The sequence below is a fragment of the Sulfurimonas sp. genome (genome assembly GCF_028714975.1).
GTDB lineage: Bacteria > Campylobacterota > Campylobacteria > Campylobacterales > Sulfurimonadaceae > Sulfurimonas.
Map to the genome: position 1 here is coordinate 1 of NZ_JAQTLH010000006.1, position 115,343 is coordinate 115,343.

The window sequence follows — 115,343 nt, forward strand, 5'->3', positions numbered from 1 at the left end:
GATGTGGCTTGCGGAACGGGTAGAAATACGCACTTTTTGGCTGATTTGGGATTTTTGTAGATGCCGTCGATATATCCGACTATGCTCTTGGTAAAGTAAAAAAAGGCTCAACGATTACCAAAATAGATGCAGATTTGGATAAGTACAATCTGGCTCCAAATAAGTATGATTTGATAGTAAATGTCAACTACCTAAACCGTCGTTTGGTTTCGCAGATGAAAGACGCACTTCGTAGCGGTGGAGTTTTGATGTTTGAAACATTTATAGTGGCACACGGGGATTTCAATCTTCCGACTACAAACTTAGATTATCTTCTGCGTAAAAATGAACTTCTTCACTCTTTTATCGGACTTGATGTAATCTACTATGAAGAGAGAATCGATATAAATCTAAGAGGTGAGAAGATAAAAGTGGCATCTCTAGTAGCTAAAAAAGGATAATACCTTTTTAGCTTCTAAACTCGTTAATGCGAGAGTCAAGCAGATGAGCTACTTCAAGTAGGCGTTTTGAGTCGTTTTCAATGCTGATTACTCTCTCTTTATTTGAGGTTGAGTGGTGATTGATTTCGTTGATTTTATTGATAATTTCGTCAGTGTGTTTTACGATAGTCTCCGAATCTTGAACTGATTTAATTGCCACTTCAATTGAGTGTCTCATCTGTGATGATGTGTCGTTGATTTTTTCTTCAACATCTTTTGAGATGGTTGTTAATTTCTCCATACCTCTTGCGTTATCATTCATCTTATCGCTTACATCGTTAATAGATTGAACAATTGTGCTGACGCTGATCTCAATCTCCGTAAGAGATTTTTGTGTGCGTTCTGCTAGTTTTCTCACTTCGTCGGCAACAACGGCAAAACCGCGTCCGTGTTCACCTGCTCTTGCAGCCTCAATCGCTGCATTAAGCGCTAAAAGGTTTGTCTGCTCGGCTATGTCTTTTATAACAAGCAGAACGCTTTTAACTTGATCGGCATCTTGTTTTAAGTTTGACAACTGACCGGAGAGCTCATTTTCCACTTCTATAAATACGGCAACTTCATCAACTAACTGATCCAGTGCTTCTCTTGATGATTCAAGGTTAAAATTTGCTTGTGAAACTTTTTCTTGCGTCTCTCTTGCCATTGCTATTGATTTATCAAGAATCTCTTTTATGGATTTACTTTTATATGTAGTGTCTAAAACGATAGCACTCTCTTCTTCGATACTGTTGTGAATTGAGTAAGAAGACTCCGTTATCATGTTAGCGATAGAGACATTTTGGCTTCCTAGTGATTTGACATCATTGATTGTGTTTTGTATGGAACTTACAAAATCATTTACCGCATAAGCAGATTTTGCAAACTCATTTTCTCGTAAAACTTCAATTCTTTTGGTTAAATCTTTATCTCCGTCAACTAGAGCGCGAATACGAGAGCGAAGTTCATCTAGCGGAGCGATAACTTCTTTGCCGAAGAAGAGACTGATTATAATCGCAAATGCAACAAATACTATAATAAGCGTGATTAGTAAAATCATTTTTGTATTATTGATTTCTCCGTCGTTTGCATCAAGAGAGATTACAAGATTCATAACTCCAAGTATATCTCCATCTTTTGCGTTGGAGTGACATGAGATACAACTAGCATCTGCTATCATCGGATTTAGTAGTTGAATGGAGTGGTGATTGTTCCCTGTTTTTTCAATCGTTTTAGGCTTTTTGCTAGCAAATACCTCTTTAATCATCGCATCATTTGTAAATGTTTCACCGTCTTTTTTGTAAATTTCAAGCACTAGTTCAGATTTTGAAACATCAAGAGACTCAATCCCTTTAATGTCTTTGGATTTATTTAATGTTTTTGCAACGACTTCAGGATCTCCCGTTAGCATGCTCTGAGTAACTGTTTGAAATATAGATTGACTTAACATCTCAAGGGAGTGTTTCGCCGTTTTGTTTGAAAAGTCATTGAATGTATAAGAGATGTAACTATACATCGAACCGACTGCAAGAGCGCCGAAAAATAAAATTGTAACAACGATACGAGATTTGACTGAAACTAACATTGTGCCATCCATGAAAAATTATTTTCAATTCTATCATAAGAATGTTTCAATATGTATATTTTTTTACAATCCTTCAAGTAAAATATACCAAAGCCTGTCTATCTCGTCATCGTTTAAAAATAGGGTAGATTTGTTTTTGAAAAGTTCGATTAAAGCGCTTTTTTTAATGCTAAATGTATGTGAGCAGCTCTTGTGTGTCGGTAGAAATGCACGAAGCAAAGAGATATCCTCATCATGTATTGGAGTAGAACATAAAAAACATTCAAACTCTTTATGTAATCTCCCCTCATGTTCTAGTATCTTTATATATGATTCTATCGCTACTCTTTTTGGATTTTGTTTGTTCCAGTTTTGCGAAGCACTATCTAAGAGTTCAAAGTAGAACTCATCAATTTCATCGGCATCTTTTAGGTGTTTGTAAAAAAGTGCGCTAAAGTCTTGCCAGAGTTTTAGAAGTTTGTAATCGTTTATCCATTTAAATCCTATATGAATCACATCTTTTAGTCTATGTACTGTGGATTTAAAAGAACTTTCTTTCTCATAATCTATTTTAAAGCCGAGATTTATAACTCCGTGTCTTGCACCGTAAAATCTATAAAGAGTATCTAAGTTATCTCTTGATAAAATTGTCACTATTAAATCTTCATCTTTAACTCTGTTGAGATTTAAAATAAAACCCTGCATTATTCGCTTCTTTTGTACACATATTTTGTTTTTTATTTAAAAATTATCCTGATATTATATTTTTTTAAACCTTTAACCAGTATAATGCAACTCTTGTCTCTAAATAGACTAAGTTTCTTTAAAAAGAGATTAAATTTGTAATAATATTACAAAAAATTGTAAAATTTAGGAGTTAATATGGTTGAGCATCATGATTTATTAAGATCATTCAAAGATAATTGCGGTTTTGGTCTTGTAGCAAATATTAAAAACAGAGCATCACATAAAGTTTTAAATGATGCGGTGACTGCATTAGAAAGAATGATGCATCGCGGTGCGGTGGCAGCTGACGGTAAAACCGGAGACGGAAGCGGTCTGCTTTTATCTCTGCCTGAAGAGTTCCTTCGTATGGAGGCGACTAATAGAGGTATCGAGTTACCAAAACAGTTTGCAATAGCTTCAGTTTTTACAAAAGATTTGAAAAATTTAGATGTAGTAGAAGAAATTTGTGAAGCCAATGACCTTAAAATTGTTCTTCGCAGAGTCGTTCCGGTTGACACAAACGCACTTGGAGAACAAGCTTTAGCATCTCTGCCGAATATTATTCAACTTTTTATTACTCCAAACTCTATTATGGCTACAAATAGATTTGATGCGCTTTTATATCTTTCAAGAAAAGAGAGTGAGCACAAACTTATAGATGATAGAGATTTTTATATAGCATCGATGAGCTCAAAAGTTCTTTCATATAAAGGTCTTGTTATGCCTACGCATATTAAAGAGTTTTATAAAGACCTGCAAGATGAAAACTTTAAAATCTCTTTTTCACTATTTCATCAAAGATTTTCAACAAATACTCTGCCTGAGTGGAAACTTGCACAACCGTTTCGCGCTGTAGCACATAACGGCGAAATCAACTCTGTTGAGGGGAATCGTTTTAATGTAGAGATAAAATCCGAATCAATTAAGAGTGAAGTTTTTACAGACGAAGAGATACAAAGAATATTACCGATTTTACAGCCTAGACTATCCGACAGCGGCTCTGCAGATAACTTTTTTGAGTTTCTTTTAGTCAATGGAATGGATTTTTTCAAAGCCGTTCGTGCAGTTATTCCTGCAGCTTGGCAAAACGCTCCGCATATGGATCCTGAACTCCGTGCATTTTATGAGTTTCACTCTACTGTTTTTGAAGCATGGGACGGTCCTGCGGCGTTTTCCGTAACGGACGGAAGATATGTCGGTTGTGTGTTAGATAGAAACGGTCTTCGTCCATCAAAATATATAATAACAAAAGATGATACTCTACTGATTGCCAGCGAGTACGGTGTTGTCGATATTGCTGAAGAGGATATCAAAGAGAGAGGTCGTCTGCAGTCAGGTGAGATGCTGGGACTGGACCTTAAATTTGGTAAAATATTAAAAAATAGTGAAATTAACGACTATTTAAAAAGTTCAAATCCATATATGAAGTGGCTTAATGAACATATGATTTATCTGCAAGAGCATGTAGTGGATCAATACATGTCGACCTCCGAGTATGACAAAGAGGAGCTAATCGCAAGACAGAGATATTTTAACATTACGCATGAAGTCATAGAACAGGTAATCGAACCTATGATTTTAGAGGGTAAAGAGGCTGTAGGCTCTATGGGTGATGACACTCCGCTTGCCGCATTTTCAAATAAACAAAGAGCATTTACAGACTTCTTTAAGCAAAAATTTGCTCAAGTAACAAATCCTCCGATTGACCCGATTAGAGAAAAAGTGGTAATGAGCTTAAATACAGGCTTTGGAGAAGTTCATAATATTTTAGATGAAGTTCCTTTCCATGCACACCGTTTAAAGTCTATCTCACCGATTATTACAAGTGAAAAATTACATATTTTAAAATCGTTTGGAGATAAAAAAACACCGAGTTATCAAGCTTTTTATCAAAGTAAAACATTCTCTACCGCTTATGAAAAAGATTTGAAAAAAGCTTTGGACTCTTTGGTTGAATGTGTTGTTGATTCTGTAAAAAATGAGGGAACCAGAATTGTAATTTTAGATGATTACGAATTTAGTAAAAGTAATAAAATTATTCCTATGGCAATGGCAATCGGTCGTTTAAATATTGCACTTTTAAAGGCAAAAGTTCGTCATCTTGTTTCTATGATTGCAGTGAGCGGTGAAGTGTATGATCCACATTGTGCAGCGGTGCTTATAGGGTACGGTGCAAATGCAATACATCCTAAACTTTTAGCAGAGACGGTTATTGAACATACAAAGCGTTCTAATGCAATTACGCTGGATTGCCATACTGCTTTAAAGGCGGTTCACAGTGCCTTAAATGCGGGAATTTTAAAAATAATGTCTAAAATGGGAATTTCAACTATCGCCTCTTATAGAAATGCAGGCTTATTTGATGTTATGGGGCTTAGCCGTGAAATAGTAGAAGAGTGTTTTGAGATGTCAAACTCTGCACTGGGCGGACTTACTTATAGCGATATCGACGATAGACTTACAAAGTATCATGCAGAGGCGTTTAACAGCGACGGATTTAATAAGATTTTTCCGCTTAACATAGGCGGATACTATAAGTTCTATACAAATCAAGAACATCATGATTTCGGTCCTGCCGTTATTCAAGCTATCCATGCAATGGCCCAGAGCGGATCTAAGAAAGATTATGATAAATTAAGAGACCTTGTAAACAAAAGAGGATTGAAATTTATTCGTGACTTCTTTGATATAGAATCTGATAGAAAGCCGATAGATATCTCAGAAGTTGAGCCTAAAGAAACAATATTTAAGAGATTTGCATCAGCTGCTATGAGTCTTGGTTCTATCTCTCCTGAAGCGCATGAGACTATAGCAATTGCCATGAATCAGATAGGTGCTCAGTCAAACTCCGGAGAAGGCGGAGAGGACAGCGATAGATTTGGAACAAATAGAAATTCAAAAATCAAGCAAGTTGCAAGCGGAAGATTCGGAGTTACTCCGGCTTATCTAAGAAGTGCCGAAGAGATTCAGATAAAAGTTGCTCAAGGAGCAAAACCGGGTGAAGGCGGACAGCTTCCGGGTCATAAAGTATCTCCGCTTATCGGAAAGCTTCGCTATACGGTTCCGGGTGTTACGCTTATTTCGCCTCCTCCTCATCACGATATCTACTCGATTGAAGATTTGGCACAGTTGATTTTTGATGTAAAACAGGTAAATCCAAAAGCAAGAGTTGCGGTTAAACTGGTTTCTACAATCGGTGTAGGAACAATTGCAGCCGGTGTCGCAAAAGCGTATGCCGACAAGATTATCATCTCAGGCGGTGACGGCGGAACTGGTGCTGCGCCGCTAACTTCTATCAAGTTTGCAGGAAATCCTTGGGAATTAGGGCTCAGCGAAGCGCATAATGCATTAAAAGCAAATAACCTTAGAAGTTTAGTAGAAGTTCAAGCAGACGGCGGATTAAAAACAGGTCTTGATGTTGTAAAAGCGGCACTTTTGGGGGCTGAGAGCTACGCGTTTGGTACGGGAGTTTTAACTATCGTCGGTTGTAAAATGCTCAGAATTTGTCATGTAAATAAATGTAGTGTGGGAATTGCTACGCAAAACGAGAAGCTTCGACAAGAGTTTTTCAAAGGGCATGTTCATCAGCTTGTAAATTACTTTACGCTTTTAGCAGAAGATGTTCGCTCTATCATGGCACAGCTTGGTTTTAAGACAATGGAAGAGATGATAGGAAGAAGCGATCTTCTAAAAGTTGTGGATGACGAGTTTGCTCAGAAGTTTGACTTTAGTGCTGTTTTACATCAAGAAGATGGTGTAAACAGTTGTCAGCAAAAATTCAATCATCCGTTTGATGATAATGCTTTTGAAAAAGATGTTTTAAAAGAGGCTATGGGAACGATTAAAAATCCTGAACATCCGGTAAGAATCAGCAGAGAAATTACAAATGTAAATAGAAGTTTCGGAGCACTCATTAGCGGTGAAATCGCTGAATATTACGGCAATAAAGGTTTAAATCCGGATACTATCAGAATTAATTTAACAGGTATTTCGGGACAAGCACTGGGTGCATTTTTGATACCGGGTGTTTCAATTTACTTAGACGGTGTTGCAAACGACTATATCGGTAAAGGTATGCACGGCGGTAAAATAATTGTTACTTCTAAAAATGAGGGTCAAGAGTTTGCTGCGGGCGGAAATACATGTCTTTACGGTGCGACGGGCGGAAAACTCTATATCTCAGGAAGCGTGGGCGAGAGATTTGCCGTTCGTAACTCGGGAGCGCTTGCTATCGTTGAAGGAACAGGCGATAATGCTTGTGAATATATGACAGGCGGAGTAGTCGTGATTTTAGGCAAGACAGGAATCAACTTCGGAGCGGGTATGACGGGCGGAATCAGCTTTGTGTATGATGAAGAGCATAAATTTATGGAAAATGCTAATCGTGAATTGGTGGAACTTGTCAGAATCGATACGGACGAAGCAGATGAAGCAAGACATTATCTTAAAAAACTTCTAAAAAGTTATGTCGTTGAGACACAGAGCAAAAAAGCAAAGGCTCTTTTAGAAAACTTCAGGGTAGAAGTGAGAAATTTTTGGCTTGTAAAACCTAAAAATTTAACAAAACTTCCTATTAATTTAGAGATCGGAGATTAATCATGAGAGAATATTTAACAATCGATAGAGTAGAAGCTAGAAAAAGATTAGTCGTTGAGAGAACAAAAGATTTTGGCGAGATTTATGAAGTTTTTGACAAGAGTGAAGCGGCAACTCAAAGTGAGAGATGTATCCAGTGCGGAGACCCGTTTTGTCTAAACAAATGTCCGCTGCATAACTATGTTCCGCAATGGCTAAAAGCCGTAAGTGAAAAAGATTTGGAGTTTGCGTTTAAACTCTCAAATGAGCCGTCACCGTTTCCCGAAGTTATGGGGAGAGTTTGTCCGCATGACAGACTTTGCGAGGGTGATTGTACGCTAAATGACGGTCACGGCGCTATAACAATCGGCTCTGTTGAGACATACATTACGGAAGAGGGATTTAAAGCGGGATATAAACCTGATTTTCCCGGGATTACAACGGATAAAAGAGTGGCAATTATAGGAAGCGGTCCGGCGGGACTCTCTGCTGCGACATATCTTTTACGCTCGGGAATCGCCGTTACTATGTATGAGAGAAGTGACAGAGCAGGTGGACTTCTGACTTATGGAATCCCAAACTTTAAACTTGACAAAAAGATTATAGAGCGTCGTATAAAGTTTCTTATCGAAGCAGGAATGGAACTTGTGCTTAACTGTGAAGTAGGTCGCGATATCTCGTTTGAAGAGATAGCTTCTAAGCATGATGCAATGTTTATCGGTGTCGGTGCAACAAAAGCTAAAATCGCTTCTATAAACGGTGAAAAAGCAAGCAATGTTTATAAAGCGATGGATTACTTAACTGCAATACAAAGAAAAAATTTCAAACTCTCTTATGATAAAAAGTTTGATTTTAAAGATAAAGATGTAGTTGTAATCGGCGGCGGCGATACTGCTATGGATTGTCTTAGAACTGCAAAAAGAGATGGCGCAAAGAGTGTAATGTGTCTATACCGCCGTGATGCGCATAATATGCCCGGAAGCCAAAAAGAGTATAAAAATGCTATGGAAGAGGGCGTGGATTTTACATTTTTTGTCTCTCCAAAAGAGATTATTTTAAACGAAAACGGAGTGGCTATTGCCGTTGAAGTTATAAAAACAACTCTTGGCGCAAAAGATGAGAGCGGTCGTCAAAAAATGGAAGAGATAAAAGGAAGTGAATTTAGAGTCAGCGCAGATGTAGTTATTATGTCGTTAGGCTTTGACCCTGAAGTTCCGTCGTTCTTGGCAGAAAACGGGATTGAAACAAATAAGTGGGGCGGGATTATCATTAATGAAGATACGCATGAAACAACGACTGCGGGAGTTTATGCAGGCGGTGACTGTTACAGAGGAGCCGACTTGGTTGTAAGTGCCGCATATGACGGTCGTGAAGCAGCAAGAAGCATCGTTAAATCTTTACTTAAGTAGTCTTTATGACACTTTTTTATATTTACTTGCAGTTATTTATAAATATGATATAATTCTGCTAGTTGGGACAAATAGAGAGCGGGGGCTCTCTATAAGCTTTTAATACAATCTTTCTGCTAAAAGCATCAAGATTATAACAATTACAAGGGCTAATTGCATTGTTACATCCTTTTGTTAAAGGCTGACCCTGTCCCACCTTCCACCTCACAATACAATCAAACCAATTATAACCGCCAACTAGAACTGAAATAATAGCCATAATAAATTATGATTTTTATGAGAATTTTTCAATTGAAGTATAAATTTGATATAATTGTGCCATTATATAAAAAAGGATACTTTTTGAACCTGCTTAGCATTTTTTCTAGAAATACAGATACGAAACAACCGGTTAAAAGTGAAGCTCCGTCTCATTGGGTGAAGTGTAAATCTTGCCAATCTTTGATGTACTATAAAGAGGTTGAAAATCAAAAACATGTCTGCCCTAAGTGCGGTTATCATATCAGAATAGGCGTAAAAGAGAGAATCGAACTCTTAGCAGATGAGGGTACTTTTGTAGAATATGACGATAATTTAAAGCCTATAGATCCACTTAAGTTTGTAGATAAAATATCATATAAACAGAGACTTGAAGAGGCAAAAGTAAAAACAGGCAAGAGCTCATCCGTTGTGAGCGGTGAGTGCAAAATGAACGGCGTTGATGCTCAATTGGTTATATTTGATTTTGCTTTTATGGGCGGCTCTCTTGGCTCCGTTGAGGGTGAAAAAATTGTCCGTGCCGTAAATCGTGCGATAGAGAAAAAACAGGGTCTGATAATTCTTAGTGCAAGCGGCGGGGCTAGAATGCAGGAGAGCACTTTTTCACTGCTTCAAATGAGCAAAACTTCTGCAGCTTTGGCAAAACTCTCTAGCCACAATCTTCCGTATATTTCAGTTTTAACGGATCCGACAATGGGCGGAGTAAGTGCTTCGTTTGCAACGCTTGGAGATATTATTATAGCCGAGCCGGGTGCGTTAGTCGGTTTTGCAGGGCAGAGGGTAATCGAGCAAACGATAGGTTCGGCTCTTCCTGATGGATTTCAAAGAGCAGAATTTTTACTTGAAAAAGGCTCTATCGATATGGTCGTAAATAGAAACAACCTTAAAAAGACACTCTCAGATCTATTAACACTTCTTAAAGTTGCATAATGCGGCTTTATGCGCTTTGTGATCAAGACCTTTTAGACAAAAAAGGTCTCTCGTTAGAAGATTTTATCGGTATTGCAAAAGAAAAAAATGCCGAGATAATTCAGTACCGCAATAAAAACTCGGATGTGGCGTTTATAAAACAGCAGCTTATAAAAATCAGAAAAATGTATGACGGTTTTTTAATAGTTAACGATGCATATGAACTTATAGAGTTTTGTGACGGCGTTCATGTCGGGCAAGAAGACCTCAGAGCAATTGATAAAGATATATTTACAGCCGTAAAAATCCTTAGAAGCGTTATAAAAAAAGATAAGATTTTAGGCATATCCACGCACAATAAAGAAGAAGTATTGCAGGCTAACGAAATGGATTTAAACTACATTGGCTTAGGTGCATACAGAAATACAGACACAAAGAGCGATGTGTCAACCGTTCTTGGAGAAAAACTTGATGAAATTGCTTCTCTCTCCAAACACTTAGTTGCTGCAATAGGCGGCGTACAAGAGAGCGACAAGTTTGCTTATGTAACTTATCATGTTATGGGAAGCGGACTGATTCGGTGAATATAGATATAATTTCAATAGCAAAAAAAGAGCGCTCAACTTATGACCCTCTTTATAAAGAGCTGCAAAAGATGATTTCGCGCTTTGCAAAAGTGCAAGATATTGAACTTTTTAACAAAGATGTAACAAAAGCACACACTATCTCGCCTGAAGCCTCAAAGGCGGCATATACAAAAATCTTAGAACCCTACATATCAAACGGTTTTAGCGTAATACTGCACCCTGATGGAAAAATAATTGATAGTTATGAATTTAGTAAGCTATTAGATGGTAAGATTGCGATTAAATTTTTCATAGGCGGGGCTTACGGCTTTGAAGATGATTTTTTAAAAAAAAGTAGTGCAGTCATAAGTTTAGGAAATATTACAATGAGTCATAAAATTGCAAAAGCCGTTTTGCTTGAGCAAATTTATAGAGGTTTTTCTATTTTAAGTAACCATCCATATCACAAATAAGGAATATAAGTGCAAGACAGCGAGTTAAAATATTTTAAAGAGATTCTTGAGGGTAGAAAAGAGCAAATTATTAAAAATATTAAGGGTGTTAATGCCGAGTTGGATCAGTTAAGTTCGCTAGAACTAAACGATGAAGGTGATTATGCGTCTGTAGATAATAGCTCAATGGTAGAGAGTGCGATAGTTCAACAGCAAGAAAAAGAGTTAAGAGAAATTAATGTAACACTTGGAAAGATTGTAACAGGAGATTATGGAATTTGTGAAATGTGTGAAGACCCTATAGGTTTTCAAAGACTAAAAGTTAAACCTCATGCGATATATTGTATTGATTGTAGAGAGATTGTAGAAAAAAATAGATAAGGAGTATGTGATGCATATAAAAAAATACACGATAGCGGCATTTATATTAATCGTTTTAGTCGGATGGTATGTTTTTGCTTTTATAACACAAGAAAGTATGAGTATCAATTTTTTCGGAATGACACTGCCCTCACTGTCGATAGCTATGTGGGTCATCGTGCCTCTTGTGATTTTATATATAGCAAGTGTCGGACATATGTCGTTTTACTCACTTCTAGGCAGCTTAAAACGTCGCAAATATGAAAAAGATCATGAAAAAATAATCGATGCAATTATAGACGCTTTTCTTGGAAAAGAGAATCGTTCTACTACTTTTAAAACGGATAAGTATAAACTTATAGGTACATTGGTAAACAATGCGACGATTTTTCCGGTTGAAGAGTTTGACGTAAACAGCGATAACAAAAAATTGAATGAAGTTCTAAATAGTATTAACAATATTAGAAACGGCGGTGTTGCCGATTTAAGAAAATACTCATTGTCATCGTCAAATGCATTTGTTATACAAAATGAGAGAAATAGATATAAAAAAGGCGATATTAGTGCCGAAGATATATTAAACGCTAAAGATAGATACGATATTAGCTTACGCAAGGAAGTTTATGTCGATTTTGTTAAAAATGCGCAGCTCCAAGCTATTGAAAAGTATAAGAGCAATATGACTAAAGAGTCACTTTTTGAAATTTTATCAAGAATCAATGCCGATACCGATACTTTGGTTATACCTAATGATTCGCTTATGCCGTTTTTCAAAGATTTAAATTTAAGTTCGGAGGATTATATGCAAGCATCTAAACGATTGTCTTACGCGATGCTTCCTGAACAGAGAATGAAGCTATTTGAGATGTTAAGCAACGATAGCGATGTTGCAATGGAAGCTTACCTATTTACTCTTTTTGATTTGGAGATGATAGCACCTGCAAAAGAGATATTAGATATTTCGCAACCCAATGAGTATATGCGTTTTAAAGCATATGTTTCATTAAAAGAGTGTGGAAAACACTTTAATATCAATCTTTTTATATAGTTTGTATATAAATGATTAAAAATCTATCTTTTGATAAACCCGTATATGTTTTAGCTCCTCTTGCCGGATATACGGATTTACCTTTTAGAAGTGTCGTTAAAAAATTTGGAGCAGATTTGACGGTGAGCGAAATGCTTAGTTCAAATGCTCTGGCTTACGGTTCGGCAAAAACACTTCATATGATAGAAAAAAGTCCTAACGAAGACCCATACTCCGTTCAAATTGCAGGAGCGGATGTAGATGTAGTAAAACGAGCGGTTGAGATTTTAAATGAACAAGACGGCATAGATATAATTGATCTAAATTGCGGCTGTCCGGTACCTAAAATAGTAGGTCACGGAAGCGGAAGTTCACTGCTTTTAAATCTGCCTTTAATGGGTGATATTATAAAAACCATTAAAAAAACTTCCAATAAAAGTCTTACAAGCGTAAAAATAAGACTCGGTTTTGAGAAAAAAAATCACATAGAAATAGCAAAAATGGTTGAAGACAGCGGAGCTGATTTTTTAGCCGTTCATGGCAGAACTCGCGCAGGAAAGTTTAAATCAGCCGTCGATTATGATGCAATCAAAGAGATAAAAGAGGCTGTTAAAATTCCCGTAATTGCAAACGGTGACATAGACTCTTATGAAAAAGCAAAGTGGGTATTAGAACATACGGGTGCCGACGGCGTTATGATAGGAAGAGGTGCAATAGGCGCTCCTTGGATATTTCATCAGCTCAAAACCGGAACCAAAGATATTGACAAAAACATTAAGCATGCTATAATCATGGAGCATTTTGATAAGATGATCGAGTTTCACGGCTCGCATGGGGTGGCTATGTTTAGAAAACATACGCACACATACTCTAAAGGTTATAGAGGTGCTTCGTCTCTTAGAGACGGTGTAAACCGTATAGTGGATGTACAAGAGTATCGCGCCCTGATAGATGATTTTTTTAGTAATAGTGAGATAATTTGTTAAAAATCAGCAAATCGATAAAAACATTAGACGAGAGTGATATAGGAGATAATCTACTACATTACGACTATAATGTTAAACACCTTTTAAATTTAATTAGAAAAGGTATCAGTGAGGATGACCCGCACTACTTAAGCTCTTACCGTTCTTTTGAAGGAGAGGTGTTTGAGAATTTTGTTTATGAGAAACTTTTAATATATGCGGCTCAAAATGAAGATATAGAAAAATTTGTGCTAAAGGGTTTTCATCAAGACAGGATTAAGGCTCACGCAAACACTCTCTCTATAAGTGAAAAACAGCAGATAGTTTATAGAACTAAAAATAGAGAAATTAGTGAATTTGACGCTATGTTTATCACAAAAGATAAAGAGCTGTATTTTGTAGAGATGACTTTAGTAAAATCAGTTTTAAAACTTAGAAAAAGACTTAGAAAGAAAAAAGCCCTTTTAGAGATTATATTTCCAAATTATGAGATAAAATCTTTAATCATTTTAAACGAGGGTGCTACGGGGGCTAGACAGTTTCCGCCTTATTGCAGTGTTTGGTATACGGAAGAGTTTTCGGCTAAAGGTGTGCTTGATTATATCGTCGATACCGATTCTAAGAAACTATTGCCGAAAAAGAGACCAAAATCTCCAAAAATGATAGAGGCGCACTCTTTAAAACTTTTTCCTTTTAGATACTACAATACAATTTCATGGATAACAAAAACTATAAGAAGTCATAAAAAATATATTTTAGATATGAATTTTTTAATGAGTGAGAAAGTTCAAAGATATCATGATCTTTATAATAAATTTTATATCGGTTATATAGATGCGGTTGAACTAAGAGACGAATTGGGTCTTGATAGCAATTATAGAGATGATCATAGGGTTATAGTGGCAATCGAGAAGAAACATTCGGGGGAGATAGTAGTAACTTACTATATTCAACAGGCGCGTAAAAATCTTTATCTATACTCTTATGACGATAACGGAAAAATCGTTAAAGAGAAGAAAGATCCGTACGGTATTACAATAACTGAAGTTTATCATATAAGTAAAATGATGGATGAAGGGTATAAACTGAGTACATCAAACTTAAATACAATCAAAAAACTTTTAGAAGATAGAACCTTACAAGAGAATTAAACTTCATATAGTATAGAGGCTGCTTTTTCTTTGTATGTCTGCAGCGGCTCTTTAGGAGTACTGTCGTTATTTAAAAATTTTTCAAGCTCTTTATGTCTACTTTGTAAGATGGAGTTAAAATCATCTTCCGTAACAGGTTTATTTCCGGTAAATTTATCAAGCATTATGTTGCTTTTCCCCATCAGAACAAGATAGCTTTGATTTGCAAAATCAAGCATAACAACACTGTTTTCATTGTTGAGTGTTTTTTGAAATCTTATACTTACACCGTTTGAATCATTAGCTGATTCTATGACATCTTTTAGAGGCTCTTTGTTCTCTTTAAACAGCCAAGACGGCATCTCTTGCTTGCTGTTTTGTGTCGTTGAGACTCTCTTTTTTACGTAGAAGAGGACTATTATCCCCAAGATAAGTATAGTTACGACAATGTAATAACTTGTGGACATCTCATCATCTTTTTTTGTAGGAAGAGAGCTTAAAAACTGGGCTTGCGCTTCTTTTGACTCCTGAATATTTGTGCTTGCCGGTGCTGGCGCTGCCACCGCCGTTGAAAATCTGAGTCTTAATCCGTAAGCATCAGATGTTTTTGAAGCTTGCAGGGTAACGGACGGAGGTACCTCTGCAACTATTTCAGTATAACCCTGCATCGGTGAAATTGTTATAGATTTTATATATTTAGATGAGAGCTGCTTGATTTTTGAGGATTCTATTGAAGTATCTTGAAGTTTGATGGAGATAGCAGAATCATTTGTTTTTTGTTTTATGACTCCGTCATATGGAGTATCAAATGTAATCATAACATCAACTCTGTCGGTTCTGTCGTAAATATTATAACTAAGTATTTTTGAAGCGTAGAGAGAAAACGGGATTATAAAAATAAGCAGTAATTTAATCATAGTCTCTCTTTTGCGAGATGGTATAAAACCGCACTTGAATCCAAAATTTCATTAATACGAATTGCTAGATTTTTTTCATATACCATAACTTCACCTTTGCCAAGGATACGACCGTTCACATAAGATTCGACACTCTCTCCCGCCGGTTTTTTAAGATCTATGATGGAACCTTTTGTGAGTTTTAAAATATCTCCGATAGAGAGTTCGGTTTCACCCAGATCAGATACGAATTCAACTTCCATATCCAATAATCCGGAATAATCCATCCATGAAAGTTCTTCTTGGGGATTAAATATGAATTCTTTGGCTCCGTAATTGTACTTTTTGTTTCTCAACTATAGTTCCTTGATAGCAATAATCATCTCATCATCTTCAACTTTTAAAACTTTTGCCGTGTCGTAATCAAGATCAAAACTATCTATCTTCTCAAAATGAGGAGTTGACATAGTATAACTATGTTCGCCCGTCTCAAGTGCTAAAACTTTAGCGCTTCCGACTATTAGATTTGTGGTTTCAAGTATCATATCAATCAAAGTCTCTTCATCACTTTCATCTTCTTCTAGAAGAAGCGTAGAGATTCTTTGTGCAAAACCTAAAGATGCTCCGATATAAACCCTGTATTTTTTAAAGCTTATAGTTTCTATATCTATATAAGCAATAACTGTTCTCATTTGAGTCACATCATCATGTATTTCATGTGGCGCTCTGATTTGGTGAATACAAAAATTTTGTGAAGCTTCTACAATTGTGTTTAACATTCTTTATAACCCCTAGTGTAAGCGATTATACTTCAATGAATCTCAAAGTAAAATTAAACCCTAGAAAGAATGATATAATTCGAAAAAAAAGTTTTAATAGATGATTGAATTAGTGTTTTTAGGTATGGGTATCGGTCTTTTATCAGGATTTTTCGGTATCGGAGGCGGGACAATACTTGTTCCTTCTCTTCTATTCCTTGGTTATCAGATTAAAGATGCTATCGGTGTTTCGGTAGTGCAGATGGTTTTTAGTTCCGTGTACGGCAGTTATTTAAATAGAAAAAATAAAACATTAGATGTTCCGATGGGTTTAGTTATTGGCTCAGGCGGTTTTATCGGTGCGCTATCTAGCGGGTTTATCGTATCAAACATTGATGATAAAATGCTAGAGGTTATATTTTTATCTTTTGCAATGTTTGCACTTATAAGGCTTTTTTTTAAAACAAAGCAGGGTGTTGCACAAAAAAAAGTAAATAGAGCCATTCTATTTTTTATAGGTCTTATATTGGGTGTCTTGGGTATGATAATCGGTGTCGGGGGAAGCATACTTTTAGTTCCGATACTTGTCGGATTTTTACATGTAGATCTTAAAAAAGCCATCTCTGCCGGTCTATTTTTTGTAGTTTTTTCATCTATTTCAGGACTTATTTCTCACTATCTAAGCAGAGAGATAGATTTTTACAGCGGAGCGGTTATAGGTTTGGCTTCGCTTATCGGTGTTTATGTCGGAATACATCTTAAAGATAGAGTCGATACGGCACTGCAAAAAAAATTATTAGTAGGTTTTTACCTTTTAATAGTAATATATTTAACAAAAAGAATATTTTTTTAGAGGGAATTATTTATAAATGAAAAATAGAGATGTCATCAAAATAACGGGTGCGAGAGAGAATAATTTAAAAAATATATCGCTTGAGATTCCAAAAAATCAGCTAGTTGTTTTTACGGGTCTTAGCGGAAGCGGGAAATCGACTTTGGCATTTGACACGCTTTATGCGGAGGGGCAGAGACGATATATGGAGTCATTGTCTTCTTATGCAAGACAGTTTCTTGACCGTGTAGGCAAGCCTGATGTAGATAAGATAGAAGGACTTACTCCAGCTATTGCTATTGACCAAAAAACAACCTCTAAAAATCCTCGCTCAACCGTCGGAACAATCACGGAGATATATGACTACCTAAGACTTCTTTACGCCCGCGTAGGAGTTCAGCATTGTCATAACTGCAACAAAGTGATATCGCAAATGAGTGCGTCGGATATTATCGCTCAAGTTGCAAAACTCCCAGAAGATGCGAAGCTTGTTATTTTGGCACCGCTTGTAAGAGAGAAGAAGGGTAGTTTTAACGATGTGCTTGAATCATTGGTTCATAAAGGTTATGTAAGGGCTATGATAGACGGCGTAATGGTGCGGCTTGACGAAGAGGTAGAACTCTCTAAAACTAAGAAACACACTATAAAAGTAGTAATTGACAGAGTTGCTCTTAAGCAGGAGAATAAAGAGCGGATAGCTGCGGATGTTGAAAAAGCTCTTAAAGAGAGCTACGGCGAGCTTGAAGTGGAGATATTAAACCATGAAGAGCTGGGTTTAAAAGAGTCAAGTTTTTATTATAGCGAGCACAATGCCTGTTTTGACTGCAAGATAAGTTTTGACCCGCTTGAGCCTCTCTCTTTTTCATTTAACTCGCCAAAAGGCGCATGTAAGGAGTGTGACGGTCTTGGGATTCGCTATGCACTTGACCATGACAAGATAATAGATAGGGACTTAAGCATAGAAAGCGGTGCCGTAAAGATAATTTACGGTTTTAACAAAGGGTACTATTTTACATTTTTAAAAGGGTTTTGTACTGCAAACGGTATCGATATGAAAATCCCGTATGCCGAACTTAAGGAGTACCAAAAAAAGGCTATTTTACACGGCGGAATTGATGAGGTGAGCTTTTTATGGAAAAGCCATGAAGTAAAAAGAGTGTGGCCGGGAATCATAAAAATAGCATACGATATGTTCAAAGATGAGAAAGAACTAGCTGATTATATGAGTGAAAAGGTTTGCAATGTTTGTACGGGGCATAGACTAAAAAGAGAATCGCTTGCGGTAAGAGTTGCAGGCAATGGGATAGCAGATATTTTGGATATGCCGATTTCTAAAAGCTATGAGTGGTTCAAAAAAACAGAACATTTTTCTCATTTAAGCGATCAAAGTACTCAGATATCAGCGCCTATTTTAAATGAAATCAGAGAAAGACTCTACTTCTTGTTTGATGTAGGACTCGGCTATATTACACTCGGTCGCGATGCAAGGACTATCAGCGGTGGAGAAGCACAGAGAATCCGCATTGCTTCGCAAATAGGAAGCGGTTTGACGGGTGTTTTATATGTGCTGGATGAGCCGAGTATCGGACTTCACGAGAGAGACACTCTTAAACTTATCCGTACGCTTAGAAGTTTGCAGGAGAAGGGAAACAGCGTTATAGTTGTCGAACATGACAAAGAGACTATTGAGAATGCTGATTTTATAGTAGATATAGGAAGCGGGGCAGGGAAGTTTGGCGGAGAGGTTGTTTTTGCAGGAACGCTGGATAAGCTAAAAAAAGCCAAAACACTCACTGCCGACTATCTCTACGGCAGAAAAAAGATAGAGTACTTTTATAGAAGAGCGCAAGATAAATATATAGAGATAAAAAATGTTACATTAAATAATATCAATAATTTAAGCGCAAAAATTCCGTTAAATAACTTTGTCTGTATTACAGGTGTGAGCGGAAGCGGAAAGAGTTCGTTAATGCTTCAAACACTTCTTCCGACTGCTAGAGAGTTGTTAAACCACGCTAGAAAAGTAAATAAAGTTGCAGGTGTAGAGATAACGGGTCTTGAACATGTCGATAAAGTTATCTATCTTGACCAAAGTCCTATCGGACGAACTCCAAGGTCAAATCCCGCAACTTATACGGGCGTGATGGATGAGATAAGAAACCTTTTTGCACAAACAAAAGAGGCTCAAATAAGAGGCTATACAAGCTCAAGATTTAGTTTTAATGTCAAAGGCGGAAGATGCGAGAAGTGTCAAGGCGAGGGCGAAAACAAGATAGAGATGCACTTTTTGCCCGACATTATGGTTAAATGCGATACCTGTCACGGCACGAGGTACAATCAGCAGACATTAGAAGTTTTGTATAAGGGCAAAACTATTTCCGATGTGCTTAATATGAGCGTAGAAGAGGCTTTTGAATTTTTTAAGGCGATTCCAAAAATATATCAAATATTATCTACGCTAGTCGATGTCGGTCTGGGTTACATTACGCTTGGTCAAAATGCGGTGACGCTCTCAGGCGGTGAAGCTCAAAGAATAAAACTAAGCAAGGAGCTTAGCCGCAAAGATACGGGTAAAACGCTTTATGTCTTGGATGAACCGACGACGGGACTTCATTTTGCCGATGTTGATAGACTAACAGGCGTGCTTCATAAGTTTGTAGAACTTGGAAACTCAGTACTGATAATCGAACACAATTTGGATATGATAAAAAATGCAGATTATATTATCGACATGGGACCAGAGGGCGGAAGCGGCGGCGGCCTGATTATCGCCGAGGGAACTCCCGAAGAGGTGGCAGAAGGCTATAAAAAAACAGGCTCTTACACCGGTGAGTATCTTGCTAAAGAGCTTGCTCTTCATAAGTGATGTTACGCACTAGAACAAGCATACCCAAAAGCTAGGGCTATATATATTGACAAAGTATAATTATATTTTAGTTATAATTTTCAATTAAAATATGAAGGATTTTAATGCCGACTATAAGTATGTTTTATGGAATTGTAGTTATGCTTTTTTATTATGATAATAAGCAGCATAATTTACCTCATATTCATGTAAGATATCAAGATTCAAAAGCAATTTTTGATATAGAAAATGCAGAAATGATTGAAGGTAATTTGCCAAATAAACAAAAAAGGTTGGTTCAGGCTTGGATGGAAATACACAAAGATGAATTGATAGCAGATTGGGAATTGGCTATTTCTGGCGAACAACCTTATAAAATTGATCCTTTAAAATAGGAGTTAGACAATGCTTATTGATGTAGTAAATGTAAAGCCAAAAGATGATTTTATATTATTATTAAAATTTGAGAACGGTGAACAAAAAGAATTTGATTGCAAACCGCTTTTTGATAAAAAACCTTTTCAAAAACTAAAAGATAAATATTTTTTTGATAAAGCAAGAGTGGAATTTGGCACGGTTGTTTGGTCAGATGAAATTGATGTAGCACCTGAAACACTTTATTTAGAAAGTAAACTTCTCGCATAATCTAAAATTTAGATTCTAAACTCAATTTGGAATCTCATTACCCAAATTGCCGCGCTTGCAATGACGAGGAGTGGACTAACTATCAAGGAAAAGAATGGAACAGATAAAACTTACAGAGTATAGTCACGGTGCGGGGTGCGGATGTAAAATCTCTCCTATGTTGCTTGACGAGATTTTAAAAAGTAACAGTGAGCAGCCTCTCTACCCACAGCTTCTTGTAGGAAATGAGTTTAAAGACGATGCGGCGGCGTATGATTTGGGAGACGGCTCGTCCGTTCTTTCGACTACGGACTTTTTTATGCCTATCGTGGATGACCCTTTTACTTTTGGACGAATTGCCGCGACAAATGCACTTAGCGATATTTATGCGATGGGCGGGCGACCTCTTATGGCTATTGCAATTTTCGGATGGCCGATTGATAAACTCTCTGCAGATGTTGCAAGAGAGGTTATTGAGGGTGGGCGTGCCGTTTGCAAAGAGAGCGGTATTCCGCTTGCAGGCGGACACTCCATAGACTCGCCTGAGCCGATTTTCGGACTTGCAGTGACGGGAGTGGTAAAGAATGAAAACCTTATGAAAAACAGTGGAGCGGTTGAGGATTGTTATATATTTTTAACAAAACCTATCGGCATAGGCATACTTACCACTGCACAAAAGCAAAAAAAGATAGAAGAGGGCGATATAGATGCGGCGATAGAAGCGATGACGACGCTCAATAAAATAGGCGCTTCTCTCTCAACGCTTGAGAGTGTAGTTACAATGACCGATGTAACGGGATTTGGTCTTTTGGGACATTTAAGCGAAGTGTGTGAAGCAAGCAATATAAGTGCGAATGTGTGGTTTGATAGAGTGCCGCTTCTGCCGAATGTAGAAAAATATAGAACTCTTGGATGTATTGCAGGAGGGACACGAAAAAATTTTATGAGCTATGGGCATAAAATCTCCGAAATGTCGCAACAGCAGCGAGAGATATTGTGCGATGCCCAAACATCGGGCGGTCTGCTTGTTTTTGTTAAAAAAGACGAAGTGGAAGAGTTTTATAAAGCGATTCGCCAAGCAGGTTTAAATCTTGAACCGATAGGTGAGACGGTTGCAAAAAGCGAACGATTGGTAAAGGTTTTATAGGTGTCTGAACTTTATGATGATTTTAAATCCATCGTCTTAAATAACACTCCGCTTATAGATGTGCGCGCACCCGTAGAGTTTGAAAAGGGAGCGTTTTTAAACTCATGCAATCTTCCTATTATGAATGATGAGGAGAGACATATTGTCGGGATATGCTACAAAAACGAGGGTAACGCAAAGGCGATAGAACTCGGGCATAAGTTAGTTAGCGGAGATGTAAAAGAAGAGCGAGTCGTGGCATGGATGGATTTTATGGATGCAAATCCTGATGCACTGCTTTACTGTTTTAGAGGAGGGCAGCGCTCTAAAATATCGCAAGGGTGGCTGCGTGAAAGCGGCAGAGAGATTAAACGCTTAAAAGGCGGATATAAAGCTTTTAGAAACTACTTATTGCGTGAGCTTGAAGAGTCTCATAACCGGTTTAAGCCGATTATTTTAGGCGGGCGTACAGGCTCGGGGAAAACTCTGCAACTTAAAAAGATGCCAAACGCAATCGATCTTGAAGCTCTTGCAAATCATAGAGGCTCATCTTTTGGGCAAAAAATTACACCGCAAACCTCGCCTATTAATTTTGAAAATAATCTCTCTTATGAGTTGATTCAAAAGATAGAAGAGGGTTTTAAACATATTATATTTGAGGATGAGGGAAAACATATCGGCAATGTTTTTATGCCCCAGAGCTTTATTTCGGCTATGGCAGAAGCTCCTCTTATTATCCTTGAGTCTACTATGGAGAAGCGAATAAATATCACGCTTGCCGAATATGTTATAGAAGCACAAAAAATGTATATTATGGCAGGTTTTGAGGACGCTTTTAGAGCGTGGCAGCAGAGTATAGAGAGTGCTATGAAACGCATAGAAAAACGGCTTGGATATGAGAAGTATGCTATTGTATGCGCTCTTTTTAAAAGCGGAGTTAATGAGCAGATAAAAAACGGCTCCTATGAGAAGTACAAAGAGTGGATAGAGTATCTTTTGCGAGAGTATTACGACCCTATGTATGATTATCAGATACAAAAACGCTCAAAACAGGTAGTGTTTCGAGGCGGCGAGAAAGAGGTTTACGAGTATATTTTATCTTCTTTTAACAATGCGATAAAATCATCTTCACACATCGGTTTTGCGAAATAGTATCCTTGTATAGTGTCGCATCCGTTGTCTCTTAAAAATTCGTACTGCTCTTTAGTCTCAACGCCTTCGGCAACGGTTTTTAGATTTAAACTTTTGCCCATAGACAAAATTGTATTTACCAACAACCTGCCGCTTTCGTCTGCATCGATAATATCATCGACAAAGCTTTTGTCTATTTTTAATGTATCTATAGGAAATTTTTTCAGGTAAGACAAGGATGAATATCCGGTGCCGAAATCATCTATATGTATGGAGACGCCGAGTTTTTTTATCTCATTTAAAGCCATCAAGGCATTGTCTACATATTTTAGCATTACGCTCTCCGTTATTTCGATTCCAAGCTGAGCAGGGTCTATATGATTGTCGTCTATGCTCTCTTTTAAATCCTGATATAAATTCGTATTTTGAAACTGTCTTGTAGATACATTTATGGATATACTCAGGTTTTTATAACCCAAAGAGTTGAACCTTTTTATGGCTTGCGTACTGTTTTGGATTACAAATTTGCCGAGATTGAGTATAAAACCCGTATTTTCGGCAAGCGGAATAAACAGATTGGGTCCGATTAAGCCCTTTTGCTTATGTTGCCATCTAAGAAGCGCCTCGGCACCGATAATCTTTTTACTTTTTACATCTATTTTAGGTTGATAGTAGAGTTTAAATTCGTTATCGTAAAATGCTCTTTGCATATCATTTACGATATCTACTTCGTTATGTATCTTTTTATTTAGCTCTTGCGTAAAAAAGCTGAAGTTGTCTCTCCCGTCCCCTTTAGCTTTGTACATCGCTATATCCGCATATTTCATAAGATCTTTTATGCTTTGCGAGTCATCTGGATATATTGAGACTCCTATGCTTGCTGAGAGCCTTAGCGAGTACCCCTTTATAAGCAAATCTTTTCTAAAGCTATTTAGCAGGTTATTGATGGTAGGTATCAGTTCGTTTTGATTATTAAAGTCGGATACTACCATTATAAACTCATCACCGCCGATTCTTGAAATAAGAGTATCCTGCGAGACGCTGTTTTTCAATATATTTGCTACCGTTTGCAAAAGCGCGTCTCCGATATCGTGCCCCAGCGTATCGTTTACATTTTTGAAATGGTCTAAATCCAAAAATATAATCGCAAATTTTTTAGACTCTTTTTCTGCGTTTAACATCACGGTTTTTATCTTTTGATTTAGATTTAACCTATTTGGCAAATCTGTAAGCGTATCATGTAAAGAGATATACTCTAACTCTTTATTTAACTCATTTACCTGATTTTGGGAGCTGTTTATATTGATTGTATGTTCTATCTGCAGTCTAACCATATAACCCAAAACAAATAGCTCGATTATTACAAAAACCGCATGCAGTATTACAATGTCAAATCCGCAGCCGTAGTTAAAAACCATCACAGGCATATCAAAAAGCGAAACTTCGTATAGCTGCAGGTAGTTAAAGAGTAGATGGTGTGTTATGGTTGTGGCTGCCGCGATTACAAGTGGCACCACATCTTTATAAAGCGTTAAGATAGCCATCCCGATAAACACATGAAAGTGCATCTCGATTCTGCCAAGATATTGTTGGATAAATATAACGGAAAATAGCATCATGGCTACTGCTATAAAGTATCTATAATATCTTTCACCCTTTAGGTATTTATATAAATAGAGCAGGGGTAAAACGATAAGAGCGCCGCTAAAAAACCCGTAATAGTATGTATCGTATTTTATAGATGTGATAAATGTTGCAACAGCCCATTGCAGAGTAAGCAAGAGTAACATTACTCTATCGGACTCTATATGAAAAAGCTTAAAGCTGATTTCTGCATAACTTGGGATTTTCGGATACGCAAAAATATAATTAACTATTTTCATCACTTATATTTCCAAATTCTTTTTTATTTGTATGATATCATCAATTAGCTTTTTTATCTTTAACGGATGTGTAGAATAGATAGATTTTAGCACTTTAGTCTTTACGCCGTTTTGAATCAAGTATATATTATCCGTATGATTCAACTCCGTATCGTCACTTAAGCTTCTTGCAAAATAGAGCTCAAAATTTCTATCTATCGCAAACAGCTCACTTTTTGATAAATATACGCCATTGAAATTTTTGTTAAAATACTTTGCAAATAAATCCGGCTGAGATTTTTCAACTTCCGGCGTGAGATTTACAAACAAAAAATCCACGCTATCTTTTACTTCTTCAAACTCTTTTGATTCATACAGCCTAGCCATCTCTTCCATAATAGGAGTGCAGACATCCCTGCATCCGAAGTATCCGAAAAAAAGCAGTATAAATTTTTTATCGCTTTTTATAAAATCGGCTTTTATTTCTCTTTCGACTTTTATGGCGCCTTTAGAGTTGCCGCTAAAAAATAGCGACTGAACAAAAGGAACTGCGCTAAAAAACAGAATTAAAATAAAAATAGTATACGCCTTATATCGCTTTGTCAATTTTCATAATTCCTGCAATGGGAAGTCTCTCTTTTTTGCCATGACATATAAAGTAACGGTTGTGAAAAAGAGAATAGCCGTAATTACAGCAAATATATTTAGAAGAATAGATTGATTTTTTTCGATAAAATCTTTGTCTTTACCTATAATAGTAGAGTTTCTTGCAATGTACTCTGAGAGTATTACTCTTGCGTCTATCAGCTCTTTTGAGTCAAAAATATATAAATTCGGACTCTTTAGCAAAGAAGTTATATTTTTTAGAGTTTTCTCATCTAAATATTTTAATACTAAATTTGCCGCCTCTTCGCCTTGTTTTATTCCGCTTGTTACATATCCGCCGACGACGCCTTTGCACATGTAGGCATCCTCCATACTCAATATGATAAGGTTTTTATTTTGTTTCATTCTCTGTATGGATTCTTCCGGCAGCAGCATATTGTTTTTTTCATCTTTTATATTGCCGATGGTTGTTAAAATAACAAAAGTTTTCGGTTTATTTGGCAGTTGGCTTTGAATCTTGACAATTTCGCCCTCACCGATATAGTGAAATTTAAAATTTGCAAAAACAGTTTCTTGGGTTTGAATCTCTTTTTTTATAAATTCATAGGTGTTTGAGTTGTCACCGACAATATATACATCCCTTGTTTGCGGAGAAAATTGCTTTATCAATTCTATATTGGGTTTTATCTCTTTTAGCTCGTATACCCCCGCATAAATATCACTGGGAAGTTTTTCGTGCATATCAAAATCATTTATTCCCGAGAAGAAGACGGGTATCTTGTTTTTATCGTTTTTAAATAGTTTGTCATAATGTTCATATACAAAATTCAACGCGTTGTCGTCTGATACATATATTAGGTCTGGGTTTGCATCGGCGTATTTTATTTTTAGATATTCGATAAATTTATTTTGATAATCAAGAGTAAAATCTACTCTTTTTGTATCCAAATACTCGCTATAAATTTCAAACTCTTTGTCGCTTTTCTTTAGTGTCGATACAAATGAGGAGTGCTGATTTTTTGTCCATTCGTACTCCTGTGAATACGAATGCAGTGCAAATACTTTTGCTTTTTGCGAAGCGTATAAAGAGTAAGTAAAACAAACGACTAAAAAAAATATTTTTAATAAATTCAATTTCATCACTTTCTTTGTTAGATATTAAATTATACATATAATATCTAAATATAATTTTAAAAAAAGTTATGTTTTAAAGTAAATTTGTAAATTAATTTGTTTTAATCTTTATTGCCATACAATAATGCATAGGAGTGTATCATGAAAGTTTTATTAACGGGTGCAAACGGATATATCGGAAGAAGACTAAAAAATATACTTAAAAATCAAAATGGTGTAGAGCTGAGGATTTTTGTACGCAACAAAAAGAGCCTTTCAAAAGATACGGTTGAAAATTTTGAAGTGATTGAGGGCGATACTTTTGACAAAGATGCTCTAAAAAAAGCGCTTGAGGGAGTCGATACGGCTTATTATTTAATCCATTCGTTAAACAAAGAAAACTATAAAGAGCTTGATAAACTCTCAGCTCAAAATTTTATAGATACGGCAAGTGAATGTGGAGTAAAAAGAGTTGTCTATCTTGGCGGATTAGGCGTAAAAAACAGCGATACGAGCAAACATCTGCTAAGCAGAATCGAGACCGGCGAGATACTTAGCTCCTCAAACAATGTACAGACGGTATGGGTGCGAGCAGGAGTCATTATAGGTTCGGGGAGTGCTAGTTTTGAAATTATTAGAAATCTTGTAGAGAAATTGCCCGTTATGATTACGCCAAAATGGGTAAATACTTATGCCCAACCAATAGCCGTAGATGATGTAATAAATTATCTTGTCTCATCTTTATATCTTGAGTATGATAAAAATTTAGTAGTTGATATAGGTTCGCAAAAGATGATGTATAGGGATATGATGCTTCAAACAGCAGAAGCGCTTGAGCTTAAAAGATATATTTTTAGCGTTCCTTTTATGAGCATAAATCTCTCATCTTACTGGCTCAACCTTTTTACTCCGGTGCCTTTTAGCGTTGCAAAAGCACTTATAGAGGGATTAAAATCTGAAGTGACTATTCAAAATGAGAATGCAAAAATATATTTTTCATCTATTGTGCCTATGAGTTATAAAGATGCCGTTAAAAAGGCTGTACAAGAGATAGAGCAAAATCAGGTTATAAGCAGATGGAGCGATGCCGACGATGCATGCTGGGATAAAATACACTCAAAAGAGATAAATGATGCTATTTTTGTAGATAGAAAAGAGGCGGATATAAGCTCTTATGATAAAGATAAAGTTTTTCTTGCTATAAAGTCAATCGGCGGTAAAAACGGTTGGTTTGATTATGATTTTTTATGGGAACTTCGAGGAATTATAGATAAAGCTTTAGGCGGTGTTGGACTCAATCGCGGAAGAAGAGACGGCTGTGACTTAAGACTCGGTGAATGTCTTGATTTTTGGAGAGTTGAAGATATAAAAGAGGGTGAGAGGCTTCTTCTATTTGCTCAAATGAAACTACCCGGACATGCATGGCTGGAGTTTAAGATAGACGGAGATAAACTTATCCAGTCTGCATATTTTTATCCGAAAGGGATATCTGGCAGGGTGTATTGGTATTTTTTTATACCTATGCACTATTTTATTTTTAATAACATGATAAAGAGTATTTTAAAAAACAGTTTAAAAATTTAACGCTTTGCTCATTTTGCGTAATTATTGAAGATTGCTAGAAGCTATAAAAGAGGCAAGCCTAACTATGTAGTCGTTCTCATTTGTCTCTGCAATCTCTTGTGCTAAGATTTTATCAGTGCCGTCACCTAAAACTTTTTTATAGATGGCTTTTATCTCTTCTATATCCTCTTTGTTTTCAAGTCTTCTTCTTAGACCTATGACATTGAGTCCTTTTATGGTTGCCTTGTTGCCCTCGACAAGCATAAATGGAGGTATGTCCGTTGTTACGACCGATGCTCCGCCTATCATAACTCCCGTACCGATTTTATTGTTTGCTTCGATTGTGCTAAATCCGCCGACTATGACTCTCTCTTCGCATTTTACATTTTCATAAAGTCTGACGGCATTTGTAACTATACAAAACTCGCCTAGATTAACACCTGAGAGTATCTGTACATAGCCCATAATAAAGTTGTTTGCGCCGATAGTGATTTTTTTGTTTTTCTCATCTTCGCTATCTTGAGTGCCGATTTGCGTAAACTCTCTTATATGTGTTTTTGTTCCTACCGTTATCTCAGAATCATCGCATCCGATTGTAGCAAAACTAAAGATTTTTACACCTTCGTCTACCGTTAATTTGCCTCTAAGGATAATGTTTGACTCCAAGACGGAGCCTGATTTTATCTCTACGCCTTTGCCGATGTGGCAAAATGGACCGATGATAACATCCGGAGCAATTATAGCACCCTCTTCGATAATGGTTGTTTTGTGTATATTTGACATTATTTACTCGCGATTTCTAGTGTTACGATGCTGTCTTCTACTGAAGCTAAAGAGCCTCTCTCACCGCTTTTTAGGTAGTGTATAAAGGCTTTTAGTTCTGATTCGAGAGCATTATTTCTTTGAACAAAACAGTTTTTTGTTATGTATGAGCTTGGGTTTATGTTTACTCTTTCATCAAGAGTTTGCGAGATGAGATCCGCTTCAAAATATTTAATTTTGCTATGCTCATCAACTCTGCAAGCTACGGCAATGCTTCTTTTTCTGTAAGGAGTAAGCCAGTTTGTAGTTATATCGCCTATGATTTTTCCCTCAAGCTCAAATGCCAATATCGCATTGTCTTCATGGGTTTTGTGAATCTTTTGGGACTTAAATACCGCACTCTTAATGATATCTTTTTTTGTTATAAACCTTATCAAGTCGCTGTCATGAACCGAAAGGTCAGTTAGTATGCCCACATCTGCTATTCGTTCAGGAAATGAACCGCTGCGGGTGATTGAGATGGAGAGTACCTCATGGTGTTGAATCTCTTTTATGAGTGAAACTACAACAGGGTTAAATCTCTCGATATGCCCTACACAGCTTTTGATGCCGTTTTCTTTGACGGCTTCTAGTATCTCTTTTGCCTCTTCTACGCTTGAAGCTGCAGGTTTTTCTATAAAGATATCTATTTTACGCTCTGCACATTTTAGTGCGACGGCTTTATGTAAAAAAGTAGGCGTTACTATAATGACGGCATCAGGATTTGTTGTATCTAGCATAGTTTCTAGGTCGGTAAAAAAAGGCTCTTCAAACTCTCCGTTTTTTACAACATCGCAAAGTCCGACTATCTTGACTCCGCTAATATTTTTTAGAGTGTTATAGTGGTTTTTACCCATCAGTCCAAGCCCGATGATAGCAATTTTCTTCAAGATTAACCTTTTATAGCATGAACTACGAAGTCTTGCTCAGCTTCACTTAAGTATGCGCTCATAGGCAGTGACATAATCTCTTTTGAGACAAGCTCGCTTATCGGAAAATCGCCCTCTTTATAGCCTAAGTATGCAAATGCTTCTTGCAGGTGAAGAGGAAGCGGATAGTGAACTGCGGTGGGAACTCCAAGAGCGGAGAGTTTTGCAACCATCGCTTCTCTATCTTTTACTCTTATGGAGTATTGAGCATAAACGCTTTTGTTTGCCTCTTTTATCTTTGGAGTGGTAACGGCGGCATCTTCTAGCAAATCGCTATATCTTGAGCCTATCTCTTCTCTAAGTTTTACCTCATTTTCAAAATGTTTTAGTTTTACACCTAAAATTGCGGCTTGAACAGCGTCAAGACGACCGTTTATACCGATGTATTTGTGTTTATATCTCTCATTTTGACCATGATTTAAAAGCATACGCATTTTTGCCGCAAGTTCATCGTCGCTAGTAAAGATTGCTCCGCCGTCGCCGTAAGCTCCAAGAGGTTTTGACGGGAAAAAGCTGGTACACGCAATAGTCGAGAGGTTACATGACTTTTTGCCGTTGTAAGTTGCACCGAAACTCTGACATGCATCTTCTATAACCGTAATGTTATGTTTTTTGGCAATCGCATTTATCTCATCCATGTCGGCGCATTGACCGTAGAGTGAAACTGGGATAATTGCTTTTGTTTTAGCGGTGATAGCCGCTTGGATTTTAGAGGCATCTATGTTGTAGTTATCTTCGTTTATATCGACAAAGACACTCTTTGCGCCAAGTAGAGCAATAACTTCGGCAGTTGCTATAAATGTAAAAGGGGTAGTAATTACCTCATCGCCCGCACCGATATCTAACGCCATAAGAGCCAGTAGAAGTGCATCGGTTCCGCTACTGCAGCCTATTGCATGTTTAGCACCGGTATAAGCTGCAAGATTTTTCTCAAGTGAGTTTAGTTTCTCTCCGCCGATAAACTGAGCTGAAGCAAAAACCTCTAAAACTTCACTATCTATTTCGCTTTTGTACTCTTTGTATTGTGCTTGTAAATCTATAAAATTAATCTTCATCTCTACCCTCTATTATTTTTGCTACTTTTTTTGAACTGCCGTGTTCCAAATAAGCTCTTAATGCTTTTGAATCACTTAAAAACAGATCTCTGTCATACTCTTTGTAAGCATTTATGAGATTTTGTGCAGTTACATCTTTTTGTATAAACTCCGGATGCAGTGCTTTGTTTTTAAATTTAGAAAACATTATATTGCCAAGTCCTATATAATCAAGCTTTACAAGTCTGCTTGCAATAAAGTAATCTAGCGGTTTGGCAATATAGCATAGCACAAAAGGTATCCCGATGAGCGATGCCTCCAGCGTAGCGGTTCCGCTACATATAAATGCAAAGTCTGCTTCAAGAAGTGTTTTGTGTGCATCATGAGCTATTTTAAAACCCAAAAGGTTACCATAAAGTTCTTTTATATCTTCTTTAGAGAAGTGCTTAGGTATGATAATCGTGGAGTTGATTCCTAACTTTTTTTGAACCTCTTTAAAGATAGGCATGAGTTTTTTTATCTCACCCTTTCTGCTTCCGGGCATAAAAGCGATATGCTTTACCTCTTTTGATGTCTCTTGCTTAAACTCTTTTATCTGATCAAGCAGAGGATGTCCGACATACTCGATGGGAGCGTTTTTTGAATAGTAATCTTTTTCAAACGGCAGTATTGAAGCAAGGTGATCAACGGTTTTTTCCAAAACGGGAATTCGTTTTTTCTTCCATGCCCAAGCCTGAGGTAAAATGTAGTAGATTATCTCTTTATTCGGGTACTTTTTTTTGATTTTTTTGGCAAGCGGAAGATTAAAGCCTGACGAGTCGATAAGTAGAATTTTGTCGGCATCGTTTGCTAGTTCAACCATCTGTGAATTTAGTTTAAAAAAGAAGCTTATTTTTTTCAGTACATCAACAAAACCCATTATTGCCAAAGATTGCAAATCAACTATCGGAGTTCCGAGTTCGCTGTCAAATATACCGATAAATTCCACATCATCGCTTAACTCTTTTTTAAGAGATTTTAGGTGAATATTTGCCGAATGTTCAAGCGCGCTAACCAATATTTTCATGAACCGCCGTCTCCTTGTGTTTTGTATTTATCGTCATATTTTTTAGAGTTTTTCTCCTCAACATACTCATACATATAGGTAGTCAAATCTTCTATCTCTTTATCGCTTAAATCGAGTGCAAAAGCAATCATCATCTCTTGTTGCTGATTGTCGGAAAGCTTTGAGCGAAATCGTTTTAGTTTGTATGACATATACCCTTTTGCTCTGTTTGCAAGATATGGATATTTGTGTAAACCTTCTAGTTTTGTTCCGTGGCAGCTGTAACACCCTTTTTGCATATAGAGGCGTTTACCTGATTCATATGCCGCAGAAGCATCCAAAAAAGAGTGTAATAGTAAAAATAAAAAAATGTATCGCAATATCAAACCTTAAATAAAATGAAATTATTTCTAATTTGTGTTAAGGGTACCCTTAACATATCTGCTTAAAGTAGTAAAAAATTTTTCTACATCAATGGGTTTTGCAAGATGTTCATTCATTCCGGCAGTTTTTGTCTTTTGTATCTCATCTTTCATCACATTTGCACTCAAAGCGATAATAGGGATATCTTTATCAATACTTCTAATGATTTTAGTTGCTTCATAACCGTCCATGACAGGCATCTGCAAATCCATAAGAATAAGTTCATATTTGCCGCGCTCAAACATATCGACCGCTTCTTTGCCGTTTTTTGCAACATCTATCTCTTTAACATGATCTTCTAATAGCCCTAAAAGTATGAGTTGATTTGTTAGATTATCCTCTACTATGAGTATTTTGTTTAAATTTAATGTCTTTTTATCAAACTTGGTTTTTTTCTCATCAGTATTTATAAAATCCGGTTTTATCTCTTGAAGTTCAAGTTCAAAGATGAATCTGCTGCCGACACCCTCTTTGCTTTTAACCCAAATTTTACCGCCCATCAGCTCCGCAAGCTCTTTGCAGATAGCAAGCCCTAAGCCGGTTCCGCCGTATTTTCTTGTAGTAGAGTTATCGGCCTGCGAGAAGGACTTAAAGAGTTTTTTCTGTTGTTCGTCACTTAAACCGATACCGCTGTCTTTAATTTGAAATCTCAGTTTGTCGGCATCAACCTTTATGATAGTTATATAGATATCCCCGTTGTTAGGAGTAAATTTAACGGCATTGCTTAATAAATTTGTCAATATTTGGGAAATTCTTAAACTGTCTCCGTAAAAATAATCTTTTAAATTACGCCCATACTTAAGATGAATTCTTATATTTTTTTCTTGAACTATAAATTTTACAGATTCTATGATATTGCTAACGTTTTTTTTAAGATTAAAAGTAGTTTTCTCAATTGTTAATTTTCCGGCTTCAATCTTTGAAAAATCTAAAATATCATTTATGATTCTAAGCAGTGATTTGGCTGAATTGTCAATATTTTTAAGAAAATTCATCTGTTCTTTAGTTAATTTTGTTTCCAATAACAGATGGCTCATGCCGATAACACCGTTGATAGGCGTTCTAATCTCATGCGACATATTTGCCAAAAATTGCGATTTTGCCTTTGTCGCCTTTAGAGCTTTTGTTTTCTCTTTTTCTAACTCTTTTGTTCTCTCTTTTACTATTTTTTCTAGGTTTATACGCCGTTTTATATCAAAATAGATGACGGTAGATAGTAGTAAAAATCCCAAAAAAGACAAAGCATTGATCCAAATATACTCATGCATCATATCTTTAAGATATTGATTTTTTTCGTATGAAACCAGATATGCTACGGTAGAGTTTTTCTCTATATCTTTTATAGGTAAAAAAGAGACGATGGTAGATAAGTTTTCATTATGATAGTAGAGCGCAAACGAGTTGTTATGTTCTATGTTTTTTGCAATCTCTTTTTTTAATTTTTTGGTTATCTCTATCTTTTGGGAAATAATATTTTTGGCATCATCGGCAGTATTTATGGAAAAAAGAAAATCATCATGTTCAATACTTTTTGTATATTTTACGCCTGAATTATTTTTATATACATTAGAATCAAAAACATTTTTTTTGATTATAAAGCTGGTATCCGTATCATGTAGCTTCGTCATGTTCTCTTGTATGCTTTGAGATGAGAAAGAGATATCTACGCTTCCCAAATATTCATCCTTGTAAAAGAGCGGAAAGAGGTTGCGAAAACCGTGATCTACTTTACCTTGTTCAAATCCGCTTATGGGTTTGCGGTTTGCATTGATATATGCAAATGAGTGGCGAACCGTCGATAAATCGTCACCGAATGCATCAGGACTATGCATTCTTAAAAATGATTTGTTGTCTTCAAAAACAAACTGAATGATGTTAACACCGCTCTCTTTTAGGTGCTCAAAAATCGGTTTAACCTCAAAATAGAGCATTGCACGAAACATATTGCGTTCTTCTTCGTCTTTTGCGTATTTTGCTTTATGTAAGAGTTTTAAAACCGTAGTGCTGTGAAAAACTTCATAATTGATAATATCGGAAATTATGCGGTATCTCTCCGTAATACCTTTATAGTTGTGTTGTAAATCAATGATTTGTTGATTTAACAACAGTTCCATGCGAGTATTTTTATCATTGGTCGTAACAAGATAGACCGTTAGATAAATAAAGAAAAAAAGTAAAATGATAAAAGCTCTAACCCTACTTAATGAATATCTCAAGCCATTACCCTTTTTTTTAAAAAGTATAACCTAACTTAACTAAAAGCTCATGAAATTAATATATAAGGCATAATTAATTACAATTCCATCAACATGTCAAAGGTTGAAGAGATGGTAATAAAAAATGCAATAGTTTGTGATGTGGACGGTGAGAGAGAAGTTGATGTCCGTATTGAGGGCGGTATAATAACCGAGATCGGTTCAAGTCTAGCCGATAGTGAAGTTATTGACGCAGAGGGTTTATACTTTATGCCGCTTTTGGTTGATACTAATATAAGAGTTCAAGACTCTGCACTAAACGCTAAAAATATAAAAGCCGTTTGTGATGAAGCGCTTAGAGGCGGAATAGGGCATATCGTTTTAAACCCAAACGGCACGCCTGCAATAGATAATGAGATAGTTTTGGAGTTTGCTCAAAACGGATTGCATGATTTAAGAGGTGCAAAAGTTGATTTGATGTTAAATACTCTAAAAGAGGATGCAACGCTTAGTAATATTGCGATTTTATTAAAACGCGGTGCAATTGCGCCGTATATGAGTACGATTGCAAAAAATGACGTAGCTATTAAGATTGCGCAGTATTGTCAAATGTACGGAGTTACTCTTTTTTGTAAAGCAGAGGACAATTCATTGATAAGCAGCGGCGTAATGCTAGAGGGTGATATCAGTTCAAAACTGGGACTTGCTGGCATACCGGATCTTAGCGAAGTTTTACATGTATCCCGTATGATAGAAATTGCCAGACACTTTAAGATAAAAATCCTTTTCAAATCAATCGCTTCTCCTCGTTCAATTTATCTAATAGACAAAGCAAAAAAAGAGGGAGTGGATGTTAGATGCGAGGTGTCTATCCACCATCTTATAAATTCCGACGAGGCTTGTAAAAATTTTAACACTACCGCAAAGCTAAATCCGCCTTTGGCTTGTAATGATGATATGAAACTTCTTCAAGATGCGCTAACAAATAACCAAATCGATATTTTAACGACTCTTCACCAGCCAAGCTCTCCGGTAAATAAAGAGGTGGCGTTTTATGATGCGGCTTACGGATGTGAAGGGCTTAAAAATGCAATGAGCCTTTATTATACAAAACTCGTAAAGAGCAATATTATTTCAATGAGTCATCTTGTAAGAGTTTGCGTGAAAAATCCATCGGATGCTATAGGTGAAAATTGCGGAGTTATAGCGGTCGGCAAGAGAGCAAATGCCATGCTTTTTGATCCAAACAAAGCCGTAACGATGGATGAAAAATTTTCACTCTATGACGGTGAAAAATTATACGGTGAAATTAAAAAGACTTTTTATTAAGAATATGATAATATTCCAAAAAAAACTAAGGATTGCAAAATGTTACATGAATACCGCGATATTATTACTCATATGAAAGAAACCGGAAGTGAAAACGCTCATTTTTTAAGAATCTTCAACAAACACAACGAGCTTGACGACAAGATAACAAAAGCTGAAAACGGTGATATAGTATTAACGGATATGGAGATAGAGACTCTTAAAAAAGAGAAGTTACTACTAAAAGATGAAGCTTACGGACTTATCCTAAAGTATAAAAAAGAGCATAATCTATAAGACTGCCACGGCTTTTTCAAAGCCTCGCAGTGACGGTCACTGAGATTGCTGTGCCTGTCATTGAAATTGCCGCGCTTGTCATTGCGAGCGAAGCGCGGCAATCTTAAAACATAATTATTCAGAGAGTTCAAACTCTTTTTGCATAAAACTCCGCTTTAAACTCCGCGTATCTATCTTGTAAAATTGCCTCTCTAGCTTCTCTCATCAGATTTAAGTAGTAGTGAAGATTGTGGATAGTTGCAAGTCTGAAGTATGTTATCTCTCTTGCACGAAATAGATGATTTAAGTACGCTCTTGTATATCTTTTACATGTAAGACATTCGCACTCGCTATCTACGGGAGCATTATCCTCTTTATACGCCGCACCTTTTATGTTTAATCTTCCAAACGATGTAAAAAGAGTACCGTTTCTCGCATTTCTAGTCGGCATAACACAGTCAAACATATCGATACCTCTCTCGATATTTTCTATCAAATCTTCAGGAGTTCCTACACCCATTAAATAGCGCGGTTTATCTTTGGGCATATGCTGCACCGTATGTTCAACCGTATCGTACATATCTTGATTTGCTTCGCCTACACTTAAGCCCCCTATTGCAAAACCGTCAAAATCAAGTTCACAAAGCTCTGTCGCACTTTTTGTTCTAAAAGCTTTATCCGTTCCGCCTTGTATAATTGCAAATATATTTTGCTCCAAGCCGATACCCTCTTTTTGTTTTGCTCTAAAATACTCAATGCTCTCTTTTGCCCATGCAGTCGTTCGCTCGATACTTAGCGCAATTCTCTCCTGCGTTGCGGGAAGTGCCACTAAATCATCTAAAATCATCATAATGTCCGACCCAAGATTGTGCTGAATATCTATAACTTTTTTTGGAGTAAAGAAGTGTTTGCTTCCATCTATATGGGAGCGAAACTCTATGCCGCTTTGCGAAGCTTTGGATATGTCGCTAAGGCTAAATGCCTGAAAACCGCCGCTGTCCGTTAAAAAACTTTTAGGGTAGGTTGTAAAGCCGTGAAGTTTGCCCATTTTAGCAACTGTTTCATCTCCGGGACGAAGATACATATGGTATGTGTTTGCCAAAATTATCTCGGCTCCCAGCAAATCTACTACATCTTGCATGTCGAGTGATTTAACGCTGCCAACCGTTCCGACCGGCATAAAAACAGGTGTTTTAATGGTTGAATGAGCTGTTTTGATTGTACATGCACGAGCATTTTTCGAAGTGGCTTCTAAAGTAAATTCCATGAGTAGTAGGTTCCTAAAGCTTATAATTTTTTGACATTATAACAAAAGAAATTAAGTCCACTTAGGATAAAATTCGAGAAAAATTTTTCAAGGTGTGTTTATGGCAACTATCGGAATGGGTGATATTAAAAAGAATGTTCGTCTAATTATTGGCGAAGTACCATATAAAGTGGTGGAGTTTCAGCATGTTAAACCGGGTAAAGGTGCAGCGTTTGTTCGTATGAAGGTTAAGAGCTTTTTAAACGGTAAAGTTGTTGAAAAAACTGTTCATGCCGGCGATAAATTTGAAGTTCCTGAGATAGCTTACAAAACTATGCAGTATCTTTATGATGACGGCGAATCATTCCAGTTTATGGATCAAGATACTTATGAGCAGATGTCTCTTTCATATGAGCAGTGTGACGATGCTTCAAAATGGTTTAAAGACGGAATCAATGTTGACATTATTTTTTACAAAGGAAATGCTATATCCGTAACTGCTCCTGAAGTAATGGAACTTGTAATCACGGATACTCCGCCAAACTTCAAAGGCGATACTTCAAGCGGAAGCAGAAAACCTGCAACTCTTGAGACTGGTGCAGTTGTTCAAGTTCCTTACCATGTACTTGAAGGTGACACTATCAAAGTAAATACTGTTGATTGCGAATACCTAGAAAAAGTAAAATAAATCCTCTTTTTTATATTTGATACGAGTTCTCTCGTATCAAACACTTCTTTGTTTATTAATATAATTACATAACTATTTTTTATTTTTTAAGTTTAAAAAAATAATTTGCAGATATAATTAATTTTTTTTAAAAAACCGGGGAAGTAAATGCCTAAGACATTAAAAAACTTTATATTTTCGATAAACATAGTTCTTCTATCGACCCTCTTCATCGTAGTCCTAATCTTTACGGCATATCTACATACCACGCTAGCGCAAGAAAATGCCATAAAACACGCAAATGTAGTTTCAAATCAAATCTTCTCTTCAATGTATCAAGTTATGAAAAAGGGGTGGAGCAGAGAGGATTTGAATGATTTTATGCACTCTTTAAAAGAAAATTTTAACGATAGCGACTATACGGTAAATATCTATCGCTCAGATAAAATTAAAGAACTCTTCGGAGAAGTTAAGGAGAAACAAAAAGATGATTTGGCAAACTCTGTTTTGGCAAGCGGAGAGAAGATAACGCTTACTGAAATGGGCAGACTTAGAAATCTTCTACCTTTGAATGCTAAAAAAGAGTGTCTGAGCTGTCATGTAAACGCAAAAGCAGGTGACACGCTTGGCGTAATAGATGTAGAGCAAAATTTTGTCGAAATCATAAAAAAGACATTTTTGGATTATATATATTTTTTCCTCATAGTGTTGCCGATTTTTGTGTTTGGCGCGTTTATGAGTTCGAGATATACCACATCAAAAATAACCGAGTCGCTGAAACTTTTTAATAAAAAAGTTCAATGTATCAACTCTATGAAAGATTTTAAAGAGTTTGACTCTACGGACATAGACTCAAGGTTTGAAGAGATTAATGCAATTATTATGAATGTAAACGAGTTGGCTAAAAAGCTAAAGACTATTGCCGTCGATAAGGATTTGCTAGAGTTTGAAGTGCAGCTTTTAGATAAGTTTATAATCACTTCGGAGGTTGTTCAAGATTGGCGTGATTTCATAAATGAGCTTCTAGTCGATATAAACAAAGTTATGCCTACATATACGCTTATGACTATATTTAGAATCGGCGATGATCAGTTCGAGGTTGATATATTTTGGTACGGTATTCCTGAGAGTAATGTTAAAGGGAAGTTTGAAGAGTATGTAAGAGAGTCCGTTCAAAACAGCAATCACTTCTTAGGCTATACCGACTATACGATTCGCCACAATACATCCGAGTACAATAGATGTATAAATATGGATGATTATGAAAATTTTGCATATAGAACAAAATCACTATTTTTAGATACTCCAAAAATAGGCGGAATCGTAGGTATCAGCGTTCAATCTGATATGGCGGCGGACCCGATAAAACATATAGTAATTGACAGTATTTTAACGACTATGGCAAATCTTGTCGGTTCCGTCAAGGCTATAAATAAATATACAAACGATTTAGAATACTACGCAGCACACGACCCTCTTACAAATCTCTTTAATCAAAGAGTTTTTATAGACTTTTTGGAGTACGAGATAAAGCGTGCAGAGTCTCGTGACTACGAGTTTGCTTTAATGGTTATAGATTGTGATAATTTTAAACCGATAAACGATAGATACGGGCATGCATTCGGAGATCTTTTCTTACAAGAGTTTTCTAGAATTCTTGTAGAGTCAAAAAGAAATGAAGATATTCTCTCTCGCTACGGCGGTGATGAATTTACTATAATCCTGCCTGAATGTGGACTAGAAGGCGCTCTTGCCGTCGCTCATAAAATAGCAAAAGCCGTTGAGGAATTTAAGCTCTTGACTACTGATGGAAATTATGCAGGTGTTACGGTTTCTATCGGAATATCCGTCTATCCTGAACATGCAAAAACACAAAAAGAGCTATTTTTGATAGCCGATGGCATGATGTATAAGGCTAAAGAAGACGGTAAAAACAGCATTAGAGTTCCTTGCGGCGATGATATCGTCTCGGTGATAAAAGATCAAAAAGCAAAATCCGCGCTTTTGGTGGATGCCGTTGCAAATAATCGTATAGTTCCGTACTTTCAGCCTATTCAAACTACGCTTAGCGGTAAAAATGAGATACACGAACTTCTTATGAGAATCGAGGTAGACGGCAAGGTAGTATCTGCTTACGAGTTCATAGAAGTTGCAGAGAGCATGAGCATAATAAACCGTATGGATTTGATGGTAATCGAAAATGCGTTTATGAAGATAAAAACGGAGAACTATCAAGGGATTTTATTTATAAACTTATCTCCGAAATCTCTTATTGTCGGTAATTATGCAGACTCAATTACTCAACTTATCAAGCATTATGATATATCCAAAGATCATATAGTTTTTGAGATAACCGAGAGAGAAACCGTTAAAAATTTCTCTGTTTTGGAAAAATTTGTAATGAATCTAAAAATGGCGGGGTATAAATTTGCAATCGATGATTTCGGTTCAGGGTTTTCTTCGTTTCACTATATCAAAAAATTCCCTATAGATTATCTAAAGATTGACGGCGAGTTTATTATAAATATCAATAAAGATAAAAAAGATAAAGCTTTTGTGCATAGTATCTTAACACTTGCAAAAGAGCTAAATGTCAAAACCGTCGCAGAATATGTAGAAGATGAAGAGATAGTTGAAACACTTAAAGAGATGGGAGTAGATTATCTACAAGGATTTCACATAGGAAGACCGCAAAACCATTTTACGAATAATAGCTAGAATTTTTAAATCTAGCTATTACCTCACCTTAAAGCCATTCATACTATAATTCTTCTACATTGTAAATCAGATAAAATTAAAAGCCAAAAAAGGTTACATATACTATGAGCGCTCAACCATTTACGCATCTTCACCTGCATACGGAGTATTCGCTGCTTGACGGCGCAAATAAACTCTCAAATCTTGTGAAGCAGGTTAAAAAGCTCGGTATGACATCGGTTGCTATGACGGATCACGGCAATATGTTCGGCGCTATTGATTTTTACAAGCAGATGAGAGAGGCGGGTATAAAGCCTATTATCGGGATTGAGGGCTATATCCATAACGGCGAAGCTATTGATGATAAAAGCACAAAACAGAGATTTCATATCTGTCTATATGCAAAAAATCAAAAAGGTTATGAAAACCTTATGTATCTCTCTTCTAAAGCCTTTATAGACGGTTTTTATTACTATCCGCGTATAAATAAAAAAGAGCTTCGCGAGCATAGCGAGGGGCTTGTTTGCACCTCTGCATGTCTTCAAGGCGAAGTAAGCTGGCACTTAAATACGGCAAATGAGAGAAATATAAAAAACGGCGCACTCGGATATGAGGGTGCAAAAGCCGTTGCGTTAGAGTATAAAGAGATTTTCGGAGATGATTTTTACTTAGAACTTATGCGTCACGGCATAGGCGATCAGCTCTTTATTGATGAGCAGGTACTTAAGCTCTCAAAAGAGCTTGATATAAAAGTAGTGGCTACAAACGACACTCACTACACATTCCATGATGATGCGCAGTATCATGAAGCTTTTATGTGTATCGGTATGAATAAACTCTATGACGACCCAAAGAGAATGCGTCACTCAGTTCATGAGTTTTACCTAAAAAGCCCCCAGCAGATGGCAAGACTTTTTGCCGACATTCCAGAAGCCATTATGCATACGCAAGAGATAGTTGATAAGTGTAACTTGGAACTGCGCCTTGGCGACCCCATTCCCCCGAACTTTAAATTTACACCCGAGTATTCTAAAGCCGATGGGCTAAGTATTGACAATGTTGATGATGAGCCGTTAAGCCCTGATGCTTCAAAAGAGCAAAAAAGAGCTTGGATGAGCGCCATAGATAAAAATGATGCCGAGTATTTTATATATCGCTGTGAGTTGGGACTGGAAGAGCGACTAAAACATGTACCGCAAACAAGGCACCAAGAGTATAGAGACAGACTGAAATTTGAGATGAATGTAATCAACTCTATGAAATTTCCCGGATATATGCTAATCGTTTGGGATTTCGTTAAAGTTGCAAAAGAGATGGGTATCGCGGTCGGTCCGGGACGGGGAAGTGCCGCGGGAAGTTTAGTTGCTTATTCGCTTGAGATTACGGACATCGACCCGATGAAGTATGACCTTCTTTTTGAGAGATTTTTAAATCCCGAACGCGTCAGTATGCCCGATATAGATATGGACTTTATGCAGGCAAGACGCGGGGAAGTAATAGACTATGTCGTAAAAAAATATGGTAGAAATCAAGTTGCGCAAATCATAACTTTCGGTTCGCTTTTGGCAAAAGGGGTTATCAGGGATGTTGCACGCGTTCTTGATATGCCGCTCTCTCAAGCCGATAAAATGGCAAAACTTATCCCCGATGAGCTTGGAATAACGCTAAACGGCAAGACAAAAAACGGTGATTTTATACCAGGAGCATTTCAAAAAGAGCCAAAACTAAAAGAACTAATAGATAGCGATGCAAATGCGGCAAGGGTTTGGGAATTTGCAAAAAGACTTGAGGGATTAAAGAGAAATTCTGGCATTCATGCGGCGGGAGTCGTTATCTCAAATGAAGAGCTTTGGAAAAAAACTCCTATCTATAAACCCTCAGGTGAAGATGTTTTTGTAACGCAATACTCGCTTAATTATCTTGAAGATGTGGACTTGATAAAATTTGACTTCTTGGGTTTAAAAACTCTTGATGTAATAGATAATGCTATAAAACTTATAAAACTTAGATACGGCAGAGCCGTCGTCTGGCATGAGATAGACGAGAATGACCCAAAAGTTTATGATGTTATCCGCAGCGGCGATACGGTCGGAATGTTTCAGATAGAGAGTTCGGGTATGCAGGACTTGAACAAACGCTTAAAACCCGATAGTTTTGAGGACTTAATCGCGGTTTTGGCACTCTACCGCCCCGGACCGATGGAATCTGGAATGCTTGAGAGCTTTATAGAAAGAAAGCACGGAAGAGAGAAGATTGAGTACACATTTGATGCGATGGAGCCGATTCTTAAAAATACTTACGGAGTCATCGTTTATCAAGAACAGGTTATGCAGATAGTTCAAACTATCGGAGGTTTTTCTCTTGGATATTCCGACATCATCCGCCGCTCTATGGGGAAGAAAAAGGATATGTCGGTTTACAACGACGAGTTTGCAACGGGAGCAAAAAATCAAGGGCTGGACTACGCCGAAGCGTCTAAACTATTTGATTTGATAGAGAAATTTGCGGGGTACGGTTTTAACAAATCCCACTCTGCGGCTTATGCGATGGTTACATTTCAAACCGCGTGGCTAAAGTGTTACTATCCAAACGAGTTTATGGCGGCTCTTTTAACTTCGGATAAGGATAACACAGATAAGGTTGTCCGCTATATAGATGAAACTAAAAGAATGGGAATTGAACTTTCTCCGCCTGATATTTGTGACTCTGAGTTAGAATTTTCAGCTATTACAAAAGATGAAAGAGAGATAGTTCTCTTTGGTTTGGGTGCAATCAAAGGAGTAGGCGAAGCGGCTGTTTACTCAATTTTAGAGACAAGAAGAGAGGGCGGAAGTTTTAAATCACTAGAGGATTTTGTAAACAGAATCGAGCCTTCAAAAGTAAATAAAAGAGTTATAGAGTCAATCATAAAAGCGGGCGGATTTGATAGATTCGGATATTCTCGAAAAGCTCTGCTAGACCAAATTGAGAAGATTGTAGATACCGCAAAAGATGCCTCTATGGCTAGAAAAAATGCTATCGGAAGCCTTTTTGGAGATGATACTGAAATCACAAGCGTCGAGTTAAAACTGACAAACTCAGGCGAATATGAGTTAAAAGAGATTTTGGAGTTTGAAAAAGAGACCATAGGTTTTTATATCTCCGGTCATCCGCTTGATGAGTATAGAGAAAAGCTTGATGAGTTAGACTATACGCTCTCATCGGAGATAGAGAGTGTCAAAGACGGTTCATACGCTATTTTTATAGGAAAAGTCGAAGAGATAACCAAAAAAACATCCAAAAAAGGAAATCAGTTCGGCATAGTAAACCTTATGGATTTTCACGGAAACATAGAGGTTATGCTTTTTTCGGACAAGCTTGAAGAACTGAGTCAAATGAACTTGCAAGAGCCGATAGCCATTAAAGCAAAAATAACTCATACGGAAATGTTTACAAGAATCGGTGTAACTAAAATTATGACTCTTAAAGAGGCAAAAAAAGAGACTCAAAAGACGAAAAAAGAAGTAAGAGAGACAGAACAAGAGCCGCAAGAGGCGATAAATCTGGCAATAAAACTAGATACGGACATGAGAGTTTTGGAAGATTTATACAGAATTGTCCGTCAAAATCCCGGTAAAAGAGAACTAAAACTTACCATTATCTCAAAACTTCAAAATGTCGTTATCGACTCTGCTATAAAAGTTGACAGCAAAATTTTAACCGCACTTGACGGAAACGAGTTTGTGGATATATTGGTTTAGGAGTGTAATATGAGACATAAAATTAAAGCAAAAGCCATGGAGATAGCCAAAAACCCAAATACTCAAAAAGTGATTCTTTCTATGAAACCACAGAAAAATTTATGGGGTATAAGCGGAGTGGTTTTGTTTATGATAGCCCCTGAAATTATCGCTTACATCTGGGGTGCAGATATTACGCAGTATGCAAAAAATGAGCTTTTAACAGCTCATGATTTTTTGGAACAAAAATATTATGAATTCTTGGTTATGCTCTTTGAAGACGGCATGAGCTGGTTTAACCTTGTTTTTGGCGTAGCACTTCTTGTTTGGCTTTTTTTCTGATGAGGGCAAAAAATTTAGCCAATGTTTTTTATGAATGGCAAGGCGATGTACTGGTTATCAATATCTTAGGAACTCCTGCCGCAAAGAGAGATGCTATCGGAAAGGTAAAGGGCAATCAGCTAAAAGTAAGCGTAAAAGCTCAGCCCGTAGCTGGAAAGGCGACGGACTATATGGTCAATTTTTTGGCAAAAGAGTTTGGCATAAGTACATCCAACTTTGAGGTTGTTTACGGACGAGAAAGCATTCATAAACAGCTTCGCATAAAAGCACCGAAAAAACTTCCTAAGGGCGTGGAATATGAGTAGAATAAAAGATATTTCTGTATAATCAAAAAAATAAATTATAAACTTTGACTAGGAACTATGCAATGACGAAACAAGATTTCAATGAAGGTTTACTCGGTTTTTTAGATGCTTCGCCTACGCCTTTTCATGCAACGCAAAATATGGTCGGTATGTTTGCCAATGCAGGTTTTATAAGGCTTTATGAAGAGCAAAAATGGGCGTTGGAGCAGGGAGAGAAGTATTTTGTTACCCGCAATGACTCTTCTATTATCGCTTTTACATATCCTAAGAGTAAAAACTATGTGATGGTCGGTGCGCATACGGATTCGCCAAATCTTAGACTAAAACCAAATCCCGTGATAAAAGAGCACGGAGTCGTGAAGTTTGGGGTTGAACCTTATGGCGGTTTGCTGTTTAACACTTGGTTTGACAGAGATTTATCTTTAGCAGGGCGAGTCTCTTATTTGGATTCTAGCAATATGATAAAAGATGCTTTGATTGATGCCAAAAAAGCCATCGCAATAATTCCATCTCTTGCAATCCATCTTGATGACAATGCAAATAAAGATAAAACCGTAAATGCGCAAACGGACATTACGCCGATTTTATCAACTTCTAGCGAGTTTAATCTTGACGAGTTTTTAAAAGAACTTTTAAAGATGAGCGGCATAGATGATGTAAAAGAGCTTTATGCAAACGAGCTTAGTTTTTATGATACGCAAAAAGCCTCTTTTATCGGTTTAAATGACGACTTTATCGCAAGCGCCAGAATCGATAATCTGCTTAGCTGTTATGTCGGTATGCTATCTATTTGCAGTGTAAATGAGAGCAAACCTATGCTTTTTATAGCAAGTGACCATGAAGAGGTCGGCAGCGAATCAACTTCGGGTGCAGGCGGGAGTTTTTTGGAAAATACGCTTCGCAGAGCATTTAGCGACTATGAGGAGTATATGCTTCTTATCCGCTCATCCGTAATGATTTCTGCAGATAACGCACATGCAATTCATCCCAATTTTCCCTCAAAACATGACTCAAATCACGCTCCGCACATAAATAGAGGAAGCGTCGTAAAAGTTAATGCAAATCAGCGTTATGCGTCAAACTCAAAAACTATTTCAAGATTTATGAATGTTGCATCATCTTTAAATGAGCCTATTCAGACATTTGTAACAAGAAGCGATATGAGATGCGGTTCAACCATCGGTCCAATCACTGCTACAAGACTCGGCATTGAGACTTTGGATGTTGGAGTTCCGACATATGCTATGCACTCGGTACGAGAACTTTGCGGAAGCGACGATGCTTTTAGTCTTTATAAAATTATTTTAGGACTTAGCGACTGATGTCTACTATAACGCCCGATGAATTAAATCTTTTAATAGAACAGACATATAAGGTTGAATATGAGTTCAACGAACTAAAAGCATCATATGCGCATCTGCAAGACACCATAGAGAAAGTTGTGGAGTTTTTGCCAAACGCTATCTGGATTTTGGATGAAGAGGGAGATATTTTTTTACAGAATTCTCAGGCAAAATCATTAGGTAAACTATTTGAACTTTTAAAATCCAAAAATAATGATTACGAGGTTGAATTTAACTCTAAATCATACCTTATAAAAAGTTCATCTTATAAAAACAAAGTAATGCTCAGTGCTACGGATATAACTGAACAAAAAAGAAAAGAGAATCTCGCGACTATGGGGCAGATGGCTGCACATCTCTCTCACGAGATACGAAATCCTATCGGCTCTATCTCGCTTCTTAGTTCAACGCTCAAAAAAAGAGTTCTTCCCGAAAATGTCGAGCTTGTTGAAGAGATACAAAAATCTATTTATAAAATAGAGCGGATTATAAAAGCTACGCTAATGTTTAGCAAGGGCGTATATGCCCATAAAACCATGTTTATGTGGAATGAATTGGAGGATGCGCTTAGAAGAGTTATAGGTTATTACGGTTATACAAAAGAGATTAAATTTATATTTCCCCAGCAACAATTTATACTAAACGGTGATAGAGATTTGCTTGAGATGCTCTTTTCTAACTTCTTAACAAATGCGATTGATGCGATAGAGCTTGATGAAAATGATGACGGAACGGTTGAGATTGTATATAAAAAAGATGAGAAGTTTCATAAATTTTATATCTATGATACGGGCGTTATGATTGAAAATAAAAAAGAGCTTTTTGAAGCGTTTAAGAGTACAAAAGTCAAAGGAAACGGGCTTGGACTCGTACTCTCAAGACAGATTGCCGAAGCTCACGGCGGAAGCGTCGAGCTTTTGGATGAAGAGAGAAAAGGTTTTGAGATAAAACTAGCCGTTTGATATGGTAAAATTTTGATACGAAAGTGTCAAACTTTAGTAGCCACAGCGGCTTTAGCGAAGCAAAAGGTACTTTGTTCCTTTTGCGGACAAATACAATAAAAAGGTTTAAAAAAATGGAAAAAAAGTTAATAGAAGTTCCAAGAGCAACTTTGGATTTTTATACATATGAACAAGACGGGTTAATTTATTATGAGTATGATGCGACAAAGTGTCAGCCGCCTGAGCCGATGGTAAATACAATGGTCGGACTATCTTTGCTTAAGAGCAAAAATGACAGACTAGTCGGTATCTTTTTTCATGAGCCGTTTCCGCTCTATCAGAGAATCCCCTTAACGATATCGCATGAAGCCGTAGAGCTTGATAGCGGAGACTTTAGAATTACTTTTAAGCTAGAAGATTAAGCACTGATTTAAGACTTTATTAGCTAATTTTAACTAGAATATCCTTTTTAAAATAAGGATAGATATGAAACAACTTCTCTCAGTTTTTGGCTCCATGAAGACGATGGCTCTCATGATGCTCATTTTTGCTTTTGCTATAGGTTATGCCACATTTATAGAGAATGATTACGGTACGATAACCGCAAAAGCAAATATATATAACGCTCGTTGGTTTGAGATTTTAATCGCACTCTTAACAATTAATTTAACTATAAATATTTTTAGATATAAAATGTTTAGCGTAAAAAAAGCTCCTATATTTATTTTTCACCTTTCATTTATTATTATCGTTCTCGGCGCTGCTATTACGCGTTTTGTTGGTTTTGAAGGAACTATGCATATTCGTGAGGGTGAAGTTGCTACAACAATGCTCAGTTCAGATACCTACTTTACCGTAAGCGCAAAAGTGGGTGATAAAACTCAATCAAGCGAGCAGAGTGTTCATTTATCTAAAAAAAGTACAAATTCTCTTTCCTCATCTCTAAGTGTAGATGGCAAAAATGTACATGTAGAACTTGCAGGGTATATTCCTGATGCAATCGAGAGTTTAGTTGAAGCAAAAGAGGGCGGTTTTGAAGTTATTGAGATGATGGTTGCTACAAGCAGTTCGAGTGAACCTCTTAAACTTAAAAAAGGTGAGTTTTACGAAAATGAAGATATCGCCATAGATTTTGGTTCGCAAAAGATGTTTTTAAGACCGGTTCTCTCTTTTTTTAGCGAAAACGGCGAGCTTTTTATGAAGCATGAAATACCGATTAGATTCTTAAAAATGGAAGATAACACTCAAGGCGAAATCAATCCGAGTGATAAAACTAAAATTGACGGAAAAACTATTTTTGGAACCGATAGCACTAATTTTGCGGTAAGAAAATTTTATCAACATGCAACCGCAAAAATCATCTCAGACCCGAATGCTTCACCTATGAAGCCTCAGATGGATGCTATGAAGTTTAACATCAAAGTAGGTGATATCTCAGAGACCGTTATGATTTTTGCTCAAGCAGGAAGAGCCGCAAAAGAGCATCATAATGTCGTTAACGGAGTGGATGTGCATATTTCATACGGCTCTAAAAAATTGGAAGTTCCATTTGGTGTAAAACTTGTCGATTTTCAGCTAGATAGATACCCCGGTTCAATGTCTCCTGCATCTTATGCGAGTGAAGTTGAGCTAATTGACAAAGAGAAAAATATCAATATGCCTTATAGAATATTTATGAACCATATTTTAGAGCATCGCGGATATAGATTTTTCCAATCTTCTTACGATCAGGATGAAAAAGGAACAATTTTATCGGTAAATAACGATCCGGGAACTCTGCCGTCGTATATAGGTTATTTTCTCTTAGGTTTGGGAATGTTTTGGTCGCTTTTCTCTAAAGAGAACAGATTTGCGAAGCTCTCAAACATAGCAAAAAAAGCCAGCCAAGGCAAAGCCGTAGCTCTTCTGCTTTTGCTTGGAGTTCTCTTTAGCGTAACTCCGTCTTATGCGGAGGAGTTGGATCCGTCTATAAAAACCATTTTGTCTTTTGACAAAGAACATGCAAAGAGATTCGGTCAGTTGATTATTCAAGACAGCAGCGGAAGAATGAAGCCGCTTGATACACTCTCAACCGAAATTTTGGCAAAAATCTATAAAAGCCCATACTTAAATATCGGCGATGAAAAACTAAACGCAAACCAAGTAATACTAGGGATGATGTCCAAGCCTGATGCATATAGAGAGCTAAAAATAATTAGAACAAAAAATGAGGAGATAAACAAAATAATAGGTACAAAATCTGATGCAAAATATGCATCTTTTGCGCAATTTTTTGTGGATCCGCAGAGTTTAAACGGTTATAAACTTGCAGAATATGTAGATAATGCAACCAGAAAAGAGCCAAAACATAGAGACCTCTTTGATAAAGCAGTCTTAGAGATTGATGAGAGAGTAAATATTTCTTACTCGGTATATTCGGGCGCTTTGATAAAAATTTGGCCCAAACCAAATGATGTAAATAACAAATGGTATCCTACGGTAGAGGCGCTTGAGACATTTTCGCAAGATAACGCTCTAAAGATCAGAGAAATCGCATTTGAATATTTTACGGCATTAGATAGTGCGGTAAACGGCGGAAACTGGGCAAGTGCAAACTCTGCAATAGAGAAGATAGTCGAATATCAAAAGTTTTACGGCGCATCGGTTTCACCTTCTGAGACTAGGATAAAAGCAGAGATGTTTTACAACTATGCAAATATTTTTGAGAGAATTTATCCTATATATTTTTTAATCGGATTTGTGCTTTTAATTGCAAGTTTTATTAAAATACTAAAACCAAGCTTCAATATTTCTATGTTTGCAAAAATCTCTTTAGCTCTGCTTATAACACTGTTCTTAGTGCACACATTTGGTATAGGGCTTAGATGGTATGTAGCGGGTCACGCACCGTGGTCTGATGGATATGAATCTATGATATACATCAGCTGGGCAACGGTTTTGGCGGGTTTTGTGTTCTCAAAACGCTCATCTATGACTATGGCATCCACGGCAGTTTTAACAGGATTGATTCTTTTTGTGGCGCATCTAAACTGGATGAATCCGCAAGTAACAAACCTTGTACCCGTTCTTAACTCATATTGGCTAAGTATACATGTCGCTGTAATTACGGCAAGTTACGGCTTTTTGGGTCTTGGAGCGCTTTTAGGTTTTATTACGATTCTTCTTTTCATACTTAAAAATGAGAAAAACGATACTCACATCTCTCTTTCCATCAAAGAGTTAAACTCCATAAATGAGATGAGTATAATGATAGGTTTGGCGTTTTTAACGCTAGGTAACTTCTTAGGCGGTGTTTGGGCGAACGAGAGTTGGGGGCGATACTGGGGATGGGATCCAAAAGAGACATGGGCTCTTGTAACCATTTTGATTTATGCGGTTGTCGTTCACTTGAGATTTATCAAGCAGATTTATAGCGAATTTAACTATAGCGTTATATCACTTTTATCGTACACATCGGTAATTATGACATACTTCGGGGTTAACTACTACTTGGCGGGAATGCACTCATACGCAAAAGGCGACCCTGTGCCGATTCCTGATTTTGTACCGATTACTTATGCTATTTTATTTGTTCTTATCGCTATTGCGTTTAGAAACAGAAAACTGGCGTAAAAGGATTTTTTGATGGAGTTTACGGGTTTTAAAAATGCAACGGAGTTTTTAGAATCCATCCGCAAAAATAACAACAAAGAGTGGTTTGAAGCAAATAGAGATGAGTATGAAAAAACCATTTTAAATCCCTCAAAAGCCTTTGTTGTTGAGATGGGCGAACATCTTATGGCATTAGAGCCGACTATCGAAGCGGAGCCAAAGATAAACAAATCTCTCTTTAAGATGTATCGGGATGTCAGACGCATGGGTGAAAATAAAGAGCCTATGAAGTCTAAAATAGGTGTCATCTTTCCTCAAGGCGGTTGGAGTGGATGCAGACTTCAAAAATCCTCATTTTATCTCCATTTCTCTCCTGATGAGCTATTTGTCGCAGTAGGCGTGCGATGGTTTAACAAACCTATGCTTGACGCATACCGTGACTACATAAAAAACGAAAAAAGAAGAGTTGAGCTTGATAGAGTACTTGACAAGATAACTTCTATGGGATATAGCATAATAGCAAAAGGGTATAAAAAATATCCGCGAGGTTTTACTTCAGATATGCCGAGTGTAGATTTAAGCCTCTATAAAGGGATGGCGACTTACAAAATTTTAGAGCCCAAACTTATCCAAAACGGGGAGTTGCTTATAGATACGCTCTATAAAATTTATGAAGATATGCTACCATTACAGCAGATAGTATATGAGATAAGTTTAAGGGTTAAAGAGAAGTAAGTAGATACTTGTGGTATAATGTATCTACAAATATCCACAAAAGGGTACAATATGAAAAAAGCTATAAATATAAGACTTGATGAAACTCTTCTAGCAGAACTTGATGCTTGTGCAAGTGAATTAGACAGAACAAGAACATATTTGATAGAAAAGGCGATAAGTAGTTACTTTGATACACTTGATGAAATGATAAGCGACAAGAGAATCGATGATATAAAAAGTGGAAAAGAAAAACTTATATCGCTTGAAGATGTGTTTAAACAAGCAGGAATAGATGTATAAAGTTGCCTTTAATAAAGGAGCCCAAAAAGAGTTTTTGGAACTTGAAAAAAGTACTCAAGAGCAAGTTGCCAAAAAAATTATTGATTTACAAAACGGAATATTTATCGGTGATAAAGCATTAAAAGGCAAGCATAAAGGGAAATTTCGCAAACTAGCGGGCGATTATAGAATTGTTTATCTTAAAGAAAACAATATTTTAGTTATTACTCTAGTGAGAATAGCTCATAGAAGAGAGGTTTATTAGATGAAAAAAGAAGCAATTGTTTTACTAAATATGGGCGGACCAAATAACCTAAACGAGGTTGAAGTTTTTTTGACGAATATGTTTAATGATAAAAATATTATACCTTTAAAGAGTTCATTTTTGAGAAGTTTTATAGCAAAGATGATAACTTTTTCAAGAGTTGAAAAAGCTCAAGAGATATATAAACGAATCGGCGGAAAATCTCCGATTGTAGGACATACGAGAAAGCTGGTTAAAAAACTTCAAGACAGAGTAGGAGAGAATGTCATAGTTGATTTTGCTATGCGTTATACGCCCCCTTTTGCTTCGGAGGTTATCGAGAGGCTTAACAAAGAAAATATAGAAAAAATCTATCTTATTCCGCTTTATCCGCAGTTTTCAACAACTACGACAAAATCTTCGCTTGAGGATTTCGAAGAGCAGTACCACTCAAGCGGCGGCGATGCTATCTTGGTTGAAATAAAACACTTTTTTCAAAACGACACTTACAACAGAGCCGTCATTGAGAGAATCAAAGAGAGAGTAGGCTCTGATGAGTGCAAAAATTTTGATATTATCTTCTCAGCACATGGAGTTCCGCAAAGTGTTATATACGCGGGGGATGTTTACCAAAAGCATATAGAAAAGCATGTTGTTATTTTAACGCAGATGCTAGAAGATGAAGGGATGAAGTTTAACGATGCTCATCTTGCATATCAATCAAAAATCGGACCCGTAGAGTGGTTAACGCCCTCTTTAGAAGATAAACTAAATGAGATTAAGAGCAGGGGAGTCGTTATTTGTCCCATAGCTTTTACTATTGATAACTCCGAGACTGATTATGAACTTGAAATTCAGTATCGCGATGTTGCAAGTGAACTTGGGTTTGAAGATTATAGAGTTTGCAGATGTTTAAATGACAGTGAATCTTTTGTCGAAGCATTGGTAGAGATATATTCAAAAATGAGATAAAACAAAAGATGAAAATCGTTATTTTCGATATGGACGGTACTCTGCTTGATTCTAAAAAAGATATAACTATATCCGTAAATCATGTTAGAGAAGTTCACTACAATCTTGCTCCGCTTAGTGAAGCTTTTATAGTCGAGGCTATAAATATGGAGGTAAGAAACCTGTCACGGCTTTTTTATGAAACAGAGGTGTATCACGAGAAAGATAAAGCATTGTTTGAGAGCCATTATGAGCTTCAATGTATAAAAAATGTCTACCTTTATGATGGCGTAAAGGAGATGTTGGAGAGTTTAGTCGCTTCGGATGTAAAGATATCTGTTGCAACAAACGCGCCTACGCAGTTTGCGCTAAGAATGTTAGAGCATTTAAGAGTAAAAAATCTTTTTGATGTAATCATCGGAGCAGATAGAGTTAGCGAGCCAAAACCCAGTCCTTTGATGTTAAATCGCATACTAAATCACTACGGCTTTGATAAAGATAACCACAAAGCATGGATGATAGGAGATAATTCAAAAGATATTTTAAGTGCTCATGCGGCCGGAATAGAGCCTATATTTGCAACTTGGGGATTTACGCCATATAGCAATGCAAAAGTAGTTGCAAAGAGACCAAAAGAAATATTGGATATAGTTTTATAAAATTTTATGATAGAATAGTTGTAGATTTTTAGAGTCAATCTAAAGGATGTACAGTGTTTGATATTGATTTATTACTCGCATTTGTATTTATGGCATTACTTTTTTTAAGACAGATATCTATATTAAAACAGCCAAACAAGATAAATTATATACCGCTTATAGTGGGTATAGGTATAATTAGCGCTCTTCTTCACTTTATAATCCAGCCTGAGGCGGCAAATATATTGCTTACTCTAAAAGAGAGTTTTATTCCTATTTTAGTTTCACTTCTTTTATATATCGTTATGAATGTACTTCATCAAACGCAACAGTCCGAACAGTCAAAAACTCAACAAGAGTTTATAAAAGAGTTGATGGAACAGATAACAGAGATAAAAGAGTTTAGTTCCGAACTTGAAAAAAAGATGATTTTAAATCAAAATGAAGATAAGCAATCCCAAGAAGAGTCAAGAGAGCGATTTAAACACGATGTAAAAGTGTTAGATATGATTTTAGTAAATCAAAATAAATTTTTACAACAGTTTGAACAGATAGAGAGTTGGCATGTTGATGTCACAAAATCATTTGAAAATTTTACAGAGGTTCAACTCCCGTCTTTAGACAGTGTTGTGCATAAACATATAGATATACTTAGAGTTACGGAACAAGACCATTTTAACAAAGTAAAAGTAATTCTGGAAAAAGCGCTTGAAAACAAAGGCAGCATAAGAGAAGAGATGGAAGAGTTAAAAGATAGTTTACAATCTATCGGCAACACTTCTCAGACTATAGCAAAAACTATTATTAAGTATACCATTGAGCAATTAAGCGAAATTATAAAACCGTTTGAAAAAGAGCTGCTCTCCCTTAAGTCACATACACAGAGTATAAATACTTCTCTTTATGAGAGTGAAAATAAGCTAGGCGGTATAAAAGAGCAGAGTGAAATGATAATGAAGCAGATGATTCTTTCATCTAAAAAAATGAGCGAATTGCAAGCTCAAAATAGCTCTTTGCATGATATTTACGCATCAATGAGAGATTTGATGAAAGATATAGAAGTTATAAAATCAGAGTATGTAAAATCGCAATCGCAGTTAAACATGATTGTAAATGAGTTTAAAGAGTCTAAAGATAGTGAAATAGATAATATAAAAGAGCAGATGGACTCTTTGAGAGTTGCATTGACGGCTAAGATGGATAATTTTTTAGAAAAATTAGATGAACATCAAGAATTGCCAAATGACGGTATATCGCAGAGTGTAAAATTTTTATCTAAACAAGCTCAGCTTAAAAGCAGTTATTCTGATTTAGAATGACAAGCACGGTTAATCTCTCTTTTTCTCTCAGACTGCCGCGTCACTTCGTTCCTCGCAGTGACAATGCCACTCTCGTCATTGCGAGGAGCTTGCGACGAAGCAATCTATCTTTGTTGAGATTTTATATAGCCAGTGCAATAAGAAGAGGGTATATTACTAACCCCATATACGGTAAAAAGCTATCTATGGGTGCTAAGAAAATCAGACTCATTTCGTGAGATAAGCTTTTTTTTGTAAAAATCTGCTCTATAAGAAGTATCTTTGTTGCGATATCTGCTGTTTTTAAAAAGAGTAAAATCATTGCAAATATATTGTAATCACACAGCATCGCAAAGCCGATGGCAAAGTAAAAAGTCGGCTGCATAATCAAAAACAGCAATATACTCTTTGAGTAATATTTGTTCATGCGCACCACCATCCCCATGATGCTTGGAGCTTTTTGCCAGCTAATCTCGTATAGTTCAAGAAAAACAAAAAGAAGTATGTAGTTTAAAATTAAATTGTCTATCATTTTTGAATTTTACAATAAAAATTTAAAAATAGCCTGTAAGCCGCAAGAGTATTGTAGAAAAATGGTATGATTCTCTAATGAAAATATGCAAAATTTGTAATAACGACACGATAGAGACAACGGATCCAAAAACTAAAAAAATATATCATAAGTGCTTGTCTTGCGACTATATTTTTTTAGATGAAATTTTTTATGTTGATGAAGCACATGAGAAGAAACATTACGATAAACACCATAACAGTTTTGAATCACTCGGTTATGTAAAAATGTTTGAGGATTTAATAGAAGAGTTTGTTCCCTCAAATATGAAAACAACGCTTGATTTTGGGTGCGGAAGAGGCTTGGTTTTGCCGACACTTTTAGAAAAAGAGGGTATCGTATGCGACAGATATGATCCGTTTTATTTTCCGCAAAAAGTGTATAAGGGTAAAGAGTATGATTTGATTATCTCAACAGAGGTTTTTGAGCACTTGCAAAATCCGCTTGAAGTTTTTAAAGAGCTGCTTTTGCACCTAAGAGAGGGCGGTTATCTGCTGCTTATGAGCGCTTTTCATCCAGCAAATGATGAAGAATTTTTTAAATGGTGGTATATAAGAGACATAACACATATAGGTTTTTTTAATCTCAAAACATTTAAGTATATTGCAGATGAGCTAGATTTAAAGATTGTTAAACATAACTTTAAAAATATTACTCTTTTTCAAAAGGAAGTGGTTTGATAAGAAATAGAAGTTATACTAATAGAGTTCTGCAAGAACTTTACTCTTAAAATAACCCAAAGGATAAAAATGAAAAATGTAATTATCTCCGTATTTATAGCGCTATCTATTGGCTCAAGTTTGTACGCGAGTGCTAAGGGCGGTTGTGAACTGGCTCAAGTCGGAGCCGTTGAGGTTGGTTGGATTGGCTATAAAACTAATGAAAAAATAGGTGTAGGCGGAACTTTTGAGAGTGTGGCATATACGCCGATTGTAAAAAGCGGTGAGAATTTTCGTTCTATCTTGGTCGGTTCAACGGTTGTTATAGATACATCAAGCGTAAACTCAAAAGACAAAGGTCGTGATGAGAAACTTGCTAAATTTTTCTTTGGTATGATGAGCAGTAAAGACATTAATGCAAAAATAGTAGATATTAAAGCTGATGAAAAAGTAAAAGATGCCCCAAGAACAGGTGTTGTAAGTGTTGAGATAGAGATGAACGGTATTAAAAAAACAGTTCCTATGAAGTATAGTTTTAGCAATGATGTTTTTGAAGCAAAAGGCACAATCGATATTTTAGATTTTAGTGCAAGCAAAGCACTCTCTTCAATCAATGAAGCATGTTTTGATCTTCACAAAGGTAAAACTTGGAGCGAAGTCGGTATAAGTTTTAAAACAAAAATAGAAGCCGTGCTTTGTAATGTAGCACCTCTAAAATAGTAAACCCTTAGATCCTGAATCATACCCAAAGGGCACGCGAGTTCAGGATGACGCAGACACCGTCATTCCAAACTCTATCGCACTCTTGATTGCATTCTCATAGCTTAGAGTGTTTGCTTTGCCTTTGTAAGCTATGTCAAAGGCGGTTCCGTGATCTACCGAAGTTCTTATTATCGGCAGGTTTAGCGATACATTTATGCTCTCGTCAAAATAGAGCGCTTTAAGCGGTGCTAAACCTTGGTCGTGGTACATCGCCACAAAATGTGTAAATGAGCTTCTCATGTGCGGCGTAAAAGCGATGTCGGGTACGATTGCGCCTACAAATAGTTCTTGCCCTATTGTTTCATTTGCCTCTTCAATAGCCGCCTCTATAACTCTCTCTTCATCTCCTAAAACGCCGTTATCTCCCGCATGAGGATTTAAACCTAAAACGGCAAATCTTTTGTTAGGAATTGCTCTGTTTAAATCAAGGAAAAAGCTAAGAAGTCCCTCTTTTGTTATGTGGCTTGCCACTTCTCTTAAGGGTATGTGTTCGGTGTAGAGTGCGACAAACATCTTATCGCATCCAAGCATCATAATGGCATCTTTTTTGAAGTAATCGCGAAGCAAATCCGTGTGTCCTTTGTAGTGCAAACCTGCCAACGACCACGCCTCTTTATGAATCGGCATAGTTACAACCGCATCAGTCTTTTTTTCTTCGCAAAGTTTAACGGCACTCATAAATGAGTCATAAGAGTATCTTCCTGCATCTTTATCTACACAACCCTCTCTTATGTTAAAACTGCCCTCAACTTCAAATATCTCAAAATCAGACGGAATTTCTACATCCAAAAGTTCACACGCCTGATGGAGCATATAGGAGTTTATGCAGTAGATGGGAGTACAAATGGCAGAGATTTTTTTATGAGCTTTTAGGGCAATTTCAATCCCGACTCCGTTTAAATCACCGATACTTATTGCAATGTATGGTTTCATCTTGTAGTCAATCTCTTCATCTCTTTTACGGCGTCTGCTAAACCGCTAAAGACGCTTCTAGCTACTATGCTTTGTCCGATATTTAGCTCCGTAATCTCTGCAATCTTCATCATCTCGTCGACATTGTTGTAGTTCAGTCCGTGTCCGGCTGCGACTTCCAAACCGATTTTTTTGGCATGTTTTGCGGCTTCTTTTATAGCCGTAATTGATTTTTCAAGCTTTATTGCCAACTCGTGACGAGGAAGTTGCAGCTCTTTTATGGAGTGGTTTGAGTAAGATAGAGATGAGTTTAACATAGCGTAAATATTTGCAAAACTCCCCGTATGAAGCTCTACCATCTCTGCCCCCAATTTTTTTGACATCTCTACCGCCTCTATGGTCGGGTCGATAAAAAGTGAGACTGGAATGATATAGTCATGCAATAGTTCGATTGCATAAGAGATTTCATCTTCGTATTTTATGACATCAAGTCCGCCTTCAGTCGTCACCTCTTCTCTCTTTTCCGGAACCAAAGTAGCGCGGTGCGGTTTTAGGTCTGTTACTATATTTAAAATGCTTCTGTTGATAGAACATTCAAGGTTTACGGGCATGGTGGAGTGCTTCATAATGTTATAAGCGTCGACATCTTGAATGTGGCGTCTATCTTCTCTTAGATGGATGGTTATCTGGTCTGCACCGCTTTGACATGCGATGAAAAGGGCATTTAAGATATCAGGGTCATTTACTCGTCTTGCCTCTCTTAAAACTGCCACATGGTCGATGTTTACGCCGAGTTTCATACTACTCATTATTTTTTCCTAAAAAGTTTTTTTGATTATATCATTGATTTCATTAGGGTTTTGCGTTGTAGCAAAACAGCTTTTAGTTCCGCAAACCATAAAAAAATCATCGTCAGAGGCTTTTTTTTGGATAAACGGATACTCTAAAGAAGCAAGCTCAAGCGCCTTTGACTCTAAGTTTTTCAGGTTTGATTTTATAACTCTCTCACCCTTTAAATATCTTAACATTTGGCGTAACATATACGGGTAAATAACGGGGCGTCTTCCCAGCTCGTATGAGTTGTATTCTAGCGTTTTAAACGCAAAGTGATTATATTTGTCATCTTCAAGCAGAGTGCCTAGAGAGAGCAGAACATCAACTATTATTGCAACTGAACTTGTGTAGGTATTGTCCGAGATATCTGCTTTTGTTTCAAACTCTCCTACGCTAAATCTCCATGTTCCTTTGTCGTAAAATCTCTCTAATGCCATATTTGCAAAGTGTTGAGCACGGATAAGGTAGAGTTCATCCCCCGTGGAGTTAAATGCTTCAATGAGTGCTTGAGATAAAAACGCGAAATCTTCTAAAAATGCCTCTACCTTTGGAGTTTTATGTATGAGAGCCGTATGGTAGAGTTTACCCTCTTTGTACATTGACTCAAGCAGAGCATCAAGGTATTTTATAGCTCTTTGTTTGTATGAAGCGTCTATATTTCCAAGCATAAAAAGAGCTTTTATCATCATAGCAGACCATGAGACTTGAACTTTTTTATCACAAAACGGATAATCTCTTTTTGCTCTTAATCCCCCAAGCAGAAACTTTATATTTTCAAAATTTTTCGGTGTTTCATCACTTTTAAATCTGATGATATTTTTCCCCTCAAAATTTCCATCTTTTATTACGCTTAGTTTTTCTAAAATCTCATCTATCGCTTCGTAGCCGTTTTTACTTAAGAGTTCATAAACTTCATCATAACTATATGTATAGTAAGTTCCTTCTTCTCCATCGCTGTCCGCATCGCTTGCACTATACATTAAGTCGTCTTCGCTCATATAGTTATGCCAAAAATCGGCAATCTCTTTGGCAGTTTGTAAAAAACTTTCATCTTTGTAGGCAAGGTAAGCATTTGTGTAAAGTTCACAGAGCAGGGCATTATCGTAAAGCATCTTCTCAAAGTGCGGAACCGACCACTCCTCATTAACGCTGTAACGGCAAAATCCGCCCTCTATCAAATCATACATACCGCCTTTTTTCATATTTTGAAGCGTGTTTAAAACCATCGCTTTTGCGGATTTGTCATCATATAGTTTGTCGATGACAAGAAGCGTGCCGAGCGTGCTTGCATGCGGAAATTTCGGTGCTAAGGAGAAGCCGCCGTTTGTCGTGTCGTAGTTGTTTTTTACTTGAAGCATAAAGTTTTTAGTAAAATCCTCTTTTAGAACCGTTGCCTCTTTTGGATGTTCTTTGTGGTTTAAAAAATTCTCTATCTCATCGGCATTTTTTAGTATCTGCTCATCTCTTTGCGATATTTTGTCGGCTATGAGTTTTGTAAGCTCAACAAACCCCATCCCATCTATGCTTCCTTCACGAGACTGCGGCGGTATGTAAGTTCCCGCAAAAAACGGTTTGTTTTCGGGGGTGCAAAATATGGAAGTCGGCCATCCGCCGCTTCTGCGGTTTAAAAGCATATAAACCTCTTGATAGTGCTTATCTATGTCGGGTCGCTCTTCACGGTCAACTTTGATGCAGACAAAGTGGGCATTTAAGATATCTGCACACTCTTTGTTTGTAAAGACATTTTCTTCCATAACATGGCACCAATGGCATGAGCTGTAGCCGATGGATATAAAAATTGCTTTGTTTTCATCTTTGGCTTTTTTAAATGCTTCGTCGCACCACGGATACCAATCTACTGGATTATCTTTGTGCTGTTGTAAGTAAGGTGAATCTTCTAGTTTTAATCTATTTGACATATTTAATTCTTTAATTTTTTATGTAGATTATTTAAATCTCTCTTTTTTTGGGCTTAAAGCAAGGGGTATAAGGCTATTTTAATACTATTGTAATCATTTATGAATATAATAGTGATAAGAAATAAAAAAAAGATTATATAAATATGCAATACGGCAAAAAAATAATACTTACTATTTTAGCAATTCAGACGATTAGCTTTCTGATTCTTATGTATTTGGGGCATTATCAGTATGTGACGGTTTTAGATATGACTGTTTCTAAAAAAGAGCGAGATACCGCGCAGCTTATAAACACGATATTTGACCAGATAAAAGATGAGTATGGCAGATACGGAAATGAAATTTTATCAAATCCTAAAGTAGCAGAAGCATTTGCAAAAAAAGATAGGCAGGAGCTGTTAAATCTAACTATGCCTATATATAAAGAGTTAATACAGCGTAACGAATTTTTATCCGTTATGCACTTTCATACGGTTGATAACCATAGCTTTTTACGAATCCACAAACAGGAAAGCTTTGGAGACGATCTTAAAGATATTCGTCCGATTATAGTAAAAACAAATATTTCAAGAAAAATGGAATCCGGTTTAGAAGTCGGAAAGTATGGCGTTAGTTACAGAGTAGTATTTCCCGTCTTTCATAAAGGCGAATATATCGGCGCATTTGAATTAGGGGTGGATATTAAGTATCTTATCTCAAAACTTTCAATATCAAACGAGTATGTACCGCTCTTTTTAATATCAAAAAAGGCAGCCGAACCTATTTTTATGTACAGCCAAGGAGTTGATGACTATTTAGCCAAGTTTTCGGATGATTATCTAATCATAAAGTATAAATCATCAAGTGAAGAAGAAGAGTCGGTCTTAGATGTAATTGATGAGAGAATCATCAGCGAAGATAACTATTTTAGAAAACAGAACAAAAAAGAGTATCTTGTTTTTAAAAGTTTTATCTTAAAAGATTATAATGAGAGAGATGTAGGCTATTTTGTTTTTAAAAATGAGATGGATTATTACAAAAATACGATTATGTTTATCAGATGGTTTTCAGTTATAACGGCTGTTTTGATAATTATCGTAATTGCTCTGCTGGTAAATGTATTGATAAAAAACTACACTGATAGACTTAACGAACAAAAAGATATTTTGGATTTTCAAGCTCATCATGATGCTCTTACAGGACTTCCCAATAGGATTTTATTTAGCGACAGACTAGAACAAGCCATCCAAAAAGCAAAACGCCAAAAAACAGAGTTCGCGCTTCTTTTTATTGATTTGGACAGATTTAAGCAGATTAACGATTCGTTAGGACATATGTTTGGAGATAAAGTTCTAAAAGTTATATCAAAAAGATTGCAGGGAATCGTCCGCAAGGAAGATTCCTTGTCGCGTTTAGGGGGTGATGAGTTTATACTTCTTGTGGAAGATTTAAAAGAAGAGATAGATGTTTCTGCACTTGCAAAAAAAATTATTTTAGTTCTAGCCGAGCCGATTATTATAGAGAACAATACGCTTTATATTACTACTAGTATCGGTATAAGTATTTTCCCAAAAGATGATACGGATGCGGATAATCTTTTAAAATATGCCGATGCTGCTATGTATAGGGCTAAAGAAGAGGGCAGAAATAATTATCAATACTACTCGGCAGAGATGACGGAGCTTGCACTTAAAAGAGTCGTTATGGAAGCAAGCTTAAGAAAAGCATTGGAAGATGGAGAGTTTATCGTCTACTATCAGCCGCAAGTAAACGGCAAAACCGGTGAGATAATCGGTATGGAAGCGCTGGTTAGATGGAAGCATCCGAGTGAAGGACTGATTTATCCAAATAGTTTTATTCCATTGGCTCAAGAGACAGGACTGATTATAGCGATTGACCAGTCAGTAATGAAAATAGCTATGAAGCAGGTGGCCGAGTGGTATAGCAAAGGTCTCAATCCCGGAATATTAGCGTTAAATCTTGCTATGAAACAGTTAGGGCAAGAGAGCTTTTTAGAGACACTTGTGACAATAATGCAAGAGAGCGGATTTAAGCCGGAGTGGCTGGAACTTGAGGTTACGGAGGGTGAGATTATGAAAAACCCCAAAAGCGCTATTGAAGTTCTAAAAAAGATTAGCGATATGGGCATTGAAATCGCAGTTGATGATTTTGGTACTGGATACTCATCTCTCTCATATCTAAAGCGGCTCCCGATTGATAAGCTAAAGATTGACAAGTCATTCGTAGACGGACTTCCTGACGACGAAGAGGATGTTAGTATCGCAAGAGCTATTATTGCTCTTGCACATAGTTTAAAATTGAGTGTTATTGCCGAGGGTGTTGAAAACAGAGAGCAAAAAGAGTTTTTGGTAAAGAACGGATGCAGTCACATCCAAGGTTATTACTACTCTAAACCGATACCATCAGACGAGATGGAAGAGATATTAAATAATAGAGATACGAAGTTTAATAATTAAAATATACAAAAAAAATAGAGTTAGTGCTATAATATTTTGTATCTATAATTTTTAATAATATTTATTAAAACAGGAGATCTAAAGTGAAGGTAATACAAAAATATTTTCCTGATATAGAAAAATGTGTTCAAGATTTTAATATTAATATTGAGAGTCTACAGTCTAATAACACTAATGAACTTCTCTATAGCAGTGTGATAACGGAATATAAAAAACTGTTTTTAAATCTTTTACTCTCTACTTCCAAAGAGGATATTGAAAATAATACTACGGTATTAGTGCACTTTGCGATTGAACATGATATATCCTATCTATTTTTATACAGTGAATTTATCACCGTTGTTCGTAAACTGCTAGGCAGCCTCCTTGAAAAAAAAGATTTTAAGCATATAGATGAGCTTAATCATTTTTTTGCAGAACATGAGCATCGTATTACCGAGTTATATCTGCAAAATTTTTTAAATCAGCTTAAGCTTAAAAGCGAACTTCGCCTCTCCCGCATTGGGTTGATGCCTGATAAAAAGTTTATGGTGCATTATGAAAACCATATCAAGTGGGTAATAAACCTTATAAATTATGTTCAAAAAAAAGAGTATGATAACGGATATCCTGAGTTAAACCCTACTAAATGCGAATTTGGTAAATGGATGGGCTGCGCTACAACTTCTTATGTGCTCTCTACTACCCATTTTAAAGTGATAGAAAAACTACATATAAATCTCCATGACTTGGCTGCAAATGTTATTAGCTATTGCAAACGAAATGAGTTTCGTCCTGCAACTCTTATTCATCTTATGCAGCGGATTGACTACTATTCGCTTGAGATAGGAAGCGAGATAGCTTTTTTAAATGAAATTGAAGAGAGTGCTAAAGACCCTCTTACTCATCTGCTGACTAGACGGCTGTTTAACAAGATAATGTTAAACAAGCTTGATATTGCCAAAGCGACCGGCAGAGAATTTGCTTTGATGATGTGCGATTTGGATCATTTTAAACTTGTCAACGACACTTACGGTCACAGTGTAGGAGATATAGTGCTTAAGCACTTCTCCAAAGTATTAGAAGATACTCTTAGAAAATCGGATTATATCTTTCGTTTCGGCGGCGAGGAGTTTATGATTTTACTGCCTATGACGGATAGAGAAGAGACTCTTATGCTTGCTCAAAAAATATGTGATGTAACTGCTTCAAAAGAGGTAATTGTTGAGAATATATCCATCCGCTATACCGTAAGCATAGGAACGCTCTCTATTTTAGCCGATAGCAAAACGATTGTTGATCAAGATACGGTTGACCGCTATATCGCTCAGGTCGATGAGAAACTTTATCTTGCCAAAGAGCGAGGTCGAAACCGTGTTGAATAGTTGAATATATGCTTTGATATAACAAGATTGCAAACAAAAAAAATTTGACTAATGTGTGCCACTTATGGCATAATTATCAAAAGGATTTGCTATGATGAGATTAGAATTAATAGATAAAATAGAACAAAGACGAAAACAGCTTAATATTACCATTGATAATCTTGCAAAACTCAGTAATCTTGGTTTAAGAACTGTTCATAGATTTTTTGCAGGTGAGGATGTTAAGCTAAGTACAATAGAACATATCACAAATCTTCTTGGTGTTGATTTTGCAGGTAATGAAATTATTCCTTTAAAGCAACTGCAAAAACAAAGAGCTAAACAAAAAGCCATCTTTATGGCATCTTTAGTTCAAAGCACCTCTGCTCTTGAGATGCAGGGTTTAGAAAAAGATAGTTTAGAAAAAATAATTTATAAATTTGAAAAAGAGTTTCTAAGCGGTTCTTATACAAACAGATTGTGGGTTGCATAATGATTGATAGCACCAAACCAATTGATTATGCAACACTACTTAATGATACTTCAGGATTAAAGCTTTCTCACTTAAAATCTTACACACTTAAAGAAATTTACATAAAAGAAGCAGAAAATATTGCAAATGCAACTTTAAAATATCTCTCTGCACAACCTACAAAAAAAGATACACCTTTTACTTATGAATGGCTGCTTTTTCTTCACAAAGAAATGTTCGGTGATGTATGGGAGTGGGCAGGTAAACTAAGACATAACGAACTCTCAATCGGCATAAAGGCGTATTTAGTGCCAATGGAATTAAAAAAACTCTCTGATGATATAGAGTATTGGAATAAAAATAAAACATTTGATATATATGAAACTGCTGCAAGAATTCATCATAGAGCAGTGCAAATCCATCCTTTTTTAAACGGAAACGGTAGATGGTCCAGAATGCTGGCAAATATTTATCTCAGACAAAACGGTTCAATGCCTGTTAAATGGCAAGAAGATTTACTCGCAAAAGAAAATCCTAAAAGAAGTGACTATATTCTGGCATTAAAAAAGGCTGACAATGGAGATTATAAAGATTTTATACAAATGCATACAATTACATACTAATTAAGAAACACAACTAAAAAACAGATGTTAGCTCCGGCTTGTACGCTAAAGCATAATTTTTCTCAAGCGCATCAATCCCAGAAGATATTAGACTATTTTACACCTTCTTGCTAAGCGCTTCTATATTGTTGCTGTTGCCCAAAACAACCAGTATATCGCCCGCTTCAAGAATATCATCATTTTCAAACGATGTATGCCACTCTCCTTGATGTTTGTATGCGATTGGTTTTACTTCAAACTCATCTTTAAATAGCGCAGAGAGTATTGAAGTTCCGACCCAGAATGACGGAACGGTCATTTTGGCAAGTTTCATTGTGATAGAGAGATCAATAGTCTCATAGTGAATATTTTTAACAATTTTTTTAACAAGTTTTTTTGCAGACTCCATCTCGGGGTAGATGACTTTTGCGGCACCAAGTTTTGAGAGAATTTGACCGTGAACCTGCGTTATAGCTTTGGCAATAACCGTTTCTATTCCAAGTTCTTTTAGCGCCATAACCGTAAGTATGCTTGCTTCAAGATTTTCTCCAATGCTTACAATCGCAACTTCCGCATCGGCAATTCCCGCTTCAAGAAGTGCTTTTGGATCTGAAGAGTCAAGAACAATTGCGTCTTGTACGAACTCGCTTATATCTTTTACTTTCTCTTCACTATGGTCTATAGCAATAACTGCTTCACCTTGCTGTGCCAATCCTTTGGCAACATGGTATCCAAATTTTCCTAGTCCAATAACAACATATGTCATATAATCACCTTTCCTTCTGCATATTTAATACGGGTTTGCACCGCTTTGCCCACTATGACGATAGTAAATGCAAAAACACCGATTCTACCCATCAACATAAGCAGAATAATGTTAACTTTTCCTAAATCACTAAAGAGCGCACTATAACTTAGTACACCGCCGTTTCCGGTAGATACGCCTACCGTACCGAATGCCGAACAGGTTTCAAAGAGAGTTCTGACAAAGTGAAGATTTTCGCTCTCATTTAATATAATTGTTGAAATCATTATATAAAATGAGGCAACAAAGATAATTGCATACGCTTTGTTGATTTGATACGGAACTAGACTTCTGTTAAAAATATGCGGGTTGTTTTGACCGCGAAGAGTGTACCAAACCCCGATGATAGCTAGTGCCAGAACCGTGGTTTTAATACCTCCGGCAGTTCCGCCCGGACTACCGCCGGTAATCATAAAAACAGTTCCGAAAAAGAGATCGGAATCATTGAATGTAGAAAAATCGATACTGTTAAATCCTGCAGTTCTGTAATTTACCGACGCAAACCAAGCAGCCATGATTTTTTCCCAAACGTCCATATTGCCGAATGATTCCGGATTATTCCATTCTAAAGAGAGAATAATTGCCATTCCGGCAATAATGAGGATACCGGATGACCATAGAACCAGTTTAGCATGAGTAGAGATGCGTGTTAGTGATTTTTTACGGTAGTTGTAGAGTTCTAAAAGTACCATATATCCCAACCCACCGAGAATTATCAACAGCGGAATGGTAATGTTTATAACTAAATCATTTCGAAATCCCATCATATTGTCGCTAAAAAGAGAAAATCCGGCATTGTTAAAAGCTGATACGGAGTGAAAAAAACCAAACCATACCGCATCGCCAAGCGGCATATCTACCCAAAAACGCAATGATAAGATAAGTGCGCCGCTAAGTTCAATAATGATAATACTGGCAAAAACGATTTTCAAAAAACGAAAAATTCCGCTCATCCCCGGATAGTTTAACGACTCTTTGAGGATAAGACGGTCGCGATATCCAAGCTTTTTACGACGCATAACAGCCAAAAAGGTAACCGCCGTCATATAGCCTAGACCTCCGATTTGAATCAAAGAAAGGATTACGACATGTCCAAAACTTGTGAAGTCAACAGGAGTGTCTTTTACTATGAGTCCGGTTACGCATGCGGCAGAGGTAGCAGTAAAGAGGGCATCTATGATAGTTAGGTTACCATTATGGGCAAATGGAAGCATTAGCAAAAAAGCACCGACTCCGATGAGAATAACAAAACTCATAAAAATAATTTTTACATCTTGCGTTTGCGTAGGAAATCCTTAAAAAAAGTAGATGAAATTATATCACAAATTTGCATATTAAACTATTAGAGAAAGTATGCCCTCAGCTACTTTGCTAAGCGGTAGTTGTTTCTCGACGGCTCCGATGTCGTAAGCGACTTTGGGCATACCGTAAACTACACAGCTTGCTTCATCTTGTCCGATTGTATCGGCTCCCGCATTTCTCATGGCTAGTAGTCCTTTTGCCCCGTCACCGCCCATTCCCGTCAAAATTACGCCTATTGCGTTTGAGCCGGCAATTTTAGCAACTGAGTTAAACAAAACATCGGCAGAGGGTCTATGTCCCGAGACTTTTTCCCCGTTTCCTATCTCAACATAGTATCTAGCTCCCGAGCGTCTAACAACCATATGATAATCCCCCGGAGCAATGAGAGCAACCCCCGGAATAATCGAGTCACCGTTTTTTGCCTCTCTAATCTCCATCGCACATAGCGTGTTTAATCTTTGTGCAAACAAAGCGGTAAAGTTTGCGGGCATATGCTGAACTATAACCATTCCGGGTGCATTTCTCGGAAGAGCTATTAAAACATCTTTTAGTGCTTCCGTTCCGCCTGTCGATGCGCCGATAGCTACTATTTTATTTGTGGTTTGTGCTAGTGAAGTTTGATTTGCCATCTGCGGAGCGGAGAGTATTTTTTTAAATACTTTTGCTTTTGAAGCAGCTTTGACCTTGGCGATAAGCTCATCACGCATCTCGTCTTTTCCGTCATATATGTGAGAGTGAGGCTTCGGCACAAAATCAACCGCTCCGGCTTCTAGGGCTTCAAGCGTTGTTTTGGCTCCGCTTTGCGTGAGTGAAGAGACCATAACGACGGGTAGGGGCATATAGTGCATAAGCTTTTTTAAAAATGTAATTCCGTCCATTCTAGGCATCTCTACATCAAGGCAGACAACATCGGGGCGAAGCTCTACTATCTTATCTCTTGCGACATAAGCATCCGACGCTGTTCCTACAACTTCTATGGAAGGGTCCGAACTTAAGATATCGCTAAGTACTGCTCTGGCAGTTGCGCTGTCGTCTATGATTAATACTTTAATAATGGGCATTTACATATCTCCAAAGTTTGATTTAGCGGTATATTTCAACAACACTTTGCCTTGTTCTAAGTTTAACTGAATCTTTCTGCCGCTGTTACCGCCGACATCTTCGGCAACTATTTTTATCTTGTAATCATTTAAAATCTCTCGTGCTACTAAAATATTTTTCTCCCCAACCATCATAGTTTGGCAAGATGAGAAGTTTATAGAGGCACCGCCGAATATTTTTGCTTCCATCGTATTGCTTTTTGCACCTTTGTCAATCATACTTTCTATCAGTTTTGGAATTGAGATATTGCCGAATTTTAAAGATTGTAAGCCATTGCCGTTCCAAAACGGGAGCAGATAGTGATTCATACCGCCTACACAGACTCTTTTGTCGTACAGACAAACTGCTACACACGAGCCTAAAACGGTAGATATCAATATCGGCTCGGTATCGACATGGATTTGACCGACATGTATAAAGTTAGAACCTGTTTTTATCATTAGAGTTCTATAGCATCATCAAACGAGTCAAATAAAAATTCGTTAGAACCGCATGCCTGAAAATCCTGCATTGCTTCATCTAGCGGTAATTTAACTTTAAAGGTTACAAAGTTGTTATCTATGTCGTACTCTACGCTTCCGCCTAAACTCTCGCAGAGTTCGCGAACAATGCTAAGACCTATACCAAGACCGTGGCGGCTATCGATTTTTTCACTAAAACGGGTAAATATTTTGGGTATCTCTTTAAGCTTAGGTTCACTGCTCTCATTTTTTATAAGCAGTGTAAGTATGGACTTCTCTGTACTTAAGATGATATCGACAACCCCGTTTTGCGGGCAATGCATACAAGCGTTTGAGATTAGATTTTTTGTGATAATATAAATCTTTTTCGGGTCTGTTACAATTTTCTTTTCAACTAAATTTTCTACATTTATCTCAATATTTTTATCTTTAATTATATATTTTAGACTCTCTAAGGCTTCATCAATAATCTTTTTAATCTCAAGGAGCGCATGGGTGTTGTTCATATTTCCGCTCTCTATTTCGGCAACCGTTATAAGATTTTGGATTTTAAAATCAAGGTCTGATGCTTCTTGGCAAATAGTTGAGAAAATTTTCTCGTTGCCGTTTTGAATTTTTAAGTGAGGCAGCATTCCTAAAATAGCCGTCATCGGGTCGTTTAATTTATTGGCTATAAGAGATAAAAAAAGTGTTTTTGCTTTATCGCTATCTATGAGTTTTTTATTTAGCTCTAAAATTTTTTTACTTAAAAACTCTACCTCGTTTTCAAGAATTTCTATTTTGGATAAATTTTGCACTACTAAATACTCCCTATTTTTATCTCTAATTTTATTAACATCTCTGTAATCTCTTTTGAATTTTCTTCTAGTTTTGAATTTTCAATATAAAAACTTCCGCTCATACTATTTACCAAAGATATCTCTTGTGTTGTTTGTGCGATTAAATCTTTTAGTTGTAAAAATATTTTGCCAAAACCCTGTGAATCATCATTGTATCTTGCCGATTCAATAATTCCATAAACCTGAACATAGCCTAAATACATTATTTGCTGCTCAAGCTCATCTAAACAAGTTATGGTTTTTCTAATAGATTTGTTCATTGATAGCGGTAAGAGGGCTAACTTTTTATGGTTGATTTTTACCAATTCAAAGAGAGTTTGGATATTTTTGTTCAACTCTGGGGTATAAACTTTAGTTTTATTATCGATTTGCTCTTGAATAAAAAAAGTTACCATTTCCATCTGCAGACTTATGGATGAAACTAGAAAAATAGTCTCGTTTAAAAATTCCGACAAAGATTGAGAAAGGTTATATATGTTTCCGATAAGAATATCATTCTCTTTGGAGTTGCTACGGATATCACTTGCAAGTACGCTAAATGTTTCTCCTCCGTCATCTTTAAGCTTATAAGATGCGATTGAGGCATTTAGAGACAGCAACACAATCTCTCTTGCAAGAGCATTTAATGCCAAACTTTTTTCCTCAAACATAGATTTGATTTTATTAAATGTATCGATTTTTTCAAACCATCTGCCGTATTGGTCGAGCAATGTTTTGCTGGAAGTAAAAATTGATTTCATACAAAGACCAAATTCAGAAGTTTCAAAATCAAGCTCTTTTACATAAGATTTGTTAAGTAAAAGCAGTTTTTTTCTCTCAAGCAGTTCGCCCAAGAGAGCTTCATTCATAAAATGAGTGTAATCTCTGTAACCGAATTTGTTTAAAAGCTCTAACAACAGCGCTTCACTTTGAGGCATCTCAAGCTTACTCTCCGCCATAAGCAGTCTAAAATAAATCTCTTTTACGGATGTAAACAACGAACTAGTTGGCTTAAATCTGATGGAGATATATCTATCTTCTAAAGGAAAAACTGCTGCAATAACCCAGTAGTATCCTCCACTTTTTGTTCTATTTTTAACATAAGCTACAATAGGTTTGTCGGCTTTTATGTAATCCCAAAAGGTTTTAAATACCGTGCGAGGCATATCTTGATGGCGTACAATATTGTGAAATTGACCTACAAGCTCATCTTTTGCATATCCGCTGATGCGCACAAAAGTTTCATTTCCTGAAACTATAGTACTTTGGTTATCAGTGATCGAGAAAAATAGTTCGTGTATATCAAACCTTGCTTCTTGTTCCGTTGAATTATTTTTTATACTTTGCAACTGTTTTTCCTATAATTTTTTATAAATCGAAGAACCTGATAGTTTTAGTGTTTCTTTATGTGTCGTCAAAGATTCCGAACTTCCTAAAAAAAGCGGAGATCCTTTACTCAGCAGCTGAGCAAATCGTCCTATTAGCTGATGTCTGGTTTCATCATCAAAATAGATCATTACATTTCTGCAAAAAATCATATCAAATTTGTTTTTGAAAAAAAACTCATCCGTGACCAAGTTATATAGTCTAAATGTCACTTTGTCTCTTAGAAACGGTTTTATCTGATATTTGATTTCATCATTATTTTTTATTTTTTCAAAAGATTGTACAACTATATTTTTTGGAAGCTGTTCTATCTGTTTGAGTTCATAGCAGCCTGCAACAGCGTGAGTTAGAACTTTTGACGAGATGTCCGTTGCCAAAATCTTGATATCCCAACTCTCAAAGTCCGGCAAATGGTTTTGCAAAAACATCAAAATAGTATATGGTTCTTCCCCACTTGAACATCCTGCCGACCAGATTCTGATTTTTTTATCTCTCTTTGTGGATATCAACTCAGGCAGATGCTCTTGCAGCCATCTCCATTGTGCTTCTTCTCTAAAAAACGATGTTACATTCGTGGATATGGCACTTACAAAAAAGAGCAGCTCTTCACCGCTTAAATCGTTGACTAGGTAGTCGTAATAATCTCTAAACGATTGCAGTTTTAACTCATGCAAGCGTCTATTTAAACGACCTTTTATTAGCATACTTTTTTGTTCGGAGAGAGAGATGCCGACTCTCTCGTAAATGTAGGTGCGAAAAAGTTTAAACTCTGATGGATTTAGCTCAATATCATACATGAGAAATTTCACCAAGCGGACGCAACTCGTCTACATTTAAAATGAGTGCGATATCGCCGTTTCCGAGTATCGCGCCGCCTGATATCTCCTTGAGTTTTGAGAGTGATTTGCCTAAAGTCTTAATTACAACCTGTTGTCGTCCTAAGAGCTCGTCAACAAGAATCGCTATTCTGCCTGCTTCGGTCTCTACGCAAACCAAAATAGCATCCCAAGCTTCTATCTTTTTTGCATTCAAATCAAAAACATCGCTTAGCCTAATTATGGGTATACACTCCCCGCGTAGGTTCACAAACTCGCCTTTGCCTTTAAAAATATGTACAATCTCCCTTTGCGGGCGAAACGACTCCACGACGCTAAGAGTAGGGATTATGTATGTTTCATCGGCGGTTTGTACAAGCATCCCGTCGATAATGGCTAATGTTAGGGGTAAAATTATAGAAAATGTCGTACCTTGACCCTCTTTGGAGTCTATCTCTATCTTGCCGCGAAGTTTTTCTATGGAGGTTTTTACGACATCCAAACCGACACCGCGTCCTGAGAGGTCGCTGATAACTTCTGCGGTTGAAAATCCCGGCTGCATGATAAGAGCAAATATTTGCGAGTCCGTTAGATTTTCGTTTTCGCTTACAACACCTCTTTCTATTGCTTTTTTCAACACCCTATCTTTGTTTATCCCTCTGCCGTCGTCACTTACGCTTATGACGATATTGCCGCTTTTGTGAAATGCTTTTAGAGTGATAACTCCCTCTGCATCTTTACCGGCACTAACTCTCTCATCGCCGCAAGACTCCAAGCCGTGGTCTATCGCATTGCGAATAATGTGTATAAGCGGGTCGGAGAGGTTGTCTATCATAGTTTTGTCAATCTCCGTCTCTTCGCCTTGTATGATGAGATGAATCTCTTTGCCGGTCTTTTTGGAAGTGTCCCTAACAACTCGTTTCATCTTCTCAAAGGTATCTTTGATTGCAACCATGCGAAGACTCATAACTCTGTCTTGAATCTTTTTCGTAATTTTTGATAGGGTCTCTATGGTGCGATTAATCGATTCGTCTTCAATAGAGCGGATTTTCTCGCTTTGAGCTATAAAGTTTTGTGCGATTACCAACTCTCCGACGGAGTCAAACAGTTCATCAACCTTAAATGTATCTATGCGGATTGTCGATTTTGGCATGTTTGCATTTGAAGAAGTTGTAGATGTTTTTGAAGCTGTGCTTTCTACCGTCTCCGATGTTTTGCTTAAAGAAGAGATGCTTTTTACCTCTGCTTGCGTTTTTTGCTCTACAACGAGCGGCGCTATTAAAGCAATACTGTATTCGTGGTCAAATAAAAATTCAAAAACTTCTTCAACTTCCGTATAAACAAAAGGCGTTAATATAACGATAGTTACTTTAGTTATGCTGTTTTCGTCGCTTTTAAACTCATCTAGCGTTTGAATATTTTGCATATCAAAAAAGCTCTCCAAATGAGTTGTTCTCTCTCCTAATATTTTTAGAAAAACAAAATAGTCAAATCCCCGTTTGTAAGAGTCGCTATCTAGCGTTAAATCGATTTTATACAGATTTAACCCATCTGTTTGTATACTTTGATGAAATTTTATACTTTTTTCTACTTCATCCCTTTGTTCATCTTCTTGCTCGTCTAAAGTGTCCAAAGCAAATTCAAAAGCCAAATCTTTTAATGTCTCTTCGCTCTTTTGCTCTATAACGGGCTTAGGTCTGTTTTTCTTGATATCAAGTAATATTTTTATTTTTTCCAAACACTCCGCATAACTCTTTGGCAATATTTCGATGGAATCCAGTTCGCATCTCATTACCTCTCTGACAACATCCACGCTCTCGACAAACAGCTCTAAATTATTCTCTTCTATGCTCTCTTTGGTTGAGCGATAATAATCAAGCAAATCCTCAAAATGGTGAACGAATTCGCCTAGTCTTGTAAATCCAAAAGCGTTAGAGTTGCCCTTTAGAGTATGAACACCGCGAAATATCTCATTTAGCAGCTCTAAATCATTTGAATTCTCTTCAAAACGAATAATGTCCACATCTAGTTTTTCAACTATTTCGCCTGCTTCTTCTATGAAAATTGCTTTGAGTTCTTCTTGTTTAGTCATGATATGTCCAATGCAGTGTTCCGTGAACAGGGGAGGTTGAGCCCATTTTTTCTAAAAAAGGTATCTCTATTTCGGGGCGAGTTTTCTTTATGCTTACCAAAAGAGAGAGCAGTGCGCCCGATGTAAGCGTAGAGTTCTCTTCTACCTCAATTTTTTCGATATATTCGATTCTAGGACGAATAAACTCTTCAAAATTTATAACTTCGTCCATAGACATATTTAAGTCTATGGTAACTTCATCGCCGTTGATTTGCATTTTAAAATTCTTTTAAATCGTCTTCATGCAGAGGAAAAATCTCTTCGGCTTTGTTCGGTATTACTCTTTTTGGAGCAACTTTAACTGTTTTATGCATCATTTGCGGAGTTTTGATATCCGGTTGATGAACGAAATCCCTTTTTGTTTTAACGACTGCAACATCGGTATCCATTCCGACCATTTTTGCTAAAATGTAAACGGCTTCCATCATTGAAGTTGCCTGTGCGCTTAGTTCCTCTGCGGCAGCGGCAGCTTCTTCCGAATTAGCGGCAACTTGTTGAGTTACTTGATCTACTTGTCCCATTGCTTGATTTATCTGCGTCATTCCCTCGCTTTGCTCTTTTCCTGCTATGGAGATTTCACCGATTAGATCTGAGACTTTTTTAGATTGCTCGACTATCTCTTTAAAAGATGTGTGCGTTTCATGAGCGATTTGATTTCCCTCTTTTATCTGTCCGAGTACTTCTTCTATTATCACCGATGTCTCTTTTGCCGCCAAAGCCGCTCTTTGAGCAAGGTTTCTAACCTCATCGGCTACTACCGCAAATCCAAGTCCATGCTCACCCGCGCGCGCCGCTTCTACCGCTGCATTTAGAGCAAGTAGGTTTGTTTGAAACGCTATCTGATCAATCGCTTTGATGATTCCGGAAATCTTCGTAGCCGACTCCATGATGGCGCTCATAGAACGGGAGAGGTGTTCGCCTTTTTCATAACCTGCACGAGCAGAATCATTTGCATTTTTTGCCAAAATATCGGCTTGAAGCGCATTGTCCGTGTTTTGCGTATTTATCGCGGTACTTTGTTCTAGTGTCGCACTAACTTCTTCCACGCTTGCTGCCTGTTCGCTGGCACCCTGCGCTAAAGAGGATGACGAAGAGGCAACTTGAGAGCTTGCGGAAGTGATTTGAGTCGCACCGTCTCTTATAGAAGTTACGCTCATAGTGATTGAACGCGTAATTGAGCGGATAATTATCGTTGCAAGGGCGACTGATAATATCACGGATATAATGATAACCATCATAGAGAGTTCTCTATATGAAGCGGATTGCTCTTCTGCTCGCTTAGTTGTTTTAACCATATTATCTTTGTTTATAGTGTATAGTTTTTGTAAATTTTCTTCCATACTTATACGCAAAGCAGTAATGTTTTTAAGGTGTTCGCCTATTTTGCCAAAGAGTATCTCGTTTTGTTCCAAATCACTGCTCTTAGATAACCCGTCGATTACATCCGCTTTGTAAATCTCATTTCTTTTTCGCCACTGCTCGTAGTCGGCGATAAACTTTCGCCACGCATCTGCTTCTTCGCCTACGGGCATAACTTTTTTATAGTTGTTCATCCCTTCGTCGATTCTATCAAATGCTTTTTGCATAAGTTCGGATACATTTTGCATCTTTGTTTTCATCTCAGAATCGCCTTTGAGTCCGGTAGAACGATTTACTTGAACTGCAAAGAGTAAAACACCGTAACGAACGGTTCCTACACTCATTAGTGAATTGGCACGAACTTCTCCGAGTTCTTTAACATCTACCTCCCATGCATTTACCGCCTTATACCCTAAAAATCCTACAATCGCCAATGCAATTATTAAAACCGCCGTTAGCAACATCAACTTACTTCTTAGTAACATATTTTCTAACCAACCCATTTTAAACCCCTTCTATTAATTTAAAACGCCAAAGGAAGTAATTCCTTCGGCTACGCTAGCCGCTTTGGCACTAAAGCTTGATGCATTAAGCATCAGATGTATTACTGTTTTGTATCTGCTCTAAATCTATGATTTCATCAGCTTCAAAAAGCTTGATAACATCTAAAATCATCACGACATTCTCACCCATTTGCGCAACTGCCGAGATAAAATCAGTATCTATATAACTTCCGAATTTCGGCGGTTCACTAAGGCTTGCTTTATCGATTGAGGCTACCTCTTCAACCCTGTCTACGATAAAGCCGATATTAACTTTTTCAACCTCAACGATAATGATGGCAGTATGCATATCCGCTTCTCTGCTCTCCATCGCAAAACGCAGTCTGGTATCCACTACGGGTATGATTGAGCCGCGCAGGTTGATAACCCCTCTCATAAATTTAGGTATCTTAGGTACGCCCGTAATCTTCATCATAGCGATAATCTCTTTGATACGCTCTATTTCGATTCCATACTGCTCATCTCCTAAAAAAAAGGTGAGATAGCGTTCCTTTTTTGATTGTGGTAAATTGGGTTTCATGTTTATACTCCCAATACCATTTTGATTGATTTTACAAGCTTCTCATCGCTGAAAGGTTTTACCATCCATCCGGTTACGCCTATCTCTTTACCCGCCATTTTTATCTCGTTTGAACTCTCTGTCGTTAAGATAATAATCGGTTTGGTCTTATATCTATTATTTGATTTTATAGCCTTTGCCAAGTCCAATCCGTTCATTTCCGGCATATTGATATCGCTTATAAGCAGATCAAAATTTTCACTCTCATTTTGAAGCGCATCTAGGAGTTTTAGCGGATTTAGATATGATTTAAACTCTATCGCACCGCTTTTAACCATCTCCTCGAGTGCCAACTCCGCCATCGCTACTACTGCTTTGGAATCATCAACGATTATTACTGTTTTTGCCATCTTATTCTCCTTAGGTTTAGGTTTAAATTAAAAAAATTCCATATCATTGTCATCATCAACATCAATCTCCTTATTGCTCATGATACCCTCTATCTGCATGCAAGAGCTAAAAAACGAACTATCGAGATAGTGGATGTCTTGCGTATCTTGAAGTTCAAAAATATGCTTTCTCCATGATACGAGATCATATCCCAAATTTTCCAGCAACATAATAAGCGTTCTTGTTTTAGCCGGGTCTTGTACGACTACATAGGCTTTTTCTTTTAAAAAAATCCCCAGTGAAGTCAAAGCGTATGCAAGTGCGGTAAACTCAAAGAGAGAGTTGATAGTATGGGCATAAACATCGAGTACTCCGTTTGCAAATTTTTTGAGATTTTCATCATTAGGCATCTCTTCAAATGTCGTTAGTTTTTCCCTCCACTCTTCATCCAAGCTTGCCAAATCAAGAATCTCGTCTAAAATATCTCCGCCGATATCGCAGACATAATCGGCTGCGGTAGTTTTTTGGGTAAAACTTTGTCTTAAAAGTTCTCTCTCTTTTGATGCGACGGTGTGAATCTCTTTGGTAATCTTTAGTTCGACTATCTCTTGAACTATCTCTTTTGTTGAGGTTGTTTTCTGTGCTTCAAAATTTGAATTTTTTTCTTCGATATATTTTTTTAGTTTAGCGCAGAGTATATTTTTTTGAACAATAAATTCCGATTCAAATGCGTTTAGTATCTCACTCATTCTCGGCTCTAAGACAATCATATTTTCAAATTTAATCGTTATATAAACCTCTTCATAGCTCTCTTCGACTATGATGCTCAAGTTTTCTTGATTTTTTGTTCCTTGGCGCATAAGTTTGTAAAATAGCTCTACAATCAAATCAAGTCTGCCGCATGCCACGACATCCTTGCTTGCACACTGATCAAAGAGCCACATACCAAAATCCATCATCGATTCGGTATCAGTGATATCAAAAATAATCCTAAATGAACGGATATCGCTATTAAACGGATTTAGCGCATTTTTTCTTGAGAGAGTTTTAAATTGTCCCTGTTTTAAACGAAGGGATGCGCCTATGCTTTGGAGTTTAAATAAAATCAGCTCTTTATCAATCGGTTTATGTATGTAGGTGTCAACTCCTATATCGCTCATATTTTTTTGCATATTTGGATCAGTAACGGCAGATACAATAATAATGACAGTCTCGGGATATAGGTTTTTTATGATTTTTGATGCCTCATAACCGTCCATTTTTGGCATCATAACATCCATAAGTATGATATCAGGAAGCCAATCTTGAGCTAGTTCCACGGCTTCAAGCCCATCCTCTGCCTCTTTTATCTCAAAATTTTCCAATTTTCTGCATATAGCCCTTAAAACTAAACGATTATCTTCTACATCATCAACTATAAGAAGTTTTAACTTACCCATTTCTGCTACTCTTTTGTTATAATTTTTTTAGCTTTTAGCCTAAAACAGCTGCCTACGCCCTCGGATGAAGTTACCTCTAAAGCAATTTTCATGGCATTAACATATTCTCTTACTATACTTAGTCCCAAACCGGTACCGATATCATTGCTCCTAGCCTGTTCAAAAGGTTCAAATATGCGTGATAGTTTCTCATTTGGTATACCTATTCCGCTATCTTCAACTTCAATCCAGTATTCATCCCCAACTACGCTTAGATGAATCGATACAAACCCCTCTTTTGTAAATTTAAAAGCGTTTGAAATCAAGTTTATTAAAATTTGATTGAATTTAAAGTTATCACATATTATTAAGCCGGAAATAAAATCTATTTTTAATCTATAATCTACATTTTCCTTAGTGTTTAAGCTTGAACAGCTCTCATAACTCTCTTTGACAAGCTTTACAACATCATGGATACCGATGTTAAAATGCTCCTTTGTAGATTTGAGTTTTGAGATATCCAGCAGAGAATTGATAAGATTTAAAAGATTTTTAGAGTTTACATTAGCTCTTTGAAGATACAATTTCACCAATTCTCGACTCTCTTTATCATCTAAAATCTCATCATACATCTCTAATGCTTGATCCGTAAAATTTATAATCGCATTTAACGGTGTTCTTAGTTCATGAGATACCTTATCAAAGAACTTACCTTTTGCCTCAAGAGCTTGCACGGCTTCTTCTTTTGTCTTAACCGTATCCGTGATTTCATCTTGAATGGAAAGATACTCTATGATTATGCCTTGCTGATTTTTAATTGGAACGATAGTCGTGTTAAAAAAATGACTCTCTCCCTCTCTGTCTACATTTTCGATAATGCCTTTATGAACCTCACCGTTATTTATGGTTTGGATGATTGAACTATAGTATCTGTATGTTTCATTTTTATTACAAAGAATTTTGATATTTTGACCTATCAGCTCTTCTTGGGTATGTTTTAGAGTTTTGCAAAATGCGTCGTTGGCATAAGTGATATTTCCGTTAATGTCTATCTTTACAACCAAATTTGATATATTTATTGCGTTATTGTATTGGTTTAGTAAAAACTGTGTCTCTTCCTTGTTTTTAGAAACTGACCTTAAGTTGTACTCTAGAGTATTTTTATATCCCATTATTTCGCTGATATCTGTCATAATAACTATAAAAACATTTTGGGATAGCTCAAACTGCTTAATTGAGATGTTAAATTCATGAAGTCTGTTTATGCCGATTATGCCCACACGATAGTAATCTCTATCTTTTTTATGAATATGCTCAAACCATCTTTTGTTTTGGTAACCGTCATAAATATAACCGTATTTATCTATTTTTTGAAAAACCGACGGGAAAAAAAAGTTTTGGTCAAAAATATCGATATCTTGAGCCGCAAAAAAATCCACAAACGCTTTGTTAGCATCCATAATCGTGTCGCCGTCGGTTATAACTACGAGATTTTCGGTAATGTTAAATAACGCTTTGTAGTATCTAAAATCAGGATTGTTTTTTTTGATGTTTTGCTTAAGTTGTGCTTTTGGAGTAAGTAAAATTTCAGAGTTGTTTTCTTGCATTTTCCAGCTTTATCATATTAACTTTACTTATGTTACTACAAAAAAATCAGGATTAAATAGTTGTTAAATAAAATTATTTGAAAAATATCTCAAAAGTAACTTTATGTAACTAACTAACCTTAAATGCTTTTTTTGTTATAATTTTGTCACATATAAAAATCGGGATATATATTCATGAAAAAACTTATCTTATTTCTCTTCTCATCTATTTTATTATTTGCGGCACAGCCGAAGTTTCTGATGCCGGAGGAGGCGTTTAAACCATCCGCCAAACTAAATGAGAAGATGCAGATTGAGGCAACCGTTGAGATAGCAAAAGATATCTACCTTTATGTAAACACTCTTAAGTTAAATGTAAAAGAGGGTTCCGGCATAGCTGTTAAAAACATTGACGCTCCAAAAAGCGTAGCACATAATGATGAACAAGTTTATCTTGAGTCGCCGAAATTTGTCGTACATCTAAAAAAAGAGCCAAATGTTGCAGGAGTTAAAAAAATAGAGTTTGAACTCTCTTACCAAGGATGTTCGGAGCAGGGTCTTTGCTATGAACCGGAGACGAAAGTTTACGAGTTTGAGGTAGATACTTCAAAGCTTGAAGGCGGTGAAGCATTAGCCAAAATAGAGAATAAGACAGAGAACAAAACTGAAGTAAAACAGGCGACAAAAGAGCTTTCTGAGAGTGATTCCATCGCCGATACGATTAAGCATAGCAGTCTTGGTTTGGTTCTTCTTACCTTTTTGGGTTTTGGGCTCTTGCTCTCTCTTACTCCGTGCGTATTCCCGATGATTCCTATCATTTCAGGCATTATTATCTCTCAAGGGGAGGGTCTGACAACCAAAAGAGCGTTTATGCTATCCATCGTCTATGTACTGGCTATGGCGGTTGCTTATACAATAGCGGGAGTTTTGGCGGGACTGTTCGGTTCAAACTTGCAAGCAGCACTTCAAACTCCGTGGGTTATCTACTCTTTTTCGGCTGTTTTTATTGCACTCGCACTTAGTATGTTCGGTTTTTATGAGCTTAAACTTCCAGACTCTTTTGTTGCAAAAATAAGCTCAAATCACCACTCAAGCCGCGGCGGTTATATAGGTGTAGCTATAATGGGCTTTTTATCTGCTCTTATAGTCGGTCCTTGCGTTGCGGCTCCGCTTGCGGGTGCTTTGGTCTACATCGGTCAAACAGGCGATGCTTTTCTTGGCGGAATGGCTCTTTTTTCTATGAGTATAGGAATGGGACTTCCGCTTATTTTAGTCGGTGTGAGTGCCGGTAGATTTATGCCTAAACCGGGTGCATGGATGACTATGATTAGTGCGGTATTTGGTGTTATGATGCTGGGAGTGGCTATTTGGATGCTTGAGAGGGTAGTGGAGAGTTATGTCATTATGCTTCTTTACTCTATGCTAGGAATCGGTTTTGGACTCTACTTGGGGGCATTTGTAAATGAGGCTCACATATTTAGAAAAAGTGCGGGTATGATTATCTTTATCTACTCGACACTCCTTTTTATCGGTGTTATGGGCGGCTCAAGCAGTATGACTAAACCGTTGGAGTTTTTAAAACCAACCGTAACGACAGCGTCTGCGGTAGAAAAATCTTCACATCCGAAATTTCAAAAAGTAACTACTATAAAAGAGTTAGATGAACTGCTTGGCGCAAACAGAGGTAAAAAAATATTGCTTGATTTTAGCGCACAGTGGTGTGCCGTATGTAAAGAGCTTGATGAAAAAACATTCTCAAATGAAGCCGTAAAAGCTAAAATGAGCGAGTTTGTACTTATTCAAGCAGATGTTACGCAAAACACTCAAGAGCAAAAAGAGTTAAGCAAAAAGTACGGTGTTTTCGGTCCGCCGGTTATCATCTTTTTTGATAAAAATTTAGAGGTTATAAAATCCAAAACTATCGTCGGGTTTATTCCGCCTGATGAGTTTTTAAAACATTTAGATAAATAAAACTAGATTGCCACGCTTGTAATTAAGATTGCCGCGGCTGAAGCCTCGCAATGACAGAGTCCCGTCATTGCGAGAAGCAAAGTGACGAAGCAATCTCTTCCGCCACTGTGAGCAAAGTGCGGTAGTCTTAATGACAAAGTCCCGTCACTGCGAGCGAAGCGCGGCAGTCTATAAAATAACTCCATAAAGGTAAAAAATGGAACCTCTTAGCATCATAAGCATAGTCGCTATCTCAAGCGTTGCTTTAGGTTTGATATATTGGCTTAAAAAAAGTTTGGAAGCAGGCGATGCGATGCGTCAAGAGGTTGGGGCGTTGCCTTTTTTACATCGGCAGATAAGCGAGCTAAAAGAGAATATCTCGACACTTAATCAAGAGCTTTTAAAAAAAAATGAGACGATGGAGACACTTAGGGAAAATTATGCACTCATAAGAGAAAAAAATTCCGAACTTCAAGCAAACCTATATGCACAGCAAGAAAATAATATAAAACTGCAAACGGAGTTTAACGAGCAGGGCAAGAAACTAGAACTTAAACTTAATGAAATCATGCAAAACTCTCTTGAAGGCAAACTCAAAAAGTTTGATGAAACTTCCCTAAAATCGCTAGATACCATCTTAAAACCGTTTAAGGAAAATATCGACTCTTTTAAGAAAAAGATTGAAGAAGCAGAAATTAGCAGCGTGAAAAAATTTGCCGAACTCTCCAAAGAGATAGAACAGGTGACAAAAGCAGGTATGAATATCAGCCAAGAGGCGCAAAATCTCACAACTGCTCTCAAGGGCAAAAAGCAGACTCAAGGGAGTTGGGGTGAGATGATACTTGAGAGCGTTTTGGAGTATTCGGGTCTTTTAAAAAATGTTCACTATCAAACTCAGGAGAGTTACAAAGACGAGCAGGGCAAAACCAAACGACCTGATGTTATTATCAAACTCCCGCAAGAAAGAACCATGATAATCGACTCAAAAGTCTCTTTAGTTGATTATGACAACTATATCAGAGCGCAGAGTGATGAAGAGCGCGTTATTGCCGTTGAGGGTATTATAACCGCTTTTAAAAATCATATAGATATACTTGACTCAAAAGATTATGCACACTATAAGATAGGAACTCTGCAATATGTCTTTATGTTTATCCCGATTGAGGGAGCGTTTGCATTAGCCGTTCAAAAAGATCCGACCCTTTACGAATATGCACTTAAAAAACATATAGCCATCGTAAATCCCTCCACTCTTATCGTCTCTTTGCGAACCATATATCTTTACTGGCAGAGTGAAAAATCAAACTCTCTGAGCATCAAACTCTTTGATGAAGCGGGAAAACTTTACGATAAAATGGTCGGTTTTGCGGATAATTTTCATAGAATGGGAAGCCAGATAAAGACGCTAAGTTCAACTTACGAAAATTCCCAAAAGCAGCTAAGCGAGGGAAGCGGTAACATACTAGGAAGAGTTGAAAACTTAAAAAAACTCGGTGCAAGAGCTTCAAAAACACTTAAAGACTCAAAAATAGAGTTTAGCGAGTTTGACGAAGAGAACCTTGATATTTTCGTAGCAGATGATGAGATTGAACTTTTAGAAGAGCAAAAGCATTGAAAAATAATCTTAATTAGTATATACTTCTAAATATATACTAAATTGAAGTTAAGGAATAAAAAATGACGGCAGTTGCAAAAATATTTAAAAATGGTCAAAGTCAAGCTGTTAGATTGCCTAAAGAGTTTAGATTTGAGAATCAAGAAGAGCTTTTTGTAAAAAAAGTTGAAGATGGAATTATTTTATTGCCTACTAATGATAAATCGGTGTGGGATCATATGTTTGATAAACTAGATGAATTTTCGGATGATTTCATGCAAATAAGAGTACAACCTATTCAAAATAGAGAGGAACTATTTTGAATAAAAAATTAATGCTTGATACAAATATATGTATTTATATCATAAAAAATAGACCACAAACTGTAAGAGAAAAATTAAAAGAGTTTGATGTCGGTGATTTGGCAATATCATCAGTAACGGTATCTGAACTTTATTATGGAGCTTATAAAAGTTTACATATAGAAAAAAATCTTCTAGCGTTAGAGCATTTTTTAAGACCATTTAATATTGTTGATTATGATACAAAGGCTTCTATAGAATATGGAAGAATAAGAGCTACTTTGGAAAAATCCGGCAACATTATCGGTGGACTTGATATGATGATAGCAGCTCATGCATTATCGAATAAAATGATTTTAGTTACAAACAATACAAAAGAGTTTGAAAGAGTTGAAAATCTTAAGATAGCAAATTGGGTTTAAAATAGAAAAAATGGAACTATGTTATTTAAATTGCTTTAAAAGATGCTAAAAAATGGAAAAATAGTGATGAAAATAAGAGTCTATTACGAAGATACTGATGCAGGCGGGATAGTTTATCACTCAAATTATCTAAATTTTTGCGAGAGAGCTAGAAGTGAACTGTTTTTCAAAAAAGGGCTTTCGCCGGTTTTAAAAAACGGTCACTTTGTAGCAAAAAAAATAGAAGCCGATTATATCGCTAGTGCAAAGTTGGGTGACGAGTTGTATATAAAAACAGAGCTAGTCGGTATGAGGGCGGCTTCATTTGAGCTTTTGCAAACTATTTTCAAGGATGAGGGTGCGTCTTTGGGGCACAAGAAGATATTTGAGTTAAAAATATTGCTTGTTTATACCACTTTTGACGGAAGACCTCAAAAAATTGCGCAGGATATCAAAGAGCTTCTTTCTCTACTCTTCATCGCTTAGTCCGTATGGGACAAAGCTGGAGAGAGAAGGTTTTGTTAACACTATCGGATATATCATCTGGTTATTTTGCATCTCTATACTATACTCTCTATTTTCGCCGCTTATAAGGTGAGTAAAATAGTCTACGCCGACAGTTGTCGTATAGTTAATCCAGTCATAAACTATATCGTTTGATAAAAAGGAGTTTATCTCTATAAGAACATCTTTATTTTGGGTAATCGAATTTGCTATTATCATCTTTTTTCTATCTTGGTACTGCGTCATAGAGAGCAGTAGCGGGTTATAGTTTGTTTGGGTTGATAAAACATTCATTATATTCGTATCATAAAGCGTCAGCTGAGATATGATCATTCCGCTTTTTACTATCGGCGTATTTATAAAAAACGACCCACCGTTTATTTTTGAATTGTCATTTATCTGACTCTCTAAATTCGTTATCTTCTGAGGGATAGAATATTTTATGACGGTTGGATTTCTGACCTCTGAATTTTTAGTTTTAAATGCAGACTCCTGATAGCTAGAGAGTTGTTTGCCTATTTCAGATTCGTCATAAAATATAACAAGCGGTGATGTTGATTTGCTTAGAAGCAGATCGCTCTGGGCACGATAGTCAATTCCGCCGTAGTAGAAAAATTTAGAGTTTGAATGAGTGTCCTTTTTGTTGATGGTAGGGAAAAATATATTGATTTGAGGATTTATTTGTGAGACTACGCTCTCACCCTCTTGAGTTAACGGAGCTATAATATAATTGAAACCGTCCTCTTGAATTTTTTTAAGTGCACTAGATATCTCTTTGCTGCTTTCATCTTCTATTTTATAGCTTTTTAGCTCAAAAGGGTATTTTTTCGACATTAAATATGCAAATGAAGCGTTTGTCGTAGATGCTGCATATCTGGTGATTTTTTTATACGGCAGAAGTAGGGCGATACGAATTTTATCTTTAGAAGCAATTTTAGAAGTAGCTTGATAAGTGGCTTCATAAGTCGCTTCGGAAGCTGTTTGAGAAGCTGTTTGAGAAGCTGTTTGAGAAGCTGTTTGTGGCACAACTTGTGCAGTGGCAGTTTGTTTTACATTAAACATAGCCAAATACTTCTCTTTTACTTTTCCAATTTCTACATCTTGAAACTTAGTACCGGTATTGGATAAAAAAGAGAATAAAAAACCCTCTTTAAGATATTTTTGCATGCATTTTTCATTACACGCATAAGGGTCTAAATTGAGTACGGCTATCTTTGGTAGCGGTACGCTTGAAATCAAATAACTCTTTGCAAATAAAGAAATCGGAAATAGCAGTGCTAAAAAATATAGTTTTTTCATATACAACTCTTTATGGTTTTTAAATCATTAAATGTTACTTTCTTGTCATCTGGATTTCTAAGCAGATGATTTGGGTGATAAATCGGAATCAGCTTATAATCTTCAAAGTAAACGACATGTCCTCTTACGCTTTGAAAATTTTCATTTTCTGATGTAACTTTAGCATAAGCTTCTTTACCTAAGGTAACAACTACTTTTGGTTTTATAAATTCTATTTGTGAAAATAGATAATTTTTGCATGAATCCCACTCTGAACTTGACGGTGTGTTCGAGTTTAAAGGTTTGCACTTAACTGCATGCGTAAAATATACATCTTGAACTTTTAAACCTAAAACATTCTCTATCATATCTTTTAGCATTTCACCGCTTCTACCGCAATAGTAGGAGTTTGTACTATCTTCGCTTAGCGAAACGGTGTAGTCGATTATCATGACATCTGCATTTGGATTTCCGTAACCGCTCATACTCTGAGACCTTGATTTGCTAAGGTCGCACAGATGGCATGTGGATATATCTCTTTTTATTTCATCAAGATTATGAGGCTTTTCATTTGAACTTTTTTGATTTACTAAGAACGAATCACTATATTCAAAACCGAGAGCTTTTAATCTATAGAGGTTTTGAAGAAGAAGCAGGTTCTGAAAAGAGTCCAATTGTAACCTTAATTGAGTTGAAATAGTGATGAGAGTATATTTAAAGTGTGGTTGATTTCGGCTTAAAGTTTTGCAGTAACTTTGCAATAAAATAAGGAAAATAGCACCTCTATAAATCTGTTTTCTTAGTTATTTTGCAGTCTTTTTGCACAAAAGTGGTACAAAAACGGTACAGTAGATTTTTGATTATTACATATTTTATGCACATTTAATATATTCATTTATCTTCTATCCATATTATTAATTAGAGAGGTAATATCTACTTTTTGTATGGTTGATTCTTGTTCTTTTTGGCTCTGAATACTGGAAATTCTAAAACGACTTAATAAAAACTATGAAAGACTAAAAAAACGAGAACTCTACAACCATATCAAAATATTTTAAGTTCTTCATAAATAGTTTGTTTTTAGGCACAGTATGGACATATTTTTATACTAATGTATAATGTTTTCATTAAATATATATAATTAAGTTAACTGATTCTATAATCTAACAATTATCACATTAAAATAACATCAATGATTCTCATATTCATTAGATTATTTATTATTTGGAAGTGTCGTTTGCTTAACTTCAAACCATATTTATAGTGTTTATTTAAAAGGAGAGTAATGTATGAGTTTTGAAATGTTAAATTATAGCGATGTAATGAAAGCTACAAAAGAACAACGAAGATACCTACTACTAGGTAATGGTTTTAGTATGTCTTATAATAGAGATAGGTTTTCTTTTACTAGTTTATTAGAAAGCGCAGTAAAAAATAAACTTATAGAAGAATCAAGTGCAGTTTATCAAATCTTTAAAGAGTTTGATACTAAAGATTTTGAAGAGGTTGTTAAACTTCTAGAAACATCAGTAAGGGTTTTAAAGAAGTATGGTGTGCTACATCGTGCTGATGAGAAAAAGATACTTGATGATTCTATTTTACTTAAAAAACATTTAGTTGAAATCATAACAAATAATCACCCAGAAAAAATAACAGAAATATCTGATGAGGAATATTTAAATAGTGCTAGTTTTATTAATAACTTTGAAAAAATATACACTCTTAATTATGATTTGCTATTGTATTGGAGTACTATTAAACTCATGGATTTTATTATTCAAGGTAAAATCAAAAAAGGTAGATTATCTCCAACTGATGGATTTCATGAGGATGATGAGTTTGGAAAAGACTATGTTATATTTGGAAATGATAGTTCCCCGCAAGAGATATATTTTTTACACGGAGCACTACATATCTTTGATAAAAAAAATAAAATTATAAAAAATACATATTCTAGGACAGATATTGCTTTAAAGGAACAAACACTTGAAAATCTAAAAAATGATATTTATCCTATATTTGTTTCAGAGGGAACGAGTGAACAGAAACAAGCCAAGATTATTCATAATGCTTATTTGAATAATTGCTATAAAAGTTTAAGTTCAATAGGTGGTACAAAAGAGCCAAGCAATTTAATAATTTTTGGAACATTACTAAAGACAAATGATACTCACATTAGAGAGGCAATTTTAAAGAATAAAGTAAAAAATATTTATTTTGGTATATCATCTGAAGCAGAAAAAAACTCATTAGAAGAATTTTCTAAGAAGTTAGCAAAAGCAAGAGTGCCTAAAAAAGTATTCTTCTATGATTACGCTACAGTAACAGTTTGGAGATAATTAATATGAATATAAAAATTTTACCAGTTTATAATAGTAATTCAAGTGCTAAACTATGGAAATAGATTTTAACGCAATCATCAATGGTGCTTTATCGTTTGTTGTTTTATTAATACTGAAGGCATTGCTTGACTTTAAAATTGCTCCGTTTTTTGTTAAATATTTTTATTGGTTGCCAGTCAGGAATTATTTTAGAAGTAAACCAACTCAAATTACCGGAGATTGGGAACAATTATGGGGTTCGGCAAAAAGTGAGAACTTTCTTGAAGATATAGATAGACATAGTTATACAAATATTAAACAATTTAATTCTTATTGCTATGCTGAATTTATCTCAAAGGGAATAACATACATTATTTTTGGAAGAATAATTAATAACCATTTTGTTGGTGATTGGTATGACAAAAAAGATGATTTAGGTTATTATGGAGCTTTTCAGCTAGAAATTACTAATTCAAATAATATGAATGGAATGTGGATAGGTCATTCAAAAGTAACTCATATAGTCAAGGGTGACAAGTGGAGTTGGAAGAAAATAGAATAATTGTCAATGTGAAAAATAAGATTTTTTATATATTCATTATTTGAATTATAAATGAAGTATTTTAAGTTTTATTAGGTTCACTTTAGGATACAATATTTCCGCATTTCCTAGCTTGGCTTAAATCAGAATAGATTTTATAGCTTGTTGCCAGGTGTATAGCCTTGGTCGAATTTAATTGTACCGCATTGTTTGTAAAGCCCTTCTTTTAGAGCTTTGCAACATTCGTTACAAAGCTCTAAAAGAATGTCTTTACATCTTAAAAGTAGGAAATGAGAACAGGACTTCAATCCTGTTCTAAAATATTTAATGTCTATTATCTCGTATGAACAGGTTAAAGAACGTATTGAAGAACTTATCTTCATTTTTAAAGCACCAAAATCACTTAAAGAGCATTTAGAAATTGTATTTGTCTTTGGTGGAACTAGCAAAAATCTACAAGATACTACTCGCGAACAATTTTTATCTTATGCAATTTCTTGTGATACACCTTTTAAGTTTATTACAATTGAAGCTATCTATAATGATTTAAAAGAATTTAGTAATATTGGACATGGTATTACCGCAAAAAGAACAGCATTAGTAGAGTTAGAACTATATGCTATCAAACAATCTTACTCATTAGTTATTTTTCCTGAAAGTGTAGGCTCATATGCTGAATTGGGCTATTTTACAGCAATTCCTGAAACAAAAGCAAAAATTTATGTTGCTAACCATTATGATTTTGCAAGTGCAAACTCTTATTTAAACCATATTATAGATGTCATTCATAACAATAAGGATATCAGACCATTACTCATGGATTTTAAGTCTGCAACAAAGACTACAAAATTCGAAGAACTGATTACAAATCTTACTAAAGATTACACTAATAAACATTCGTCAGTCAGACTTACAGAAAGTGAATTGTTTCCATTGTCGGTTACATATGAAATTATTAAACTACTTCCTACTTTAACATATAAACAATTGCAAATGGCAACGGAAATGATTTTAAAAGAATTTACTTCTGTATATAAAAGTAAAAATTTCACAACCATAATATCAATATTAGTAGTTTCTGATTTAATTAGAAGAGTTATACTAGAAGATTTTATCTATTTTACTCCAGTTAATAGTGAATACTCATTATTAGATATAAAGTTGACGGAACGGGAAAAAGCAAGACTGCTTTTTTTACAACTTCAATATAAAGAAGAAGGAGAAGCTGTATGAGCTATTTTCAAAATGCAATAGAAAGTGAATTTTCAGAGACTTTTTCTTATTTATATAAGTTTGCATATAGTGCTTCAAGAAGATATAAAACTTATTCTATTCCAAAACGTACATCAGGTAATAGAATTATTTCTCAACCATCTAGAGAACTTAAAAGTTATCAACGGTATATAATTTCTAGTATTTTGGAACAATTTCCTATACATGAGTCTGTATATTCATATCAAAATAATAAGAATATTAAAAAGATGGCAACTAATCATTTAAATTCAAGGTTTCTATTACGAGTTGATTTTAGTAATTTCTTTCCGTCAATTAAAGGTGAATATCTTAGAGAATTTTTTCAAAAGAATATGCACTTCTTAGAGAATCCATTAACTGATACAGATATTACTTTAATAAATCTTTTTGTATTTAGAAGTAATAAACTTACTATTGGTGCCCCTTCTTCTCCTATCATAAGCAATATAATATTATATGATTTAGACGAATATTTATCTAATATATGTACAAAAAAACGAGTTACATATACTAGATATGCTGATGATTTATATTTTTCTACATCAGAGCCTAATACATTAAACGAAATATTGCAATTATTAAAAGAGTATTTAAAAGATTTTTTTATTAAATTATTGGTTAATGAAGATAAAAATATTTTTACGTCCAAAAAAAGACGACGACAAATTACAGGATTGACGCTTACGACTAGTAATAGCATATCTATTGGAAAAAAGAAAAAAAGAGAAATCAGGACTCTAATTTATAAATATTCTACAAACAATATAGAGCTTAATGAACTTAGCTATTTAAAAGGTTATCTCCCTTATTTATATTCAATAGAACCATCCTATATAGATAATTTGAAGAGAAAATATTCGGATAAAATTATTCAAGAGCTTTTGCCATTAAAGCAAAGTAATATACCTATAAAATAAAATCTAATATGTCTTTAGTATTAACAAAACAAGAAATAGACTTTATATTCAACACTCTAATGCCCCTTAATTTAGGTAAAATAAAAGAAGGTGAATATAAGTCAAAACTTCAACTATTTTTAAATGCACACAATCCAGAAAAACTAACACTTCTAGATACCAAACTAGAAGAAGAAAATATCACAAAAGAACAACATTACGAAAAGGCTTTTGAAGATACAATAAATTATTTCTTTTTGGAACAAATAGCCAGTAAAGAAAAACGATATTTTTCTAAATCAAATCTCTATGATTTTAAAGATGACATATTTTATTTATTTCAATACAACAGTTTTTATCATTATGAAAAGTACATAATATCTGTTCAATTTTATATGTTTCTTGGATATCTATATAACACATTTAAAACATTAGAAGAATATTCAAGAGACGAAAGACTGTCTCGTGGAACAGCATTTCTAACAAGCAGTTATAAAGATGGTTTAGAAGCTCCTTTAAATTTTGTTCGTAAACAACTTGATGAATATCAGCCATTTTCTGCCGTAACTGATTTTGGGCATGATAGATTAAAAATAAGTAGATTTTCTATAAAAACCTTTCGTAACCATATAAATATAGCTAATTTTTTTATTACATTAAATGCAATGCATGGTTTTAACAAGTTAAAAATAGAACTCTCAGATGGTGAAAAAAAAGGTTTTGAGCAGGTATTTTCTTATTTAAACGGTTTGAAGACCTCTAAAGATGAAGTTATACGTAGCTTTATGATTAAGGCATATTTCCCTTACTATAAAAAAGAAACAATCAATAAATCTAGACTAGCAAAAATAGTTCATAATTTGGCAGAAAATTTTTTCCCAAATATAGTTTATGTAAGAGAGGGCGGAAGCTATACAATAGGCTTGAGTCCAAAAGTTTTCAACTATAATATCTATATAAAAACGGCATTAAATGAAAATACTATATATGCCTACGACCATAAAAAAGAATATACATGGCTCATTAAAGGCTCTGTTAATGATGCATTGAAATTAATAAAAAGAATGTATTTAGACGAAGGTCACGATGAAATAGTAAATCATCCATTATTTGATAGAACGATAAAAAAACTCGTTAAAAGCCCAATATATCCACTCTAAAAACTCCTATACTTCTCATTAGTTGGAAAAACTCCTTTATATCAGCCTAGGTCTGACAGTACATAATTTCGTATGATACAGAGTTGCAACAGAATAACCAAAAATGACTAGCTAGTCTCCAAAAAACAAATGTCATAGGAGACAAAAAAATGTTAAAACTAAGTGCTGTGTTACTGAACACATTTAAAACAGACGAGTACACAAACAAAGAAACTGGAGTAGTAACTCCCTCACGTTCAAAGCTACAGCTTTTAATAAAAAAGCCAACTAAAAACGGCTCTATAAAACAAGAGCTCATTGACATAAGTGTCAAAGAAGAAGTTTATCTCAAACACAAAGATTCAATAGGAAAAACTATTGAGATTGATGTAGGCTATTTCGGTCAAGGAATAACTTTCTTCGGTATCTAACCATAAAGCTCAGATATTTTACAAATATTTGAGATGTAACGAGCTGTAATAGATGTCGGCTTGTGACGCCTAAGTCACAAGAGACATCTATGCAAGCCGTTACCAATCACACCAATAATCATGAAAAATAAATAGTTGCATTGATACTTCTCTGAGGCAAGAGGCTCCATATTTATATGGAGAAAGTATCTGAGAAGTGTCAATTAAATAATTGCTAGGGGGTTCTAGTAACACCCCCTGACGTAAGTCATAAAGAATATATATAAAGGAATTTACTATGAAAGAAAAAGATATAAAAAATACACCTCATATCAGCGGTATAGATGCACTCTATTATTTTGCTCAAAGTGGCGGTAAATATGATGAGTTTTATGAAAACATTATAGAGCAGATAGAATATAAAAAAGCAGAGTTTAATGCTCTAAATTATGCCTATGATGATAATGACCTAATCATCACTATAAATGATATAGATGTAAAATATAGCGGTATGGGCAGAGACGGTTTTCTCTGGTTTAACCATGACTTCTTTAGAGTTGGATTTAAAGACTCCCAAAAAGCTCAAAATATTCACAACATCAGAGTTCAGCTTAATGCTATCGGAATATATACGCTTGGCATAAAATCTTTGCTAGAGTATATCAACACGCAACTCTTAAAAGGTGCTCTGCTTAGTACAAACTATTTTCCAGTAACTAGAATAGATGTAAATATATTTGTACAGCATAACTTCAACTATCTACGCAAAGAGATGATACTCTCTAAGAAGAAAAATCACTCTGCAAACATAGCAGAGCGTTCAAGCGGTTATGAACTTGAAACCTACTATGTAGGTAAAAAACCTTTTTTGCTTAGAATCTACAATAAGATGAAAGAGTTGGAGACTGCATCAACCGCAAAAAAAGAAATTATGTATAACTACTTCGGAGTCAATGGACTGGATATTAAAAAACCTGTATTTAACGTTGAGTTTGAACTTCACCGTGAGTTTTTAAAAGAGTACGGCATTGATACTATAGAGGATGCATTAAGTCGTTCTCAGAGCTTGTTTGAGCTTGGATGTAAGTTTATAAAGCTGATTGACTCATCATCACTTACAGAGGCTCAAATTAACTCATCAAACCGCAAACGAGCAGATGTCTTGCCTATTTGGGAATTTATCTCCACTCACTATGACAATAAAGATTTTATGCAGATAACTACACCTTTGGAGAAGATAGAGAAGATATCTTACAGATACTCTTTAGAAGATGCCCGTAAACCTATTAAGAGACAGATTACAAGATTGCTGCTGCATGATAATGCTCCTACACTCTTTTACTTCTTGGAACTGTTACAGAGTGCTGAGGAAGATTACAAGCTCCGCCAAAACATCAAAAAGTTTCATAATGAACATAAAGAGGCAGAGAAGCCGAAAATCACGGATGACTTAAGAAGCTACTCGGATGATGGATTAATAAGCTATGAAAAAGCACTCTCCAAAGAGATGAGCGGTGTAATGCCTGACAATGAACTTTATGACGAGCTGCTCTATAAGTATGATGCCATTGATGATGAGCTTGTAAGACGCGGTCTTAGAAAAATACCTTTCTAGGAGTTAGCTTATGAATGTAGAATCATTTGAAAATTTAGAGTTAATTCCAAAGCTTTTAATGCAGATAGAATTGATGGCTGAGAGAATGGCTAAATTGGCACCGCCTCTTACCAGTAAAAAAGAAGTAGCAAAGTTTTTAAACAAATCGGAACGAACTATTAACAACTACATAGAGCAGGGGCTTTTAAGGGAAAATCATCATTTCTATAGGAAAAATGGTAAAATTCTTGTGTTTATAGAGGATGCTATTTTGAAATTTCGTGATGAGCGAGATAAAGGAATAGTAAAGTGAGAAAGTTAAGATTTAAAAACCGTAACGGTATTTTATATTTTGGCGTGGGCGATAAGCTCATATCGTCGAAATTAAAATTTACGAATGTAAATAAAAATATTATTATCGGAAAGTTTAGAGATGGCAGATTAAATGAGGATTTAGGCATAGGTGTCAATGAAGGCACACCTATGATAAATAACTTGTTAAGAGAAGTTGTAAAAGATAAAGCCGTGTTTGTTAAACACAAAACAAATATCGCTTACAAATCTACTTTAAAAAACATCTTGCCATATTTTGAAAATAGGTTAATAACCAGTATCAAGCCAATAGATATAAAAAAATGGCACGATATCCTCATAGCTAGAGGATTAAAGAGGCAGGCAATATCAACTGCACGAGTTCTTTTAAAAGAAGCTTTTAATATCGCCATAATGAGTGAATTTGTAGAGACTAATCCAGTAATGATGGTTCAGATTCCAAGTATGAAAAAAGTAAAGAAAAAACAGAAGCCTTTTACTTTGGATGAGATTGATTTAATCCTAGATAATTGTCCAAATCAGCATATAAAAAACTTTCTCGGCATATCTTTTTTTACAGGGATGAGGTCGGGTGAAGTTTTAGCACTGGAATGGGAAGATATTGATTTTGAAACAGATACGATATCAATATCAAAAACAATTGCACAGGGCATAATAAATACGCCAAAAACTTATTCAAGCCATAGAGATATTGAGATGTTGCCAAGAGCTAGATATTTTTTTAAAAATCAGCAGCTCCAAACCGGTATGCAAAACAGTTATCTGTTTCTCAATACAAAAAACACTTATTATGGAACTAGTTTAGCTTTGTATAAAAACTATAAAAGTATTTTAATGAAGCTAAATATTGAAACAAGAACATTGCACAATACAAGACATACTTTTGCAAGTATGATGTTGAATAATGGAATAGACCCAATGTGGGTATCAAATACTTTAGGTCACGAAAACCTAGATATTACCCTCAGAGTTTATGCTCATTTTATGCCTAAAAAAGAGAAGATGGTCATAGGGTTTTTAGATAAGCGGTACAAAAACGGTACAAGCCATCTCTAACCCCCGCAAGGCAGGAGCCACATATTTAAAGTGTGGTTAAAATTTACTTTTTTGGATAAAATTACGTAATAAAAATCAAGAGTTTTGCATTAAAAGGGAAAAGATAGTGACAAAAAAAATATCGGCAATTTTAGCAAGCATCTCCGTAGTAGCACTTTTTTGGTACTTGGTAGGGGAGGTGTTTATCTTAAAAGATAATAAAAACTCTTTTTCAAAACTAGAGTGTGTTTCTTATGCACCCTTTTCAAAAGATCAATCTCCATTTTCCTTTGCGGATGGAATGGTAGTTTCAGAGGATTTGGTAAGAAATGACTTAGCGTTATTATCAAAATACACTGATTGTATAAGAACATACTCAACCGTTGGACTAGAGATGATTCCTCGTATTGCTAGAGAAAACGGTCTTAAAATGTATATGGGTGCATGGGTAAGCAGTGATAAAATCTTAACGCAAAAAGAGATAAACGCGCTTATAAAACTGGCAAAAGAGAATCAAGATATAGTCAAAGCCGTTATTGTAGGAAATGAAGTTTTGCTTCGCGGCGATGCGACAGAGACACTCTTGGCAAACTACATCAAACAGGTAAAAGCAGCACTTCCAAATACTCAGGTTACATATGCCGATGTATGGGAATTTTGGGTTAAACATCCGCGAATAAAAGAAGTTACGGATTTTGTAACGATTCATATATTGCCGTACTGGGAAGACAACCCTATGAACATAAATAAATCCATCGGTCATTTGGCGGATGTAAGAGGCGAGGTTGAAGCCGTTTTAAAAGATAAAAATATTTTAATAGGCGAAACAGGCTGGCCATCAGAGGGCAGGGCACGAGAAGACGCTATCCCTAGTAAGATAAATCAGGCGGTTTTTGTTAGAGAGTTTGTAAAATTAGCCCAAAAAGAGGGGTGGAACTACAACATCATAGAAGCGTTTGACCAACCGTGGAAAAGAGTAAGTGAGGGAGCCGTGGGCGGTTTTTGGGGACTTTTTAATAAAGACAGAGTCGATAAAAAAGTTTTTGACGGCGATGTTTCAAATTTTCCAAATTATAAACTATTAGCACTCGGCTCTATCACTCTTGTGGTACTATTTTCGTTTTTGCTAAAAAATGCACAAATCAGAACAAGAGAAATACTCCTTTTTGGTGCATTAAATACTCTTTTTGCCATCTTGTTTACACTTCAAATCGAGCAGTATAGCGTTACGGTAAGAACAGCTGCAGAGCTTTTATGGGCGCTTTTAGTTATGTTTGTACATATTTTAATATACTATTTTCTACTTGCCAATATTGCATATGGCAGAAAACCTCAAATATTATCGCTTAAGGAAATTTTTGCCAAAAAACTAAAAGGTCCTGACTCGTCTCTTATGATACTTTTTTACGCTTCGTTTGTTTTTGTAACCATTTTAAATATTTCTCTTGCCTTTGACGGAAGATATAGAAATTTTGAGATATATATTTTTGCTATTTCGATTATCTCTTATTTGTGGCTTTATAGAGATAAATTTAAGAGTATGGAATTTGGCAAATTTGAAAAGGCATCTTTTTTAATTCTTGCATTAACATCAATTGCTGTTTTTATAAATGAAACATATCTCAATCTCTTCTCAAATGTATGGATTTTAATTTCGCTTGGATTTGCCTATATTTTATATAGCGGAAGTAAAAAAACGGCATATAGCGAACTTAAAATTTTTGGGTTGTATATGGCGGTATTTTTGGCGATTTTTGCCTATTTAAAATACGGTTTTTTAACAAATAGCGATTTTGCGGCAGAGTGTGGCAACTCATCAGGCTCTTTTTTATGTGATGCAAGAGCCTCTCTTGCGCTGTTTTTGTATCTTGGGAAGTTTGGAATTGCGGCAGTTATTATTGCGATTACTGCGTTTTTTGTGAATAATAAATATTTGACTTTCTTTGCACTCTTTATGAGTATCGGAGCCGTTTTGATGAATAACACCTTTTTAGGTGCGGTAGCATTTATTTTATCTATGTTTCTTGCTTTAAAAAGTTTAAGTAACATTATTGAACATACCGATAAAAAAAGAGTTTTGTAAAAAAAATCAAATTTTTTAAATATTAGTTTTTTAAATATAAATATGGTGTAAAATCTTTTTACATATGCTAAAATAAAAAATCGAGAAAATATAGGGAGTTGGAATGTTTAACAACATGTCGATTAGATTAAAAATGGCACTTATGGTTTTTGTGCCCGTGATTGTAATTTTTATTACGCTTGGGATAAGCAGTTATAAAAATTATCAAGAGGTTCAGGCTTTAAAAAGTATAAGTTTGATGGTCTCTTTTGCTACAAAAGCGAGTGAATTGGTACATAACCTTCAAAAAGAGAGAGGCGCATCGGCTGGATTTATAAGTTCAAAAGGTACAAAATTTTCATCTGAACTTCAAGCAATCAGAAAAGATACTGATAAAGCTTTAACGGAAGCTACAAAAAATTATAAAGAAGATTTGGATGTAGGACATCTCTCAAAAGATTTACAGGCAAAAGTCGCAAAAGCATTTGAGAGTTTGTCTAGAATTGGGTCAATAAGAAGCGGGGTAGACTCACTAGGCGTTGCGGTAAGCGTTCCTGTGGGTTATTATACTGACTTGAACAATGATTTTATTTTATCCATTGAAGAGATGGTAAAAATGAGTTCAAATGCAGAGATGAATAATCTAATTAACGCTTTTGTAAATTTCTTATCTGCAAAAGAGAGATCCGGGATAGAGCGGGCAGTTCTTTCATCTACTTTTTCTCAAGATAAATTTGCTCCGGGATTTTATGAAAAGTTTATAGGACTGCTTAACGGTCAGGAAATTTTTACAAATAAGTTTCTATTTTTAGCACCTGCGGAGATTAAGAATTTTTATGAAGAGAGTATGAAGTCAAAAGAGGTATCGGAAGTTGAGCGAATGAGAAAAGTTGCTCTTGAACATCCAAACGGCGGATTTGAGATAGACGCGACTTATTGGTTTGCTACAATAACCGGTAAAATTAATTTGCTAAAAAATGTCGAAGATGCCGTAGCTAAAAAAATAGAGCAACAGGTTTCGCATTTAAAGAATATTGCATTTAACACTATGTTAATTGAACTGGCTGTAAATCTTGCCGTGATACTTTTTATACTTATTTTTACTTTTATTATCTCAAATACATTGACAAAAAGGGTAAACAGATTTAAAAATGAGATAGATGATATCGTCTCGTCAAAAGATTTTTCTAAAAAAATTACAAATTGCGCAACCGATGAGATAGGTTTCATACAGCAATCTGCAAATCATCTCTCAAGCGTTGCAAATAGAGCGTTAGAGGAAGCAAAAGAGAGTTTAGAGAAATCAAATAAGCATTTTTTAGAGAGTCAAAAGCAGCTAGAAGCAAATATGCTTACGCTTTCCTTGACTGCACTTTTAAATGAAGGTGCATCAAGCGGTGTGGGAAGCGTTCAGGCAGGTTTGGCGCACAATATGGAATCTCTTAAAAATATAAACGAAAAAAATGCTCAAACAGAAGCTATTGTAGAAGAGGTAAAAAGTTCTACTCGTGAGATGGAAGAGTCCTTAAATAGCATTTCGCTTAAAATGCATGAAAGCAGAGAGAACTCAGACCAACTAAACAATAGTGTTAATGAGATTACAAATGTCATATCGCTTATAAAAGATATAAGTGATCAGACAAATCTTCTGGCACTTAATGCTGCCATCGAAGCTGCTCGTGCAGGTGAGCACGGTAGAGGATTTGCGGTTGTTGCAGATGAAGTTAGAAAACTTGCAGAGAGAACGCAAAGAGCGACAAGTGAAGTTGAAGTAAATATAAATCTGCTAAAACAAAACAGTTCGTCGATGCAGGAATTTTCAGAACATATGGATAGAGAAGTTTCATCGTCTTTGGAAAAACTTGAGGTATTCAATGATAGTTTACACTCTTTGGTAGACGGTGCAAAGGATATTCAACTTTCAAACAAAATGATTTCAAACGAGCTTTTTATAACTCTTGCAAAACTAGATCATATCGCATTTAAACTAAGCGGATATAGCGCCGTGTTTAAGGATGACCATAATTTTAAATTTTCGGATCACACTAGTTGCAGATTTGGTAAATGGTATTTGGGGGATGCAAAAGAGTCATTTGGAGCGACTGCTTCTTATAGCAAAATCGATCCTATTCATAAAACGGTGCATGACAAGGTTAGAACAATACCTGAGTATATCAAAAATGATGCAATTAAAAATTCAGATAACATTATTAAAGCATTTAGCGCTGCAGAAGGTGCTTCAAAAGAACTTTTTGTTACTTTAGACAGTATGGCAAATGAGATAAAGTAAAGTTTTTATCATATGATGCTAGATCCTGAATCAAGTTCAGGATGACCGAAATCAAGTTCAGGATGACCGAAACTCCGTCATTCCAAGCTTGACTTGGAATCTAGTTAATGGTTTAATCAGAGAGTTGAATTACTTAGTTATTTCTACAATTTTTGGAGTCGATTCCCAAATGCCGTGTTTAGTGCAGTACGCTTGAGCAGTAAGTTTTAGTTTGCTTCCTGTTGGGATAATGTTAAAAGTAACCGTTGCATGTGCTTTCATATTTCCTAAAGTTCCGGCTAGAAAATCAGCACGCGCCAAAAGAGTTTCGCCGTTATACAGCGACATATTAGCTATATAGTGGTCAACATCATCCGGATGAGCATACTCATTTCCCATTTTAACGGTTATGCTAAACATCTCTCCCTCTTTTGCGCTATCTTGGCAGTGAATAAACGGTGAATGACGGTCTATATAATCTTTTTTGCTTTCTCTCTCTACTGTGTCTATATCTACATAACGATTGATTATCGGCATATTAATTCCTTTTGTTTTTTTGTTTAAATGCTATTTTAGCTCTAATCTCATTTAGATAAAACGGCATTTCAGGTTTATTTCTCATGATTAAGATTTGTTTAATTTATAAGTATTTAACAAAAATATAGATAGAATCGCGTTCCATAATTTAACTTTTTGCAAAATTGTAAAAAGTTTTCTGGCTCGCAAGAGGCAAGCTTCAGTGCCAAAGCGGCTAGCGTAATAAAATGGGCTTTGCTCATTTTATGTATAAATCCTAATAAGAAGAGTCTATTTATGATAAAACCACTACTGATTGAGATTGGTGTAGAAGAGCTTCCTGCCATTCCGCTTTTAAAAGAGTTAAAAAATATTGAGAAGAAATATGCCGACATTTTAGAAAAAAATTCACTTTTGTGTGAGTTTGAGTTTTACTATACTCCTCGTCGTTTGGTTATTTGGCACAGAGAGTTTAAAACCGAGCAAGATGACTCTACGGAGGAGTTTTTTGGTGCACCTTTAGAAGTCGCATATAAAGACGGCAAAGCAACGCCTGCTGCAGAGGGATTTGCTAAAAAATGCGGCGTAACTATGGAAGCAATCGGTTCTGCACAAAAAGGCGGCAAAGAGGTTCTTTACTATAAAAAAGAGGTTGCAGGAAAGCCGTCGATTGAGCTAATCGGCGATATTGTCGATACATGGATTAAATCTTTGGATTTCGGCAAATCTATGCGATGGGGAAGTTTAAGCGAGAGTTTTATCCGTCCTATCCGTTGGGTAAATATACTTTTTGGCGATGAGTCTGTAAATGTAGAACTCTTTGGCGTAAAATCGGCAAAAAAGACTTTTGTACACCGCATTAGCAATTTTAATTCAGTCTCAATTAACGGGGCAAAAGAGTATTTTGAAGTTTTAAAAGCCGGCGGAGTAACACTTTTCCCAGAACTTAGACGAGAGAGTATTTTAAACAACTTCTCTTTGCTTGAAAAAGAGAGCGGTATTAAAATAGAGTGTGATGAAGACCTGCTTGATGAAGTTGTAGCTATTACAGAACATCCTACTGCAATTTTGGGTTCATTTGACGAAGAGTTTTTAAAACTTCCTCCCGAAGTTATCATTACTTCTATGAAAGAGCACCAAAGATATTTTCCGGTTTTTAAAGACGGCAAGTTGATAAATAAATTTGTTGTAGTTTCAAATGCTCTGACAGATGATTTTTCCAAAGTTATTGAGGGAAATGAGAGAGTTCTGCGCCCTCGTTTGGCTGATGCGCTTTTCTTTTACAACAACGATTTGAAAAAGGGACTTAGTACAAACGGACTGGAAAAAGTCGTATTTATGAACGGTCTTGGAACGGTTGCCGACAAGATAGAGCGCGAGAGAAAAATCGCAAATGCTCTTTTTGATATGTACAAACCAAAAGAGTCAAGCAAAGAGATGTTAAATCGTGCCGTATCTCTTGCAAAAGCAGACCTAATGAGCGAGATGGTATATGAGTTTACAGAGCTTCAAGGTCTTATGGGATGTTACTATGCAAAAGCACTCGGGGAGAGCGATGAAGTCGCAACTGCGATAAAAGAACAGTATTTGCCAGACGGTGAAGATAGTGCGCTTCCTTCAACGCCTATGAGCGCAATTGTAGCCATGAGTTTAAAACTTGACACTCTTATAGGACTCTTTAGCGTAAATCAAATTCCTACAGGCTCACGCGATCCGTTTGCACTTCGTCGTGCGGTCAACGGACTTATAAGAATAACAAAAGAGCATAATTTAGAGTTTAATATAGTTGAAACTCTAACTATGCTTAGCAAGGATTATGCAGAGTTTGATATCTCAAAACTTGAAGCATTCTTTTTAGAGAGATTAAGACAATATTTTAAAGTAAATCCGTCTATCATAGAAGCCGTACTTGCTTCGGGGGAGAGAGAACTGCTCTCTATCGGTAAAAAGATAGATGCGTTAGAGACTATGGTAAAGAGCGAAGGTTTTAGCGAATCTTTTTCAACATTTAAAAGAGTTGCAAACATTACTAAAGATATCGATATGTCAAATGAGTTTAGAGTCGATGTTAAGCTATTTGAAGCAAAAGCAGAAGAAGCTCTTTTTGCTAAATATAGTGAAGTATTATCATCTAAGTACGACTCATACGAAGAGGAGCTTGATGCGCTTTTAGGTCTTAAACCGCAGCTTGACAAGTTTTTCGATGATGTAATGGTAAATGCCGAGGATGAAAAAGTTAGAAATAACAGAAAATCTCTAGTTGCTTCTATATACAAAAGTATCCTAAAAATTGCAGATATTAAAGAAGTGAGTATTTAAGTAGATTTTTTGAATTAAATTTTGATACAATAAATAAATTGGAGAGATTTCAAGCGTTTTGCGGCTTTCCAATTTTATTACAAAATAGGAGTTATCATGTTATCAAAACTTATTATCGTCACAGATTTACAGCGTTACAAACTATTTACAAATAAACAAGATCCACTAGGGAGAGAGTCGGTCGAACTTCTTGAAAGTGCCGACAGTTTAGACATTCATCAGAGATTAAGTGAAAAAGTAACTGATAGAAAAGGTAATTTTCAAAGTTCTCGTGGCAGCGGTTCGGGTGAAGATCACAATCTTGCTCTTGAAGAGGAGCGCAGACGCATTAAAGAGATTGCAAAACAGATCTCTCAAGCACTTCATAACCATAGTTGTAAATCTTGGTATCTTGCTGCGCCTAAAGCGATTAACAATAAATTAGTAGAACTGCTTGAGCCTGCTCTTAAAGATAAGTTGGAGATAAATCTTCATGCTGATTTGACAAAGATTCCCGATAACGAGTTGTTAGAACATTTTACTAAGTAAAAGTAGTTTAGGAGAGCTTCAAAAAAGAGGCTCTCCTTTATTGAGGATTTAACTTGTTTTTATAATTGACGGCGGAAAAGTTGAAAACGCTTTTTTAAAAGCGTTCGCTCTTACATCTCTGAATTTTCCAGTAGCAAGAGGCGGCAGAAAGTATGCCAGCTCTAGGCTCTCTTTTACATCATAATTGTTATCATACATGTATGCTACCTCTTTTCCCAGTTTTACGGCTTGTGCGGCAAGATTTCTTGCATAGGTAATAATATTTTTATGATGCTTATCAAACTTATTTCCCGAACCAAAAAATACAAATTTACCGCTTAGGCGAATATTTAGGTAGTCAAGATAGTTAAGCCCTTTATCGTATCTTGTGAGTTGATTACTTGTGTATTTATCCAAGTCTGCATCAAACTCTTCAAGTACCGTAGTCGGCTCAATATCGGGTCTATTTAAACCAAAAAGATATTTTATCTCTATAAGTTTGCCCCTATATCCGTCTTTGATGGCTGAAGAAAAGAGGTTACAGTAGTTGTCAAAATTTAGTTCGCAATATTTACCGTCAAATACATAACCCTGAGAAGCGAGTTTAGTGTTGCAGTTGTATCCTACGGGAGAAATAGTCGGGTTGTATAAGAAGATAGTTCCTGCAACAGTTTTACGCTTGTTATCAAGCATTTTTTGCAGCTGTTCTATATCTATGATTTCATCGCTTTCTTGTATATAAATATATTGCTCCGTGAGATATTCCATATCAAAGCTTGTTGAGAATTTTCCAAATGCTTGCAAATTAAATCCTAAAATTATTTTATGGAATTATACTATACAAAAAAGAAAACTTTTTGCTTTGTTTGTATAAGATATAGATTATAGACTGTGAGGAATTTTTTAATGTATAATGGTTTTAGACGCACTGTTTTATTTTTTTTGTTTTTTGTATTTATTACGCAGCTCAGCGCATTAGAAGTTTTTAAAGTTAATGATAAGACGCAAAAGATTAGTTTATCCAAGCATTCTGAACTCTTTTTTGATGCACAAAACCATTTTACATATGAAGATGTATCCAAAGATTTATTTAATGATAATTTTAAACCTGTAAAATCAGAATCATCTTATATCGGTTATACAAATGATACTGCCTGGATGCGTTTTAGCATGTTAAATGATTCGCATGAGCTTTTTGAGGGTAAAATAGAAATACCTGTTTCATGGGTGAGTGGGATGTCTTTTTATGTAAGAAAAGGTGAAGAATTAAATGTAACAAATTTTAGTCCGGCTTTTTCGTCTAAGGCCGGAGAAGTTTATGCAAAATCTCTCTTTTTTCCGATAACAATAGAGCCGTCGCAAAATGCCATAGTTTATATAAAAGTAAAAAGCAAAGGCGCTTTAACGCTTGCTCCGCAACTTTATTCACAAAAAAAAGCAATAGAGCGTTTGGCATATATCACTATGTTAAACGGTGCATTGATTGGTATAGTATTTATTATGCTTTTTTATAATGTAAATAATTATTTAAAATTTAAAGATAAAAATTATCTGTTTTATGTGCTTTATTTGGTGAGTTTATTCTTTTTAATGGGTGTTTATTACGGATACGGTATTTACCCGTTTTCTAAAAACGGCTCGATATATAATGAAAATATCTCTTTAGCGATGTCGGCATTTACTCTTTTTACAAGTATGTTGTTTACTAAAAGTTTTTTAAATCTAGACAGATATCTTCCAAATAGTGAGCGTTACTTTTTTATTTTACTTTTGCTCTCTGCGCTTCTTGGCGGTTTTGGTTTTATAATGGGTGATAGTTTGATTTCACTTTATGTCGTTATGCTTTTTTCGTTAATATCTTTCCTATTTTTGATATTTGTTTCTGCTTTTTCATTGCATAAAAAGATTTCAGGAAGCATTTACTTGTTGTTGGCATGGCTGTCATTAGCATTGGGAGCATTAGTGTCATTAATGGCAGTTTTAGGCTTTATGCACTATTATGATTATATGTATAATTTTTATGCTTTTGCGGTTATATTAAATATTATGATGATCTCTTTTGCATTGACCTCCCGCGTTGAAGATATTGAGATGCAGTGTGAGCTTGAGGTTAAAAAAGAGCATGAAGTAGCCGATAGACTCAATTTATCAAAAAAAGAGTTAAGAGAGTTAAATGAAAAACTAGAGCGTAAAGTTCAAAGCCAAGAGCGGGAACTTTTAGCAAAAGCAAAAGAGAATGAAAAATTTTCTACAAAAGATGAAGTAACCGAAATCTACAACAAGGCAAAACTTGAAGAAGTATTAACAGATGAGCTTCATAGATCAAAAAGATACTTATATAAATTTAGTGTAATAGTAATCAATATTGACGGTATGAAAGCCATAAACGATACTCACGGTTATCAGGTCGGAAATTCGGTTATGAAAGAGATGGCTGATTTATTTATGCGCAATATTCGCTATTTGGACACAATCGGTCGCTGGAGTGAGAGCGAATATCTAATAATTTGCCCTGAAACCGATGCTGAACATGCAGTTATAGTTGCGCAACATCTCCAAAAATTGATAGAAAAAAATAAATTCTTTTTTATAGGAACGGCTACGGCTAGTTTTGGAGTAACGGGCTATAGTGCTGATGATACTATGCAAGATATAATGAAAAGAGGTTATGAGGCACTTACAAAGGCTAAAGAGAGCGGTAAAAATAGAGTAGAGATGCTCTAAATCAACACCGATATTTGATTTTACTCAAATACAAACCGTTGCTTTTTGCAGGTTTTATTTTGTGTCTTTTTTTACACTCTAGCTGTTCTCTTATCTCGTTGGCGTCAAGAGTTAAAAGAGCTCCGACCATCAGTCTGATTTGACTTCTTAAAAATCCGTTTGCTTCAAAGTTTAGGATTATAAACCCTTTATGTCTATATGCAAAAGCTCTGTATATAACTCTAGTCGTGCTCTTTATATCACTTCCGCTTTTCATAAACCTTTTAAAATCAAATTCGCCGCAAAAAAGTTTTATATTTTTCTCTATTTTCGTAAAATCAACGCTATCTAAAAAAGTCACATAATTATCTTCAAAAGGGTTGCTTTGCCCCTCTTTTATAATGTATCTGTAAACTCTTTTTTTTGCACTGTATCTTGCATGAAAATCATCGTCTACTGCTTTTATGCTTTTTATATGAATGGATGATGGGAGCATATCGTTTAAAACTTTTTTGAGCTTTGTTAAATTGCTCCAAAATTCCGGTAAATCAATATGACAAACTTGTCCCGCAGCATGAACGCCTCTGTCTGTTCTTCCGCTTGGAGTTGCTTTTGAGTCTATATTTAATTGCCCCAAAGCACTTTCTACTCTTCCAAATATAGTATTTGGTGAACTCTCTTGTGTTTGAGAGCCTAGAAAATTTGTGCCGTCATAGGCAAGAGTTAGGGCACATCTCATCTAAAACTTGGCAACAATTGTTTTTTTATAGATTGCATATGTAGTTATAAGCCATCCAAAAGTTAAAACCGGCAAGGCATAAGCAGAGATAAGAAGTTGAAGCGACATGGCAAGAGCATAGTAGATGATAATTCCTAAAAATAAAAAGAGATAAATTTTTCCTTTTTGATGTCTTGCATGAATAATACCGATACTTGCAACGGCAAATAGACTAAGCATCGGAAAAATACTAAGTAAAATATTGGTTATTAACTTTTTCTCCATTTTAGACGACAACGACGAATCTTTAGGAAACCAATACTCTAGTGCTGTTTGATATTCATCTAAGTCTGTTTTCATAGTATCGTTTATAAACATAACTTCAAAATTTATTTGTGTAAATTTCTCTTTTGAGTAACTATACCCCTCTCCGGAGGTAAGCTTAAGTCTTAAAATTCCCGAATCATTTATGATTTGGGCCTGTTTTGCTCCTACCAAAACTTCTTCATTTTGTTTTTTGTTGAACAAAATTACATCAGAGTATGTCTCGTCGAGGTTATCTTTCCCGATATATAGTAACCATTCACCGAATTTATGTCCAAATTCAGAAGCTGATAAATTGAATTTTGCTTCACTTTTTTTGTATGATAAAAAGTTGTATGAAAGCACTTTCGCATGTGGGAATAGTACGAAAAAATTAAAAAGAAGTATCGTAGATAAAAATAGGGCAGGAACAAAGAGTGTTTTTAAAATAAACTTAGGTTTAATTCCAAGAGCAAATAGAACGATTATCTCATTATCGTTTGAGAGTTTAAATAGAGTAAGCGTAGCGGCCACAAAGAATGATATCGGAAGTGTGTAAAAGAGAAGTTCCGGTAACATAAAGAAAAAGAGCTTACTCATCTCAAAGAGAGATAGTTTGATTACGGCCGTATATGTAGCCATCTTTATCAAAAAAACTATAGATGCTATGGAGAAAAGCGGTAAAAATATCGATAAAAATAGAATAAAGAGAGACTGCTTTATATAGTTTTGTAATATTTTCATCAGTAATTTGCCTCAATGTAGCTTAAAATCGGGCTGTCAAATATATATACTATAAATGTAGCCACAGCTAAAAACGGCACAAAAGGAACACGCTGCTCCTCTTTTGATCTATTCATTACAAATAGCATAACAGGCAGTGACAAAAGAGCCGATAAAAATATAGCAACAAGAGTGAGTTTAACTCCAAGAAGTGCTCCCATAGTAGCAGCAACCATTATATCCCCCTCTCCCATTGCTTCTATAAACGGGTATGTATGATAGTTTTTCGTCCAAGGCGTTATAGTTTTTTTTGCATGTCTGTGAGCTGATGAAGTAAGTGCATAAGAGATGGCAAATCTTAGCAGAGTAAATCCGCCGGCAAAGAGCAGGGCGTTTTGAAAGTTTGCAGCGATTCCGCTTATACTCCATGCTCCAAATACCGCAAAGAGCAAAGCCAGAAGATTTAGCGAGTCAGGAATCATTTTGTACTTAAAATCTATCATAGAGAGTGCTAGTAGAGTTAAAAAACTAAATCCAATCAAAAGAGGGGGAAAGCTAAGTCCGAATTTATTTGCCAAAACCAAAAAAATCAAGCCTGAAGCGAGCTCGATAAGCGGATACTGAAGTGAAATTTTAGTATTGCAAAACGAGCATCTTCCTCGTAAAAAAATCCAAGAGAAAAGAGGTATGTTGTGCCAAGGTTTAAGAGGATTTTTACATGTCGGGCAGTGAGAAGCATCAAATACGATGCTCTCATCTTTTGGAAGCCGTAAGATAATCACATTTAAAAATGAACCAAAAAGGGTTCCTAAGATAAAAGCCAATGCTAGTTCCACTATTTTAATCCTCCGAATCTTCTCTCAATTTTTGTAAAATCTTTTATAATTTTTTCTAATTCATTTGTCGTAAAATCAGGCCAGAGTGTGTCGGTAAAAAATAGTTCCGCATAAGCAGCCTGCCATAGTAAAAAATTAGATAGTCGATGATCTCCGCCCGTACGGATAATCAAATCAACATCATGTTTGCAATCAAGTGCATTTTTAAGCATCGCTTCCGTTATGTCGTTTTCATAATTTTTTATTCTGTTTACGGCTCTGATTATCTCGTCTTGTGCGCCGTAGTTAAGTGCAAGCGACTGAACTAAACCATCACAATGAGCGGTTTTTTCCTGAACATTTTTAATCGTTTGCTGCAGAGATTTTGAAAAAGCTCTTATGTCGCCGATTGCTTCAAATCTAATGTTGTGCTGTAGATAATTTTCAAGTTCGCTATCTAAATATTTTTTTAAAAGTTTCATTAGATATTCGACTTCCAAACGAGGTCTTTTCCAATTTTCAGTTGAAAAAGCATAAAGTGTCAAGCTCTCGATATCATCATTTTTTGAACAAAACTCCGTTATTTCTCTGACTATTTTTGCACCGACTTCGTGACCCTCGGCTCTTTTTTTCCCCTTAAGCTCCGCCCAGCGACCGTTGCCGTCCATAATAATTGCTATATGTCTTGCTTTATTCATATAATTTTGTCCAAAAATTGTTTAATATCTATTGTAATTGTACCTTTTTTTATTATATCTTCTTTGCATGTTCTAAAATCTCAAATGCGACACTGAGTTTATCTGCCGTTGCAATAGACTCTGCTTTATCTGAAGTTATAAAATCAACTTTGTTTGTGTCGCTTCCAAAACTTGAAGAATCTTTTAATATATTTAGACAAACTGCGTCTAAACCTTTATTTTCAATCATCTTTGAAGCATTCTCATGTGCATTTTTTTCATCCATTTCAGCCTTAAAACCGACGGTTATAATACCATTTTTATCAATAGCGCTTAAAATATCGATATTTTGTTTTAGTTTCAAATCCCACTCGCTCCCAAGAGTCTCTTTTTTAAGTTTTCCCGTTTGCGTGTACGACGAGACATAGTCACTGACGGCTGCTGCCATAAAGAGGTATGGTTTTTTTTGAATCAGATGAATCTGTTCGTCTCTCATAAGCGTTGCTTTTGAAAGTTTGCCTTTTTTGGCGATGCGGATAGAATCGGTTAGATATTCTAGCATCTCGTTTGAACTCTCTACATCTATAGTGTATAGTTCAAGCGGCAAATCTTTGTCGAATTTACTTGAGATTAGATTTACATCCGCACCTTTGCAGTAGAGTGCGGCAGCTAAAGCCGAAGCCATCTTTCCGCTTGAAAAATTTGATATAAAACGAACTTCATCTATCTTCTCAATCGTTCCGCCACCCGTTACGATTACTCTTCTGTCTGCCCAAAACTCATCTTTTAAAAGAGCTTTTGCACAGTGCCAAAAAATCTCTATCGGTTCAGCCATAGCACCGTTTCCTACACTTTTGCATGCAAGCTCTTTTGTTTGCGTATCTACTATCTCATAGTTTGCAATACCCAGCATTTTAAGATTTGCTTTTGTAAAAGGGTTTTCAAGCATATTCGTATTTGCCGAGGGTGCAATTATTTTTAGGTGCGGATAGGCAAGCGCCGTTTGCAAAAGCATATTGTCGGCTATGGCATTTGCCAGTTTTGCTATAGTGTTTGCAGTTGCAGGAGCTATCACAAACAAATCTGCCCACTCTCCTACTTTTATGTGGTTATGATTTGTTGCCCACGACTCGTTTGTATCGTCCAATACTTGATTGCCTGAGAGAGTCTCAAAAGTAAGAGGCGTTACAAACTTTTTAGCGGCTTCGCTCATTACGACTTTAACCTCTGCTCCTGCTTTTGTAAGGATTCTTATGAGGTCGAGTGATTTATAAACTGCAATGGAACCGGTCACTCCAAGAAGTATTTTTTTACCGCTTAATAAATTTGACGGAATAAGCATATTTTTTACCTTGTTTATTTATTTTGTATTTTAACACGAAAAGTTGTTGATATAAATCAAGTATACTATTTTAATGTATGTTAAAATTTTAACTTATAATAATTAAAAGGATAGTTAATATGAATAAGATACTATTGTTAGCAGTAGCATTGTCATCGTTACTAATTGCTAAATCGGAGCTTGAGACATGTGTAAAGTGTCATCCGACAATCGTTGAAGAGTTTCAAGGCTCAATGCACAAAAAATCAACATTTTATGATGATGAAGTGCATAAAGCAGTTTGGGATAAGCATCCGTTAAAAGCAAAGGGTGATTACAATTGTGCAAGCTGTCACGCTCCAAAAGCTAAATCCGAAGAGGATTATAAACAAGGTATAACATGTACGACTTGTCATACTATAAAAGACATTGAGGAGCATAAGGTTATAAATAAAAATGTGTACGGCGAAGATAATAAAACATTTTATTCGGCTGAAGCAGGAAGAGAGAATGAGAAGGTAGTTTATAAAAAAGAGAGTTCATGGTTTGGCATGAATAAAACTACAGTCGGCTCACCGTACCATAATATTGACTATACTAATGAAAAATTTTATACCGGTCAAGTTTGTATGGGATGCCACTCTCATAGGGAAAATTCACATGAGTTTATGCTTTGTGAAACGGGCAAAGAGGGTGCAAAAGATAAGCAAGAGAACTGTATAACTTGCCATATGCCAAAAGTAGAAGGCAGTGCAACTACGATTAGACAAAGTCAAAAGCACGCTTTTCACGGTTTTGCAGGTGCAAGAAAACATCCTGAGATGTTAACTCAATATGTTGAGTTTGATTTCAAAAAAACTAGCAGCGGCTTTGATGTAATCGTGGAAAACAAGGCTCCTCATAATTTTATGCTGCATCCGCTTAGAGTTGCAGAGCTTAGAGTAAATATCATAAGAAATTCTAAAGCTATACCGTTAAAAACTGAAACTTTTGTCAGAATAATCGGTAACGACGAGGGACCTTCTATGCCGTGGTTAGCAAATAAAGTCGTACAAGATACTATGCTTAAAGCTAAAGAGAAAAAGAGCGTGAGTTACAGCGACGCAGTTCAAAAAGGCGATAAAATCGAGGTGCAACTCGGATATTATGTCGTAAATCCAAAAGCACTTAAAAATCTAAGCCTTGATGGAAATAAAGAGCTAGAAAAATTCACCATCCTTAAACAGAAATATTTTATAGTAGAGTAGCAAAAAGCTGCTCTACAACTTTAAATCTTTTACAACGCAACACCTTTGCCGATGTCTTCGTCGCTATACATGCTATGAGTTCCGTCACAAAAAGGAAAATTTTTGCTTGTCTTGCATAAGCAGATATGATACTGTTTTGTTTTTTCAACGATTACTTTTTTTGGCAAACACGCCGTCCCCTCATGGTTTCCGTCGCAAAAAACGCCATCTTTGCTTCTTCCGCATGCACAAATATAGTGCTCAACACCGGCTTCGAGCGTCACACCTTCAGGTTTGTTGGAAAATACGATAGCATCTTTACACATAAGTCATCCTTTAGTTTGTTTGAACTATTATAATGAGAGATTAAGTGTGTTGTCAAGGGTATATGATTATATTTGAGTAACAAAAATTACTCATTGAAGTGGATATAAAATAGTTTGAGCGGAAAAATCCGCTCATAGAAAAGTTACAGACCTGTAACGTTTTCTGCTTGAGGACCTTTTTCGCCTTGACCGATTTCAAAAGTAACTTTTTGACCTTCGTCTAGTGACACACGACCGTAGCCTGTGCTGTTGATTTGACGAAAGTGTACGAATACATCTTTACCGCCATCTTCTTGTTCGATAAATCCGAAACCTTTTTCGCTGTTGAACCATTTAACAGTTCCGTTTACTAATGCTGCCATTGTAATACCTTTGTGTTTGAATACACCTCATTACCGGGGTGTTTAAAATCTAATATGAAGTTTTCTTTTAGGCGGATTATACTGTTAACTAGGTCATCAATGTAAAGCAGACTAAAGATGTAATTCGAATCATCTTTTATTGACCGAAGTGTAGCTGAATAAAAAGAGAAAGTATATAGCTATTACCATTTCTTTTTCAAATAGCACTTTTTATACGAGCTGCACTCTCAACTCTTTGCCTAAAATATATGCAAAGTTTTGCAAAGTCGAGAGTTTTATATCTTGTGCATGATTTTCAAACTAATTGGCTTTAAAATCTTCTATCATTTTTGTTACAATTTTTTTGAGTAGAGGTAAATCGTTTTTAATCGTATTCCAAACAATTTCATAGTCCACTCCGAAATATTCGTGGATGAGAAGGTTTCTAAAATCTTTTAAATCTCTCCATGGAATTTGGTCATATTTTGATAATGTTTCAATTGAAAGATGAATGGTAGCTTCGCCTATAATCTCAAATTCTCTGATTGTAGCACTATATACAAGTCTATCCGTTGAGAATTTATCAATATCAAAACCATCTGTAAACTCTAAAATAGCGTTTGTAGAATCTAAAATATCATGCAAAAAAAGAAGCTCATCTCTTTTAGACATAAACTATCTCTTTTAAAATTTTTTCTTTTGCGATTGGCTTTAGAGAGCTTTCTATGCCAAGGTCAACTTTGAGGTTAAAAGCTTCTTCGAGTTCTCTTTTGAGAGAAAAGAATGCGTTCAAACTTTTCTTTTCACGCAACATCTCTATGGCAATATCTATGTCACTCTCTTCTTTAAAATCATCACGCACATAGCTTCCAAAGAGACCTATTTTTGTTACACCATATTTTTGAAAAAATTCATCTTTATGTTGCGACAAGAAATTTAATATAAAAGCCTTTGTCATAAAACGCCTTGTTTGAAACTAATTTACTGAAAAGATTATAACAAAAATAGATACTTTTTTGGTATGTAGATTTCTAAAGAAACATTTTTGCTTTGCAAAAAGTGGTTTCCTTGTTTTAGTTGGAAGCGCTGTGAGTAAAGCGAGAAAGTGCCTTTTGGGACATTGATTTATTTGGCACATGGATTTGTTGCAGATAACTACTTGTTGTTATCTGCAATCTAAATTATTCTAGTTTTATACTTTTGAATATTTATATGTACCTTTGATGTCAGATGCCAAATATCCACCAACTGAATCTGAATTAAGCAATTCAACAAATACGCCCTCTGGAACAGCAAAATATTGGTATGTACCGCCATTTTTAAACTCAACCTGTAAAGTTGAACTATCTTTATTATAACCAACAGCTTTCACATTACTTGATTCTACAAGTGTCATTTGCATAAATTTTTCCTTACTGTTTTATCTTCTCTATGGATTTGAATCCAACATATTTTAATTAACTCTCCGTTATGAGGATAGTCCTCCATTTTGATGCCTCACCATCTAGATTTTCTAAATATTTGCTGACATCATTATTTCTTCATTCATAATGCATTAATAGCGATAGTACATTCTTCAATAATAAACTCAGGAATCATTTCATATTTTGTTGGATTCAATTGACTAACATACTCATTTTCAATATGATAAGTTTCATTAATATATTTTTGTATTACATCACTAGGATGCCTACCAATATTAATAATTCTAAATAATTGTAATTTTTCATAGTTACTTTGAGAAGTTGTATAGATAGATTTTAATGTCGCTTCATTTTTCATTATTTTTAACTGTTGAGTATAGTCAAAATTAGCATAAGTTATTTTGTTGTTAATTGATGCTGAAGCTTCACTTATTTCATCTTCATTCATTTCTACTTCACCAGTAGAGATGAATTTCATTGGAATTTCTCTTTTATGAAATAGATTTGCTAAAAGTTGATATTCTAAACCTTTATTATCTAAAACTTCATAATATCTACGAAGATAAATTAATTTAATGATATTTTCTGGATTATGAGTAATATTTTCATTACACACTTGTGCAAAAGTCATAAGGTCATCTCTTACGATTGGTATCTCTTGAATTATTCCATTTCTTGATTTTAAAAAAGAAGCAACAGGCAATGGTTCAAAATTTCCTGGAAGAATTTTTAATATATCTATAATTGGATCAATATCGTGTGTTAACATTAAAACAGTTTTACCTCTTAATGATTTTTCACCACGAAAAAGCCTTTCAATTATTGCAAACTTTTTATTTTTATCAAATGAGGATATTGGGTCATCAAGTATTATCAAGTCAGGATTTTTAGAAAGACAATCATACATAAATAGCATAAGTGCAAATGCATTTTTTTCTCCATAGCTTAAATGTTGATTTCCTTTTTCAACTGATATGGATAAATCACAATGTCGTAATTTCATTTTATATTCTTGTCTTACTTCTTCAATCTCAATAGTGTATTTATATCCAGCAAAATGTAAAAAATCATTGATTTCTATTTTATAATTATCAATTTTTTTTCCTATTTGTTTTTTTTGATGTTTTATTTTTCCCTGCAATTCACTAGCTTTTTGAATGAGCCTATCTAATGATTCATTTAAAGGGTTGATAATTTCTTGAGTGTTAGTAGAATTTAATTCAGGCATTAAAGACAAATCGATTTTTAAGCTTTCAATTTCTTCTTTCATATTAGTCACATTGTCAAAAGTAAAATAAGCAAGTTTTTGTAGTTTTTCCAATTGCTTTTTCAATAGATCAATTCGTTGTTTAACAATTTTAAGAAATGATTCTTCAGCTTCATTAATTGCTATTTTATTTTTCGTTATTTTTTCTATTGTTTCTTGTGCAGTATCAGTAAAATAAATTTTTAAACTTTCCATTACTGTTATGATATTTAATAAATAACTAATAGATTTATCATTGAATTCTTCACTTACTTTTTTAATTGTTGCTATCTTACCATTTGTTGATGAAGTACAATAAGGACATTTGTCTGATAGCTCCAAAAATCCACTACCTGCAGTCTGCCATTTTATCCATACTGTATTTTGATT

Annotated in this window: 108 protein-coding genes (1 of these 108 running past the window's edge); 60 read left to right on the forward strand and 48 right to left on the reverse strand. The window is 35.8% G+C overall.

The features are described 5' to 3' along the window. The first annotated feature begins 134 nt into the window (after window positions 1–134). The gene (locus PHQ93_RS06645) at window positions 135–440 is read left to right on the forward strand and encodes a hypothetical protein (protein WP_299942371.1); all 306 of its coding nucleotides are present in this window, start codon (window positions 135–137) and stop codon (window positions 438–440) included. Window positions 441–447: 7 nt separating this feature from the next. On the opposite strand, the gene PHQ93_RS06650 is transcribed toward PHQ93_RS06645, so the two are convergent. Both PHQ93_RS06650 and recO read right to left on the reverse strand, forming a co-directional pair. Beyond that, window positions 448–2,040, reverse strand: coding sequence for a methyl-accepting chemotaxis protein (locus PHQ93_RS06650; protein WP_299942373.1), 1,593 nt, complete (start codon window positions 2,038–2,040; stop codon window positions 448–450). Window positions 2,041–2,103: 63 nt separating this feature from the next. Further along, a complete protein-coding gene (gene recO, locus PHQ93_RS06655) occupies window positions 2,104–2,724 on the reverse strand; it encodes a recombination protein RecO (RefSeq protein WP_299942375.1) in 621 nt (206 codons plus the stop codon). Between the two features lie 177 nt (window positions 2,725–2,901). Between recO and gltB the strand changes: the two genes are divergently transcribed. The 9 genes from gltB (at window position 2,902) to PHQ93_RS06700 (ending at window position 14,417) form a co-directional block, all read left to right on the forward strand. Beyond that, on the forward strand, window positions 2,902–7,341 hold the full coding sequence (gene gltB, locus PHQ93_RS06660; RefSeq protein ID WP_299942377.1) for a glutamate synthase large subunit: 4,440 nt from the start codon (window positions 2,902–2,904) through the stop codon (window positions 7,339–7,341). Between the two features lie 2 nt (window positions 7,342–7,343). Further along, a complete protein-coding gene (locus PHQ93_RS06665) occupies window positions 7,344–8,729 on the forward strand; it encodes a glutamate synthase subunit beta (protein WP_299942379.1) in 1,386 nt (461 codons plus the stop codon). A 342-nt stretch (window positions 8,730–9,071) separates the two neighbouring features. Further along, a complete protein-coding gene (gene accD / locus PHQ93_RS06670; RefSeq protein WP_299942381.1) occupies window positions 9,072–9,917 on the forward strand; it encodes an acetyl-CoA carboxylase, carboxyltransferase subunit beta in 846 nt (281 codons plus the stop codon). Then, window positions 9,917–10,480 carry a thiamine phosphate synthase gene (locus PHQ93_RS06675; RefSeq protein WP_299942383.1) on the forward strand — a complete coding sequence of 188 codons (564 nt, stop codon included), beginning with the start codon at window positions 9,917–9,919 and terminating at the stop codon, window positions 10,478–10,480. The genes accD and PHQ93_RS06675 overlap by 1 nt, the downstream gene beginning before the upstream one ends. Beyond that, a complete protein-coding gene (locus tag PHQ93_RS06680) occupies window positions 10,477–10,935 on the forward strand; it encodes a 23S rRNA (pseudouridine(1915)-N(3))-methyltransferase RlmH (protein ID WP_299942384.1) in 459 nt (152 codons plus the stop codon). The genes PHQ93_RS06675 and PHQ93_RS06680 overlap by 4 nt, the downstream gene beginning before the upstream one ends. 9 nt (window positions 10,936–10,944) lie before the next feature. Then, on the forward strand, window positions 10,945–11,295 hold the full coding sequence (dksA, locus tag PHQ93_RS06685; RefSeq protein WP_299942386.1) for an RNA polymerase-binding protein DksA: 351 nt from the start codon (window positions 10,945–10,947) through the stop codon (window positions 11,293–11,295). Between the two features lie 10 nt (window positions 11,296–11,305). Then, window positions 11,306–12,322, forward strand: a complete 1,017-nt coding sequence (locus tag PHQ93_RS06690; protein WP_299942388.1) for a hypothetical protein — start codon at window positions 11,306–11,308, stop codon at window positions 12,320–12,322. Between the two features lie 11 nt (window positions 12,323–12,333). Next, the gene (gene dusB / locus PHQ93_RS06695; RefSeq protein ID WP_299942390.1) at window positions 12,334–13,287 is read left to right on the forward strand and encodes a tRNA dihydrouridine synthase DusB; all 954 of its coding nucleotides are present in this window, start codon (window positions 12,334–12,336) and stop codon (window positions 13,285–13,287) included. Then, window positions 13,281–14,417, forward strand: coding sequence for a hypothetical protein (locus PHQ93_RS06700; protein WP_299942392.1), 1,137 nt, complete (start codon window positions 13,281–13,283; stop codon window positions 14,415–14,417). Before dusB ends, PHQ93_RS06700 begins: the two co-directional genes overlap by 7 nt. Here PHQ93_RS06700 and PHQ93_RS06705 read toward each other — a convergent pair. From PHQ93_RS06705 to PHQ93_RS06715, 3 genes are read right to left on the reverse strand one after another with little or no spacing between them, the layout of a single operon-like run. Continuing rightward, window positions 14,414–15,313 (reverse strand): hypothetical protein, encoded by a 900-nt coding sequence (locus PHQ93_RS06705; protein WP_299942394.1) that lies wholly within the window; start codon window positions 15,311–15,313, stop codon window positions 14,414–14,416. The two genes, PHQ93_RS06700 and PHQ93_RS06705, sit on opposite strands and share 4 nt — an antisense overlap. After that, window positions 15,310–15,609, reverse strand: coding sequence for a flagellar motor switch protein FliN (fliN, locus tag PHQ93_RS06710; protein ID WP_299915317.1), 300 nt, complete (start codon window positions 15,607–15,609; stop codon window positions 15,310–15,312). The genes PHQ93_RS06705 and fliN overlap by 4 nt, the downstream gene beginning before the upstream one ends. 39 nt (window positions 15,610–15,648) lie before the next feature. After that, window positions 15,649–16,071 carry a chemotaxis protein CheX gene (locus PHQ93_RS06715; RefSeq protein ID WP_299942396.1) on the reverse strand — a complete coding sequence of 141 codons (423 nt, stop codon included), beginning with the start codon at window positions 16,069–16,071 and terminating at the stop codon, window positions 15,649–15,651. Window positions 16,072–16,171: 100 nt separating this feature from the next. Here PHQ93_RS06715 and PHQ93_RS06720 point away from each other — a divergent pair, with 100 nt between their 5' ends. The 6 genes from PHQ93_RS06720 to mnmH all read left to right on the forward strand — a co-directional run bounded on the left by PHQ93_RS06720 (window position 16,172) and on the right by mnmH (window position 22,629). Further along, window positions 16,172–16,903, forward strand: a complete 732-nt coding sequence (locus PHQ93_RS06720) for a sulfite exporter TauE/SafE family protein (RefSeq protein WP_299942398.1) — start codon at window positions 16,172–16,174, stop codon at window positions 16,901–16,903. Between the two features lie 16 nt (window positions 16,904–16,919). Further along, window positions 16,920–19,748: an excinuclease ABC subunit UvrA gene (gene uvrA / locus PHQ93_RS06725; RefSeq protein WP_299942400.1), complete on the forward strand. Its 2,829-nt coding sequence runs from the start codon at window positions 16,920–16,922 to the stop codon at window positions 19,746–19,748. 104 nt (window positions 19,749–19,852) lie between these two features. Further along, window positions 19,853–20,122, forward strand: a complete 270-nt coding sequence (locus PHQ93_RS06730; RefSeq protein WP_299915227.1) for a DUF4160 domain-containing protein — start codon at window positions 19,853–19,855, stop codon at window positions 20,120–20,122. Window positions 20,123–20,132: 10 nt separating this feature from the next. Next, window positions 20,133–20,372, forward strand: coding sequence for a DUF2442 domain-containing protein (locus PHQ93_RS06735; protein ID WP_299915228.1), 240 nt, complete (start codon window positions 20,133–20,135; stop codon window positions 20,370–20,372). A 94-nt stretch (window positions 20,373–20,466) separates the two neighbouring features. Further along, window positions 20,467–21,498 carry a selenide, water dikinase SelD gene (gene selD / locus PHQ93_RS06740; protein WP_299942402.1) on the forward strand — a complete coding sequence of 344 codons (1,032 nt, stop codon included), beginning with the start codon at window positions 20,467–20,469 and terminating at the stop codon, window positions 21,496–21,498. After that, window positions 21,499–22,629, forward strand: coding sequence for a tRNA 2-selenouridine(34) synthase MnmH (gene mnmH, locus PHQ93_RS06745; protein WP_299942404.1), 1,131 nt, complete (start codon window positions 21,499–21,501; stop codon window positions 22,627–22,629). Here mnmH and PHQ93_RS06750 read toward each other — a convergent pair. Genes PHQ93_RS06750 through PHQ93_RS06760 form a run of 3 tightly spaced genes read right to left on the reverse strand, consistent with a single transcriptional unit; the run spans window position 22,560 to window position 26,216 of the window. Further along, on the reverse strand, window positions 22,560–24,491 hold the full coding sequence (locus PHQ93_RS06750; protein WP_299942406.1) for an EAL domain-containing protein: 1,932 nt from the start codon (window positions 24,489–24,491) through the stop codon (window positions 22,560–22,562). The two genes, mnmH and PHQ93_RS06750, sit on opposite strands and share 70 nt — an antisense overlap. Window positions 24,492–24,494: 3 nt before the next feature. Further along, a complete protein-coding gene (locus PHQ93_RS06755) occupies window positions 24,495–25,076 on the reverse strand; it encodes an SCO family protein (protein WP_299942408.1) in 582 nt (193 codons plus the stop codon). Window positions 25,077–25,079: 3 nt separating this feature from the next. Next, complete coding sequence (locus tag PHQ93_RS06760) at window positions 25,080–26,216, reverse strand: diguanylate cyclase (RefSeq protein WP_299942410.1); 1,137 nt, start codon at window positions 26,214–26,216, stop codon at window positions 25,080–25,082. Window positions 26,217–26,351: 135 nt separating this feature from the next. Between PHQ93_RS06760 and PHQ93_RS06765 the strand changes: the two genes are divergently transcribed. Continuing rightward, window positions 26,352–27,773, forward strand: coding sequence for an SDR family oxidoreductase (locus tag PHQ93_RS06765; RefSeq protein ID WP_299942412.1), 1,422 nt, complete (start codon window positions 26,352–26,354; stop codon window positions 27,771–27,773). Between the two features lie 21 nt (window positions 27,774–27,794). Here the strand turns inward: PHQ93_RS06765 and PHQ93_RS06770 are convergent, their stop codons facing one another. The 6 genes from PHQ93_RS06770 to PHQ93_RS06795 are packed head-to-tail and all read right to left on the reverse strand — an operon-like array spanning window position 27,795 to window position 34,098. Beyond that, window positions 27,795–28,535, reverse strand: a complete 741-nt coding sequence (locus tag PHQ93_RS06770) for an acyl-ACP--UDP-N- acetylglucosamine O-acyltransferase (protein WP_299942414.1) — start codon at window positions 28,533–28,535, stop codon at window positions 27,795–27,797. Continuing rightward, on the reverse strand, window positions 28,535–29,443 hold the full coding sequence (locus tag PHQ93_RS06775) for a Gfo/Idh/MocA family oxidoreductase (RefSeq protein WP_299942416.1): 909 nt from the start codon (window positions 29,441–29,443) through the stop codon (window positions 28,535–28,537). Before PHQ93_RS06775 ends, PHQ93_RS06770 begins: the two co-directional genes overlap by 1 nt. 2 nt (window positions 29,444–29,445) lie before the next feature. After that, window positions 29,446–30,537, reverse strand: coding sequence for a DegT/DnrJ/EryC1/StrS aminotransferase family protein (locus tag PHQ93_RS06780; protein ID WP_299942418.1), 1,092 nt, complete (start codon window positions 30,535–30,537; stop codon window positions 29,446–29,448). Next, a complete protein-coding gene (gene lpxB / locus PHQ93_RS06785; RefSeq protein WP_299942419.1) occupies window positions 30,527–31,582 on the reverse strand; it encodes a lipid-A-disaccharide synthase in 1,056 nt (351 codons plus the stop codon). The genes PHQ93_RS06780 and lpxB overlap by 11 nt, the downstream gene beginning before the upstream one ends. Further along, the gene (locus PHQ93_RS06790) at window positions 31,579–31,941 is read right to left on the reverse strand and encodes a cytochrome c (protein ID WP_299942421.1); all 363 of its coding nucleotides are present in this window, start codon (window positions 31,939–31,941) and stop codon (window positions 31,579–31,581) included. The genes lpxB and PHQ93_RS06790 overlap by 4 nt, the downstream gene beginning before the upstream one ends. A 30-nt stretch (window positions 31,942–31,971) precedes the next feature. Continuing rightward, a complete protein-coding gene (locus PHQ93_RS06795; protein ID WP_299942423.1) occupies window positions 31,972–34,098 on the reverse strand; it encodes an ATP-binding protein in 2,127 nt (708 codons plus the stop codon). A gap of 213 nt (window positions 34,099–34,311) precedes the next feature. On the opposite strand from PHQ93_RS06795, the gene PHQ93_RS06800 reads away from it, so the two are divergent. Then, complete coding sequence (locus PHQ93_RS06800; protein ID WP_299942425.1) at window positions 34,312–35,508, forward strand: metal-dependent hydrolase; 1,197 nt, start codon at window positions 34,312–34,314, stop codon at window positions 35,506–35,508. Between the two features lie 39 nt (window positions 35,509–35,547). Further along, entirely contained in the window at window positions 35,548–35,784 is a 237-nt protein-coding gene (locus PHQ93_RS06805; protein ID WP_299942427.1) for a DUF465 domain-containing protein, read from the forward strand. Window positions 35,785–35,911: 127 nt separating this feature from the next. On the opposite strand, the gene tgt is transcribed toward PHQ93_RS06805, so the two are convergent. Next, window positions 35,912–37,030 carry a tRNA guanosine(34) transglycosylase Tgt gene (tgt, locus tag PHQ93_RS06810; protein WP_299942429.1) on the reverse strand — a complete coding sequence of 373 codons (1,119 nt, stop codon included), beginning with the start codon at window positions 37,028–37,030 and terminating at the stop codon, window positions 35,912–35,914. Between the two features lie 100 nt (window positions 37,031–37,130). Here tgt and efp point away from each other — a divergent pair, with 100 nt between their 5' ends. The 15 genes from efp (at window position 37,131) to PHQ93_RS06885 (ending at window position 54,762) form a co-directional block, all read left to right on the forward strand. Beyond that, window positions 37,131–37,697, forward strand: coding sequence for an elongation factor P (efp, locus tag PHQ93_RS06815; protein ID WP_299942431.1), 567 nt, complete (start codon window positions 37,131–37,133; stop codon window positions 37,695–37,697). 147 nt (window positions 37,698–37,844) lie between these two features. Beyond that, the gene (locus PHQ93_RS06820; protein WP_299942433.1) at window positions 37,845–40,394 is read left to right on the forward strand and encodes a bifunctional diguanylate cyclase/phosphodiesterase; all 2,550 of its coding nucleotides are present in this window, start codon (window positions 37,845–37,847) and stop codon (window positions 40,392–40,394) included. A gap of 104 nt (window positions 40,395–40,498) precedes the next feature. Further along, window positions 40,499–44,113 carry a DNA polymerase III subunit alpha gene (dnaE, locus tag PHQ93_RS06825; protein ID WP_299942435.1) on the forward strand — a complete coding sequence of 1,205 codons (3,615 nt, stop codon included), beginning with the start codon at window positions 40,499–40,501 and terminating at the stop codon, window positions 44,111–44,113. A gap of 9 nt (window positions 44,114–44,122) precedes the next feature. Beyond that, window positions 44,123–44,434, forward strand: a complete 312-nt coding sequence (locus PHQ93_RS06830) for a hypothetical protein (protein WP_299942437.1) — start codon at window positions 44,123–44,125, stop codon at window positions 44,432–44,434. After that, window positions 44,419–44,739: a DUF167 family protein gene (locus PHQ93_RS06835; protein ID WP_299942439.1), complete on the forward strand. Its 321-nt coding sequence runs from the start codon at window positions 44,419–44,421 to the stop codon at window positions 44,737–44,739. The genes PHQ93_RS06830 and PHQ93_RS06835 overlap by 16 nt, the downstream gene beginning before the upstream one ends. 62 nt (window positions 44,740–44,801) lie before the next feature. Beyond that, entirely contained in the window at window positions 44,802–46,061 is a 1,260-nt protein-coding gene (locus PHQ93_RS06840) for a M18 family aminopeptidase (RefSeq protein ID WP_299942441.1), read from the forward strand. Then, entirely contained in the window at window positions 46,061–47,044 is a 984-nt protein-coding gene (locus PHQ93_RS06845; RefSeq protein WP_299942443.1) for a PAS domain-containing sensor histidine kinase, read from the forward strand. The genes PHQ93_RS06840 and PHQ93_RS06845 overlap by 1 nt, the downstream gene beginning before the upstream one ends. 113 nt (window positions 47,045–47,157) lie before the next feature. Further along, the gene (locus PHQ93_RS06850; protein ID WP_299942445.1) at window positions 47,158–47,445 is read left to right on the forward strand and encodes a hypothetical protein; all 288 of its coding nucleotides are present in this window, start codon (window positions 47,158–47,160) and stop codon (window positions 47,443–47,445) included. Between the two features lie 64 nt (window positions 47,446–47,509). Beyond that, window positions 47,510–50,635, forward strand: a complete 3,126-nt coding sequence (gene ccsA, locus PHQ93_RS06855; protein ID WP_299942446.1) for a cytochrome c biogenesis protein CcsA — start codon at window positions 47,510–47,512, stop codon at window positions 50,633–50,635. Window positions 50,636–50,647: 12 nt separating this feature from the next. Beyond that, window positions 50,648–51,349 (forward strand): DUF2461 domain-containing protein, encoded by a 702-nt coding sequence (locus PHQ93_RS06860; protein WP_299942620.1) that lies wholly within the window; start codon window positions 50,648–50,650, stop codon window positions 51,347–51,349. A gap of 51 nt (window positions 51,350–51,400) precedes the next feature. After that, window positions 51,401–51,631, forward strand: a complete 231-nt coding sequence (locus PHQ93_RS06865) for a ribbon-helix-helix protein, CopG family (RefSeq protein WP_299942447.1) — start codon at window positions 51,401–51,403, stop codon at window positions 51,629–51,631. Beyond that, window positions 51,624–51,875, forward strand: coding sequence for a type II toxin-antitoxin system RelE/ParE family toxin (locus PHQ93_RS06870; RefSeq protein ID WP_299942448.1), 252 nt, complete (start codon window positions 51,624–51,626; stop codon window positions 51,873–51,875). The genes PHQ93_RS06865 and PHQ93_RS06870 overlap by 8 nt, the downstream gene beginning before the upstream one ends. Then, a complete protein-coding gene (hemH, locus tag PHQ93_RS06875; protein WP_299942450.1) occupies window positions 51,876–52,826 on the forward strand; it encodes a ferrochelatase in 951 nt (316 codons plus the stop codon). It abuts the gene before it with no gap. 8 nt (window positions 52,827–52,834) lie between these two features. Continuing rightward, on the forward strand, window positions 52,835–53,464 hold the full coding sequence (locus tag PHQ93_RS06880; protein WP_299942452.1) for an HAD family hydrolase: 630 nt from the start codon (window positions 52,835–52,837) through the stop codon (window positions 53,462–53,464). Between the two features lie 53 nt (window positions 53,465–53,517). Continuing rightward, on the forward strand, window positions 53,518–54,762 hold the full coding sequence (locus PHQ93_RS06885) for a hypothetical protein (protein WP_299942454.1): 1,245 nt from the start codon (window positions 53,518–53,520) through the stop codon (window positions 54,760–54,762). Between the two features lie 121 nt (window positions 54,763–54,883). Here the strand turns inward: PHQ93_RS06885 and PHQ93_RS06890 are convergent, their stop codons facing one another. Then, window positions 54,884–55,273 carry a hypothetical protein gene (locus PHQ93_RS06890; RefSeq protein ID WP_299942455.1) on the reverse strand — a complete coding sequence of 130 codons (390 nt, stop codon included), beginning with the start codon at window positions 55,271–55,273 and terminating at the stop codon, window positions 54,884–54,886. A gap of 77 nt (window positions 55,274–55,350) precedes the next feature. Between PHQ93_RS06890 and PHQ93_RS06895 the strand changes: the two genes are divergently transcribed. Next, entirely contained in the window at window positions 55,351–55,992 is a 642-nt protein-coding gene (locus PHQ93_RS06895; protein WP_299942457.1) for a class I SAM-dependent methyltransferase, read from the forward strand. A gap of 69 nt (window positions 55,993–56,061) precedes the next feature. Further along, a complete protein-coding gene (locus tag PHQ93_RS06900; RefSeq protein ID WP_299942459.1) occupies window positions 56,062–56,691 on the forward strand; it encodes a YceI family protein in 630 nt (209 codons plus the stop codon). Window positions 56,692–56,733: 42 nt separating this feature from the next. On the opposite strand, the gene pdxA is transcribed toward PHQ93_RS06900, so the two are convergent. Genes pdxA through PHQ93_RS06915 form a run of 3 tightly spaced genes read right to left on the reverse strand, consistent with a single transcriptional unit; the run spans window position 56,734 to window position 60,398 of the window. Next, a complete protein-coding gene (gene pdxA / locus PHQ93_RS06905) occupies window positions 56,734–57,666 on the reverse strand; it encodes a 4-hydroxythreonine-4-phosphate dehydrogenase (RefSeq protein WP_299942461.1) in 933 nt (310 codons plus the stop codon). Continuing rightward, window positions 57,663–58,445 (reverse strand): pyridoxine 5'-phosphate synthase, encoded by a 783-nt coding sequence (locus PHQ93_RS06910; RefSeq protein WP_299942622.1) that lies wholly within the window; start codon window positions 58,443–58,445, stop codon window positions 57,663–57,665. The genes pdxA and PHQ93_RS06910 overlap by 4 nt, the downstream gene beginning before the upstream one ends. A gap of 18 nt (window positions 58,446–58,463) precedes the next feature. After that, window positions 58,464–60,398, reverse strand: coding sequence for a thioredoxin domain-containing protein (locus tag PHQ93_RS06915; RefSeq protein WP_299942462.1), 1,935 nt, complete (start codon window positions 60,396–60,398; stop codon window positions 58,464–58,466). Window positions 60,399–60,541: 143 nt separating this feature from the next. Between PHQ93_RS06915 and PHQ93_RS06920 the strand changes: the two genes are divergently transcribed. From PHQ93_RS06920 to PHQ93_RS06935, 4 genes are all read left to right on the forward strand, one after another. After that, the gene (locus PHQ93_RS06920; RefSeq protein WP_299942464.1) at window positions 60,542–62,854 is read left to right on the forward strand and encodes an EAL domain-containing protein; all 2,313 of its coding nucleotides are present in this window, start codon (window positions 60,542–60,544) and stop codon (window positions 62,852–62,854) included. A gap of 83 nt (window positions 62,855–62,937) precedes the next feature. Continuing rightward, window positions 62,938–64,218, forward strand: a complete 1,281-nt coding sequence (locus PHQ93_RS06925; protein ID WP_299942492.1) for a sensor domain-containing diguanylate cyclase — start codon at window positions 62,938–62,940, stop codon at window positions 64,216–64,218. 94 nt (window positions 64,219–64,312) lie between these two features. Further along, window positions 64,313–64,690: a helix-turn-helix transcriptional regulator gene (locus tag PHQ93_RS06930; protein ID WP_299942497.1), complete on the forward strand. Its 378-nt coding sequence runs from the start codon at window positions 64,313–64,315 to the stop codon at window positions 64,688–64,690. Next, window positions 64,690–65,292, forward strand: a complete 603-nt coding sequence (locus PHQ93_RS06935) for a mobile mystery protein B (protein ID WP_299942499.1) — start codon at window positions 64,690–64,692, stop codon at window positions 65,290–65,292. The genes PHQ93_RS06930 and PHQ93_RS06935 overlap by 1 nt, the downstream gene beginning before the upstream one ends. Before the next feature lie 97 nt (window positions 65,293–65,389). Here the strand turns inward: PHQ93_RS06935 and PHQ93_RS06940 are convergent, their stop codons facing one another. The 14 genes from PHQ93_RS06940 to PHQ93_RS07005 form a co-directional block, all read right to left on the reverse strand. Then, on the reverse strand, window positions 65,390–66,037 hold the full coding sequence (locus PHQ93_RS06940; protein ID WP_299942501.1) for a TrkA family potassium uptake protein: 648 nt from the start codon (window positions 66,035–66,037) through the stop codon (window positions 65,390–65,392). Beyond that, complete coding sequence (locus PHQ93_RS06945) at window positions 66,034–67,341, reverse strand: TrkH family potassium uptake protein (RefSeq protein WP_299942624.1); 1,308 nt, start codon at window positions 67,339–67,341, stop codon at window positions 66,034–66,036. The genes PHQ93_RS06940 and PHQ93_RS06945 overlap by 4 nt, the downstream gene beginning before the upstream one ends. A 69-nt stretch (window positions 67,342–67,410) precedes the next feature. Continuing rightward, on the reverse strand, window positions 67,411–68,439 hold the full coding sequence (locus PHQ93_RS06950) for a chemotaxis response regulator protein-glutamate methylesterase (RefSeq protein ID WP_299942503.1): 1,029 nt from the start codon (window positions 68,437–68,439) through the stop codon (window positions 67,411–67,413). Next, window positions 68,440–68,919: a chemotaxis protein CheD gene (locus PHQ93_RS06955; protein WP_299942505.1), complete on the reverse strand. Its 480-nt coding sequence runs from the start codon at window positions 68,917–68,919 to the stop codon at window positions 68,440–68,442. Then, complete coding sequence (locus PHQ93_RS06960; RefSeq protein WP_299942507.1) at window positions 68,919–69,737, reverse strand: sensor histidine kinase KdpD; 819 nt, start codon at window positions 69,735–69,737, stop codon at window positions 68,919–68,921. Before PHQ93_RS06960 ends, PHQ93_RS06955 begins: the two co-directional genes overlap by 1 nt. A 2-nt stretch (window positions 69,738–69,739) precedes the next feature. Next, a complete protein-coding gene (locus PHQ93_RS06965) occupies window positions 69,740–71,107 on the reverse strand; it encodes a PAS domain-containing protein (protein ID WP_299942509.1) in 1,368 nt (455 codons plus the stop codon). Window positions 71,108–71,116: 9 nt separating this feature from the next. Further along, entirely contained in the window at window positions 71,117–71,941 is an 825-nt protein-coding gene (locus tag PHQ93_RS06970; RefSeq protein WP_299942511.1) for a protein-glutamate O-methyltransferase CheR, read from the reverse strand. Continuing rightward, a complete protein-coding gene (locus tag PHQ93_RS06975) occupies window positions 71,934–74,051 on the reverse strand; it encodes a chemotaxis protein CheA (RefSeq protein ID WP_299942513.1) in 2,118 nt (705 codons plus the stop codon). Before PHQ93_RS06975 ends, PHQ93_RS06970 begins: the two co-directional genes overlap by 8 nt. Then, entirely contained in the window at window positions 74,044–74,307 is a 264-nt protein-coding gene (locus PHQ93_RS06980; RefSeq protein WP_299942515.1) for a hypothetical protein, read from the reverse strand. Before PHQ93_RS06980 ends, PHQ93_RS06975 begins: the two co-directional genes overlap by 8 nt. Before the next feature lies 1 nt (window position 74,308). Continuing rightward, window positions 74,309–75,952 carry a methyl-accepting chemotaxis protein gene (locus tag PHQ93_RS06985; RefSeq protein ID WP_299942517.1) on the reverse strand — a complete coding sequence of 548 codons (1,644 nt, stop codon included), beginning with the start codon at window positions 75,950–75,952 and terminating at the stop codon, window positions 74,309–74,311. An 85-nt stretch (window positions 75,953–76,037) separates the two neighbouring features. Further along, the gene (locus PHQ93_RS06990; RefSeq protein ID WP_299942519.1) at window positions 76,038–76,532 is read right to left on the reverse strand and encodes a chemotaxis protein CheW; all 495 of its coding nucleotides are present in this window, start codon (window positions 76,530–76,532) and stop codon (window positions 76,038–76,040) included. 2 nt (window positions 76,533–76,534) lie between these two features. Next, complete coding sequence (locus tag PHQ93_RS06995) at window positions 76,535–76,921, reverse strand: response regulator (RefSeq protein ID WP_299942521.1); 387 nt, start codon at window positions 76,919–76,921, stop codon at window positions 76,535–76,537. 27 nt (window positions 76,922–76,948) lie between these two features. Then, window positions 76,949–78,340, reverse strand: coding sequence for a response regulator (locus PHQ93_RS07000; RefSeq protein WP_299942523.1), 1,392 nt, complete (start codon window positions 78,338–78,340; stop codon window positions 76,949–76,951). A 5-nt stretch (window positions 78,341–78,345) separates the two neighbouring features. Continuing rightward, window positions 78,346–79,926: an ATP-binding protein gene (locus tag PHQ93_RS07005; protein WP_299942525.1), complete on the reverse strand. Its 1,581-nt coding sequence runs from the start codon at window positions 79,924–79,926 to the stop codon at window positions 78,346–78,348. 174 nt (window positions 79,927–80,100) lie between these two features. Here PHQ93_RS07005 and dsbD point away from each other — a divergent pair, with 174 nt between their 5' ends. The 5 genes from dsbD (at window position 80,101) to PHQ93_RS07030 (ending at window position 84,638) form a co-directional block, all read left to right on the forward strand. Then, window positions 80,101–81,876, forward strand: coding sequence for a protein-disulfide reductase DsbD (gene dsbD / locus PHQ93_RS07010; RefSeq protein WP_299942527.1), 1,776 nt, complete (start codon window positions 80,101–80,103; stop codon window positions 81,874–81,876). Between the two features lie 196 nt (window positions 81,877–82,072). After that, window positions 82,073–83,470, forward strand: coding sequence for a DNA recombination protein RmuC (gene rmuC / locus PHQ93_RS07015; protein ID WP_299942529.1), 1,398 nt, complete (start codon window positions 82,073–82,075; stop codon window positions 83,468–83,470). 62 nt (window positions 83,471–83,532) lie between these two features. Further along, window positions 83,533–83,772, forward strand: a complete 240-nt coding sequence (locus PHQ93_RS07020; protein ID WP_299942531.1) for an antitoxin — start codon at window positions 83,533–83,535, stop codon at window positions 83,770–83,772. Continuing rightward, window positions 83,769–84,173: a type II toxin-antitoxin system VapC family toxin gene (locus tag PHQ93_RS07025; protein WP_299942533.1), complete on the forward strand. Its 405-nt coding sequence runs from the start codon at window positions 83,769–83,771 to the stop codon at window positions 84,171–84,173. Before PHQ93_RS07020 ends, PHQ93_RS07025 begins: the two co-directional genes overlap by 4 nt. A 66-nt stretch (window positions 84,174–84,239) precedes the next feature. Beyond that, window positions 84,240–84,638, forward strand: a complete 399-nt coding sequence (locus PHQ93_RS07030) for a YbgC/FadM family acyl-CoA thioesterase (RefSeq protein ID WP_299942536.1) — start codon at window positions 84,240–84,242, stop codon at window positions 84,636–84,638. Here PHQ93_RS07030 and PHQ93_RS07035 read toward each other — a convergent pair. After that, a complete protein-coding gene (locus tag PHQ93_RS07035) occupies window positions 84,621–85,955 on the reverse strand; it encodes a hypothetical protein (protein ID WP_299942544.1) in 1,335 nt (444 codons plus the stop codon). The two genes, PHQ93_RS07030 and PHQ93_RS07035, sit on opposite strands and share 18 nt — an antisense overlap. After that, window positions 85,952–86,608: a uracil-DNA glycosylase gene (locus PHQ93_RS07040; RefSeq protein ID WP_299942546.1), complete on the reverse strand. Its 657-nt coding sequence runs from the start codon at window positions 86,606–86,608 to the stop codon at window positions 85,952–85,954. Before PHQ93_RS07040 ends, PHQ93_RS07035 begins: the two co-directional genes overlap by 4 nt. A gap of 615 nt (window positions 86,609–87,223) precedes the next feature. On the opposite strand from PHQ93_RS07040, the gene PHQ93_RS07045 reads away from it, so the two are divergent. The 11 genes from PHQ93_RS07045 (at window position 87,224) to PHQ93_RS07095 (ending at window position 99,809) form a co-directional block, all read left to right on the forward strand. Beyond that, window positions 87,224–88,273, forward strand: a complete 1,050-nt coding sequence (locus PHQ93_RS07045; RefSeq protein ID WP_299942548.1) for a DUF4917 family protein — start codon at window positions 87,224–87,226, stop codon at window positions 88,271–88,273. A 55-nt stretch (window positions 88,274–88,328) separates the two neighbouring features. After that, window positions 88,329–88,817: a hypothetical protein gene (locus PHQ93_RS07050; protein WP_299942550.1), complete on the forward strand. Its 489-nt coding sequence runs from the start codon at window positions 88,329–88,331 to the stop codon at window positions 88,815–88,817. Between the two features lie 306 nt (window positions 88,818–89,123). Further along, window positions 89,124–90,029: a retron St85 family effector protein gene (locus PHQ93_RS07055; RefSeq protein ID WP_299942552.1), complete on the forward strand. Its 906-nt coding sequence runs from the start codon at window positions 89,124–89,126 to the stop codon at window positions 90,027–90,029. Further along, the gene (locus tag PHQ93_RS07060; RefSeq protein WP_299942554.1) at window positions 90,026–90,967 is read left to right on the forward strand and encodes a retron St85 family RNA-directed DNA polymerase; all 942 of its coding nucleotides are present in this window, start codon (window positions 90,026–90,028) and stop codon (window positions 90,965–90,967) included. Before PHQ93_RS07055 ends, PHQ93_RS07060 begins: the two co-directional genes overlap by 4 nt. A gap of 8 nt (window positions 90,968–90,975) precedes the next feature. Next, a complete protein-coding gene (locus PHQ93_RS07065) occupies window positions 90,976–92,106 on the forward strand; it encodes a hypothetical protein (protein WP_299942556.1) in 1,131 nt (376 codons plus the stop codon). Window positions 92,107–92,255: 149 nt separating this feature from the next. Further along, window positions 92,256–92,516 (forward strand): hypothetical protein, encoded by a 261-nt coding sequence (locus PHQ93_RS07070; RefSeq protein ID WP_299942558.1) that lies wholly within the window; start codon window positions 92,256–92,258, stop codon window positions 92,514–92,516. Window positions 92,517–92,793: 277 nt separating this feature from the next. Continuing rightward, window positions 92,794–94,110: a hypothetical protein gene (locus tag PHQ93_RS07075; protein ID WP_299942560.1), complete on the forward strand. Its 1,317-nt coding sequence runs from the start codon at window positions 92,794–92,796 to the stop codon at window positions 94,108–94,110. Between the two features lie 10 nt (window positions 94,111–94,120). Then, the gene (locus PHQ93_RS07080) at window positions 94,121–94,402 is read left to right on the forward strand and encodes a helix-turn-helix domain-containing protein (RefSeq protein ID WP_299942562.1); all 282 of its coding nucleotides are present in this window, start codon (window positions 94,121–94,123) and stop codon (window positions 94,400–94,402) included. Further along, a complete protein-coding gene (locus PHQ93_RS07085) occupies window positions 94,399–95,478 on the forward strand; it encodes a site-specific integrase (RefSeq protein ID WP_299942564.1) in 1,080 nt (359 codons plus the stop codon). The genes PHQ93_RS07080 and PHQ93_RS07085 overlap by 4 nt, the downstream gene beginning before the upstream one ends. 106 nt (window positions 95,479–95,584) lie before the next feature. Then, window positions 95,585–97,540, forward strand: coding sequence for a glycosyl hydrolase (locus PHQ93_RS07090; protein WP_299942566.1), 1,956 nt, complete (start codon window positions 95,585–95,587; stop codon window positions 97,538–97,540). 103 nt (window positions 97,541–97,643) lie between these two features. Beyond that, a complete protein-coding gene (locus PHQ93_RS07095; protein ID WP_299942568.1) occupies window positions 97,644–99,809 on the forward strand; it encodes a nitrate- and nitrite sensing domain-containing protein in 2,166 nt (721 codons plus the stop codon). Between the two features lie 129 nt (window positions 99,810–99,938). On the opposite strand, the gene PHQ93_RS07100 is transcribed toward PHQ93_RS07095, so the two are convergent. After that, window positions 99,939–100,325, reverse strand: coding sequence for a class II SORL domain-containing protein (locus PHQ93_RS07100; protein ID WP_299942570.1), 387 nt, complete (start codon window positions 100,323–100,325; stop codon window positions 99,939–99,941). 276 nt (window positions 100,326–100,601) lie between these two features. Here PHQ93_RS07100 and glyS point away from each other — a divergent pair, with 276 nt between their 5' ends. Next, a complete protein-coding gene (gene glyS / locus PHQ93_RS07105; protein ID WP_299942572.1) occupies window positions 100,602–102,623 on the forward strand; it encodes a glycine--tRNA ligase subunit beta in 2,022 nt (673 codons plus the stop codon). Window positions 102,624–102,719: 96 nt separating this feature from the next. Beyond that, complete coding sequence (locus PHQ93_RS07110) at window positions 102,720–103,151, forward strand: host attachment protein (protein ID WP_299942575.1); 432 nt, start codon at window positions 102,720–102,722, stop codon at window positions 103,149–103,151. Window positions 103,152–103,199: 48 nt separating this feature from the next. Here the strand turns inward: PHQ93_RS07110 and PHQ93_RS07115 are convergent, their stop codons facing one another. Then, window positions 103,200–103,934, reverse strand: a complete 735-nt coding sequence (locus PHQ93_RS07115) for a hypothetical protein (RefSeq protein ID WP_299942577.1) — start codon at window positions 103,932–103,934, stop codon at window positions 103,200–103,202. Window positions 103,935–104,036: 102 nt separating this feature from the next. On the opposite strand from PHQ93_RS07115, the gene PHQ93_RS07120 reads away from it, so the two are divergent. Further along, window positions 104,037–105,854, forward strand: coding sequence for a diguanylate cyclase (locus PHQ93_RS07120; protein ID WP_299942579.1), 1,818 nt, complete (start codon window positions 104,037–104,039; stop codon window positions 105,852–105,854). 1 nt (window position 105,855) lies between these two features. Here the strand turns inward: PHQ93_RS07120 and truA are convergent, their stop codons facing one another. From truA to coaBC, 5 genes are read right to left on the reverse strand one after another with little or no spacing between them, the layout of a single operon-like run. After that, on the reverse strand, window positions 105,856–106,572 hold the full coding sequence (gene truA / locus PHQ93_RS07125; protein ID WP_299942581.1) for a tRNA pseudouridine(38-40) synthase TruA: 717 nt from the start codon (window positions 106,570–106,572) through the stop codon (window positions 105,856–105,858). Next, window positions 106,573–107,598 carry an LptF/LptG family permease gene (locus PHQ93_RS07130; RefSeq protein WP_299942583.1) on the reverse strand — a complete coding sequence of 342 codons (1,026 nt, stop codon included), beginning with the start codon at window positions 107,596–107,598 and terminating at the stop codon, window positions 106,573–106,575. After that, on the reverse strand, window positions 107,598–108,413 hold the full coding sequence (locus tag PHQ93_RS07135; protein WP_299942585.1) for an A24 family peptidase: 816 nt from the start codon (window positions 108,411–108,413) through the stop codon (window positions 107,598–107,600). Before PHQ93_RS07135 ends, PHQ93_RS07130 begins: the two co-directional genes overlap by 1 nt. Further along, the gene (locus tag PHQ93_RS07140; RefSeq protein WP_299942587.1) at window positions 108,413–109,090 is read right to left on the reverse strand and encodes a di-trans,poly-cis-decaprenylcistransferase; all 678 of its coding nucleotides are present in this window, start codon (window positions 109,088–109,090) and stop codon (window positions 108,413–108,415) included. Before PHQ93_RS07140 ends, PHQ93_RS07135 begins: the two co-directional genes overlap by 1 nt. A 52-nt stretch (window positions 109,091–109,142) precedes the next feature. Next, window positions 109,143–110,411: a bifunctional phosphopantothenoylcysteine decarboxylase/phosphopantothenate--cysteine ligase CoaBC gene (gene coaBC, locus PHQ93_RS07145; RefSeq protein ID WP_299942589.1), complete on the reverse strand. Its 1,269-nt coding sequence runs from the start codon at window positions 110,409–110,411 to the stop codon at window positions 109,143–109,145. A 119-nt stretch (window positions 110,412–110,530) separates the two neighbouring features. On the opposite strand from coaBC, the gene PHQ93_RS07150 reads away from it, so the two are divergent. After that, window positions 110,531–111,637, forward strand: a complete 1,107-nt coding sequence (locus PHQ93_RS07150) for a multiheme c-type cytochrome (RefSeq protein WP_299942591.1) — start codon at window positions 110,531–110,533, stop codon at window positions 111,635–111,637. Between the two features lie 29 nt (window positions 111,638–111,666). Here the strand turns inward: PHQ93_RS07150 and PHQ93_RS07155 are convergent, their stop codons facing one another. The 6 genes from PHQ93_RS07155 to PHQ93_RS07180 form a co-directional block, all read right to left on the reverse strand. Further along, a complete protein-coding gene (locus tag PHQ93_RS07155) occupies window positions 111,667–111,942 on the reverse strand; it encodes a CDGSH iron-sulfur domain-containing protein (RefSeq protein ID WP_299942593.1) in 276 nt (91 codons plus the stop codon). A 143-nt stretch (window positions 111,943–112,085) separates the two neighbouring features. Further along, window positions 112,086–112,304: a cold-shock protein gene (locus PHQ93_RS07160; protein WP_299942595.1), complete on the reverse strand. Its 219-nt coding sequence runs from the start codon at window positions 112,302–112,304 to the stop codon at window positions 112,086–112,088. Between the two features lie 300 nt (window positions 112,305–112,604). After that, window positions 112,605–112,955 (reverse strand): DUF86 domain-containing protein, encoded by a 351-nt coding sequence (locus PHQ93_RS07165; protein WP_299942597.1) that lies wholly within the window; start codon window positions 112,953–112,955, stop codon window positions 112,605–112,607. Continuing rightward, entirely contained in the window at window positions 112,948–113,241 is a 294-nt protein-coding gene (locus PHQ93_RS07170) for a nucleotidyltransferase family protein (RefSeq protein WP_299942599.1), read from the reverse strand. The genes PHQ93_RS07165 and PHQ93_RS07170 overlap by 8 nt, the downstream gene beginning before the upstream one ends. Window positions 113,242–113,475: 234 nt before the next feature. Further along, a complete protein-coding gene (locus PHQ93_RS07175; protein WP_299942600.1) occupies window positions 113,476–113,685 on the reverse strand; it encodes a KTSC domain-containing protein in 210 nt (69 codons plus the stop codon). Between the two features lie 143 nt (window positions 113,686–113,828). Then, a protein-coding gene (locus PHQ93_RS07180) for an AAA family ATPase (protein WP_299942602.1) crosses the window boundary here: on the reverse strand, window positions 113,829–115,343 show its 3' portion. 564 nt of this gene lie beyond the right edge of the window; the window shows 1,515 of its 2,079 coding nt (coding positions 565–2,079); its start codon lies off the right edge, out of view; it ends in the stop codon at window positions 113,829–113,831.

What these genes read in the sequence shown, in the direction of transcription:
- PHQ93_RS06650 (WP_299942373.1), bottom strand. Translation starts at nt 2,040, where the DNA reads ATGTTAGTTTCAGTCAAATCTCGTATCGTTGTTACAATTTTATTTTTC.
- recO (WP_299942375.1), bottom strand. Translation starts at nt 2,724, where the DNA reads ATGCAGGGTTTTATTTTAAATCTCAACAGAGTTAAAGATGAAGATTTA.
- gltB (WP_299942377.1), top strand. Translation starts at nt 2,902, where the DNA reads ATGGTTGAGCATCATGATTTATTAAGATCATTCAAAGATAATTGCGGT.
- PHQ93_RS06665 (WP_299942379.1), top strand. Translation starts at nt 7,344, where the DNA reads ATGAGAGAATATTTAACAATCGATAGAGTAGAAGCTAGAAAAAGATTA.
- PHQ93_RS06675 (WP_299942383.1), top strand. Translation starts at nt 9,917, where the DNA reads ATGCGGCTTTATGCGCTTTGTGATCAAGACCTTTTAGACAAAAAAGGT.
- PHQ93_RS06690 (WP_299942388.1), top strand. Translation starts at nt 11,306, where the DNA reads ATGCATATAAAAAAATACACGATAGCGGCATTTATATTAATCGTTTTA.
- dusB (WP_299942390.1), top strand. Translation starts at nt 12,334, where the DNA reads ATGATTAAAAATCTATCTTTTGATAAACCCGTATATGTTTTAGCTCCT.
- PHQ93_RS06705 (WP_299942394.1), bottom strand. Translation starts at nt 15,313, where the DNA reads ATGATTAAATTACTGCTTATTTTTATAATCCCGTTTTCTCTCTACGCT.
- PHQ93_RS06715 (WP_299942396.1), bottom strand. Translation starts at nt 16,071, where the DNA reads ATGTTAAACACAATTGTAGAAGCTTCACAAAATTTTTGTATTCACCAA.
- PHQ93_RS06720 (WP_299942398.1), top strand. Translation starts at nt 16,172, where the DNA reads ATGATTGAATTAGTGTTTTTAGGTATGGGTATCGGTCTTTTATCAGGA.
- uvrA (WP_299942400.1), top strand. Translation starts at nt 16,920, where the DNA reads ATGAAAAATAGAGATGTCATCAAAATAACGGGTGCGAGAGAGAATAAT.
- PHQ93_RS06730 (WP_299915227.1), top strand. Translation starts at nt 19,853, where the DNA reads ATGCCGACTATAAGTATGTTTTATGGAATTGTAGTTATGCTTTTTTAT.
- PHQ93_RS06735 (WP_299915228.1), top strand. Translation starts at nt 20,133, where the DNA reads ATGCTTATTGATGTAGTAAATGTAAAGCCAAAAGATGATTTTATATTA.
- selD (WP_299942402.1), top strand. Translation starts at nt 20,467, where the DNA reads ATGGAACAGATAAAACTTACAGAGTATAGTCACGGTGCGGGGTGCGGA.
- PHQ93_RS06750 (WP_299942406.1), bottom strand. Translation starts at nt 24,491, where the DNA reads ATGAAAATAGTTAATTATATTTTTGCGTATCCGAAAATCCCAAGTTAT.
- PHQ93_RS06760 (WP_299942410.1), bottom strand. Translation starts at nt 26,216, where the DNA reads ATGAAATTGAATTTATTAAAAATATTTTTTTTAGTCGTTTGTTTTACT.
- PHQ93_RS06765 (WP_299942412.1), top strand. Translation starts at nt 26,352, where the DNA reads ATGAAAGTTTTATTAACGGGTGCAAACGGATATATCGGAAGAAGACTA.
- PHQ93_RS06770 (WP_299942414.1), bottom strand. Translation starts at nt 28,535, where the DNA reads ATGTCAAATATACACAAAACAACCATTATCGAAGAGGGTGCTATAATT.
- PHQ93_RS06780 (WP_299942418.1), bottom strand. Translation starts at nt 30,537, where the DNA reads ATGAAGATTAATTTTATAGATTTACAAGCACAATACAAAGAGTACAAA.
- lpxB (WP_299942419.1), bottom strand. Translation starts at nt 31,582, where the DNA reads ATGAAAATATTGGTTAGCGCGCTTGAACATTCGGCAAATATTCACCTA.
- PHQ93_RS06795 (WP_299942423.1), bottom strand. Translation starts at nt 34,098, where the DNA reads ATGGAACTGTTGTTAAATCAACAAATCATTGATTTACAACACAACTAT.
- PHQ93_RS06800 (WP_299942425.1), top strand. Translation starts at nt 34,312, where the DNA reads ATGGTAATAAAAAATGCAATAGTTTGTGATGTGGACGGTGAGAGAGAA.
- PHQ93_RS06805 (WP_299942427.1), top strand. Translation starts at nt 35,548, where the DNA reads ATGTTACATGAATACCGCGATATTATTACTCATATGAAAGAAACCGGA.
- tgt (WP_299942429.1), bottom strand. Translation starts at nt 37,030, where the DNA reads ATGGAATTTACTTTAGAAGCCACTTCGAAAAATGCTCGTGCATGTACA.
- efp (WP_299942431.1), top strand. Translation starts at nt 37,131, where the DNA reads ATGGCAACTATCGGAATGGGTGATATTAAAAAGAATGTTCGTCTAATT.
- PHQ93_RS06820 (WP_299942433.1), top strand. Translation starts at nt 37,845, where the DNA reads ATGCCTAAGACATTAAAAAACTTTATATTTTCGATAAACATAGTTCTT.
- dnaE (WP_299942435.1), top strand. Translation starts at nt 40,499, where the DNA reads ATGAGCGCTCAACCATTTACGCATCTTCACCTGCATACGGAGTATTCG.
- PHQ93_RS06830 (WP_299942437.1), top strand. Translation starts at nt 44,123, where the DNA reads ATGAGACATAAAATTAAAGCAAAAGCCATGGAGATAGCCAAAAACCCA.
- PHQ93_RS06840 (WP_299942441.1), top strand. Translation starts at nt 44,802, where the DNA reads ATGACGAAACAAGATTTCAATGAAGGTTTACTCGGTTTTTTAGATGCT.
- PHQ93_RS06845 (WP_299942443.1), top strand. Translation starts at nt 46,061, where the DNA reads ATGTCTACTATAACGCCCGATGAATTAAATCTTTTAATAGAACAGACA.
- PHQ93_RS06850 (WP_299942445.1), top strand. Translation starts at nt 47,158, where the DNA reads ATGGAAAAAAAGTTAATAGAAGTTCCAAGAGCAACTTTGGATTTTTAT.
- ccsA (WP_299942446.1), top strand. Translation starts at nt 47,510, where the DNA reads ATGAAACAACTTCTCTCAGTTTTTGGCTCCATGAAGACGATGGCTCTC.
- PHQ93_RS06860 (WP_299942620.1), top strand. Translation starts at nt 50,648, where the DNA reads ATGGAGTTTACGGGTTTTAAAAATGCAACGGAGTTTTTAGAATCCATC.
- PHQ93_RS06865 (WP_299942447.1), top strand. Translation starts at nt 51,401, where the DNA reads ATGAAAAAAGCTATAAATATAAGACTTGATGAAACTCTTCTAGCAGAA.
- PHQ93_RS06870 (WP_299942448.1), top strand. Translation starts at nt 51,624, where the DNA reads ATGTATAAAGTTGCCTTTAATAAAGGAGCCCAAAAAGAGTTTTTGGAA.
- hemH (WP_299942450.1), top strand. Translation starts at nt 51,876, where the DNA reads ATGAAAAAAGAAGCAATTGTTTTACTAAATATGGGCGGACCAAATAAC.
- PHQ93_RS06880 (WP_299942452.1), top strand. Translation starts at nt 52,835, where the DNA reads ATGAAAATCGTTATTTTCGATATGGACGGTACTCTGCTTGATTCTAAA.
- PHQ93_RS06890 (WP_299942455.1), bottom strand. Translation starts at nt 55,273, where the DNA reads ATGATAGACAATTTAATTTTAAACTACATACTTCTTTTTGTTTTTCTT.
- PHQ93_RS06895 (WP_299942457.1), top strand. Translation starts at nt 55,351, where the DNA reads ATGAAAATATGCAAAATTTGTAATAACGACACGATAGAGACAACGGAT.
- PHQ93_RS06900 (WP_299942459.1), top strand. Translation starts at nt 56,062, where the DNA reads ATGAAAAATGTAATTATCTCCGTATTTATAGCGCTATCTATTGGCTCA.
- pdxA (WP_299942461.1), bottom strand. Translation starts at nt 57,666, where the DNA reads ATGAAACCATACATTGCAATAAGTATCGGTGATTTAAACGGAGTCGGG.
- PHQ93_RS06910 (WP_299942622.1), bottom strand. Translation starts at nt 58,445, where the DNA reads ATGAAACTCGGCGTAAACATCGACCATGTGGCAGTTTTAAGAGAGGCA.
- PHQ93_RS06915 (WP_299942462.1), bottom strand. Translation starts at nt 60,398, where the DNA reads ATGTCAAATAGATTAAAACTAGAAGATTCACCTTACTTACAACAGCAC.
- PHQ93_RS06920 (WP_299942464.1), top strand. Translation starts at nt 60,542, where the DNA reads ATGCAATACGGCAAAAAAATAATACTTACTATTTTAGCAATTCAGACG.
- PHQ93_RS06930 (WP_299942497.1), top strand. Translation starts at nt 64,313, where the DNA reads ATGAGATTAGAATTAATAGATAAAATAGAACAAAGACGAAAACAGCTT.
- PHQ93_RS06935 (WP_299942499.1), top strand. Translation starts at nt 64,690, where the DNA reads ATGATTGATAGCACCAAACCAATTGATTATGCAACACTACTTAATGAT.
- PHQ93_RS06940 (WP_299942501.1), bottom strand. Translation starts at nt 66,037, where the DNA reads ATGACATATGTTGTTATTGGACTAGGAAAATTTGGATACCATGTTGCC.
- PHQ93_RS06950 (WP_299942503.1), bottom strand. Translation starts at nt 68,439, where the DNA reads ATGCCCATTATTAAAGTATTAATCATAGACGACAGCGCAACTGCCAGA.
- PHQ93_RS06955 (WP_299942505.1), bottom strand. Translation starts at nt 68,919, where the DNA reads ATGATAAAAACAGGTTCTAACTTTATACATGTCGGTCAAATCCATGTC.
- PHQ93_RS06970 (WP_299942511.1), bottom strand. Translation starts at nt 71,941, where the DNA reads ATGTATGATATTGAGCTAAATCCATCAGAGTTTAAACTTTTTCGCACC.
- PHQ93_RS06975 (WP_299942513.1), bottom strand. Translation starts at nt 74,051, where the DNA reads ATGACTAAACAAGAAGAACTCAAAGCAATTTTCATAGAAGAAGCAGGC.
- PHQ93_RS06980 (WP_299942515.1), bottom strand. Translation starts at nt 74,307, where the DNA reads ATGCAAATCAACGGCGATGAAGTTACCATAGACTTAAATATGTCTATG.
- PHQ93_RS06985 (WP_299942517.1), bottom strand. Translation starts at nt 75,952, where the DNA reads ATGGGTTGGTTAGAAAATATGTTACTAAGAAGTAAGTTGATGTTGCTA.
- PHQ93_RS06990 (WP_299942519.1), bottom strand. Translation starts at nt 76,532, where the DNA reads ATGAAACCCAATTTACCACAATCAAAAAAGGAACGCTATCTCACCTTT.
- PHQ93_RS06995 (WP_299942521.1), bottom strand. Translation starts at nt 76,921, where the DNA reads ATGGCAAAAACAGTAATAATCGTTGATGATTCCAAAGCAGTAGTAGCG.
- PHQ93_RS07000 (WP_299942523.1), bottom strand. Translation starts at nt 78,340, where the DNA reads ATGGGTAAGTTAAAACTTCTTATAGTTGATGATGTAGAAGATAATCGT.
- PHQ93_RS07005 (WP_299942525.1), bottom strand. Translation starts at nt 79,926, where the DNA reads ATGCAAGAAAACAACTCTGAAATTTTACTTACTCCAAAAGCACAACTT.
- dsbD (WP_299942527.1), top strand. Translation starts at nt 80,101, where the DNA reads ATGAAAAAACTTATCTTATTTCTCTTCTCATCTATTTTATTATTTGCG.
- rmuC (WP_299942529.1), top strand. Translation starts at nt 82,073, where the DNA reads ATGGAACCTCTTAGCATCATAAGCATAGTCGCTATCTCAAGCGTTGCT.
- PHQ93_RS07020 (WP_299942531.1), top strand. Translation starts at nt 83,533, where the DNA reads ATGACGGCAGTTGCAAAAATATTTAAAAATGGTCAAAGTCAAGCTGTT.
- PHQ93_RS07030 (WP_299942536.1), top strand. Translation starts at nt 84,240, where the DNA reads ATGAAAATAAGAGTCTATTACGAAGATACTGATGCAGGCGGGATAGTT.
- PHQ93_RS07035 (WP_299942544.1), bottom strand. Translation starts at nt 85,955, where the DNA reads ATGAAAAAACTATATTTTTTAGCACTGCTATTTCCGATTTCTTTATTT.
- PHQ93_RS07045 (WP_299942548.1), top strand. Translation starts at nt 87,224, where the DNA reads ATGAGTTTTGAAATGTTAAATTATAGCGATGTAATGAAAGCTACAAAA.
- PHQ93_RS07050 (WP_299942550.1), top strand. Translation starts at nt 88,329, where the DNA reads ATGGAAATAGATTTTAACGCAATCATCAATGGTGCTTTATCGTTTGTT.
- PHQ93_RS07055 (WP_299942552.1), top strand. Translation starts at nt 89,124, where the DNA reads ATGTCTATTATCTCGTATGAACAGGTTAAAGAACGTATTGAAGAACTT.
- PHQ93_RS07060 (WP_299942554.1), top strand. Translation starts at nt 90,026, where the DNA reads ATGAGCTATTTTCAAAATGCAATAGAAAGTGAATTTTCAGAGACTTTT.
- PHQ93_RS07065 (WP_299942556.1), top strand. Translation starts at nt 90,976, where the DNA reads ATGTCTTTAGTATTAACAAAACAAGAAATAGACTTTATATTCAACACT.
- PHQ93_RS07070 (WP_299942558.1), top strand. Translation starts at nt 92,256, where the DNA reads ATGTTAAAACTAAGTGCTGTGTTACTGAACACATTTAAAACAGACGAG.
- PHQ93_RS07075 (WP_299942560.1), top strand. Translation starts at nt 92,794, where the DNA reads ATGAAAGAAAAAGATATAAAAAATACACCTCATATCAGCGGTATAGAT.
- PHQ93_RS07080 (WP_299942562.1), top strand. Translation starts at nt 94,121, where the DNA reads ATGAATGTAGAATCATTTGAAAATTTAGAGTTAATTCCAAAGCTTTTA.
- PHQ93_RS07095 (WP_299942568.1), top strand. Translation starts at nt 97,644, where the DNA reads ATGTTTAACAACATGTCGATTAGATTAAAAATGGCACTTATGGTTTTT.
- PHQ93_RS07100 (WP_299942570.1), bottom strand. Translation starts at nt 100,325, where the DNA reads ATGCCGATAATCAATCGTTATGTAGATATAGACACAGTAGAGAGAGAA.
- glyS (WP_299942572.1), top strand. Translation starts at nt 100,602, where the DNA reads ATGATAAAACCACTACTGATTGAGATTGGTGTAGAAGAGCTTCCTGCC.
- PHQ93_RS07110 (WP_299942575.1), top strand. Translation starts at nt 102,720, where the DNA reads ATGTTATCAAAACTTATTATCGTCACAGATTTACAGCGTTACAAACTA.
- PHQ93_RS07120 (WP_299942579.1), top strand. Translation starts at nt 104,037, where the DNA reads ATGTATAATGGTTTTAGACGCACTGTTTTATTTTTTTTGTTTTTTGTA.
- truA (WP_299942581.1), bottom strand. Translation starts at nt 106,572, where the DNA reads ATGAGATGTGCCCTAACTCTTGCCTATGACGGCACAAATTTTCTAGGC.
- PHQ93_RS07130 (WP_299942583.1), bottom strand. Translation starts at nt 107,598, where the DNA reads ATGAAAATATTACAAAACTATATAAAGCAGTCTCTCTTTATTCTATTT.
- PHQ93_RS07140 (WP_299942587.1), bottom strand. Translation starts at nt 109,090, where the DNA reads ATGAATAAAGCAAGACATATAGCAATTATTATGGACGGCAACGGTCGC.
- coaBC (WP_299942589.1), bottom strand. Translation starts at nt 110,411, where the DNA reads ATGCTTATTCCGTCAAATTTATTAAGCGGTAAAAAAATACTTCTTGGA.
- PHQ93_RS07150 (WP_299942591.1), top strand. Translation starts at nt 110,531, where the DNA reads ATGAATAAGATACTATTGTTAGCAGTAGCATTGTCATCGTTACTAATT.
- PHQ93_RS07155 (WP_299942593.1), bottom strand. Translation starts at nt 111,942, where the DNA reads ATGTGTAAAGATGCTATCGTATTTTCCAACAAACCTGAAGGTGTGACG.
- PHQ93_RS07160 (WP_299942595.1), bottom strand. Translation starts at nt 112,304, where the DNA reads ATGGCAGCATTAGTAAACGGAACTGTTAAATGGTTCAACAGCGAAAAA.
- PHQ93_RS07165 (WP_299942597.1), bottom strand. Translation starts at nt 112,955, where the DNA reads ATGTCTAAAAGAGATGAGCTTCTTTTTTTGCATGATATTTTAGATTCT.
- PHQ93_RS07170 (WP_299942599.1), bottom strand. Translation starts at nt 113,241, where the DNA reads ATGACAAAGGCTTTTATATTAAATTTCTTGTCGCAACATAAAGATGAA.
- PHQ93_RS07175 (WP_299942600.1), bottom strand. Translation starts at nt 113,685, where the DNA reads ATGCAAATGACACTTGTAGAATCAAGTAATGTGAAAGCTGTTGGTTAT.